We start from the raw sequence: 114,136 nt of genomic DNA on the forward strand, positions 1-114,136 counted from the left end.
CGTCGGGGTGGGCGCGGATGCGGGCGGCGTTTCGGGCCCGGTTGGCGAGGTCTTGGCGGCGGTAGTTGAATCACCCCAGGTTTGATGCCGCTTCCTTCTGAGTCAGGAAGGATGGGCACATGCCTAAGAAAATCGATCCGGAGGTCCGTTCGAGGGCCTTGCGGTTGCTGGAGGCCCACGGCGGCGAGTACACGTCGTTGACTGCCGCGGCCGAAGCGATCGCCAAGCAGGTCGGTGTCGGCGGGGAGACGGTACGTCGATGGGCCGTACAAGCCCAGATCGATGCCGGCGCCCGCTCCGGGACCACTACGAAGGAGTCCGCCGAGATCAAGCGCCTCAAGGCCGAGAACAAGCAGTTACGAGAAGACGTTGCCATTCTGAAAGCAGCGACAACTTTCTTCGCGGGGGAACTCGACCCCCGCAACCGATGATCGTGGCGTTCATAGATCAGATGCGCGCCAACGGGTTTGCGGTCGAGTCGATCTGCCGGGTCCTGCGTGGGCAGGGCTGCCAGATTGCCGCACGAACCTACCGGGCATGGCGATCACGCACGCCTGCCGCACGGACGGTCTCTGATGCCCACGTCGTCGATGCGGTGCGCACTGTCGTCTGGCGCACCGGTGACGACGGCCGGCGGAAGATGACTCCCGAGGGCCTCTACGGGCGGGTGAAGATGCGCGCCCATCTGCATCGCACAACTCTGCCTGGGGTGTCCTATGGTGCCGTTGATCGAGCGATGAAAGTGTTAGGCCACCAAGGAATTCGACGGTCGAAGGGAGTCCGAACGACCGTCAGATCCGCTGATGGTGTCCGCGCGGAGGATCTGTTGAACCGACAGTTCAGTGCTGCCGAACCGAACCGGGTTTGGGTGACCGATTTCACCTACTGCCGGACCTGGGCTGGGTGGGTGTATGTGGTGTTCATCATCGACGTGTTCTCCCGTCGAATCGTGGCATGGCATGCCTCGACATCGAAGTCGGTGGAGTTGGTGACAGTCCCGCTTCGGATGGCACTGTGGCAGCGCAATCGGGAAGGGCATCCGGTGAAAGCTGCTGAGCTTATTCATCATTCGGATGCCGGAAGTCAGTACACATCGGTTACACTGACTGAGCGTCTGCGACTCGAAGACATCGCAGCGTCGATCGGATCGGTCGGGGACGCCTACGACAACGCGCTGGCCGAGTCGGTGAACGGCTTGTACAAGACCGAGTGCATCCGGACCACGATCTTCCACTCCGGCCCGTACCGGACGATCTCCGACGTCGAGTTCGCGACCGCTGGTTGGGTCGACTGGTACAACAACAGCAGGTTGCACTCGAGTATTGGCCAGATTCCCCCGACCGAGTTCGAAACGCTCCACTACGCTGGCCTCGGCCACCGAGGACCAGCCCACATTGGAGGCGGCACAAAACCTGGGGTGATTCAAGTCGCGGCGCAGTTCTTTGGCTGCCCGCACGTGCTGAGGGTCGGCGATGGTGACGTGGTTGGCCCAGCTGCGAGCGTGGTCGGCGACGGTGACCTCGCCGCACTGGATGCGCACCTGCTGCAGGTCGGCGGTGATGTCGACGAAGCGACCGATCACCGACGGGTGCACCGAATAGTCATTGCCGGCCACACGACGTAGTAGTCGCGACCGAGTCGCACCCGGCTACTCAACCCGATATGAGGTGCGGTCGGGGGAAGCCCGGCCATCTGCTCGAGGTCCTCGGCGCGCGCATCACACGGGCGTCGATCACCGATCGCGCGCACCACTCGGGTGTTGGCATGATCGGCCAGCCACCGATCGAACTGGGCGGTGAAATCGTCCGGTGAGGCGAACTGGCGGCCCGGCAGGAACGAGGTCTCGAAGAATCGGTTGTTGCCTTCGACCATGCCCTTGTACTCGGGGTCTCGCGGTGGCGCCAGCTCCAGCCGAGTGCCCAAGGTGCCCACGAATCCTGCGGCCAGCGCGGTGGGTGTGCCCTTGGGGCCGATCGCGGCTTCGCGGTCCCACACCAGCTTGCGGGTCACCGCGCCCAGTTGCGACAGCAGCAGCCACATCCCCGTCAGGATGTCTCCGCCCTGGCGCGACGGGATCATCACCGCCGACCGGTATCGGGAGAACGCCAATGTCATCACCAACACCGGTAACATGGCGAATTGATTGTGGCCCACTGGGATTCGGTAGTCCGGGAACCACAGATCCCACTGCGAACAGCCTCCGGGCTCATAGATCACCCGATCGGCCGGATCTACCCCACGAAACTCCGGGCGAATCACCCGGACCCGGTCTTTGAGGACAGTCAACGATCTCGTCCACCCGATCCGCTCCGCGATCACCGTCGCCGGCATCGTCGGATACTCCCGCAACAACGCCCGGATCTGCGGTTCGAACGCATCGACCGCCGAGCCCTTCGCCGGTCGCGAGTACTTCGGCGCGGTGTCTGAGGCCAACGCCGCCCGTACCGTGTTACGGGCCACCCCCAACCGGCGCGCGATCTCCTTGATCGGCACACCCTCACTGCGATGTAAACGGCGGATCTCCGCCCACTGCTCCACTGAAATCACCCTCCTAACAAGACGGGGGTCAAAATTCACCCGTCGTCAGGGGGTCAGTTTTCAGGCGCCGTCAACAACTATCGCTGCCGATGCGCCGAAAGTGGTGTGGGCATTGGACTTCCAGTTCGATTCCACCGTCGACGGCAAGAAGGTCAAGATCGCTTCAATGGTCGACGAGCACACACGGATGTCGCTGCTGAACATCGTCGACCGGTCCATCCCGGCCGATCGGTTGATCGACAAGTTGGAGAAGACATTCGCGATCTGGGGTGGCCCGCCGGTGGTGCTGCGCATGGATAACGGCCCTGAGTTCGTCTCAGAAGCCCTCCAAGGGTTCTGCGCAGGGTCGGTGGGGATCTGCTACATTCCGCTCGGCACACCGTGGAACAACGGGTTCATCGAGTCGTTCAACAATCGGTTGCGTGGTGAGTGTCTGAACCGCATCTGCTGGCCCACACTGCTGGACGTGCGGGTGGTCATCGAAGACTTCGAAGACGACCACAACAGCCGCCCACCGGCACTCAGCGCTGGCCTACCGAACCCCGGCCGAGTACGCAGCCCGATGCACCCACCGACCATCACTCCGTGGGCTGCGAGATCGACTGACGATCCCAACAAGGAACTGGCTCCAGAACTGCCTGGATCGGTGACCGGGACCTGCCACTCGCAGCTATCACCACAACGAGCCGACTATGGAGGAGCCTAGATCGAAAAGCACTTTGCCGGTCGCCCTTGCGCCTTCTCGAACCGCTTCCAGCGGATGCTCTCTGATGTACTGGAAAGTCTCGTCGGTGGAATCGGGGTCGATGTATGACGCCTGCTCGGCGACGTAGCTCCACGTGGTCACCGCGGCCCCGGCCAAGAACACGATGCCGCTCGCCCGTTTGACAACCGGGTTCTGGGCGTACTTGACCGCGTTGGCGGCCGCGGAGGCGGAGATCGCATTCCCCAGGCTTTGTCCGAGCAGTCCAGCGCTCGCACCGAGGTTGCCCGAATAACCTGCAACGAAAGCTGCCACCGCAGTCAGGGCTTTGTTCACGCGTTGGAACCCTGTCAACGCCGTGATGTTCGTCCAGAAGCTCACCACATCACTGAAGCTTTGGCTTCGCAGAAGGGCGTTCAGTGATTTGATGGGCTCGAGGTCCACGCCATAGTCAGCGACAGGAGATTTCACCGGAGAGGTGGGGTCCGTGCCCAGCTCCCCGAGGATCATTGCCGGGTCGGTGTGAGTGGTGGCACCCGTGTAGTAGGAGAATGTCACCGACTGGCCGGGTGCGAGATCGCCGATTTGGTAGACGATGCCAATCGCGTCGTCTGCTGTGGTGGTCGTGCCCGCGGCCTGGTCGAGTCCGGTGAACGCATACGGGTCGGTGTTGCGGAAGCCACCCGAATAGACCTCTGCGCGCGGGTCAGACGAGAAGAGATACACAACGGCCTGCTCGCCAGTGAGACTCTGATGAGCATCGTCGGGGAGGCTCGCTGCGGTGACGAGCGCGTAGCCCTGGCCGGAGTGCTGCCCACCGACAGTGTTGATCGTCGTATTGGCCCCACCGACGTCACGCGAGTTGTCCGGATCGAAGGACCGCATGTAGGTCACGTCGGTCAGGGTTTCGTCGGAGGTGTTGGTCAGGGTCACCGTGGTGAGGTACCCCTTGTCGGCGGAGCCGAACGAATAGTCATGCCTGACCTTCAGGACGTCATTGGCCGTACCCTGTGCGGTCGCCGAGAGTTTATCGCCGGTTGAGGTGTCGGCCACCGAGGTGTCGGTCAGGGTGCCTTGACTCCCGGTCAATCCGCTGAAGCTTCCACGCTCGGATCCGTTGTAGCCAATCGACCATCGTTCTTCGGGGGTGTCCGGCAAAAAGAAGTCGATCGGCGCGTCGACACCGTTTTCGAAGCCGTCCAGGTCGCTGACGAACCCGACGCCACTGCGCGGTGGATGGAAGTCTTCGGGCTTCGTTCCAATCGTGCCGATCGAACCCACCGTGTGCACGCCAAGTTCTATGTAGTCGCCACCCAGGTATACCTGGCCATCGGCGCTGTGACTGCGAGTCCTCGACGAAGCGGCGGCAGCGGTTGTGGTTGCCATGGCCAGGCTGAGCGGGGCGCCTCGGGACGACAACGCGACCGCCGCGGTCGTCAGTATCGGGCCTGCTGGTGCTGCCGAACCCGTGGTCGAACCGGATACGAACGCCGCTGCAAACGGTGTTGTGTTACCGATTGTGACTGGGACACCAACCGGTTCACCGAGGGAGTCAGTTGGTCGCGACGCGGGGTCGTCCGTTCGGGGTGCGGACAACACGAAACCAGGCGTCGGAGATGGCTTTGGTGGATGTGAATCGGGGAGCGATTCGGTTGGTAGTCGGGTGAGCGGCGATGTCGGCAACAGAGCGGAATAAGCGGTCGGTGCGTCGGGCGCCCTCGACGTGTCGGGAACGGGCGGCGGACTCGGCTCGATCGACGGCAGCGGTTCTGCGGCGTCCGACACCGGTGGTTCCTCGACGCTGTCAGCGTCGCCATTCGGTGACTCCTGCCAGGTGTCAGTGGGCGGTGTCGGTTCTACTGTTTCGGAGGAGGTGCCCGAGTCAGCGGGATCTGTGTCCGAAGTCGGATCGGCTGTGGCGGTGGTCTGCGGGTCGGCTTCTGAGGTCACGGGTGCCTCGTAGCCGGAGGTCGGCGCGTCGTCGGCTTGTGCTGTGCCGGCGCCGGCGGTGGAGCCGACAAGCGCGGCCGCTCCGATCCCCAGGGTCAAGGCGCCGGCCCCGAGCCACGCATGTGGATCGGGGCGACTCGCTTGCTTGCGGTGCTTGCCTCGACGTTGCTTCGAACTTTTTCGCTGGGAAAGGCTCATGCGCGATGCTCCATGTTCGAGGGTTGGGGCCCATTGTTCGGTGAACCGAGTATTACCATGCACTACAGTGCGATTCATTCCGGAAGGTAGCTATTGGTTCGGTCGGACTACGAATTCGGCATGAGGGACGGCGTGAACCGTATCGTGCAACCGTTGCTTCGATTCGCTAAGTGACTAAGGGCGTTCGCACCGACGGCCGTCGACGATTCGTGCCCCGGTAACCCTTGGGCCCTCCAGTCCAGTCACCCCGGTCATCGCCTCCGGCGACTGTCGGTCGCCGATCTGTTCCTGGTGGCGGGGAGTTTCTCGCGCGCCATACCTCCAGCACGGGGGTCGCGGTCTCATGCTGTCGCGCTCTGGCGTCGGGTGTCGAAGAGGTTTCCAAGGTGCTGGGCGACTGTTCTTGAGCGGCAGCACGTTTGATGTATCTTCACCCGGCACGTCACTGCCCGCGCACGAATGGGGCGGCAAGAGACGTGTCGATTCGATGGACCAACCGCGGCGATTTCCATGCCGCCGTCGGGACTCAGCTCGGAGCTGGGTGCGTTCGGGTCGTCGTAGATCGCATGCAGGTGGCGCTACTCCGCACCCTCCGCGACCTTTCGTCGACCCGCGTCGGTGAGGGCGAAATACTTGCGGCGCCGATCGGAGCCCGGGCCTGGCTGGGTGGGCGCCACAATGTCGTCGCTGAAGAGGTCGCCAAGGGTTCGCGAAATCTCATCGAGGCGAACATCGATGCCGCCCTTGGTGATCCGTGCCTGCAGTTCGGTCGGCGTGACAGTGCCCTCGGCGATGAGGCCTTCTAGGACGAGCGCTCGGATCTGACCGCGGCGCGTCGTGTCGCCGGGGGTGCGCGCGGTGCCGAGTTGTTCGAGCCGAACGGTCATGAGCTCATTGATCGCCCACAAGGCTCCGGCGAGGTAGGCCTGACGCTCCTTCCCGAGCAGAGCCTTCTCCGGGGTGTTGATCACGTGGCCGTCGACTTCGAGTTGTTCGCGCGCCCCGGCGACCGCGGCTTGGGCAGGCCGAATATCGTCCTCCGGTCCGGCGGCAATCAGGCGGCCGAGGTCGTAGACCAAGCCGATCGCCGGCCGCAGGTCGGGCTCGTTGATCTGGTCTCGAGCGCGTTCCGCGAGGTCGTCGAGAAGTGACACGAGGGAAGCGGCAACCGCTGAAGGCATTGACACAACCTAACACAGGCTCAACTATTGTCAACTATTGTCATCGGTTTGTGTGCACGACGCGCTCGTCAAAGGAGAAGGTCCACAGGCCCGGCTCGTATTCCCCGTCGTTGGTGTTGCCGGCTGGTGCGGCCCAGAAACGATCTGGCAGGTCGGCGTACGGTCCGGCGAACACCGCCTCTGCCCGGTGCCCGGCCGGCGCCTGGGGCGCGTCGATCGGCGACACGGTGTCCGGCCAGCGAGCGGGGCCGTTGGCGATCACCACGAACGCCTGGCTCCGGCGACAGAGAGACGCAGTGGTGCCGATCAGGGAGGCTGTCTTCGGGCTCATCGCGGGTACCAACAGGAGGTTCACTCCGATGGCCGCCAACTGGGCTGCCACCGCGTCGTCCATACCGTCCCGGCAGATCAGCACACACAGCGTCCACCGCTCGCTGACGAAGACACGGATCTCGGTGCCGACTCGCACTCGTTCCACCGCATCACCGATGTACGCGGGGTGCAGTTTCCGAGGCGTCGACACCGAATGATCCGGGCTGAAACCCGCCGTGTGGATCACGAGTCTGCCGTCGTTGGTCATGAATCCGTCATCGTCGGGGCCGCTTCCGACGCCGGTGCACGTCACCGTGGGTCGCGGCTCGGCCGTCTCGCGTCGGGCGCGTTCGAGCAGGGCGGTGTGGACCGCTTCGGTGAGCGTGTACTCCGGCAGGACAAGGATGTCGGCGCCGCGTCGTGCGGCCTGCGTGCTCAATCGGGCGATCCGGTCGGCCTGCGCGGCGGCGTCTTTGGGGCCCAGGTTCGCAAAGGTGCGGCGGGGCTCGTCGCCGAACGCGATGTCGAAGTCGGTGAGGTCACGGTTGGGTTGACCGACCGCGACCGTCAATCGCCCTGATGCACCCACCGGACTCAACCGGTTCCAGCTGTCGAAATCGATGATGTAGGTATACGGTGCGGCGTCGGCGATCCGAAGGTTCCGCGTCTGCGCCAGGTCGCGGTCGGGAAGGTTGTCCGGCCTGGTGTTGGCCGCGTGGGGCGCCAGCCAGCGTCGGGGATCGCGACGACAGACCGGGTACGGCTCGCCAGGGGTCAGGACCACTTCGCCCCGAGCCCGGAACCAGTGCACGTAGGTGTCGCCGGCGAGCTCGTCGATGCTCTCGGCGATACCCCGCGCCACCGCGAGGAGATGCAACCGGGGTGGTAACGACCCGTTTGGGATGGCTTCCCGAGTGGCGAACGCGCGGAGCGCGTTTCGCGTCGCGCGCGACATGATCGACAGCCGCACGACGGTTTCCGGGGCGTCCCCCAGGAGGTCGCGCAGGCCCGGCTCGGCGGTCACCATCGCGGCGAGTGCCCCCACGTGCATCGCAGCTATCGTGTCGAAGGGTTCGCCTGGGGCGAGGCCCGCCCACTCGTCGGTGGACGCCGGAGTCTCCGCGCAGTACCGCAGCAACTCGGCGGACACGGCGAGCCACGTCGCGTCGAGGTCGGGCATCTCGACGACACGGTCGATCATCGCCGCAAACGATGCGGTGTCGTCGGGTGACATCCGTACGGCCTCCGTGGGGATCAGGCGGGAACTCTGCGCGTGTTGTGTCCGGCCATGTTCTCCCCGGCAGCGAGTTCCGCACAGTGTAGCGACGATCGGTGACAGGCGGCGCAATTCTGTTGCGCGGCTTCACCCGCCGGTGATGTCCCGACGGGGTGGTGCGTCCTCGCGCGGGATGGCCTGCTGCGCGGTGCTCGTCGGATGCCGATGGGATGCGCGGCGGTGTCCCGACCGACTGGTGCCGGGCGCAACGCCTTCATGGGTATCGAACCGGCGCGCCCGAGACCGGACGTCTGCGCGCCGCGGGGTTTGCCGGGCGGGTGACGGGGCGGCTGCCGGCGCGACCCGTGTCGGCAGCCACCGCGGTGCTGCCCACCGCGGAGTCGGAGCATCTGCGAGACAGGGTCCCGCAGATGGTCTGTGGGGGAGAGGGGAGGTGGCGCCGCAACGCGCAGGCCGCCGCGAGGACGGTCGCGGGATTGGAGTGCCCCCACCAGGGCTCGAACCTGGGACCTGCGGATTAAAAGTCCGTAGCTCTACCAACTGAGCTATAGGGGCGTACCCGGCGAGCCGGGCGTCGATGAGTTTACAGCCTGCCCCGACGCACTCGACGGGGCCCTCCACGCGTGTCGCCGGGTGATCGCGACGCTGGCCGAGCGGGCCCGCGCACGCGTCGCCGGAGAGTGTCCAAAACAGCGTTTTCTGCCCCTGACCTCACGATTTGTGGTTTGCTCGAAACCTGTCATAAGCTATGCGAGCTCCCAGCGGAGAAGCGAGACCGGCCCCCTTCGTCTAGCGGCCTAGGACGCCGCCCTTTCAAGGCGGTAGCGCGGGTTCGAATCCCGTAGGGGGTACGCCTGGACGGCACTCGGCAACGAGGGTCGGACAGCACAATTGAACAAGGCCCTGTGGCGCAGTTGGTTAGCGCGCCGCCCTGTCACGGCGGAGGTCGCGGGTTCGAGTCCCGTCAGGGTCGCCAAGGTTTCGGTATCCACCGACACCGTCTGGCCAGGTAGCTCAGTTGGTACGAGCGTCCGCCTGAAAAGCGGAAGGTCGTCGGTTCGATCCCGACTCTGGCCACCACGATCAAAAACCTCCCGGTTCACCCGGGAGGTTTTTTCGTGTTCCGGCATCGGGGCCGGGGTGGGTGCCCACGGCGTGGGTCACTGGCCGATGGGGGGCCGGCTGTCGGTGCGGGTTCTCGGTGGTCTATCTGCCCAGTCCGTGATGGAGTCCGGCGACGTCCTCCCGGCTGACGGCGCTGCCTACGGTTGGTCCATCCGGGACGAGCCGCGTGGCCATCCAGCCGTTCTCCAACTATAGTTGTGTTACTCTAACTTTCGTTGGAGAAGGGGTTGGTCATGCAGCTCAACAAGCCGTTCGCCACGGTGACGCCGACCCTGGACGGCGACGTGCTCGCGGTTCTGGCGAGCGCTGATGTCACGTTCACGATCAGCCAGGTCCAGCGCATCCTCGGCACCGCATCAGGCGAAGGCATCCGCAAGGTCCTCAACCGGCTCAGCGCACAGGGCGTGGTGCTGCACGATGAAGTGGGTCGGACCCATACCTACCGCCTCAACACCGAGCATCTCGCGGCCCAGCCGATCATGGCGCTGTCGCGGCTGAACTCGACGTTCCTGCATCGCCTCGAACAGCATCTCACCGAGTGGGAGGGGTCGCTCCGGTACGCCGCGGTGTTCGGGTCGGCGGCGACCGGGCGGATGAGGCTGGACAGCGACATCGACGTGTTCCTGGTGCGCGCCACCGACTCTGAGGACGACGGGTGGGACCAGCGGGTCACCGAGCTCGCTCGTCTGGTCACCGCGTGGACTGGCAACGACGGCCGGATCATCGAGTACACGGAGGACGAGTTGCGCGCCGCGGTCGCCGCCGGTGAGCCTCTGCTCGACGACGTGTCGAAACAGGGCCTGACCGTTGCGGGGACACGGGCCTGGTTCACCGCGCAGCTGCGCCCGGCGAGGAGGTCCTGATGGCGGGACAGCGGAACTGTGACGCCGCGGTCACGGCCGGGCGAATGGCCAAGGCGACCGAGTTCTTCGCGGCCGCCGACCATCTCGGACCGGAGATGCCCAACGCAGCCGGGGACCTCTACGTGGATGCAGGTATCGCAGCCTCGGACGTGATCTGCTGCGTGCGGCTCGGCGTGCACTCCAACACCGGGAACCACAGCGAGGCCGTCGCGTTGCTCAAGCGGGCAGACAGGGGATCCGAGCGGTATCTGAACATCCTCCTCAACCTGAAGAACAAAGCGGCCTACACGCATCAGAACCTCGCCGCCGCGGAGTTGACGAAGATGAGCCGCGCGGCGGAGCACCTGCTCGAGGCAGCCAAGAAGGCCGTGGCCGCCCGCGGGTAGTTCGCTGTTCGTGTCGTGGGCGCGCGGGTGCGGACCCGCATGGCGACGCGGAGAGCTGGGATCTGGCTGGGACGAGGGGAATTGCCGCGCGGTAGGGGTTGTCACCGGTCGGAGCGGATCGCGGTGAGGCGCGCATCGAGCGCCGCGGCCACCGCGTCGAGCTCGCCGTCGAACAGGTCGGCATAGGTGTGGGCGGTCACCGTGATCGACGCGTGCCCCATCGCCACCTGCAGCAGACGCAGATCCGCGCCGGCCGCGCGGGCCAGACTCGCATAGGTGTGGCGCAGATCGTGCACCCGCAGTGCCGGGTAGCCCAGCGCGGTGACCTGCTCACGCCACCGCACCGCGCGCACCCAGTTCTCCCGGCTCAGCCGCGCCCCGCGCGGTGAGGTGACCGCCGGGGCGGTGCGGGCACGTCCACCGATCCGGGCGGCCAGCACCGCCACCACGGACCCCGGGATGGGCACGGTCCGCAGCCCGGCGCGGCTCTTCGGGGTGCCGGTCACCAGTCGCCCGCCGACCTGGGTCATCGACCGCCGCACCGAGATCCGGCGGCGGACCAGATCGACGTCGGCCACGTTCAGCCCGGTCAGCTCACCCCAGCGCAGCCCGGTGTAGGCCAGGATGCGCACGATGTCACCCTGCGCGCCGCACCGCCCGGCGAGCTCGTCGACCTCGGCGTGGGTGAGGTAGAGGTGCTCGGCCGGCACCAGCGGCGGAAACACCGTCACCTCGGCCGGGTTCTTCACCAGCAGACCCTCGAGCACGGCGTGCGCCAGGATCATCCGCAGCAGCGAATGCCGCCACCTTTTGGTGCGCGGCGCACAGTCCATCGCGTTCACCCACGTCTGGATCGACGCCCGGTCCACCCGGGTCACCGGCCACGCCCCGAACTGCGGCTGCACGTACAGCCGCCAGTTGTCCTCGAAACCCCGCCGGACCTTCGGGGTCACGTCCTGGCGGGTGGCCAGCCAGGACGCATAGACCGCGGCGACGGTGAACGCGTCGCCGCGATGCGGGTCGAACACCACACCCCGGTTGCGGGCGGCGATCACCTCGGCCTCGAAGGCCTGCGCCTCGCGCCGCGTGCCGAACGTCTTGCTCCGGGTCCGCCGGTCGGGCAGCCGCCACTGCACCCGCCAGCGCAGCTCACCCGACCCCGTCCGGTACTTGGTGATGCTCATCGGCGCCGACGAGCTCGTCGCAGCCGGTGCGGCCGCGGGGGTGTCGTCGCCGGTGCGCCGACAGTGTCCACGGCGGTGCCTCCCTCGGGGTCGGATGCGGGGTCGGGGGGTCGGGGGCACACCTCGCCCGCGGCGGGTGCGGCAGTGCCCGGCCCGTCGACGTCGTCGACAATGAGACGCGCCCGGCGGCCGTCCGGTTCCCATCACCGGAAGGCGGCACCCCGGCCGGGGAGGGATCTCCCACGGACGCCGCCTCGTACACGGCACAGACCCGTCGCCGTTTTTCACCGGCCGGAAGGTCCGGGTGGCCACATACTTCTCTGCATGAGAAATCGCGCCACGTCGGTGCTCATCCGCAGCGTCTACGGGACCGCGGCCGTCGAGTGGTTCCTGATCCTGGCGATCGGCACGATCCTCATCACCCGGCTGTACCTGCACCTGACCGGCTACCCGCAGATCGGTGGCGGCACCCTGCACATCGCCCACGCCCTGTGGGGTGGTGCGCTGATGATGCTGGCGCTGATCACCGGCTGGCTGTTCCTGGGCGCCACCGCGCGGGTGACGGCGGTGGTGTTGGGCGGCATCGGTTTCGGGCTGTTCCTCGACGAGGTCGGCAAGTTCGTCACCCGCGACAACGACTACTTCTACGGGCCGTCGGCGGAGATCATGTACGTCCTCGTCGTGCTGGTGTTGCTGATCAGCCGCATCGTCCGCGACTTCACCCCGCCGACCGGTGCCGAAGCCCTCGCCAACGCGGCCTCGATCGCCGCCGACGGCGTCGCCCACGGCCTGCCGGAGCGTCGTCGGCGACAGGCCGAGGAATTCCTCGAGATGGCCGCCGCCAAGGGCTTCGACGCCGCCACCGTCGACCAGGTGCGCGGCCTGCTCGACTCGAGCAAGGGCACACCGGACCGGCTGATGATCCTGCGGGACCGGGCCGTCGGCCTGATCCCCGACTTCTTCCGCAGTCCGCGCTGGGTGCCGGTCGTCGGCTGGAGCCTGGTGGCCTTCTCCACGGTCACCGTCGTCATCGGCGCGCTCAGCTTCGTGTTCACCAAGGACCGCTTCGACGACATCGACATCTACATCGAACTCGCCGACAACCGCATCGCCACCTGGATTCTGTTCCTCAGCGGCATCGCGACGCTGGCGCTGGCGTTGCCCGCCATGCTGGCCCGCCGGCGGGGGATGGCCGGGATCTGGCCGCTGCGCACCCTGCGCATCGCGTCGCTGGTGTTCATGCTGAGCAACGCCCTCGTCGACTTCGCGCTCGAAGGCTTCGGCGCGGTGCTCAACCTCGGCATCGGCCTGTTCGCACTGAGCGTGGTCAGCTATCACCTCGGGCAGGCGGTCACGGCGTCGGACGGGAAACGTGATCAACTGAGGGTGTGACTCACCTCGAACGGGCCGTGGCGGCCGAGCGCGTCGAACGGTTCGCACCCCGCAGGGTCGACGTCCCGGGCGCGCGGCCGGCATCCGTGGTGCTGACGGTGGCCGAGAAAGACGGCAGGCAGGGGATCTGGCTGTGCAAACGGCCCCCGACCATGCGGCGCCACGCCGCCCAGTTCGCGCTGCCCGGCGGCCGGCTGGACCCGGGGGAGGACCACATCACCGCGGGACTGCGCGAGCTCGACGAGGAACTCGGGGTGCAGCTGCCGCCCAGCTCGGTGCTGGGCACCCTCGACGACTACCCGACGCGCTCGGGCTTCGTGATCACCCCCATCGTCTGCTGGGCCGAGGACTACCAGGAGCCCACGCCGAACCCCGCCGAGGTGGCGCAGCTGTTCTTCGTGACGTTCGCGGAACTCGCCGTGCAGCCCCGGTTCCTGACGATCCCGCAGTCGGAGCGCCCGGTGATCCAGCTGCCCATCGTCGAGGCGCTGGTGCACGCGCCCACCGCGGCGGTGATCTACCAGTTCGCCGAAGTCGTGCTGCGCGACCGCCACACCCGCGTCGACGAGTTCGAGCAGCCGGTATTCGCCTGGAAATAGACCCCTTCTGGGCCTTGTGACCGAATCGTACGGTCGTCCCACCGGATTGTGTCGTTCTCAGATACGTTCTGCGACAAGAATTTCCACCGATCAGACGACACGGATTCGGCTGGCGGGTCACTCGCCGGTTGGGCATGATTGCGGGCGTGACAGATGCCAACTCGTCGAACGCGGCGAACCCGCCCGTCGACGGCCGCTCACCGGACCGGGCTCCGGCAGCGACCCCGCAACCGCCGGCGACCGAGCCGGCGAAGGTCGTGTACCGCTACGAGTACAACGACCCCTACGCGCCCATGTCCACGCGCAAGCAGGTGCTGCTGGGCTGCGCGATCTCCCTCGTCGTGATCGCCTTCATGGTGGCCGCACTTCTCATCGGGCGCGGATAGTCCGCTCACAGCGCCGGGACCGGGGGCCGGGATCGGTTCCGGTGACTCACCGTTGACGTCCTAGGCGGGCACGACGCCGCGCCTCACGCGTTCAGGATCATGGGCGGTAGCGGTCGACCATGCCCGTCAGCCACTCGACACCCACGGGGTTGGCGCTGTGCACCCGCACGACCTCGGGCCATACCTCGTGCTCGCACATCCACAACACCACCGGACGCGTCGTGTCGTCGCCGCCGAGGTCGTGATCGAGAGACGGCTCCGTCACGGCATGATCGGTCAGCATGCCGATCGCCTCCGCGCTCGTCTTCGCCCACGCCCAACCGTCGGGAGGCGTGCGCAGATCATCGACCCACAGCTTCATGGCGGTCCATCCTCTCAGATGGCTGGTGCCGGCCGCTCGGCGTCGCGCGAGTGGGAGCCATCGACCCCGCCGGCGGTGGACGCTGCGCAAAATGGGGGCCGCAAACTCGACTTCCGCCATCGGGTGATGTGTCTCACACGAGAAAGTCGGCCCCGGGGAATAAAACCGGACCGAGGTCCGTTTACGGTGGCGATGGGTCGACCAGGCCCACGCGAACCAACCACCTCGCTCGTCTGGAAGGACGCAATCATGACCGCAGCCACCACCGTCAAGGCCCCGATCCCCGCCGGCACCTGGAACATCGACGCCGTCCACTCGGCCGTCGGCTTCTCCGTCAAGCACCTCATGGTCAGCAAGGTGCGCGGCACCTTCGACACCTTCTCCGGCACCATCACCGTCGCCGAGGACGGCACCCCGGCCGTGCAGGCCGAGATCGACGTGACCTCGATCAACACCAACAACGAGCAGCGCGACGGCCACATCAAGTCGGCCGACTTCTTCGACGCCGAGCAGTTCCCCACGGCCACCTTCGTCTCCACCGGCGTGCGCGCCAAGGGCGACGACTACATCCTCGACGGCGACTTCACCCTCAAGGGCGTCACCAAGCCGGTCAGCCTCGAGCTCGAGTACAACGGCACCAACCCGGGCATGGGCCAGGGCGTCGTCGCCGGATTCGACGCCAAGACCGTCATCAACCGCAAGGACTTCGGCATCGACATCGAGATGCCCCTCGAGGGTGGCGGCGTCGTCGTCGGCGACAAGATCACCATCACCCTCGAGATCGAGGCTCTCCAGGCCTGATCTCCCGCACACCCCCGACCGGACTCGACACCCCTGAGTCCGGACGGTGCACGGACCGGCATCCACGCATCCCCCGCGTGGGTGCCGGTCTGTTCTCACCCGCCCGGTCGACAAGGGACTTTTGATGTGTCCTCGGTTACACACGCTTCGGTAGGCTGCCAGTATCGCCTTCAGGCAGGAGAAGCCCATGGGACGCAGGCGCCGCACCCGCCGTGGCGTGCCGTGGACGCGACTGAGACACCGCACCTCCGGGATGCTGTGGGGACTGCCCACGGTTCCGAGCCCCAAGACGTGGGCTCGCGTCGGCCCGGAGATGCGGGCCCGCATCGCCCGCCACGCGACCGTCACGGCGATGACCGGTGTCGTCGCCAGTAACGCGCTGATCGGCGTCGAGACCTTCCTCCTCGTCCAGCTGGCCTTCAACGGCGGGCAACTCACCTTCGCCGAAACGCTCGGCGCCCCCAACTTCCCGGCCGTCGTCGGCGCGATCATCACCGGCCTGCTGGTCAACCTGCTGCTCGGACTGCTGGTCTTCCGACCCCAGCTGCACTGGTTCATCAGCTGCCGGCCCGCCGACCATGCGCGTCGACGCTCGGTGCAACGCATACCCGGATTCCAGCTGCTCGTCACCGTGGTCGCGTGGTTCGGCGCCGCGCTGTTCTATGTGCTCGTCGCCGACGACCTCACCGTCGCGACCGTCGCCGGCGTCGCGGTGGCGTTCAGCCTCGCCGGCATGTCGAGTGCCTGCCTGACCTATCTGTTCGTCGAACGCGCCGCCCGACCGCTGGCCATCGTCGTCCTCGAGGACTTCCCGGCCAACCACGTCATGAACGGCGTCCGGATCCGGCTGCTCGCGGTGTGGGCGGTGAGTTCGGCGGTGCCGATGATCGGGCTGCTGACCGTCAACGCCGGCCGCTTCACCGGGATGCTGCCCGAGGTCTACGGCGCCGTCGACTGGACCACCGTCGTGCTCACCATCGTCGGACTCCTCGCCGGGGCCCGCGTCATCGTCCTGGTCGGACAGGCCATCACCGACCCGCTGACCGAGATGCGCCAAGCCGTCCACCGCGTCGACCACGGCGACTACAACGCCCGCGTCCCCGTCTACGACTCGTCGGAACTCGGTGTGCTGCAACACGGATTCAACGTGATGGTGCAGGGACTCGCCGAACGCGACCGGATGCGGGAGATCTTCGCCCGCCACGTCGGCGACACCGTCGCCGAACTCGCCATCAGCGACGGCGTCGGCATGCACGGCACCAACACCGAGGTGGGCGTCCTGTTCGTCGACATCGTCGGCTCGACGCGGCTGTCCCAGGACCGTAGTCCCGACGACGTCGCCGAACTGCTCAACGCGTTCTTCAGCATCGTCTTCGACGTCGTCGACCAGCACTCCGGCTTCGTCAACAAATTCGAGGGCGACGCCGCGCTCGCCGTCTTCGGGACGCCCGTCGAACTCGACGACCCGGCCGGGCACGCGCTCGCCGCCGCCCGCGACCTCGCCGACCGCCTCGCCAAGAGCCTCGACATCCGGTGGGGGATCGGCGTCTCCTTCGGCGAGGTCTTCGCCGGCAACATCGGCGCCGAACGACGCTACGAATACACCGTCATCGGCGACCCGGTGAACGAATCCGCCCGCCTGTCCGACATGGCCAAGACCGGTCGCGTCCCCGCCCTGGCCAGCGGCGCCGCCCTCGACGCGGCCGGCGCGGAAGCCGACGAATGGGAACTCCTCGGCAGCCGCATCATGCGCGGCCGAACCCAGCCCACCGAGTTCTACGCCCCCACCGACCTCGTCGAACGACTCGGCTCGTCGCGCAACCTGATCGCCGAACTGCTTCGCCCGGCACGACGCATCGTCGGCGCCAGTCCACTGCGGCTGACGACGTTCTTCGGCGGGTGAGCACCGGAACGTCGGGACTGTCTGCTCGAGATGACTCGCCGTGTTCTGTTGGTTGAGCCGGTAGTGAGCGAAGCGAGTCACCGCGTCCTGCGGGTCGAGCGGAGCGAGCCACCGCGTCCTGCGGGTTGAGCCGGTAGCGAGCGAAGCGAGCCACGCGTCCTGCAGGTTGAGCCGGTAGCGAGCGAAGCGAGCCACCGCGTCGAAACCCCCCGGCCGCTCGAGACGGATCGTTGACGCCGTCCTACGTCGTCAATAGCGTGGGCCGCAGGATCGCGGTGACGACGCCGGGGCCACACACCACCCAGGGGGTTGCGATGAACGATTGGACGTCAGCGAACATTCCGGATCAGACAGGCCGCACCGTCGTGGTGACCGGCGCCAACAGCGGCCTCGGGGCCGAGACGGCCAAAGCGCTCGTCGCCGCCGGCGCGCACGTCATCCTGGCCTGCCGCAACACCACCAAGGCCGACGCCGTCGCGTCGAAGCTGGGACCCAACGCGACGGTCGCCGAACTCGACCTCGCCGACCTCGCCTCGGTCCGCTCCTTCGCATCGAGCTTCACCGGCGCCGACGTCCTCATCAACAACGCCGGACTCATGGCCGTACCGCTGCGGCGCACCGCCGACGGCTTCGAGATGCAGATCGGCACCAACCACCTCGGTCACTTCGCCCTCACCGCGCTGCTGCTGCCGAAGATCACCGACCGCGTCGTCACCGTGTCGTCGGGCGTGCACCAGATCGGGAGGATCCAACTCGACGACCTGAACTGGGAACAGCGCCGCTACCGCCGCTGGCAGGCCTACGGCGACTCCAAACTGGCCAATCTCATGTTCGGGCTCGAGCTCGCCAAACGACTCAAGGACGCCGGCTCGTCGAAGCAGTCGTTCATCGCCCACCCCGGTTATGCCGCAACGGAATTGCAGGGCCGCAGCGAGAACTTCACCGACGTCGTGGCGAAGCTGGGCAACAAGCTGCCGATCGCGCAGTCCGCCGCCGACGGGGCGTTGCCGCAGCTGTACGCCGCCACCATGTCGGGACTCGAATCCGGCACGTACTTCGGGCCGACCAAATTCTTCGGCCTCCACGGCGCGCCCGGACGGAACAAGTACAAGAAGGTCGCCGACGACGAGTCGTTCCGTGCGCGGCTCTGGGCCGAATCCGAACGTCTCACCGGGGAGAAGTTCGACGTGTCGGCGGGGTGAGTGCCGCAGCTCCTCACATACAGTGCGGGCTCAGTGCTGGAAACCAGCACTCAGCCCGCATTGTGCTACGTCCCCGGCCGGTGAATCACTCGACCGAGAACGCGATGCTGTTCGATGCGCCCGAGATCAGGTCGGTGACGCGGATGGTGAAGTTGCCGCCGCCCTTGAAGAAGTAGGACTTCACCGCGGTGCAGTCCTGCGTCTTGTACAGCGCCGCTTCCTTGGGCACCTTCGGTCCGGCGAGGCGGACCTCCATGCGGCACTCGTTGCCGTCGACGATGGGGCCGGAGGCGATGATCGAGTTCCAGCGCACGCCGAGGCGTGAGTTCTTCGCGAAGGTGCCCGGCGTCGTCTCCTTGGCGCCCTTCGGGTTGTAGGCCCAGACGTTGATCGACTTCACGCCGTTCGGCGCGCCCGCGCGGCCGAGCTTGCCGTAGTGGGTGACCTTGTCGCCCGACGACCCCAGCGCGGCGCTTCCGGAGTCCAGGCTGCCGCTGGCGCTGCCGAACAGGTCGTCGACCGGGTTGGCCGTCGCCGGGGCGATCGGGATCAGCATGGCGGCAGCAACCAACAAACCGGCGACACCGGAGCGCTTCATCGAGTTTCCCCCTCGTGATTTATAACGAAACGATTTAAGCATCGTCGCCGCAACTGTGCTGTGTCCCACTTCACACCCCGGGGCGCGGGTGTTCTCTGGGGGCAACAGGCCGATCGCGCAGCGAGCGATACGGCGGCCGAGGGGCGGACCGTCCGACGATGTGAGTGTGCGGGTCGCGGACGAGTAGAGTTCCGCGGGTTCACCACCCCGATCCAGAGGAGTCCGCGGTGCGGAAGTCCGCGCAGACCGCCCCCGACGCGGTGTCACCGGCCACCATCTCGCCGGCCGACCGCCAGTCCGTCCTGCTGACGCTGCGCTCACCGAGTCGGCTGCGCACCGAGGTCCTCGCCGGACTCGTCGTCGCGCTGGCCCTGATCCCCGAGGCGATCTCGTTCTCGATCATCGCCGGCGTCGACCCGCGGGTCGGCCTGTTCGCGTCGTTCACGATGGCGGTGACCATCGCGATCGTCGGCGGACGACCCGCGATGATCTCGGCCGCGACCGGTGCGGTCGCGCTGGTCGTCGCACCGCTCGTCGAGAGTCACGGCCTGCAGTACCTGATCGCCGCGGTGCTGCTCGGGGGCATCTTCCAGGTCCTGCTGGGTGCGCTCGGGGTCGCCAAGCTGATGCGATTCATCCCGCGCAGTGTGATGGTCGGCTTCGTCAACGCGCTGGCCATCCTCATCTTCTCCGCGCAGGTGCCGCATCTGCTGGGCGTGCCGTGGCTGGTGTACCCGATGGTGACCGCCGGTATCGCGATCATCGTCTGGTTCCCGCGCCTGACGACCGTGGTGCCGGCGCCGCTGGTCGCCATCGTGCTGCTGACCGCGGTCACCCTGATCGCGAGCCTGAACGTGCCGAATGTCGGTGACGAGGGCGAACTCCCGGACAGCCTGCCGACGCTGCTGGTGCCCGACGTGCCGTTCACCTGGGAGACCGTCACCGTCATCGCGCCGTACGGTCTGGCCATGGCCGTCGTCGGTCTCCTCGAGTCGCTGATGACCGCGAAACTCGTCGACGACATCACCGACACCCACTCCAACAAGTCCCGCGAAGCCGTCGGGCAGGGAGCCGCCAATCTGGTCACCGGCCTCTTCGGCGGCATGGGCGGCTGCGCGATGATCGGCCAGACGATGATCAACGTCAAGGAATCCCGTGCACGCACCCGGATCTCGACGTTCCTGGCCGGCGTCTTCCTGCTGATACTCGTCGTCGGACTGGGCGATGTGGTCGCCAAGATCCCGATGGCCGCGCTCGTCGCCGTGATGATCATGGTGTCGGTCGGCACCTTCGACTGGCACAGCATCAACCCGAAGACGTTGCGCCGCATGCCGAAGTCGGAAACCGTCGTGATGCTGGCGACGGTCGCGGTGACGGTCGCGACGTCGAATCTGGCGTACGGCGTCGTCGTCGGCGTGCTGACCGCGTCGGTGCTGTTCGCCCGTCGCGTCGCGCATATGACGGAGGTGGTCGAGGTCGCCGGACCCGACGCCGACACGCGCGTCTACAAGGTCCGGGGCGAACTGTTCTTCGCCTCGAGCAACGACCTCGTCTACCAGTTCGATTACACCGCCGGCGAGTCCCACATCGTCATCGACCTCAGCGACTCGCACGTCTGGGACGCGTCGTCGGTGGCGACCCTCGACGCGATCACCACCAAGTACGAGGCCAAGGGCAAGGACGTCACGATCGTCGGGCTCAACGACGCCAGCGCCGAACGGCACGGCCGGTTGAGCGGGCACCTCGGCGGGGAGTAGCCCGGTGCCGTGCCGGTTCCGACTGCTGGCTGAGCCGGTACCGAGCGCAGCGAGGCACCCTACTGCTGGCCGAGCCGGTTCCTCGCGCAGCGAGGCGCCCTACTGCTGGCTGAGCCGGTTCCTCGCGCAGCGAGGCACCGCGTCGAAGCCACCCGCAAGCGGAGGCACCCTACTGCTGGCTGAGCCGGTTCCTCGCGCAGCGAGGCACCGCGTCGAAGCCATCCCGCAAGCGGAGGCACCCTACTGCTGGCTGAGCCGGTACCGAGCGGAGCGAGGCACCGCGTCGAAGCCACCCCGCAAGCGAAGGCACCCTACTGCTGGCTGAGCCGGTTCCTCGCGCACCGAGGCACCCCCTCCGCTGGCTGAGCCGGTTCCTCGCGCAGCGAGGCACCGCGTCGAAGCCCACCCCGCAAGCCGACGTCGAACCCGCTGGGGATCGAGTTACTACCTGTGGATACGACAGTGCCGCAGGCCTCGCCATCGTCCACAGTCGATTCATGTCCGGCTTCGTCTACATCCTCGAGTGCGCCGACGGCAGTCTGTACGTCGGCAGCACGCGCAACGTCGAGCACCGCGTCAACCAGCACATGAGTGGGAAAGGTTCGAGGTACACGCGCTCACGGCTTCCTGTTCGTCTCGTCTATCAAAGAGAGTTCCCGCATATCGGTGAGGCGCATGCGGCCGAACGCCGCTTGCACGGTTGGTCGCGTGCAAAGCGTCGTGCGCTCGTCGAAGGGCGAATGGAATTGCTGCCCGGCCTCGCGATGAAGGGTGGGCAGCGGAGACTCATGATCGACCCGTGAGGGTGGCGGTGCGGGGGCTTCGACGCGGTGCCTCGCTGCGCTCGGTACCGGCTCAGCCAGCGGTGGGGGCCCGGCTCAGCCAGCGGTGGGGGTCCCGACTCAGCGGCAGTGGGGGTGGCGGTGCGGGGGCTTCGACGCGGTGCCTCGCTGCGCTCGGTACCGGCTCAGCCGGCAGCCGTCATCCGTCAGCCGCCGGGCATCGGGGCAGCGATCGAACCCCAAATGCTCGAACGTGCGTTCGATACGGGTGTATGGTGGCGACATGTCCATCGGTATCCAGGGCTCGTTGTTCGCCGAGGTCGCCGCAGAACCGGCGCTCGGCGACCTGTCGACTTCGTTGACGCGGCGTCCGCTCACCGACGGTGCGTGGGTGGACCTGTGCCCGGGGTGGATCGGCGGGCCGGACGAACTCTTCGACCGCCTCCGCGAGAACGTCCCCTGGCGGGCCGAACGGCGTCAGATGTACGACCGCGTCGTCGACGTCCCGCGGCTGGTGTCGATCTACCAGAAGGACGATCCGTTCCCGGACGGGTTGATCACCGACATGCGTGCGGCGTTGAGCCGCCACTACCGGGACGAGCTGCCCGAGGGGTTCGCGACCGCCGGCATCAGCCTCTACCGCGACGGCAACGACTCGGTCGCCTGGCACGGTGACCGCATCGGCCGGGCGTCGACCCACGACACGATGGTCGCGATCGTCTCCCTGGGAGCCCCGCGGCCACTGATGTTGCGCCCGCGGGGCGGTGGCAAGTCGCTGAAGTTCACGCTGTCGTCGGGCGACCTGCTGGTCATGGGCGGCAGCTGCCAGCGCACCTGGGAACACGCGGTACCCAAGGTGCGCGGCGTCGGCGCCCGGATCAGCATCCAGCTGCGGCCGCCCGGGGTGTGGTGAGCGAGCCAGTCCTGGGCGCCGAGCGGTGGTCGGGTGGTTGCTCGTTTCGACGCGGTGGCTCGCTGGCGCTCGCTACCGGCTCAACGAGCGGGGGTGGTGGCTCGCTGGCGCTCGCTACCGGCTCAACGAGCGGGGGTGGTGGCTCGTTTCGACGCGGTGGCTCGCTGGCGCTCGCTACCGGCTCAACGAGCGGGGGTGGTGGCTCGTTTCGACGCGGTGGCTCGCTGGCGCTCGCTACCGGCTCAACGAGCGGGGGGCGGTGGCTCGCTACCGGCTCGACGAGCGGGGTCGCGAGCTCAGCCGGCGTTCGAGATCGGCGTGATCGGCAACCGCAGGGCGGCGGGTGCGTACTCGGGGACCGTGGGACGGACCGGCGGCACCGGGGCGACCGGCTCATACGACGCACCGAGCTCCGGCCGCGGATCGGCCTCACCGGCGTTGGGCCACATGGCGAGTGCGCGTTCGGCCTGCGCGGTGATCGTCAGCGACGGATTCACGCCGAGGTTCGCCGACACCGTCGAACCGTCGACGATGTGCAGGCCCGGGTGGTTGAACACACGGTGATACGGGTCCACGACGCCGTCGGCGGCGGACCGTCCGATCGAGCAACCGCCCAGGAAATGCGCGGTCATCGGGATGTTCAGCCAGTCGACGATGGAACCGCCGGCGTCGCCGTCGATCTCGTCGGCCATCTTGCGGACCGCCTCGTGGCCGACGGGGATCCAGGTCGGCGGGGGCTCGCCGGCACCCTGCTTGCTGCGCAACATCGGTCCGAAACGTCCTCGGCGGGCGAACAATTCGAGGGAGTTGTCGGCGGTCTGCATCACCAGCGCGATGATCGTGCGTTCCGACCAGCGTCGCACCGACAGGCCCCGCAACGTGACGAGCGGGTGCTTGATCATCTCGACCAGAGCCGCCAGCGGACGAGGCAGACGGCTGTCGCCATCGATCAGCATCGCCTGCAACAGTCCGATCAGGTTGCTGCCCTTGCCATAACGCACCGGCTCGATGGGCGTGTTCGTTCGGGTGGAACGACGACGTGATCGCCACACCCTCGGTGTAGTCGACCTTCAGGTCGGTGGCGGTCGCGGCCAGGACGGCCTCGGAGTTGGTGCGGACCACCTTGCCCAGACGCGACGACAGCCCGGGAAGGGTTCCGCTCTGCTGCATGTCCAGCAGAAGCTTGTTGGTGCCGTAGGTGCCGGCGGCGAAGACGACGTGGTCGGCGGTGAACGACCGGCGACCACGACGCGACCGGCGTCGACCCGTCCGATGCGCCCCGACCGTGTGCCCGCCTCCGGAACGCGGGCGGACGGTGTCGACGGTGGTCAGCGGAATGACCGTCGCTCCCGCCTGCTCGGCGAGATACAGGTAGTTCTTGACCAGCGTGTTCTTCGCGCCGACCGGGCAGCCGGTCATGCAGGCGCCGCAGTCGGTGCAGCCGGTACGGGCCGGGCCGGCACCGCCGAAGTACGGGTCCTCGACGGTCTTGCCCGGCTCACCGAAGAAGACGCCGACAGGGGTGTGGACGAACGTGTCGCCGACGCCCATGTCCTCGGCGACCTTGCGGATCACCCGGTCGGCCGGCGTCACCTTCGGGTAGGTGGTCACGCCGAGCATGCGTGACGCCTGGTCGTAGTAGGGGTCGAGTTCGGCGGCCCAGTCGGTGATCCGGCCCCAGTGCGGGTCGTCGAAGAAGGCGGGGAGCGGCCGGTAGAGCGTGTTCGCGTAGTTGAGCGAGCCTCCGCCCACACCCGCACCGGCCATGACCAGCACGTCGCGCAGGAGATGCATGCGCTGCACGCCGAACATACCGAGTGCCGGTGCCCACACGTAATCCCGGAGGCGCCAACTGGTCTTGGGGAGGTCGGCGTCGGTGAAACGACGACCCGACTCGATGACCGCGACGCGATAACCCTTCTCCGTCAACCGGAGTGCGGCCACCGAACCGCCGAATCCGGAACCGATGACGATGGCGTCGTAGTGGTCGGCGTCATGACGAACGGCGTCACGAACACGGGAGCGCGTCACTGGGCGAGGGTCCTCTCGGGATCGGTGTCGATTGCGGTGGTCTCAACGGCTTCGGAGACGGCCGGGACGGCGTCGTCGAAGCGGTGGTCGGCGGCCTCGAAGGACGCCATCTGCCGACGGAAGTCACTGGTGAACTTGGGCCACATCACCGAGTTGCGTCCGGTGGAGTCGAGGTACCAGCTCGAGCAACCGCCCGAATTCCACACCGTGCGTTCGAGTTCGGGGTCCAGGTCGGCGTTGTAGGAGTCCTGCGCGGCCTGGGTGACCTCGAAGGTCGAGTGTCCGGACCGGGTGACCTCGGCGATCGTCTTCGACATGTAGTACGCCTGCGGTTCGAGCATCAGCACGATCGAGCTGTGGCCCAGATTGGTGTTGGGGCCGTACAGGAAGAACAGATTCGGGAAGCCGTGGACCTCCACGCCGCGGTATGCGCGCGGCGAGCCCTGCCACGTCTCCGCCAGGGTGCGTCCGTCGCGCCCGGTGACGACCTTCGCGATGGGCGGTTCGGTGGGGGTGAATCCGGTGGCGAAGATGACGGTGTCGACCTCGTGCTCGCGGCCCTGATCGTCGACGGCGCCGTTCGCGGTGAGGCGGGTGATGGCGCCGGTCACGGTGGCGTTGTCCCGCTGCAGGGCGGGGAACCACTTGTTGGTCAACAGCATCCGCTTGCAGCCGATGGTGTAGTCGGGGGTGAGGCGCTTGCGCAGGGCACGGTCGCGGACCTGGACGCGGAGCTGTGCCAGGGCAAGGGTTTTCGCGATCGGCAGCAGCTTGGGGTTGCGCGCCATCATCAGCACGTAGGCCTCGCGGTAGGCCCACACCATCCGTCGGACCAGGCGATGGACGCCGGGGACGCGCTTGTAGACGGCGCGTTCCATCGGGCCGATGTTGCGGTCGAGGCGTGGCACGACCCAGGCGGGGGTGCGCTGGAAGACGGTGAGATGTCCGACGGTGTCGACGATCTCGGGCACGATCTGGATCGCCGACGCGCCGGTGCCGACGATCGCGACCTTACGTCCGCGCAGGTCGTGGGTGTGGTCCCAGTGGGCGGAGTGGAACATCGTGCCGGTGAACCCGTCGGCGCCCGGCACCTCGGGTAGTCCCGGCTCGGACAGCGCGCCCGGCGCGGCGACGAGGAAGCGGGTGCGGATCCGGCCGGTGGTCGTGTCGACGACCCACTCCTGCGCGGCACCGTCCCAGCGGGCCGCGGTCAGCGCGCAGTCGTAGCGGATCTGGTCCTCATAATCGGCGGCGACGGAACGCAAATAGTTGTGGATCTCGTGGCGTCGACCGTAGGTGTGCGACCAGTCCGGGTTCGGGGCGAACGACAGCGAGTACAGCGAGGTCGGGACGTCGCAGGCGGCACCCGGGTAGTCGTTCTCGCGCCAGACCCCGCCGGCGCCGCCGGCGCGCTCGATGGCGAGCGTCTGCAGCCCGGGATGGTCCTTGCGCAGCCGGTGAAGTGCGGCGAGGCCGCCGAATCCGACGCCGACGACGAGAACGTCGACGCGTTCGGGGAGCGAACTGAGTTCAGTCATGGGTCAACAGGTCCTTCCAGACGGGCAGAAGACGGTCGAGGTAGTCGCGGTCGGCGGCGGGGGATCGCAGGATGCGCGACACCGCGAGGCCGCGTGCGAGTTCGATGGACAGTTCGAGTTCCTGCGGGGTGTACCGGTCGCCGAACAGCTCGGCGCAACCCAAGGCGAGGGCGTCGGAGACCCGCTGTTCGAGCGGGATGAGGGCGGTGCGCAGGCCGACGTCACAGCGGGCGGCCACCCAGAGCTCCAGGGCGGCGTCGAACAGCGGTCCGCTGAACGCCTCGATCAGGACTTCGAGTCCCTCCTCACCCGTACGCGGGCGGGACAGGACCTCCTCGAGACGACGGTCGACGAGGTGTGCGACGGCCGCGACCACCAGCGATTCCCGGGTGGGGAAGTGGTGCAGCAGTGCGCCGCGGGAGACGCCTGCGCGCCGGTTGACCTCCTGGGTGGTGGTGGCCGCGTAGCCGACCTCGACCAGCGCTTCGACCGCGGCGTCGAGGACCCGGGTGCGGGTCGCCGCGGTGCGTTCGGCCTGGGTTCGCCGACGCGGAGTGCTGGTGGGCTCGGTCACAGTGGTGAGCGTAACACACAAACAGTCCGGACTGCTCGTAAGTGGGTGGGGGGTTTCGACGCGGCGCCTCGCTGCGCTCGGTGCCGGCTCAACCGGCGGAGGGGGCGGGTGTCTCGCGTCGTGAGGTGCCGGTTCAACCGGCGGAGGGGGTTTCGACGCGGCGCCTCGCTGCGCTCGGTGCCGGCTCAACCGGCGGAGGGGGCGGTGCCGGCTCAACCGGCGGAGGGGGTTTCGACGCAGCGCCTCGCTGCGCTCGGTGCCGGCTCAACCGGCGGAGGGGGCGGTGCCGGCTCAACCGGCGGAGGGGGCGGTGCCGGCTCAACCGGCGCAGGCAGCGAAAAGTCTAGTGATAAATAACTGATTCTCAGATATAGTTGTCAGGAGTTCGCGACCGGACGGTCACCGTCCCCCTGAGCTCGGGCCGGGAGTCGGTATGTGTGCCCGACTCCCGGCCCGATACCCCGGTCTCAGGCCGAGGCCGGCGAACTGTGCACGAATCGGGTGCGGATCGCCTCGAGGTCGGCGTCGTCGAGTTCGAGGCCGCGGGTCAGGTAACCGTCGAGACCGCCGTAGGAGTCGTCGGCCGCTTCGTACGCGACATCGAGATACCTGCTGTCGCAGGAGAAGGCGGGCTCGTAGGCGGGCACACGTTCGGAGCCGAGGTTCTCGAGGATCGAATCCAGGGTGGCCTGTCTGCTGGTGACCGCATAGGTGTCGGTCAGCAGGTAGTCCTCCAGCATCACCTCGCGGTCGACGCCGGCGATGTGGTGGAGGAGTACGGCGGCCCAGCCGGTCCGGTCTTTGCCGGCGGCGCAATGGAACAGCTGGGGGCCGTCGGTACGCGCGATCGTCCGCAGCAGGCTGGCGAAGCCCGCCCGGCAGGCCGGGTCCGTCACGAAGGTCTGATAGTTCACCAGCATCGCCTGGTAGGTCTGTGCCGCGGTCATCAGCGAGGAGACCTCGGACTCGGGGATGCCGGGAACCGGGTGGTGGTGCCACCGGGCGCCGCGGATCTCGACGTTCGGATGCCTGGCGACCTCGTTGGGTTGGCGCAGATCGTGGATGGCGGTCAGGCCGAACGTGGCCATGGTGGCCAGATCGTCGGCGTCGAGTTCGAGGCGGTTGGAACGGAACAGGACCCCGCGCCGTAACCGGCCACCGGCCGCGGCGTAGCCGTCGCCGGTCCCCGCGAGGTCGCGGAAGTTGTCGGCGGAGAGCAGCCGGGGGAGTGCGGCGACGGCTTCGGGTGTCGGAGTTGCCTGGTGCGTCGTCGGTGTGAACCGTCCTTCGTCTGGGGGTCGAGGTCGTCCGCGAGAACGCCGGCGAGTTCTGTCCACTGGGACAGGGGTGCATCGCTGGAATCGCTGAGTACGTGCAGGGCCAGGTGATCGGCGCCGGCGTCGCGCTGCTGCCTCATCCGCTCCCTGATCTGGTCCGGGTCGGGGCCGGCGACCAGTGCGTCGACGAGCCGGTCGCTGCCCCCGCCGGAGAAATCCCCGTCGTCGAATCCCATGGCTCGCAGATTCTTCTGGTATCCCGGAAGGTGCAGGTAGTTCCCGAGATTGGCCCGTCCGAGACGGCGGCGATCGGCCGCGTCGCCGGTGGTGACGACCTTGACCTCGGTGGCCAGCGTCGCGGTCGATCCGAGCCATTCGCGCTGGCGGGCGGTGCGTTCGGGGGTCACGAGCTGGGTGATCGCCCCGTGGGTGCGTCGACCGGCGAGCTCGAGCATCTTGGGACCGTTCGCGCCGATCATGCACGGGATCGGCTGCGGTCGACTCGCCTCGAGAGTGTCAAGGTAATTCTCGAGCAGGGACAACGGATTACGGTAACTGCCTGGCGGCGCCATCGACGGATGGCTGACGCCGACGCCCAACACCATCCGGTTCGTGGGGTCGTCCCACGTGCGGGCGAGGTCGGCGGCCGCCAGGTCCCAGATGCTCAATACCGCGGTGGCGGTGACGATCTCGGTGGTGGCCGCGGTGATCTCGGTGAGGGCGGAGAGGTCCCCTCGTACGTCGGCGAGCCACAGCGTCTGGAATGACGCGCGTTCGGCGCATCGCCCGGTGTCGGCCGCTCCGCTACGCCGCGCGCGGCCGAGACTGGTGAATACTCCGGTGGAACCGACTCTCGCAGAAGACATGCCATTACTCTAGTACTAGACTAATGGCTTTACCGGTGTCGTTTTCAGGCGTCCCCGGCCGAGTGGCGCATCGCGGTCAGTGCGGCACGGAGCTGTTCGACGTCCTGGATGGTGCTGCCTTTCATCCCGAAGTCGATGGCCGTCAGGGCGCGGGTGGCCTCGTCGACCTTCGTGCGGCCCGCCTTGGTGATCGTGACACAGGTCGCGCGCCGGTCCGTCGGATGGGGGCTGCGCTCGAGGAGGTCACGCGCCTCGAGGCGGTCGGTGGCCAGGGTGGCCGTGGTCGCGTGGACGAGGAGGTTGCGGGCCAGGCTCGAGATCAGGCGGGTGCCGGTCTCCGACAGCTGCAACGTCATCAGCAGCAGATAGTCGGTCATGTTCAGGCCGTGGGCCTTGAGCTCGGAATCGACGGAATCGGCGACGATGCGCTGGTAACGCAACAGGGACGTCATGGCGAGAAAGCGCTGCTCGTCGCCGTCGAGTCCCTGTTGCTCCCAGTAGTGTTTGGCCCAATCGACCGGATCGGTGATGTCAGGCATTCTCTTTGCGCGTGCCACGTGTTCCCCTCAACCGATATGCGGTGATCCTGTAGAATGAGATTGCTCAATTGTATATAACTCTATGGATGCACCGTAGGGGAACGCCGATCGCCTACAGTGTGACCTTCACCGCGTCGACCTTCACCGCGTGACGCGATCGCATCGCCTTCTTGTCCAGCTTCCCCACGGCTGTGCGCGGTAGGGAGTCGGTCAGATGGATTTCCTTGGGAATCTTGTAACCGGCCAGGAGGGCTCGACCACGGGTCGCGATGTCGGCGGGGTCCGGCGGCTTCGCACTGTCGGCCGGCACGATGAGTGCGACCAGCCGCTCGCCCATCGCCTCGTCGGGAATCCCGAAGCAGGCGACGTCGGCAACCTCGGGCAGGGTGCAGAGCGCCTGCTCGACCTCCGCCGGATAGATGTTGACTCCGCCCGACACCACCATGTCCGACAACCGGTCGGTGATCCAGACGTAACCGTCGGCATCCATGCGACCGATCTCGCCGAGGGTGAACTCGTTGCCGCTACGCACGCCGGAGGTGTAGCTGATCCCGTGCCCCGAGGTGTCCCGGAACCACAGGGGCCCTTCGGTACCGGGTGGTGCGGGATTGCCGTGCTCGTCGGCGATGTAGGCCTCGAACGGAGGCACCGCCCGTCCCACCGAGCCGGGGCGGTCGAGCCAGTCCTGTGCGCTGATCATGCAGGTGGTGCCGACCTCGCTGGCGCCGTAGCTGTAATGACCAGGGACGTTGTGGACGGTGTGGCGCCAGTGAATAGGTGAGGACCTCCGGTATCGGTGTGGTTACCACAACACACGCCGCTACCAAGAGGTCCTCATGTCCCACGCTAATGCCTTACTGACCCCAAAGGGGCGTCTGAAACTCGCTTCGGTGCTCATCGATGAGGGCTGGTCGATCCGCCGAGCCGCCGAACGGTTCCAGTGCTCGCCCACCACAGCCAAGAAATGGGCCGACCGCTATCGGGACGGCGGGCCCGCGGCGATGGCTGATCGATCCAGCCGACCCCACCGCAGCCCCAATCGGACCCCCACACGCTGCGAACGGCGAATCATCAACCTGCGCTTCACCCGCCGCTGGGGACCACACCGCATCGCCTACCACCTCCAACTGCCCTGCAGCACCGTCGGAGCGGTGTTACGCCGGTATCAGATGCCGCTGCTACGGCATCTCGACCACAACACGGGCTTGGTCGTCCGCCGGCCTCGACCACGCCGTTACGAGCATCCAGAGCCCGGCGACATGATCCACGTCGATATCAAGAAACTCGGCCGGATCCCCAACGGCGGCGGACACCGCAAACTCGGACGCACGATCGGTAACCGCAACAACAAGAAGAACGGTCGCGGCTACGCCTTCGTTCATCACGCCGTTGATGACCACACCCGACTGGCCTACTCCGAGATCCTCGGCGACGAACGTAAAGAGACCGCCGCCGGATTCTGGTCGCGTGCGAACGACCTACTTCAACAGTCACGGAGTCACCGTCAAACAGGTACTCACCGACAACGGATCCTGCTACCGCTCACACCTTTTCAAGCAAACCCTGGGTCCCGAGATCACGCACAAACGTACCCGTCCGTACCGACCACAAACCAATGGCAAAGTCGAACGATTCAACCGGACGCTGAACCAGGAATGGGCCTACGCCCAGACCTACCTGTCAGACGAGGCCCGCGCCCAGACCTACCAGGACTGGGTTCATCACTACAATCACCACAGACCCGGCGGATTCAACTGGTCGTCGCAACACCATGATCATGGAGGTGTTCGCGGTGGCTACGGCGGACTGGAGTTGGAAGACCAGCGATGTGGCGGTAGGTGTTCGTCGGCAGTGGCGTGCTGATCGTGCACTTCGGCCGGCGATGCGATCGCCGGGGCGGCCGGAGCCGTCGCGGCAGGTGCAACGTGAGTTTTGGCGGGTGGTCGCGACGGGGGTGAGCACGGCGCAGGCATCGATCGCTGTCGGTGTGTCGGTGCCGGTGGGTACACGCTGGTTCCGCCACGCTGGCGGCATGAGGCCGCTGAGTCTGGATGAGCCTTCGGGCCGCTATCTATCGTTCGCCGAACGGGAAGAGATCGCGCTGCTACGCGCCCAGGATCGTGGGGTGCGTGAGATCGCACGGCGGATCGGGCGCAGTCCGGCCACGATCTCACGTAGAGCTACGGCGCAACGCCGCAACCAGGAGCGGGAAGCTCGAGTATCGGGCGTTGGTGGCGCAGTGGAAAGCCCAGCAGGCCGCCAAGCGCCCAAAAACAGCGAAGCTCGTGGCCCACGTCGAGTTGCGGGCTCGGCCGCCTGGTCAACGAGCCGCGCACACTGCTCGACGCGCTTCTGGGATTGGACTACGCGCCCCGCTATCTGCTCGGCGCGCTGGACAAGGCATTCGAGGTGGACCGGTGAACACGCGCGCCCTGCACCCGCTCGACGAGACCCTGATGCATCAGGTGCCGTGGCCGTTCGGGTTCGCCGGCACCTCCGACCCGCGGTTCTACGACCGGTACTGGTTTGCCGGCGTCGATCCCGCCGGGGACGCCGGGTTCATCTCCGGCATGGCCCTGTACAAGAACATCGGGGTCTGCGACGGGTACGGAGCGGTCCAGCGCGGCGGTCGTCAGTTCAACTCGCGATGGTCGCGGCCGCTGACCACCGCGACCGCGCAGTCCGCCGTCGGTGACCTCGCGGTGGAGATCCTCGAGCCGTATCGCACGGTGCGGGTCGCGTGGTCCGGTGACAGCACCCCACTGGCCGCCGACCTGGTGTTCACCTCCGGATTCGACCCGTACACCGAAGAGCATTACCTCGACGCGAGTACCGGTCGGGTCACCCAGGAGATCACCCGCTACAACCAGATCGGCCGCTGGGACGGATGGCTGTCGATCGACGGTGCCCGCATCAGCGTCGACGACTGGTGGGCGGTGCGCGATCATTCGTGGGGCGTGCGTCCGGGGGTCGGCGGTATCGACCGTTCGGTGGCCGATCCGGCGGCCCGTAGCTCGGCGCCGATGATGCACACGGTGCTGTACGCGGCGACCGCCGACTTCTGTGTCTGTGTGTCCAGACGAGAGAACCAGCGCGGCACGGTGACCTACCTCGACGGCGAGGTCATCGGCGTCGACGGCCGGCACTCGACTGTCGTGATCGCCGATGTGACAACGGAGTTCGTGCCGGGGACGAGAACCTATCGGTCGGTGCGGATCGAGGTGGAGACCGATGCCGGTGCCCGCCACGAGATCGTGGCCACTCCGCTGCTGGAGCCGTGGGCCTATGCCGGCACCGGGTACGACGGAGGTTACCGGGACGGCCGCGGCCTCGGGGTGCCGCGCGGCGACCTCGTCGAACACGAGTCTACGAGCTGGTTCCACCCGAAGCCGTACTGCTCGACGGTGATCCAACCCCGAGCGGCCACCGCGAACAGTTCGCGAAGATCGTCGTCGACGGTGTCACCACCACCGGATACTGCACGGTCATGGCGCGCGGCTCGCTGCCGCATCGCGGGATCAGCTGATGGGAGAAGTGAAGATGCAGCCGGACGAAGCAGCCGCCCGCGAGGAGATCCGGGATCTCGCCGCCCGCTACAACCTCTACGGCGACACCGGCCGCACCGAACAGGAAGCCCGACTGTTCACCGCCGACGGCACCCTCGAGTTCGTCGACCTCGACGCCGCACCACGCAGGTACACCGGGCACGAGGACATCCAGGGATTCTTCGAGGGCGTGAAGTCGGCCTGGCTGGCGGAGATCCGCGACACCGGTGTCAGTGCCCGCGTATTCCACCACCTGACAACCCATGTCATCGACATGACGGGGCCGCGCACCGCACGCGGTACCGCCTATGTGGCGCTGATCAGGCACTTCGGGCTGGCGGAATGGGGCCGGTACACCGACGAATACACGCTCACCGACAGCGGCTGGCGCTTCTCGTACCGACGGGTCACCCGCGAGGGCGAGGTCGGCCCGGACGGAGATGTGCGCGGTGAGGTCCATGGCTGAGGCGGAACGGCGGACGGTCCGCGGTACGGGGTGTCGTTGCTCCGGGTCCACCCCGCGTTGTGGCGAGATGTCGCGATCGAAGCCGAGCGCGCCGGGTACGAATCGATCTGGATGTCGGACCATCTCATGCTGCCCGAGGAGGTGGATCGCGAGAAGTACCCCGACGGCGAGCTCCCGATCTCCTCGCATTCGCCGATCTTCGACGTCATGGTTCACCTCGCTGCACTGGCGGCGGTCACCACCACGCTGAGGTTGGGCACCTACGTGTACCAACCCGCGCTGCGTCATCCGTTCGTGGCGGCACGCGCGGTGGCGACGCTGGACGTGGTGTCCGGAGGTCGCGTCGAACTGGGCGTCGGCGCCGGGTGGTCGGAGGCCGAATGGGACCTCGTCGGAGTCGATTTCGCGCGGCGAGGCGAACTGCTGGACGAAACCCTGGATGTGCTCGACGGCCTCTGGACCCAGAAGAGTTTCGCCTACCAGGGTGCGCACCACGAATTCCCGAGCGTCGGCTTCGAGCCCAAGCCGGTCCAGCAGCCGCGACCGCCGCTGCACATCGGCGGCGAGTCGGCCCCGGCGTTGCGGCGGGCCGTGGCCCGGGGTGACGGGTGGATCGGTATGCACCACACTCCGGCGTCCGTGGCCGCCCCGCTCGCCAGACTGCGTGCCGCAGAGCGGGATTCCGGCCGGTCGCGGCCGCTGCAGACCACCGTCGCCGCGCATCAGGGCGAGGTCGACGCCGAGGGCTGGTCCGCGAGCGGGATCGACCGTGTCATCGTCGCGCCGTGGAGCCGGTCCGGTGAGGCGATCGACGGTCTCCGGCGGTTTGCGCGGGAGCACATCCGGCCGCGTAGCGAGTAGCGGCAGGCCGGACGCCGATGGCGCGTCGACCGCTCAGTGACTGATGAGATCGTGGCTGCGAAGGTGGCCGGTCTCGTTGACGGACTGCACGGCCCATGCCCCGTCGTGGTGGCGAACCCGGGTCACCGAGGCGTGAGCGGCGAAGAAGAAGACGTCCCGTTCGACCCCCAGTAGGGAGGCGAGGAACGTGCTGATCGCACCGCCGTGGCTCACCGCTGCGACGGTCTGCCCGGAATGCTCCTCGGCGATCGCAGTGAGTGCACCGCGGAGCCGGTCGCGCACGGACGCCCCGTCTTCGGCTTGCTCGCCGTGCATCTCGATCTCCCGCAGGTCGTTCCGGATCTGCGTCGTCAGAGGTGCTGCGGCCAGGGCGGCGACGGCGTCCGCGGTCGACACCGCGCGGGTCAACCGACTCGAGTAGACGGCCGTCAGCGGCTCGTCCGCGAGGAGTTCGCCGGTCAGCCGCGCCTGCCTGGACCCGATCGCGGAGAGCCCCGGCCCGGCCGCACCGCCGGCTTCCAGATCATCGGGATCGAAGGACTGCTGCGCATGGCGGACCAGGATCACCTCGGTCCACGGCCGGTCGATCAGCATCTCCCGCCGAAGCCGGGACCGCTCCTGGTGCAGGATGTTCGTATCGTATTCAGGCCGGTCGCCTGCTGTCATGTGTCCTTCTCCCGAATTGTCGATGGATCGACCAGCGGCGATGTCGTGGCAGCCGGCGGCGAGTCGACGAACTCATCTATGGATGGAATATCCAGTATCAGACTATCGTGGCGACGGGCAGACGCGGCGGTGTGTCGGTGCCGCGGTCAGTGCGTAGGTTGGACATCATGCGATTCGGACTCTTCATTCCCCAGGGCTGGCGGCTTGATCTCGTGGGTATCGACCCGGCGAACCAGTGGGAGGTCATGTCGTCGGTGGCGAACCGCGCCGAGTCCGCCGGCTGGGACTCGGTCTGGGTCTACGACCACTTCCACACCGTCCCGCTGCCGACCGACGAGGCCACGCACGAGGCCTGGACGCTGGTGTCGGCGCTGGCCGCGACCACCGGTCGCGTCGACATCGGACAGATGTGCACCGCGATGAGCTACCGCAACCCCATGTACCTGGCGAAGGTCGCCGCCACCGCCGACCTCATCTCCGGAGGGCGCGTGCAGATGGGCATCGGCGGCGGTTGGTACGAACACGAGTGGCGCGCCTACGGATACGGATTTCCCTCGGCAGGAGAGCGACTCGCCCGGCTCGACGAGGGCGTGCAGATCATGAAGCAGGCGTGGGAGACCGGCCGCGCGACCCTCGACGGCAAGCACTACACCGTCAACGACGCCATCTGCCGGCCGCAGCCGACTGCCGGGAAGCTGCCGCTGTGGATCGCCGGCGGTGGAGAGAAGAAGACGCTCCGGATCGCGGCGCACTATGCCGACTACACCAACTTCGACGGCACCCCCGAAGGGTTCGCCCACAAATCGTCGGTGCTCCGACAGCATTGCGCCGACCTCGGACGCGACTTCGATTCGATCGTCCGGTCGTCGAACTACAACGTCATGCTCGGTGCGACCGACGCCGACGTGGAGCGCAAGCTCGCCGACCTCGAGACGCGGCTCGCGAAGATCGTCGGACCCGACGCGGCGTCGGGCAGCATGGGGGCGTTCCGCGGGATGCCCGCGGTCGGGACGCCGGACAAGGTCGCGGAGAACCTGCGTGGGCTCGAGGAAGCCGGGATGTCCTACGGGATCTTCTACTTCCCGAACATCGCCCACGACCGTGAGGATCTCGAACTCTTCGAGCAGCAGGTGGTGCCCGCGCTGCGCTGAGTGGATCTGAGGCAGCGGGATTGCTGGTTGAGCCGGTGGCGAGCGGAGCGACCCACCGCGTCGAAACCTCGCGCCATGCTGGTTGAGCGGGTCGGTGGGTGTGATGGCGGGCGGGTTTCGACGCGACGCCTCGCTGTGCTCGGTGTCGGCTCAACCGGCATGGGGTGTGGCGGCGGGCGGGTTTCGACGCGACGCCTCGCTGTGCTCGGTGTCGGCTCAACCGGCGTGGGGTTGGGCGCGGGTTTCGACGCGACGCCTCGCTGTGCTCGGTGTCGGCTCAACCGGCATGGGGTGTGGCGGCGGGCGGGTTTCGACGCGACGCCTCGCTGTGCTCGGTGTCGGCTCAACCGGCGTGGGGTTGGGCGCGGGTTTCGACGCGACGCCTCGCTTCGCTCGGTGTCGGCTCAACCGGCGTGGGGTTGGGCGCGGGTTTCGACGCGACGCCTCGCTTCGCTCGGTGTCGGCTCAACCGGCGTGGGGTTGGGCGCGGGTTTCGACGCGACGCCTCGCTTCGCTCGGTGTCGGCTGAACCGGCATGGGGGCGGAGCTCAGAGGTTTCGCAACCGTTCCGCGGCTTCGGCGATAACGTCGTCGCGTTTGGCGAAGGCGAAGCGTACGAGGTGGTGCCAGGGTTCACGGTCGTCGGCGAAGACGCTGACCGGGACCGCGGCGACGCCGATCCGTTCCGGCAACGACCGGCAGAACTCGATGCCGTCGTCGATGCCGAGGGGGCGGGGATCGGCGCAGACGAAATAGGTTGCCTCGCTGCGATGTACGTCGAAGCCGGCGTCGAGTAGCGCGTCGGTGATCATATCCCGCTTCTCCTGCAGCGCGGCGGCCGATCCACGGACCCAACCGATCTCGTTGTCGAGTGCGTGCGCGACGGCCGGTTGGAACGGTCCGGAACCGACGTAGGACATGTACTGCTTGGCCGTCTTGGCCGCGGCGACCAGTTCAGGTGGTCCACTGATCCAGCCGACCTTCCAGCCCGTGCAGTTGAAAGTCTTACCGGCGCTGGAGATCCGGAGCGTACGCTCGCGCATCTCGGGCAGGGTCGCCAGCGGGGTGTGGGTGCGTCCGTCGAAGAGCAGGTGTTCGTACACCTCGTCGGTCACCGCGATGACGTCGAATTCGATGCACAGGCGGGCGATTTCGGCGAGGTCGTCCTCGGAGAGCACGGTGCCCGTCGGATTGTGCGGCGTGTTCAGCATGAACACGGCACTCTTCGGGCCGAAGGCGTCCGCGAGACGTTCGCGGTCGAGGCGGAAACCGTCGCCGTCGGGGACGAGCGGTACGACGCGTCGGACACCACCGGCCATCGCGACGGTCGCGGCGTAGGCGTCGTAGTACGGCTCGATCATGATGACCTCGTCGCCCGGCTCGATGATCCCGACGATGGCACCCGCGACCGCTTCCGTCGCGCCGACCGTGATCAGAACCTCGCGGTCGGGGTCGTAGTCGAGGTCGTAGTGCTCGCGCTGGTGGCGCGCGACCGCATGCCGCAGTTCCAGGACCCCGATCCCGGGCGGGTACTGGTTGTGGCCGTCGGTGATGGCGCGCCGGGCGGCTTCGAGCATCGCTTCCGGACCGTCGGTGTCGGGGAAACCCTGCCCCAGGTTGATGGCGTCGTGCTCGACGGCCAGCGCCGACATCTCGGCGAAGATCGTGGTCATGAACGGCCGCAGACGGGTCGCGGTCCTGCTCTCGAATGACATGCGTCCAGGGTGGCACATCGCCGGGCCGTGCAGCGTCCGGACCGCGTTTGACCTGCCTGATTCCCGGGCTTTGCAACGTCATTGCAGCGTACGATCCTCGCATGACAGCGCCGGCGAAGGTTCGAACGTCTGGTCGCGTGCGACCCGCGGGCATCATCGCGATCGTGGCGTGCGCCGCGCTGGTGGTGCTGGGCGGATGTTCGTCGGTCGAGCGTGTGACGAACAACGTCTCCAAGCCGTCGGATGTGGCGATCGGTCAATGTGTGCAGGTCAGGACGGCCGGCGGCGACGATGCAACGGTCGAGGCGACGAAGTCGGATTGCGACGCCGACGCGATGACCTTCATCGCGTCGCAGATCGTGTCCGGCGAGTGCGGCGAGTTCGAGAACTACCTGACCTTCCCCGAGACCTCCGACCGTCTGTGTCTGATGCCGAACTTCGCTCAGAGTGAGTGCTACTCGATCCCGCAGTCCGCGGGTGGGTCGCTGGTCGACTTCAAGGAGGTCGACTGCGACGCCGACGCCGGCCCCGACTCCGTGATCTATCGCGTCGAGACCACCGGCGACGGCTCGCTCGAATGCGCCGAAGGCCAGGTCAAGGCCACCTACGAGAAGCCGGAACCGCGCGTCTACTGCCTGGCGTCGCTGTCCGGCGCCTGACCCTCATCGCCCCTCGACCGGGCCACCGCCGCATCGTTCCGGGGTGGTCCGGTTGAGCGACGCCGGGACACGTTGTGGTCGCCGCACACGATCTGGAGGTGACAGACTTGGACAACCTGCCGAGAAGGATGAGGAGGGGCGATGCCGCGGAACCCCGGGGAGCACTTCGCCGGATACACGATCATCCGACTCATCGGTCGGGGCGGAATGGGCGAGATCTATCTGGCCCGACACCCGCACCTGCCGCGCAACGAGGCGCTGAAGGTCCTGCCTGCCGAACTCAGCCGTGACCCGATGTACCGGCAGCGGTTCGTCAAGGAGGCCGAACACGCCTCGAGTGTCGTGCATCCGTCGATCGTCACCATCTTCAACTCCGGTGAGTACGACGGTCATCTGTGGATCGCGATGGAGTTCATCGACGGCATCGACGCCCTCAAACTGTTGCGGAAGACTCCGCAGGGACTCGATCCGCAGACCGTCATCGCCATCGTCCGGTCCGTCGGCGCCGCCCTCGACCGTGCCCACGCCACCGGCCTGCTGCACCGCGACGTCAAACCCGCCAACATCCTGCTCCAGGGCCTCGACAGTCCAGAACCGCGAGTGTTGCTCGCGGACTTCGGGATTGCCAAGTCGGAACAGGACGTCAGCCATCTGACGTCGACCAACGTCTTCCTCGGCACCGTGGCCTACGCGGCGCCGGAGCAACTGCTCGGCGACACCGTCGACGGCCGCGCCGACCAGTACGCGCTCGCCGCCACCGTCTTCGAACTCCTCACCGGCCGGCCACCGTTCCAGGGCTCCGGCACGGCGTCGATCATCGCCCACCATCTGCAGTCGATGCCGCCACGACTGTCGAGCCTGCGTCCCGGGATCTCGCCCGCGGCCGACGCGGTGTTCAGTCGCGCACTGGCCAAGGAACCCGAACGCCGCTATCGCTCGTGCCGTGAGTTCGGCGTCGAACTCGAACGAGCACTCACCACACCGGACCCGCCGAAGCTGTCCAAGGGGCCGCCGCTGCCAGCCCCCGGTTCGACGCCCGGACCGGGAATCGGTGCTCCGTATCAGCGGCCGGGGAGCCATGGGCCGCAGCAATCGCCTCGGGCCGCGCAGCCGCCCTACGGGGGTCAACCGTCGTATGCCGGGGCTTCGCCCGGCACCGGGTCGCCGGGGTATTCGCCCGGACAACCGCCACCGGGTTCGTATCCCGGCGGCTACCAGGGGTATCCGTCGCAACCCGGATACCCGACGCCGCCGCCCGGGAAGAAGGGGTCGGGGGTACTGATCGCGCTCGGTGCGCTCGCGCTCGTGCTGGTCCTCGCCATCGTCGGTGGCATCGTCTACGTGGCGACCAAGGTGTCGAGCCCACCCGAGGCGTCGGGGACATCGACGACGAACGCAGCCGGCCCCACGGAGTCCGCCGGGACCACCCCGGGCCAGAGTCCCGCGGCCCGCACCACCGACACCACGCCACTGTCGGTCACCGGACCCGACGACGTGCAACTCGGCGAATGCGTCAGCATCGCCATGCAGGCGGGGTCGTCGACGACGGTGCTGGCGTCGAAGGTCGACTGCGACTCGTCGGGCATGAACTTCTACACCGCGTCGATCATCCCCGCATCCACGTCCTGTGCCAGCGAACAGAATTCGACGCTGACCTTCCCGAACAGCACCCGGAAGCTGTGCCTCACACCGAATTTCTACCAGGGGCTCTGCTATCTGATCCCGAAGGAGGGCGGGTCGCTGTCGGACTATCGCGAGGTTCCGTGCACGAGTGCGCCCGCGTTGCGGACGGTACTCGCGCGCGTCAGCACACGGGCCACCTCGTCGGTCACCTGCGCCACGGGCGAAGCCCGCTGGACGTTCTTCCAGCCGGAGTCGATCGGATATTGCCTCGTCGAGATCTGACGGGGGACAGGGGCGTGGTCGACCCCGGCGGGTCTCGCCGCCGGGGTCGGGGCCTGACTCAGTCCGCGGAGGTGGTGTCCCCGATGGTCGGGCCGAGGAGGTCGTCGGCGTCGGTGATGCGGTACGCGTAACCCTGCTCGGCGAGGAACCGCTGCCGGTGTGCGGCGTAATCGGCGTCGAGGGTGTCGCGGGACACCACCGAGTAGAAGTGGGCTTGTCCGCCATCGTGTTTCGGTCGCAGCAGGCGACCGAGGCGCTGGGCCTCTTCCTGGCGTGACCCGAAGGTGCCCGACACCTGGACGGCTACCGACGCCTCCGGGAGGTCGATGGAGAAGTTCGCCACCTTGGACACGACGAGCGTCTGCAACTCGCCGGAACGGAAGCGGTCGAACAGGATCTCGCGCTCCTTGTTCTTCGTCGACCCCTGGATGACCGGGCAGTCGAGTTCGCGGCCGAGCTCCTCCAGCTGGTCGATATAGGCGCCGATCACCAGCGTCGGCGCCCCCTGGTGCTTGTTCAGGATCGCCTTCACCACGTTGACCTTGGTGTGCGCGGTGGAGCAGAGCTTGTACTTCTCCTCTGGCTCGGCGACCGCGTACTGCAGGCGCTCCTCGTCGGTGAGCGTCACGCGGACCTCGATGCACTCGGCGGGTGCGATCCAGCCCTGGGCCTCGATGTCCTTCCACGGGGCGTCGTAACGCTTGGGGCCGATGAGGGAGAAGACGTCATCTTCGCGGCCGTCCTCGCGGACCAGGGTCGCGGTGAGGCCGAGGCGTCGGCGCGACTGCAGGTCGGCGGTCATGCGGAAGACCGGGGCGGGCAGCAGGTGCACCTCGTCGTAGATGATCAGGCCCCAGTCGCGGGAGTCGAAGAGGTCGAGATTCCTGTACTCGCCCTTCGACTTTCGCGTCATCACCTGATAGGTCGCAATGGTGACCGGACGGATCTCCTTGCGCTCGCCGGAGTACTCGCCGATCTCCTCCTCGGTCAGCGTGGTGCGGGCGATCAGCTCGCGCTTCCACTGCCGGCCGGCGACGGTGTTGGTCACCAGGATCAGTGTGGTGGCGCCGGCCTTGGCCATCGCGGCCGCGCCGACCATCGTCTTGCCCGCACCACACGGCAGCACGACCACACCGGAGCCGCCGGCCCAGAACGAGTCGGCCGCCATCTCCTGATAGTCGCGCAGGTGCCAGTCGTCCTGGGCGAGGGCGATGGGATGCGCCTCGCCGTCGACATAACCCGCGAGGTCCTCGGCCGGCCAGCCGACCTTCAGCAGCACCTGCTTGAGGCGGCCGCGCTCGGACGGATGGACGATGACGGTGTCGTCGTCGATCTGCGCACCCAGCATCGGGGCGACCTTCTTGTTGCGCATGACCTCGAGCAGCACCGCACGGTCGAGGCTGACGAGGGTCAGTCCGTGCGCCGGGTGCTTCACCAGCTGCAGGCGGCCGAAGCGGCCCATCGTGTCGACGACGTCCATCAGCAGCGGCTGCGGCACGGCATAGCGCGAGTAGGTGACCAGCGCGTCGACGACCTGTTCGGCGTCGTGACCCGCGGCGCGCGCATTCCACAGGGCGAGAGGCGTGACCCGGTAGGTGTGCACGTGCTCGGGGGCACGTTCGAGCTCGGCGAAGGGTGCGATCGCCGCACGGGCCGCCGGCGCGTCGGGGTGGTCGACCTCGAGCAGCAGCGTTTTGTCGGATTGCACGATCAGGGGTCCATCGGTCACCCGCTCCATTGTCCAGATGGGAGCACCGATTGTCAGCGACGGGCCTCTTTGTGGGTCAGAACACGGGGATGCCGAGCCGTCGGCGCACCCGCAGGTCGACGATGTTCAGCCGGAAAATACCCCGCAGAAGCGGTGCCACGACCGGGTCGACGACGCGCATCGCGGCGAGAATCGACTGGTAGCGGCGGGCGTCGTCCTCGGTCCAGGTCCAGCCCATCATCGCGCGGAACTCCGGGGGGAGGCCTGCGTTGATGGCGTAGGTGAGGAAACCGCCGAGGGTCTTGTGGGCGACGGTGCCCACGACGCCGGCGCGGAACTCGAGGAACGAGAGGTCGGCGAGATTGCGTAGTTCCTGGCGCACCGGCTCGTCGATCCGCAGTTCGGCCAGCTGGCTGTTCCAGTAGACGAGGAGCTCGTCGTAGGTGGCCGGCCACTTGTCGCGGGGGACGTTGAGCGCGGTGCCGAGCGGATGCGCCTCGGTGAGGACCATCTGCTTCTCGGCCTCGGTGAGCGGTCCGTAGATCAGTTCGTACTGGTCGATGAAGTACTTGAGCAGGCACACCGCGACCCACAGCTGCAGACGCGAATCGTTGGCGCTGTAGCGGACGGGGCTGGTCTCGGTGGAGTAGACCTGGTCGTGGACACGGCCGACGAACTCGTGGATGTAGGCATTGTCCTCGTCGCTGCCCATCAGCGCGACGGCCAGGAAGGTGCCGGTGGTGCGGGCCCGTTTGGTCGGGCGCTTGATGGCGTTGCCCCGCGGGACGCGGCTCTCGTGGACGCCGTACCCGACCTTCGGGTTGGACAGCTGCATGATCACGTTCGCGACGGAGAGCGTCGGACCGATGACGGTGACGAGGTCGGCGGGGCGTGTCACCGGACGCCGGCGTCGTGACGGCGGTTTGATCCTCGATACCAGGTCGTGCTGGTAGGTGTCCGGGACGTCGGCGGTAGCGTCGGCGAGAGGGCGCACAGCGGTCATGACGGGCCAACTTTCCTCGGCTGAGTACCCGTGAGCCTACCAAGATTCTGAGACGGATGTCACAGGTCGTTCCATTGGGCGGCCGGACGGCTGAGAAATTCGTCCCCCTGAAGGGTGTCCGGGGGCAATATGCCCTCGGGTGGTGCTCAGGGGGACGAGAATTTCGCCGGACCGGCGCAGACTAGGCGTCGAGCAGCTCGACGCTGGTGAGGCGGTGCAGGGAGAACCGCTGCTCGGTGTCGTTGCCGTCTTCGACGGCCACCAGTTGGCCGGCGCCGAGGACCTTCGGGGTCACGACGTGGCGGCTGGCCGACCCCTGGGCGTCGACATATCCGACGCGGAGACGCCGGTGGGCGCGCAGTGCGAGCTGGATCAGCGCGGTGGCCGACTCGCCGCCGCCGGTCGCCCGCACGGGTGTCGAGGTCGAGGTGGTGCGTACCGGGGTGGCCGCCGCGGCGCGGTCGGTCGAGCGGATCCGTCCGACCACCGAACGCAGCTGTTCCGCCGACGGCGCGCTGCGGCGCGGCTGGCTCTGGCGACGTGCCCGCGACACGGTGACGCGACTGCCGCGTTCGCGGAGGTCGACGACGGCGCCCGACGAATCCTCGCCTGCCGGAGCGAATCCCGCGGCGCGCAGCTGATCGATCACCTCGCGCACCTCCGACGGCGAGATCGCCACGGTCGGGGCGAGCGCCCGCAGCGCAAGGGGTTCGGCGGCCGGACTGCGCAGCACCGCGGCCAGGACCGTCGAGTCCTCGCAGCGGATGAAGGCCGACGCGACGCCGACCCGCAACTGTCCGTGCTTACGGGCGACGTCCTCGATCAGATACGAAAGAGATTGTGGCACCGGAGTTCTCGAATGGGTGGTGAACATCGACAGCAGCTCGTTGCTGCTGCGTCCGGCGTCGAGCGCGCGGCGCACGCTCTCCGGGGTGATCCGGTACACCGACGCCGCGCCACCGGATTCGAGGTCGGCGACGAGTTCGACCTGCTCGGCGAGTTCCGGTGTCATCGGGCCCGGCACGGTGAGCGTGAGGTCGGCCTGGGTGAGGAAGTGGTCCACCGGCTCGGGCAGTACGGCCCGCATCGCCGCCAGGACCGCGGCGTCGGCGTCGGCGGGATCGGCGTCGGCCGGCGGTTCGACGGTGTAGGCCCGGCCGACGGTGGTCAGCGCATCGTGCGCGACGAGGCCGATTTCGCGTGCCTCACGCAGGGTTTCGGCGACGAGGCGTCGGCTGAAGCGTCGGATCTGGCGCGGCCGATGCCAGTGCAGGTTCGCCAGCACGGCGTCGGGCGACACCGCGACCGCCGGATCGGCGTGGGCGAGCGTCGACAGGATGAGCTGCCGCTGGATGGGGGCGTAGGCGTCGTGGAGTTCGGCGGACAGGGTGGCCATCGCGTTGCCGTCGCGGTCGGGGTCGCCGACCTGCCAGGCGCGGCGGGGCATGTGCAGCCAGGCGTCGGCCAGGGACAGCCACTGGCGTTCGCGCGGCTGGTGCATCCAGGTGTCCGCGGTGGAGGTCGGGGCGAAGGCCTGCTCGCCGGAGTCGTTGGGCGGCGGAGGTTCCGGGAACCCGGCGTCGATGATCCGGAGGTAACCGGCGAGTTCGATCAGGAAGGCGACGCTCCCGGTCTCGATGCCGGTGAGCTTGGCGAGGCGTCGGAGTTCGCGGACGCCCAGCGCTCCGGACCGCAGGACCGCGGCGGGGGTGGCGCCGAGGACGTTGATCAGCGAGGTGAGGTGGCGGATGAGTTCGAGTGCCTCGCCGCCCGCCGCGGCGTCGACCGCCTTGGCCGGGAAGCGGGGCTTGAGACCCGGTTCGTGCAACGGAGGGGGAGTGAGATCATCGGTGCGCCAGGCTGGTTCGTCGCGGATCACCGCTCCGACCATGGGTGGGAGTTCGACGGTCTGATTGTCGACGCGGGCCAGTAGTCCCGACGAGATCAGCTGTGCGACCGGCGTGGACGGGTCGGCGTCGGGGGCCGCGTCGCGGCTGCGACCCAGGGCCGGACCGCGAGCGAGGGTCTCCAGGAGCTCTCTCGGTCGCTCGTCGAGATCGGCGATCATCGCGGCGATCTCCTCGCCGGTCCGCCCCGCCATCGGGCCGGTGAGATGCGATGACCGCCACGGCATCGCGGACTCCACGTGCTCGCCGGCGCAGAGAGAGGTCTTGTCGCCCCAGAGGATCGCGCGGCGTCGGAGAAGGTCGATGCGCGCCCGGACGGCATCGGCGTCGGCGCGCCCGGACAGCGCCTTGACGATCTTGGTGACCGATGGGCGCTTGGTCTTCGCGGTACTACGGCTGCCCAGCGCGATCGCCTGCTCCAGGACCGTCACTGCCAGGACGTCGAGATCCTCCCCGGCCAGCGCCAACGACGCCGCCGAGAGAGCACGCTGCGCCAGGACCCGGGTGCCCTGCGGAGTTGGGGAGGCGAGGTCGGGGCGTTCGATCAGCAGTTCGGTGAGCTCGTCGTCGGAACGCGCGGCCAACTCATCGGCCAGGCCGGCGTGCTGGTCATCCGAACTCATTCGATCGAGCTTACCGGGTGGGGCATCCGGCACTGTTCTGGCTGTGGGCGGTGGTAACGCCTCGCTACGCTCGGTGGCGGGCGGGGTTTCGACGCGACGCCTCGCTACGCTCGGTGTCGGCTCAACCGGCATGACGCGACGCGTCGGGCGTACTCAGACGTCGCCGCGGCGGAGCATCCGACCCCGCGGGGTCTCGAAGTCGACCCGCTGTCCGCGAACCCAGGTCCCCGTGACCACCCCGGCCAACGCGCGGCCGTCGTACGGGCTCACCGGATTCTTGTGGTGGAGCCGGTTGACGTCGACGATATGGGCGGATTCTGGCTCGAAGATCGCGAAGTCGGCATCGCAGCCGAGGGCGATGCGGCCCTTGGTCGGCAGGCCGGCGAGATCCGCGGGCTTCGACGCCATCCACTCGATGACCTGCGGAAGGTCGATGCCGCGTTTCTTGGCCTCCGACCAGATGAGCGACAGCCCGAGCTGCAGTGACGCGACGCCGCCCCACGCGACGCCGAAGTCGCCGTTCTCGGGGTCCTTGAGATCGATGGTCGACGGCGAGTGGTCGGAGACGATGCAGTCGATCGTGCCGTCGAGCAGTCCCTCCCAGAGCAACTCGCGGTTGCCGGCCTCGCGGATGGGCGGACAGCACTTGAAGGCCGTCGCGCCGTTGGGCACCTCCTCGGCCAGCAGGGTGAGGTAGTGCGGGCAGGTCTCGACCGTGATCTTCACCCCGTCGTTCTTCGCGCTGGCCAGCATCGGCAGGGCGTCCGACGAGGACAGGTGGAGCACGTGTGCACGCACGCCCGTCCATCGCGCACGCTCGATGACCTCGGCGATCGCCAGGTTCTCGGCGCCCCGCGGCCGCGACGCGAGGAAGCGGGCGTAGTCGTCGCCTTCCGGTGACGGGGCGTTGTCGATGGCGCGGGAGTCCTCGGCGTGGACGATCATCAGCGAGTCGAACTCGGCGAGCTTCGCCATGTCGGCTTCCATCTCGTCGGCCGTCAGGTGCGGGAACTCGTCGACCCCCGAGTGCAGCAGGAAGCACTTGAAGCCGAACACGCCCGCGTCGTGCAGTCCGCGTAGGTCGTCTTCGTTGCCGGGGATGGCGCCGCCCCAGAAACCGACGTCGATGTGCGTCTTGCCCTGCGCGGCTGCGCGCTTCTCGGCCAGCGCGTCGACGTTCACGGTGGGCGGGATCGAGTTGAGCGGCATGTCGATGAGCGTGGTGACGCCGCCGGCGGCCGCCGCACGGGTGGCCGAGTCGAAGCCCTCCCATTCGGTGCGGCCGGGCTCGTTGACGTGCACATGGGTGTCCACCAGTCCGGGGATCATCACCTGGTCGTCGGCCAGCTCGATGACCTCGCGGCCGGCCAGTCCGCTCCCGAGCGGTTCGATGGCGACGACACGCCCGCCGCGGATGCCGATCTCCCGCGCCACGATACCGGCCGTCGTCAGCGTCTGGCGGCCCCGCACGACCAGGTCGAACGGCGCTTCGGTCACGTCGGAGGCGGAATCGGAGAGAGGGGTCGGGGCACCGGTTTCTGCGGTCATGGGGCGGGACTCCTTGGGTGGTCGCCGTGTCCGGGGGTCGGTCCAGAGACTAACCCAGCAGATTCCTCATCGTGGAATCTTGCGATGCTATTTCGGAAACGCGGCTCGCGAGTAGTGCTGGGCGGTGCTATTGACAACGCCCCTGACGATGCGGATAACCTTCACGCACGCGGAACACTAATTCCACATCACGGAAACTTCGCGAGTGTACGAGCGCGGTCATCGACCGTCCGACCGAAAGTGCAGAGATGAGCACTGAACCGTTCACGATCCAGCGCGACGAGGCGACGTCGACGACGTCCCGGACCGGCATCCCCGTCGCCGAGGACGCGCACGGTGTGACCGGAACCGTCCCGGCCGGGCTGAGTCCCAAGCTGTACAACGACGACCTGGCGCCCACCAGCCGCGTCGGCCGACGCTGGAGCAGCTACAACATCTTCACGTTGTGGGCCAACGACGTTCACAGCCTCGGCAACTACGCGTTCGCGATCGGCCTCTTCGCGCTCGGACTGGGCGGCTGGCAGATCCTGACGGCGCTGGTGCTCGGCGGCGTCTTCCTCTTCCTGCTTCTGAACCTCTCCGGTTTCATGGGCGAGAAGACCGGTGTGCCGTTCCCGGTCATGAGCCGAATCTCGTTCGGCATCCGCGGCGCGCAGATCCCGGCCCTCATCCGCGGTGGAGTCGCCATCGCGTGGTTCGGCATCCAGACCTACCTCGCGTCCGTCGTCCTCCGGATCATGCTGGTCGCGCTGTTCCCGGGTGCGGCCGATCTGGACACCAACCGGTTCCTCGGGCTCTCGACCCTCGGCTGGATCTCCTTCGTGTCGTTGTGGGTCATCCAGGTGATCATCGTCAGCTACGGCATGGAGATGATCCGTCGCTACGAGGCCTTCGCCGGTCCGGTCATCCTGATCACGATGGTCGCGCTGGCCATCTGGATGCTGAGCAACGCCGACTGGAGCATCGCGTGGTCGACGCCCGACTCGCTCACCGGTGTCGACATGTGGCTCAAGATCATCGGCGGCGCCAGCCTGTGGGTCGCCATCTACGGCACCTTCGTCCTGAACTTCTGCGATTTCACCCGCAACGCCGAATCGCGAAAGGCGATCGTGCGCGGCAACTTCTGGGGCATCCCGCTCAACATGCTGCTGTTCGGCGGCATCGTGGTCGTCCTGGCCGGCGCCCAGTTCCGGATCGACGGCCGCGTCATCGAGTCGCCGTCGGACATCGTCCAGACCGTGCCCAACACCTTCCTGCTGGTGCTGGCCTGCCTGGCGCTGTTGATCCTGACCGTGGCGGTCAACCTGATGGCCAACTTCGTCGCCCCGATCTACGCGCTGTCCAACCTGTTTCCGCGCCACCTCGACTTCCGGCGTGCAGCATTCGTCGCGGCGGTCATCGGCCTGGTCATCCTGCCGTGGAATCTCTACAACTCGCCCGCGGTGATCAACTACTTCCTCGGTGGACTCGGTGCGCTCCTCGGGCCGCTGTTCGGCATCGTCATGGCCGACTACTGGCTCGTCCGACGCTCGCGGATCGACGTCCCCGCGTTGTTCAGCGAAGCCCCGGATGCCGCTTACCATTACCGCAACGGCGTGAACATGCGGGCCATCGTCGCCCTGGTCCCGACGGCCGCCATCGCCCTGGTGATGGCCTTCGTCTCGGCTTTCGAGGTGGTCTCGGAGTTCTCCTGGTTCATCGGTGCCGGTCTCGGCGCGGTCGTCTACCTGCTGGTGGCCGACCGCCGGGGACCGTTCGCCGAGGTGTCGGGTGAGCCGATCTCCGTCCCCAGCACCCACTGACAACCCCGGAGGAAGATCCGATGCGCATCCTCGTCGCCAACGTCAACACGACCGAGTCGATGACCGAGGCCATCGCCTCCTCGGCACGCTCGGTCGCCTCGCCCGGCACCGAGATCGTCGGCATCACACCACGGTTCGGTGCCGACTCGTGCGAGGGCAACTTCGAGTCCTACCTCGCCGCGATCGCGGTGATGGACGCGATCCTCGCCTACCCCGAGCCGTATGACGCCGTCATCCAGGCCGGGTACGGCGAACACGGACGCGAGGGACTGCAGGAACTCCTCGAGGTCCCGGTCGTCGACATCACCGAGGCCGCGGCGTCGACGGCGATGTATCTGGGTCACCGGTTCTCGGTCGTGACGACGCTGGACCGCACGGTCCCGCTGATCGAGGACCGGCTCAAGCTCGCCGGACTCGACCAGCGCTGCGCATCGGTCCGGGCCTCGGGTCTCGGTGTGCTGGAACTCGAGTCGGATCCGGAACGGGCGGTCAAGGCGATCGTCGAACAGTCCCGGCAGGCGGTTGCCGACGACCACGCCGAGGTGATCTGCCTCGGCTGCGGCGGGATGGCCGAACTCGAGGAACAGGTCCGCGCCGCGACCGGCGTGCCGATCGTCGACGGTGTGCGCTCGGCCGTCACGATCGCCGAAGGTCTTGTCCGGATGGGACTCTCGACGTCGAAGGTCCGGACCTACGCCAAGCCGCGGGAGAAGAAGATCACCGGCTGGCCGTTCACGATCTGATCGACGGGTATCCGTTCCGTCCGAGGGGCGTCCGGAGATGAGGCCCGCACAACGGCTAGTTCTGTGCGGTTGTCCGAGACCACCGCGGGTCCCGACCGGTCAAGCCGGCGAGCCGGTCGGCGAGGGGTGCATCGTCGGGCACCTCGACCACCGGTCCGAACATGCCGTCGCGCTCGTCCTGCGGTTGCGGTGGGAAGTGGAAGTCGAAGACGACCTAAAGGATCTCATCGGGCACATCGAACGAGATGCCCGCGGCGCGCGCGATATCCCAGCCGTGTAGCACCAGTTCCGATAGTGCCACCATCCCCATGATCTCGGCGGGCAACTCGACACCGCCGGCCTGGGTCATCCCCTCCCAGGCGGCATCATCGTCCCACGAATCCGCGAGGTCGTGCACGTGACGTTGCATATCGTCCCGCCACTCCGACGGCAGTTGGGTCTGCTGGTTCTGCGTCGGGTCTGGCGGCGTCGACGTCAGCGGGCCGAACTCTTTGCGTGCCGCAGCCGAGAACGCCTGCGACAGGCCGTCAACATGGGTCAGCAGGGCGGCGAGGTTCAGGTCGCGACACGGGGTCGGACGGGCCAGTTCCGTATCGGCGATCGTGGCAGTCATGGCGACCACGTGATCGGCAGCTGCCGATATCGATCGCGCCTTGGGGTTGTCGGTGGACATGCGCTCCCTCTCGTCGTCTCCGGGTACTCACCGGGACTGACCGACCAACAGCGGACTTCTCATCGGCCGGCGACGTCGTGCGGCCTCGGCGTAGCCGGCCTTCGGGCAGAACGCGCGACGTTGACGTGGTGCTCCAGGCGTGCACCCAAATGCGCCACCGCAGTCATCCCGGGTTCACGGGGACGTGTCGGCTGAGGAAATCGAGCTGGTCGGAGACGTTGCGCTCGAAGTCGTCGCCGACGTAGATGTCGAAGTGGCCGGCGTCGTAGAGCTTGATCTCGCTGCGTGGCGCCTGGGCTGCGTACCTCAGGGTCGGTCGAGGTGGCGCCACGCTGTCGCGCTCGCAGATGGCGAAGAAGATCGGGCAGGTCACGTTGCGTGCCTGCCGGCCCGGGAAGTGGCGCACGATGTCGAGACCGAACCGTGCGGCCACCTCCTCGGGAATGTCGCTGCCCTCCGGGATGAGCGCGGTGATGCCGGCGATGCTGTCCGGGGTGGACATCAGCGACGTCGATCCGGGCGGACCGTAGGTCGGGATCATGACCGGAGGCCGGCCGAACCTGGCCCCGATGGCATCGCGTAGAGCGCGGCCGGTGATCTTGATCGAGCTCAGTGTCGGGATCGCCCACGCAGAGGCGATGCCGTCGGTGAACGGGCATTGCGCGATCACGGCGGCGACACGAGTGTCGCGAGCGGCGGTGATGATCACGTGGCCGCCGGCGAAGGATGTTCCCCACAACACGACTCGGTCGGGGTCGACGCCGTCGAGGGTGCGCGCGTACGCGACGGCCGATTCCCAGTCCTGCAGTTGCTCGTTGATGTCGAGCAGTTGGCGTGGCTCGCCCGAACTCCCACCGAAATGGCGGTAGTCGAAGACCAGGCATGCGTAGTCCATCGCGGTGAAGCGGTCGGCGAAGGCGTCGAGGCGCATCTCCTTGACGCCGCCCAGCCCGTGAGCCATCACGATGACCGGCCGTGATGTGCCCTCCTGCCGGGGCGGGGTCGGCTGATAGAGCCATGCCGCGCAGAAGCCTTCACCGGAAGGGACGTGGATGTCGGTTCGGGTCATGATCGAGAGTGTATGGAACACGTCTCGCCGGAGTGCCTGTGTCAGAGCACGATCTGCCGATTCACGTCCTTGTAGAGCAGGTACCGGAAATTCGACGGTCCACCGGCGTAGCAGGCCTGCGGGCAGAAGGCGCGCAGCGACATGTAGTCCCCGGCCTGCACCTCGACCCAGTCCTCGTTGAGGCGGTAGACGGCCTTGCCCTCCAGGACGTACAGCCCGTGCTCCATCACGTGGGTCTCGGCGAACGGGATCGACCCGCCCGGCTTGAAGGTGACGACGTTGACGTGCATGTCGTACGCGAGATCCTGTGGATCCAGCATCCGCGTGGTGCTCCACGCGTCGGTGTCGGGCATGGGGGAGGGCTCGATGTCGCGTTCGTTGCCGAACTTCGGCGCCGGCGTGTGACCCGCAATCGGCTGGTAGCGCTTGCGGATCCAGTGGAAGGACGTGGGGGCGTCGCCGGCGTTGTGCGCCGACCACTCGGTGCCCGCCGGCAGGAAGCCGAAACCGCCCTCGGTCAGTACGTGCTCCTCACCCGCGACCGTGACGGTCAGCGCGCCGGCGGTGACGAAGAGAAATCCCTCGACCTCCGGCTGTGGTTCCGGCGCCGGCGATCCGCCACCGGGGGCGACCTCGACAATCGCCTGGGAGAAGGTCTGCGCGCCACCGGGAACCGGGCTGTTGATCACCCAGGCGCGGGTGTCGGTCCACTCGGGGAAGACCGACGTGACGATGTCGCGGAGCACGCCACGCGGGATCACCGTGTAGGCCTCGGTGACCACCGCGCGGTCGGAGAGCAGATCGGTCTGCGGCGGAAGTCCGCCGGCGGGTGTGTAGTACGGCGACGCGGTCATCGAGAAATCCTTCGAGTCGGAAATGGTCATGGTGGGCTTGGGGTTCGGTTCAGGCACCCGAGACCGGTGGTCGGTGCAGGGCGAGGTCGCGAACCTTCGAGATGGGCAGGTCGGTCGCGGACTCGACCTCGTCGACGGTCAACGCACCGCACACCTCGCCGCGCCGGATGAAGCCGGCGAGCGCGCGAGCCGTCGCCGGTTCGTCGAGCACCGACGAGGAGATCTGGTGCGCGTAGTTGCGTAACCGCGTTGCGGCGGAATCGAATCCGTCGCGGTAGAAGGCATACGTCGCCAGGAACCTGGTGACCAGCTGGGCCGGATGGAGATCCCAGCCCTGGTAGATACCGCGCTCGAGGTGACGGCGGACCAGACGTGAGTGCAACGCCCAGCCGGCCTCGACGGTCTCGCGGTCGCCGACCGGGAGGATGTTCGTCGATCCGTCCGACAGGCGCACACCGGTGCCGGCCGCGGCGAGCTGCATGACGGCCTTCGCGTGGTCGGCCGCCGGATGTTCCATCGACTGATAGGCGGCGGCGATACCGAGGGACGCCGAATAGTCGTAGGTCCCGTAGTGCAGCGAAGTCACCCGACCATTGCCGGCGTGGATCATCTTGGCGACGGCGGCCGTGCCGTCGACCCCCATGACCGCCTGCGGGGTCTCCACCTGGATCTCGAACCCGATGCGTCCGTGGGGGAGCCCGTGGACCCGTTCGAGCTCGTGGGCGACGGTCACCATCGCGGCCACCTGGTCGACCGAGGTGACTTTCGGCAGGGTCAGCGTCAACCCGGCGGGTAGGTCGCCCGTCTCTGCCAAGCCGGAGACGAACAGGTCGAGGGTGCGCAGTCCGCGGGCCCGGACGTCGGCCTCGAAGCACTTGAAACGGATGCCGATGAACGGCGGGGAGGTGGCGCCGGCGTCGCGGACTGCCGCGACGGCAGCCGCCACGGCCTCGTCCTCCTCGTCATCGGAGCGGACGCCGTAGCCGTCCTCGAAGTCGATGCGCAGATCCTCGATCGGCTCGGTACGCAGCTTGTTCTCCACGAGGTCCGCGAGTTCGGTTGCGGCCGAGTCGGTCCCGGCGTCGGTCGCGCGGGCGATCGCCGCGAGTCCGCCGTGATCTGCGGCGGTGTTCAGTGCCGCACGTCCCCACTCCTGCGAGAGGTCCGCTGAGAAGCGGTCGGCAGGGACGTAAACCGTGTGGACCGGCTGACGGCTTCCGTCCTCGCCCGGATACCGGTCGGACAGCAGAGCGTCCGCGGGGGCGAGGGCTGCCTCGACCTGGGCGAGAAAGGCCGCACCGAGGCGACCGGACTGCACGCTCATGAAGACCCTTCGTCGATTCGATGGAAAAGTAATTCCGCAGAGTGGAGTTTAGCTGAATATCTCCACGTCGGCAGCTTCATGTTCGCGTGGACTCTGATTGTGGTTTCACATGATGGAACGTAAAGTTGCGCCGGACTACGGAGGTGGCGATGGCGGGGAACTCGGGCGGTGTCCAGTCGGTCGAGCGCGCGTTCGAGCTGCTCGAACTCATCGGACGCGCCGGCGGCGAGTGTTCCCTGAGCCATCTGTCGGCAGAGTCGCCGCTGCCGCCGCCGACCATCCACCGGCTGCTGCGGACCCTCGTCGGCATCGGATACGTCCGGCAACTGCCCAATCGCTCGTATGCTCTGGGTCCCCGGCTCATCCGACTCGGTGAGGTGGCCAACCGCCAGCTCGGGGCAGTGGCCGCACCCGTGCTCACGTCCCTGGTCGCCGAGCTGAGCGAGACCGCGAGCCTCGCCGTACTCGACGGCGACATGGTCATCTACGTCGCCCAGGTCCCGTCACCGCACAGCATGCGCACCAACAACGAGGTCGGGCGTCGGGTGACGATGCACAACACCGCCGTCGGCAAGGCGGTCCTCGCCGAACTCGACGACGCACGAATCCTGAAACACGTCACCCAGGCCGGTCTCACCGCCGCCACCGAGCGGAGCATCACGTCGTTGTCCGGCGTGTTCGCCGCTGTCGAGCAGGTGCGGGCGGAGGGCGTCGCCACCGACGAACAGGAGTACGAGGTCGGGGTCTGCGGCATCGCCGTCGCGGTGCCCGGTGCCCCGACACCCATGGCGGTCGGCATCTCCGGGCCGGTCGCCCGATTCGACGAGGACCTGCGCGCCCGCGCGGTCGGGGCCCTTCGAGCGGCGGCCGGGATCATCTCCGAGGCGCTCATCGGCGCGCGGGAGTCGTAGACCAGGCGCTCCGCCTCAGATCGTCAGCTTCGTCGGCGTCGTGCGATTGGCCGATTCGCCGCTCGAGCCGTCACCGATCTGCCCGTCGTTGTTGAAGCCCCAGCACCAGACCGAACCGGAAGCCATCGCGCACGACGTACCGTTGCCGGTCGAGATCGAGGTGACATCCGTCAGACTGCTGACCTCGCGGGGGATCTTCACCGAGCCTCCGCCGGAGCCGAGCTGGCTGCGGTCGTCGTCGCCCCAGCAGTACGCCTTCTTGTCGGCGACCGCGCAGGTGGTTCCCCAGTCGGTGGAGATGGCCGACGCCTTGGAGATGCCGTTCACCTTGGTCGGTGTGTTCCGCGGTTCGGCGGTGCCGTTGCCGATCTGTCCGTAGGCGTTCGCGCCCCAGCAGTACGCATCTCCGCCGCCGGCGATCGCACACGCCGTCTGGTAGTAGGTGCTGGTGTTGGTGCTCGGGTCGTTGTCGTCGTCGGGATCGGACTCGTGGTAGCCGCCGAGGGTGATGTCGGCGACGTCGCTCAGGCCGCCGATCTTCACCGGCGCCGACCGCTCGGTGGTGCTGCCGTCGCCGATCTGCCCGTTGTCGTTGTTGCCCCAGCAGAACGCCGACCCGTCGGACACGGCACAGGTGGTGCCGTAGGCGGTGGTGATGTCGGTGACGACGCCGAGGCCGGGGACCTTGGTGGGGACCGAGACGGGGTCGGTGCCGCCGGTGCCCAGCTGGCCGTACTCGTTGTTGCCCCAGCAGTAGGCGTCGGTGCCCGCGACCGCGCAGCTGGTGCCCCAGCCGGTGCTGACCGCCTTGACGTCGGAGATCGTGCCGATCTTCGTCGCGGCGTCGACCGTGTTGCCGTCGGAGTCGTTGCCGACCTCGCCGTAGTGGTTGTTGCCCCAGCACCACGCCGCGCCGGCGGCGACCGCACAGGCCGTGCCCACGTACTTGTTGTCGCCGGTGAGGTAGCCGCCGACGGAGACCGATGTCGCGTCGGTGACCCCGCCGACCGTGGCCGGCCGACTGTGCGGAGTGGTCGTCCCGTCGCCGAGCTGTCCGGTGGTGTTGTCGCCCCAGCAGTTCACGGCGCCGTTGACGATCGCGCAGCTGGTGCCGAAGTTGGTGCTCACCAACGGTTGTGCCACGGTGGCCTTCTCCGGGTCGTCGACGGTGCTGCCGAGGAGGACCAGGCCGGCGATCGCACCGATGACAACCACCAGCACGGCGCCGAGGACGCCGGCGATGATCAAGCCGGTGCGCTTCTTCTTCGGCGGGGTGGCTGGTGCGCCCGGGTATCCCGCCTGCGCGGCGGCCGGCGGCTGCGTGCCGTAAAGCGGCTGCGGCCCAGACATGTTCGGCCCAGACATATTCGGCCCAGACATATTCGACCCGGAGATGTTCGGGCCGGCCATGCCGGGACCGGAGGGATGGTTCATCAACGGCTGTGGACCCGACGGTCCGGTCATCGTCGGCTGCGGCGGCGGGGTGTACTGGCCGTAGGTCTGGCCGTACGGTTGCTGCGGTGCCGACGGTGCGCCGGTGCTGCCGCCGACGAGGGTCGGCGGGGGAACCGCTGCGGCCGCGATCGTATTGCCCTGCGCCGCAGGTGCTTCGATCGCCGATGTCAGTGCGGCGGCGAAGCTGCGGCAGTCGGGATACCGGGCCGCCGGGTCCTTGGCGAGTGCACGCTGGAAGACCGGGTCGAGCTGTGCGAGGTCGCCGCGTAGCTGGCCGATGTGGGGGACCGGGCGCTGGATGTGGCCGAGCATCACCGACGGCGAGGACTGGCCGACGAACGGCGGCTGCCCGGCGAGGAGGGCGTAGGCGGTGCAGGCCAGCGAGTACTGGTCGGAACGTGCTGTGGCGTCGGCACCTTCGAGGGTTTCCGGTGCCGAGAACGCGACGGTCCCGATGAACGAGTGGGTGCCGGTGAGGTTGGCCGAGCCGGCGAGCTTGGCGATACCGAAGTCGAGCACGAGTGCACGATCGATCTGGCCGGTCGCGGGGTCGCGGGTCACGAGGATGTTGGCGGGCTTGATGTCCCGGTGCACCACCTGGTGCCGGTGGGCGTAGTCGAGGGCGTCGGCGACCTGGGTGACGACCGTCGAGACCTCGGCCGGCTTCAACCGCTCCTCGGTGAGGTCCTTCCCCTCCACGTAGCTCATCGAGAACCACGGCGAACCGTCCTCGATGCCGTACTGGTGGATCGTGATGATGCTGCGGTGGTCGAGCTTCGCGGTGGTACGTGCCTCGTTGGTGAAGCGCTGGTTGAACCCGGGCTGCGCACTGACCGCCGTCGAGATGACCTTCAACGCCTCCCGCCGCTCGAGTTGCAGGTTCTCGACGAGATACACCTCGCCCATGCCACCGGCACCGAGCTGGGAGATCACGCGGTAGCCGGCGATGTGGGTGCCCGGACTCAACGGCACGGCGACACCTCTTTCTGACGATGAACTCGGACTCCTGGCGGACGTACGCTGGGACGATACCGAAGGCACCTCCGTCTGGGGCACCCTTCAACCGGATGACCCCCGGCTGTACGCGACCGTGCCTAGTACGCGACCTGAGTGGGTGTCAGGCGGTCGTCGGTGTTGCCGACGCCGAGCTGACCGGTCGCGTTGAAACCCCAGCAATAGACATACGACGACGCGAGGGCGCACGTCGTTCGTTCGCCCGCCGAGATCGCGGTGACATCGGACAATCCGTTGAGCCGGGTGGGATTCGGACGGTCGGTGAGGGTGCCGTAGCCGACCGATCCCCAGGCGTTGGCGCCCCAGCAGTAGCCGGCGGCGCCGGCGATCGCACAGGTCGTGTGCCCCGTTCCGGTGCTGATGCCGGTCACGCCGTCGACGCCGGACACCTGCGTCGCGGTGGTGCGCGACTCCTTCGTGCCGTCGCCCAGCTGCCCGAAAGCGTTGTTGCCCCAGCAATATGCGCTGCCGCCGGCGATGGCGCAGGCGGCCTGGGCGCCGGCCGACACCGACGTCGCGGCGTCGAGGTCGGCCACCCGGGTGGGCTTCGACTGGTTGTAGGTGGTGCCGTCGCCGACCTGACCGTTGTCGTTGAGGCCCCAGCAGTAGGCGTCGCCGCCCGCGACCGCGCACGTGAAGTTGACGCCGACACTGATCGAGGTCACGTCCTCGAGTCCGGCGACGCGCACCGGGCGGTACTGGTTGGCCGTCGAACCGTCACCCAATTGGTCGAAATCGTTGGTGCCCCAACAGTAGGCGAGTCCCGCGGAGATCGCGCAGGTCGCCCAGTTGGCGGTCGAGATCGCGGTGACGTCGGTGAGATCGGCCACCCGCGTGGGCTTCCACCGACTGGTCGTGGTGCCGTCACCGATCTGCCCGTAGTCGTTGTTGCCCCAGCAGTAGGCGACGCCGGCGGCGATCGCGCAGCTGTCGGGACCGCCGGTGGTGATGGAGGTGACGCCGGACAGGTCGGCGACGCGCGTGGGTTTCCAGCGGTTGGTCGTGGTGCCGTCGCCGAGCTGCCCGGCCTGGTTGTCGCCCCAGCAGTAGGCGGTGCCGTCGCGGATCGAACAGGTGGTGCCCAGGCCCGCGCTGAGCGGGACCTCGGACGCCTCGGCGGCCTGCGGGCCCGACGCAGCGCCGCCGTCGTCATCACCACCTTGGGTGACCAGTGCGACGGCCGCGACCGCCGCCAGCACCGCGACGATCGCAGCCGCACCGGCGATCCACGGCCATCGGCGTCGACGACCCGGCGGCGCGGCCTGCGTGGGGGCCGAGTGCGCGGGGAGCGGGGGAGTGAAGCCGGGCGACGACCGGTGCTGTGTCTCGGAAGGAGGCTGCCGCCCGGACGGGCTCTGCGCGTACAGCGGGGGACTCTGTTGGGGCGGACTCTGCTGGGACGGACCCGGATACCGCGGCTGCTGGGCGGGCGGCGGCAAGGTCTCCGGTGCCAGTGGCGGGACGAAGTGAGTCGCCGAGGTGCCGGATCGGGCGTCGGGTCCCGACCGGCCGAGCGCCGCACGCAGGTCCGCGGCGAAATCGCGGCACGTGGGGTAGCGGTCCAGCGGGCCGCGGGCCAGGGCACGGTCGAAGACCGGGTCGAGCGCGGCGAGGTCGGGGCGATACCGGCTGATCCGTTCCGGCGGCGACGTCAGCTTCGCGACGATGTGCCGGGTCTGGGTGTCGGCGTCGAACGGGGTGGTTCCGGAGAGCAGCTCGTAGGCGGTGCAGGCGAGCGCGTACTGATCCGACGCCGGGCCCGCGGGCTTGCCGTCGAGGATCTCCGGGGCCGCATAGACCAGCGTGCCGACGAACGACGACGGTGCGGTCAGCGTGGTGGCGGTGGCGAGTTTCGCGATCCCGAAGTCGAGGACGACTACCCGGTCGAGGGCGCCGTCCATCGCCCGCCTGGTGACGAGGATGTTGCCCGGCTTGATGTCGCGGTGCACGACACCGTGCGCGTGGGCGTAATCGAGGGCGTCGGCGACGCGGTCGACGACCGTGAGGATCTCGTCGGGCCGGAACGAACTACGACGCAGGTCCTGTCCGTCGAGGTAGGTCATCGTGAACCACGGGTCGTCGTCGGTGACGCCGTAGTGATAGATGGTGACGATGTTGGGGTGGTCGAGGGCAGCAGCGGTCTGGGCCTCCCGGCTGAACCGACGGACGAACTCCTCGTCGACGGTCTCGGCGATCGAGATGACCTTGAGCGCCTCACGCCGCCGCAGTTGGGGGTTCTCCACCAGGTAGACGGTCCCCATGCCGCCCGTGCCCAGGCGGCTGATCACCCGGTAGCCGGCGACCTGTTCAGGGTGGTGGGCCATCAGCGCCTCCTGGTGGCGTGACCGGTGATGCGACGACGATAGCCCCGCTCCGGCCGCCATGCCCCGGACACGGCACTTCTTCATTCGAATGGCGTGGCACAATGCTCCCGTGGCAAACAACAGTGGTGAGAAGGCCGGCAAGAAGCGCTACGTCGACAACGGCTGGCCCCAGGATGACAACGGTGACGCCGCCGACCATGCGGTCTCCGAACTCGCGACGCACATCTCGGGTGCACTGTCCCCGTTCGGTGAAGTCGAGTTCCCGCTCCCGGTCGACGATCTGCCCTTCGTGCAGTCGAAGACGGTCGTCAACCGCTGATACCGATGCCGACCACCGGAGATGACGGCGGCGGGTCGGTCTTTTCGGGTGAGGGTGCCGACGCCGGTCGCCTGACGCACATCGACGACGCCGGGACGGCGCGCATGGTCGACGTGGGACACAAGGCCCCGACGAAGCGTCGTGCGATCGCCAGCGGCACCTTTCACACCACGGCCGAGGTGATCGGTCTGCTCAGTGAGTCGAAGCTGCCCAAGGGCGATGTTCTCGCGACCGCGCGCATCGCCGGGATCATGGCGGCCAAACGCACCGACGAGCTGATCCCGCTCTGCCATCAGCTGGCGTTGTCGTCGGTGGAGGTCGACTTCACCATCGGCACCGACTCCATCGACGTGACCGCGACCGTCGCCACGTCCGGCCAGACGGGCGTCGAGATGGAGGCACTGACCGCGGTGGCCGTCACCGGGTTGACGCTGCACGACATGGTCAAGGCCGTGGACAAGCGGGCGCGCATGGACGGGATCCGCCTGCTCGAGAAGACCGGCGGCAAATCCGGCGACTGGTACCGGGACGACCCGGCCGATGGCTGAGAACACGCCGCCCGACCCCGCACGACGACGCGTCGCGCAGATCGTCGTCGCGTCGACGCGCGCGAGTACCGGGATCTACCCGGACCGCACCGGTCCGATCATCGAGGGCTGGCTCGTCGAGCAGGGTTTCCGCGTCGCCGAACGCGATGTGGTGGCCGACGGGCCGCCCGTGGGCGCCGCGATCCGTGCCGCCGTGTACGCCGGCGTCGACCTCGTGATCACCACCGGCGGAACAGGTCTCTCACCCACCGACCGCACCCCCGAGGAGACGCGACCGCTGCTCGACGTCGAGATCCCCGGCCTGGCCGACGCCATCCGTGCGGCCGGACTGCCCACGGTCCCGACCGCCGTGCTCTCACGCGGCCTCGCCGGCGTCGCCGGGACGACACTGGTGGTGAACCTGCCCGGCTCGACCGGGGGCGTACGGGACGGCCTGACCGTCCTCACGGACGTCGTGCACCACGCACTCGATCAGATCCGCGGCGGGGATCACTGATCGTCCCGCGACAGGACAGGATTCGCGAATGACCGTAGTCGTACACACCGCGGTGTCGGAGGAGCCGATCGGGCTCGCCGACCACGAGGCGATGGTCGCCGACGCCGCCGACGGGAAGGCCGGCGCGATCGTCGGCTTCGTGGGCGCGGTCCGCGACCACGACGGCGGCCGGAACGTCGCCGCTCTCGACTATTCCGCCCATCCGACGGCGTCCAGGGTGCTGACCGAGGTCGTCGAGGAGGTCTCGTCGGTCGACGGTGTGCGCGCGGTCGCGGTCTCGCACCGCGTCGGAGAACTCGAGATCGGGGATGTCGCCTTCGTGGTGACCGTGGCCGCCGACCATCGCCGCGCCGCATTCGAGACGTGCGCGCGGCTCGTCGACGAGGTGAAGGCGCGTCTGCCGGTCTGGAAGCACCAGTACTACGACGACGGCACCGAGGAGTGGATCAACTCGGCCTAGCCCTTCGAGGCTCGTCGCTATCGCTCCTCGCACCTCAGGGAGCAGGAGATGGCTCGTCGCTATCGCTCTTCGCACCTCAGGGAGCGTGAAGAATTGGAAAAGGGCCCCGCACGGATCGCTCATCGTGCGGGGCCCTTTGTCTGTGGCCCTCTGCGTTGCTCCGAATCGGTGTCCGGGCTACCTGCAGATCAGGGGTTGGGCAGCAGGTGCTTGTTGTCGTTGAAGAGCTTGATCTGTTCGGGACTCAGCGAGACACCGCTGCTCTTGGCGGCGTTCCAGAGGTTCTTGACCTCGGGGCTCACACCGGAGTCGGTGAGGACCTGGTTGGCGACGTCGTCGGTGGTCTTGGCCTCAGGGGCCTTGACGAGGCTGAAGCTGCCGTTGCCGTCCTGGAGCTGCTTGACGATCGGGGCCGGGACATCGCTCGGCGCGGTGCGCGGGGTGTGACCCGAGAGGCCGACGCCGCAGGTGGGCCATGCGCCCTTGCCCTGCGAAGCGAGCACGCGCTCGGCGACGACGATCTGCTCCTCGCGGGTGGCCTGCTCGGCGGTCGGGGCGAACTCGCCGCCGCCGTGGCCGCTCCAGGTGCTCGGCGAGAACTGCAGGCCGCCGTGGTAGCCGTTGCCGGTGTTGATGGCCCAGTTACCGCCGGACTCACACTGGGCGACCTTGTTCCATTCGGCGTCGGTCGCGGCGTTCGCGGTACCGGTGCCCATGAGGGCGGCTCCGCCACCGAGGACGGCGCCGGTGAGGGCGACCTTGGTGATGGTCTTGGTGGTCGAGCTGGTCGTCTGCTTGCGGTGACGTCCGGTCATAGATCGATTCCTCTCTCCACGCGCCTACGAAGTCAGCTGTCGGGTTCGAGCGAGAGGTTGCTCGGCCCCAGTGCGTCCCCGTGAATGTTAATCACGGTTCTGCGCCTGGGACTTAACCCCGAGGACACCTGGTGTGGTGCCCGGTCTCAGGGGATGAGGTTGGGTCCCCCGTCCTCGCTCCTAGATTCGTTCGGTCGTTCCCACCGGCGGAGCGAGGCTCGGCGCGGCCGGCAGGACGTATGTTCTGTTTCCTTACCGTGACCTTCGAGAAGGTCGCTTCGTACAGTACGTCGTTCGATGGAGTGATTCACCTGCTAGTTCGCAACTGATTTTCGCGCCAGATCCTGGTCTCCCGACCCACTTTCGGCGTCATCCCAGTTCATCGGGCCGGATGCGCTCCCGTGGCCTGCTCGTTACCACTCCGTTATGTGACAAAGGTCACATGCCCGAAGTGGTATCAACCACCGGCAAACGGCGGGAGGACGTCCAGTGTCGAGCAGATGCCGAGCGGCTGTGAACGGTCAGTGAGCGCGATCTCGTCGCGGAGGTAGGAGCAACGCTCGAGAACCGTCGCCAATCCGGGGTTGCCGGCGGACAGTGTCGACTCGAGGTCTCCGAGGGTGGTCGCCGGGTCGATGTCGACGACCCGCGACTCGGTGCCGGCGGCGGCGCGCGCGGCGGCGAAGAAGCGGACGGTGAGGTTCATCGGAACCCGAGCCTATCCACCGATGGCGGACATGGGCCGCGACGGCTGCTGGAAGCCGGCGGCGTTCACCTCGTGCCCGGGCGCCTTCTGCCACATGTCGGTGCGCCACAGCGCCGCCACGGCCGCGTCGACCTCGTCGTCGGGCAGGGTTCGCAGGGTGGTGCGCAGATCTGTTTCCGAGGACGCGAACAGGCAGTTGCGCAGCGAGCCGTCGGCGGTCAGCCGGGTGCGGTCGCAGTCGCCGCAGAACGGGCGGGTGACCGACGCGATCACCCCGACCTTTGCCGGGCCCCGGGACGTCCGATGGCCGTCGACGAGCCACGTGGCCGCCGGCGCGCTGCCGCGCGGTGCCGGATCGGGCAGCAGGGTGAACCGTGTGCGCAGGGTCGCCAGGATCTCGTCGGCGGTCACCATCCGGGATCGCTGCCAGGCGTGATCGGCGTCGAGTGGCATCTGTTCGATGATGCGCAGCTCGTAGCCGTGCTCCAGGCAGTAGGCGAGGAGATCCGGTACGGCGTCGAGGTCGGCGCGGTCGGGGATCACGGCGTTGACCTTGACGGGGTCGAGTCCCGCGCGTCTGGCGGCCGCCAGACCCGTCAGCACGTCGTCGAGCCGGTCGCGTCGGGTGATCTCGGCGAATCGTTCCCGGTCGACGGTGTCGAGGGAGATGTTGATGCGGTTGAGGCCGGCCGCCACGAGCCCGTCGATCCGCCGGGAGAGTCCGAGACCGTTGGTGGTCATCGCGATCTCCGGGCGTTGCGGCAGTGCGGAGACGGCACCGATGATCTGCTCGAGGTCGCCCCGCAGCAGCGGCTCGCCGCCGGTGAACCGGATGCGTTCGATCCCCAGGTCGCGGACCGCGACGGTCAGCACCCGGATCAGCTCGTCAGCGCTCAGCACCGCCTCGGTCGGCATCCAGTCGAGGCCCTCGGCGGGCATGCAATAGGTACAGCGCAGGTTGCACCGGTCGGTCACCGAGACGCGAAGGTCCTTCGCCACCCGCCCGAACGTGTCACGCAGGGGGCCCTGCGTGGGAGCGTCGGCGGATGCCCCGGCCGAGTGCGGCCGTGGCATCGGAATCCCGAGGCCGACCGTGCTCATGCTGACCTGCGGATCACGTGGCGTTCGGACCCTTGCGGGCTTCGAGAGCGCGGAAGGTGCTGGCGTGGAACACGAGTGGCTCGACACCGGGATCGGCACGCAGGGTGTTGATCTCCAGCAGCACCACGGTGTGGTCGCCCGCCTGGATCTCGTTGTGGATGCTGCACGACAGGTGGGCGGCCGCATCGGGGACGAACACCGCCCCGGCGTCGGTGCTCAGCGGCGTGATGCCGTCGAACCGGCGCTCCGCCGGACCGGCGAGCTGCTTGCAGACGTCGGTCTGGTCGCCGGCGAAGACACTGACCCCGATGGCCGGCGCGGTACGGATCTGCGGCCACGTCGTCGACGTGTTCTGGACGCACACCGACACCAGCGGCGGGTCGAGGGAGACGGTCGTGAAGGAACTCGCCGCCATTCCGATCAGCGTGGTCGAATCTCCCTCACCCCGTAGGCAACACACCGCCACGACGCCGCTCGGGAAGCAGCTGAACGCCTCCCGGAGGGCCTTGGCGTCGGAGACGGGGGCAAGGTCTGGAGTGGTGTCGATGGTCGCTGTCACGGTCCTCACCTGGCTCGGCGTCCGGCACGGAGTGCGTACACCAGGCCGAGGAGAAAACCCAGAGGTGCGCACATGGTCAGCAGGTAGACGAAGGTCGGGGCGGTGTCGCCGTCGGTGAGGAGCGGGGTCACGAACAGCGCCACGAGAGCGATGAGTCCGATCGCGAAGATCACCATGGCCACCTGCAGCAACCGTGGGGACGTCGTCTTCTGCATGCCATCCACGGTAGTGCACTCGTCGGCAGACGACGCCGAGTGATGGGTGGAACGGGGTGCGCGGAGGTAATGGTGTGACCGGCGGTGGGGTGTTGGCTACCATGGGGCAGCAGGCGCCTTGCATCCGTCTGGGCCCTTACGGACTTCCCGGGGGCTGTAGAGATGGGTCACGGCGTCTTTTGTTGTGACAGGCAGATCTTTGACGAGATCACGACGTACAGATGAGGGTGAGCACAGTGCCGACCGGCAAGGTGAAGTGGTACGACGCGGACAAGGGCTTCGGCTTCCTCGCGCAGGAGGACGGCGAGGACGTCTATGTCCGTGCGTCTGCCCTGCCCGACGGGGTGGAGGCCCTCAAACCCGGGCAGCGCGTGGAGTTCGGCATGGCCGCCGGTCGCCGCGGGCCGCAGGCGCTGAGCGTCAAGGTCCTCGAACCCGCGCCGAGCGTGTCCAAGAACGTGCGCGAGGCCGCTCGTAAGGACGTCAAGCGGCACACCCCCGACGAACTTCACGGCATGGTCGCAGATCTGATCACCCTGCTCGAGGGCAAGGTGCAGCCGGACCTGCGCAAGGGGCGCTACCCCGATCGCAAGACCGCGCAGCGGATCTCCGAGGTCGTGCGCGCGGTGGCCCGCGAACTCGAGCACTGAGTTCGACGAGCCGCCCGTTCCTCAGCCGAGGTACTTCTGGAACTCCTGCGGTGCGGTCTCTGCTGCCAGCACGCCGCGCGGGATGATCTCGTCGTTCCGCGTCAGCCTGGCCGACGCCGGGTAGACGGTGATCCCCAGCAGGACGTATTCCGGTGCTGTCTTCAACGTGACCGTGTAGGTCTCGCCCGACGCCTGGGGTTGCTCGTCCTCGACGAGTCCCCTCGGCGTCCAGTAGACGGCGGCCAGGTTCCACGGACCCTGCGAGATGTCACCGGAGACCGACAGCATCACCGTGTCGCCGACCGCCACCGGAACCCGGGGCGCCTCGCGCTGCGACGTGCCGAGCGGCGGGTCGCATTCGTCGAGCATCAGGTCGCACCAGCGCACCGGTTCGACGGTGTAGAGGTTCTTCCCGACGGCGATGTGCAGGTAGGGCTTGTCGTCGTGCGTGGAGTTGCGAGTCAACAGGAACACCGAGGTGCCGACCACCGCGACGAACGCGACCACCACGATCGCGATGATCGCGAGTGCCTTCTTCTCTCCACTGCTGATCACTGTCTGCGATGTCCTGTCTGGTCGGGGGCCTGGCGGTCACCGTGGGGCCGGTCACCGGAGTTCGGGAAGGGTGCCGTCGACGGCATCCGCGTGGTGGACGGCCGCTGGGTGTGCGGCCGGGTCGGCGCCGATCCCGGGCTGGTCCGGCGGGACTGCGCGGCGTCGTCCGCGCCGGCCGCCCGGAACGCGACGGTCGGTGCGGCATGGTCGGGGCGTCGACCACCCAGACCGGGCACCAGCGACGAACCGCGGGTCGTCAGCACCGTCTGGAGCAGCCCGAGGCCCAGTAGCACCGAGACGACGGTGAACCCGATCCACAGGGTCGGGGGCAGCAGCACACCCAGCGACGCGCCGAACACCCACGACAGCTGCAGAACCGTCTCCGAGCGGCCGAACGCCGATGCGCGCGACTCGTCGGGCAGGTCGTCCTGGATCGATGAGTCGAGGCACACCTTGCCGATTGCACTGGTGCCCGAGGCGACGAGCGCGGCGACAGCGGCCGCGGCGATGTTGCCGAAGACGGCCGCGAGGACCGCGACGACGAAGCAGGCGGCGGTCGACCACACGATGATGTTCGGCGGATTCTTCAGTTCCAGCCTGGTGCCGACGCCGTTGCCGATCATGTTGCCCACGCCCGCCGCGGCACCGACCGCGCCGAGCAGCAGCAACTGCGTCCAGTCCGACGCATCGCCCTGCTGGGACTTGGCGTAGAACGCCACGAACAGCGTCAGGAAGCCGGTGAGGATCCGGATGGTGCCGTTGCCCCAGAGGCCGGCCACGACGGTGCGGCCCAGCGGCTGACGCATCTTGGCGGCCAGCATCTTCGCACCCTCGCGAGCGCTGGTCGGCTCGTGTTCGGGGGTGCTCGAACGGGCCGGTTCACCGTGGTAGGTCAGGGTCGTGGGGATCTCGCCCTCGGTCGACTCGACCCACGACGGGATGCGCATGCACAGGTACGCCCCGGCCGCGGCGACGATCGCCAGCCACACCATGGCTCCCGGCAGATGCAGCGGCAGCAATTTGCCGAGCAGCATCTCGACGAGCGCGGCGAACGCACCGCCGACGATGGTGCCGCCGATCAGTCCGAACGTGGTCAGGCGGGAGTTGACGCGCGGCAGGTCGATGGTCGGTGGCACCACGCGCGGGGTGACCGCCGATTTGAGCACGCCGAAGGATTTCGACAGGACCAGCAACCCCAGAGCGCAGGGATAGAGCACCCACGGGTCGTATTCGAGTTGCTGGGTGGCGTCGTTCCACTGGACGTTGGTCATGATCAGCAGGGCCAGCACGACGCGCAGGCCGAAGGTCGTGGCCATCGCGATGCGACGTCCGCGCTGGAGCCGGTCGAGCAGCGGACCGATCAGGGGAGCGATGAGCGCGAACGGGGCGATCGTCAGCGCCAGATACAGCGCGACGTTGGTCTTGGATTCACCCGATGCGGCGGCGAAGAACAGGGTGTTGGCCAGCGCGACGGCCATCGCGGCGTCGGCGGCGAAGTTCGCGATCACCGGGAGGGTGAGCGCGGTGAGGCCGGACTGGTCGGCACCGTCGGCGGTCGCGGCCTGATGGATCTTGCCGATGCCCTTGCTCGTCAGCTCGCGGCTGCGCATCGCGGCGACGCGCATCACGGTGAGCTTCTCGGGCGTTCGGGGCCCGTGCTCGGTGGGCATCGCGCGGGTCGCCGTCTCGTCGTGGAACGGCTGACCTCGATCGTCGAGCGGCGGTAGATGCGGATTGTGTGTGGGCGGGGGCAGGTAAGCGTTGCGGCCGGGGCCCGGGCCGGGCGGCGGTCCCCAGCCGGGTGCCGGCCGGCCTGCCCTCATCTGGCGGGTCTCGTCGGCCGGGTAGTTCGCCGACCCGGGGTGCTGCGCGGCACGTCGGCCGCGATCATCGGTCGGCGGTTGAGGCTGGCTCGCCGGACCCCTGGGGGCCCCGCGCCCATCGTCGTGTCGGGAACTCCGTGGGATCACGCACACGATTGTTCCTCATATCGTGCCGGTGCCGCTTGAAGCGGGTCGTTGTGTGGCACACGTCGGCGATATTGCACACTGGAACCGTGACTGACGTAAGTGAGGGCGGACGACTGCTGGCTGCCGTCGACATCGCACGAGCCGCGCTGGTCGACGACGGACAGCAGCCCGGGGCACATCGGCGCAGCGTGGCCGAGGGCGAGTGGGCTGCCGCACACTATTTCGACGCCGAGCTCGCAGGCTATCGCGGGTGGCAGTGGTGTGTCGTGCTGGCCGGATCGCCGGGCAGCGACGAGATCACCCTCAGTGAGGTCGTGCTGCTGCCGGGCGACGGTTCGCTCCTTGCGCCCCCGTGGGTGCCGTGGGCCGAGCGCGTCTCGTCCGGCGATCTCGCGCCCGGCGATCTGCTGGCCGCCGAGCCCGACGACCCGCGTCTGGTGCCCAATCAGATCGACACCGGCGACGAGTTCCGCTTTGACTCCGAGTCCGAGGACCCTGACGACATCGGCCAGGTGGCCGGCGAGGTCGGCCTCGGCCGCCGCCGGCTGCTGAGCTACGACGGCCGCGCCGACGCCGCGCAGCGCTGGTACGACGGCGACTTCGGTCCGTCGTCGGAGATGGCGCAGGCGGCCCCGTTCTCGTGCTGCACCTGTGGTTTCTACGTGCCGCTCGCGGGCGCGTTGCGCGCCGGGTTCGGTGCCTGCACCAACGAGTACGCGGCCGATGGTCGGGTGGTCTCCGCCGAGTACGGCTGCGGCGCACACTCCGACGTCCAGGCTCCGAAGGGTGACGGTTCACCCGCGTACGACGCCTACGACGACGGTGCCCTCGAGATCATCTCGATCACCCGGGACGCCGAACCGGCGAACTCCTGAGCGACACGCCCTCACCCATGAGCGCCGATCCGTTCGGCACCGCCGCGCTGCGGTCGTCGACGCTCGACGGGTGGGTGGCCTCGCCGACACGCCTCGCCGAGGATGCCGCCGCCGAGGCTGATCTGGTGACGGTCGGATACCGCGACCGTCTGCTCACCGAACTGGCGGCCAACGCCGCCGACGCCGCGGCTGCGGCGGGGGTCGTCGGCGAGCTCTCGATCTGGGTGGATGGTGACGAGCTGCATGTCGCGAACACCGGTGAGCCGCTGACTGTCGAAGGCGTCCGGTCGCTCGCCGCGCTGCGGGTGTCGGCGAAGACACCCACCGGCGGTCAGATCGGACGGTTCGGCGTCGGATTCACCGCCACCGCAACGGTCGCGGACCGTGTGGAGGTCCGTTCGCGCACCGGATCGATCGTCTTCGACCGTGCCCAGACCGTGGAAGCCGTTCGGGAAGCCGGGCTTTCGGGTGACACCGTTCCGGTCCTGCGGCTCGTGTGGCCGTCGGAGGTCAGGCCGGGGGCGGGGGCGGGTTCAAACACCGAGGGTTTCGACACCGAGGTGGTCCTGAGCCTGCGTGAGCCCTCCGGTCCGCTGATCGAGGCGATGCTGGCCCAGGCTCCCGATCTCGTGGTCGAACTTGCTGCACTGCAACGGATCACCGTCGGCGGTGTGGAGATCGAGGCCGAGCGGTCCGCCGGGCCAGGGGTCGCCGACGACGAGGCCTCGTCGGCGATCGTCACGGTGTCCGTAAGCGGCGCCGGGTCGTCGTCGACGCAGCGCTGGCTGGAGGTCACGCGTGGCGGTACACGCTGGCTCGTCGATGCCGACGGCGGTCGCACACCCGATCACGATGTCCTGCGCGCACCCACGCCCACCGACATCGAACTGAGCCTGCCGTGTCGGTGTATCACCGACCTCGCGCTCACCCCGGACCGTCGGCACCTGCACCCCCGGGCCGAGATCCGTTACGCCGCAGCCGGTTACGTCGACCTGCTGCTACTCCTCGACCCGGTGCGTCGACTGCAACTCGTCCCGGAACTGCACCTCGCCCGGAATCGCGACGACGTCAGGCTGATAGAGGCGGTGCGTGAGCAGCTCCGCGACACGGCGTGGTTGCCGGGTGCCGACGGCGAGGCGTTGTTGCCCTCGCGTTCCGTCGTCCTCATCGGGCTCACCGATCGCCTGGCCGAGATCCTCGCCGAACACTTCGCCGACCTCGTGCATCCCGACATCTCTCTCGCGCAACACCTTCCGACGATGGGTCGGCTGGGGGTCGAGGAGTTGGGGCTGGCGGCGCTGGCCGAGCGACTCGGCGGTCTGCAGCATGAACCGTCCTGGTGGCACGACCTGTACGAGGCGCTCGCGCCGCTCGTGTCCACGGGACGCGAGGTCGAGGAACTGGGTGCGCTGCCGCTTCCGCGGTCGGACGGCCGGATGTCGGTCGGGGTTCGCGGCCTTTTCGTCAGCGATCGCATCGCGACCCCGATGCGGTGGATTCCCACCGTCCACACCGACGCCCGCCACTCGCTGCTGGAACGTCTGGGCGTGCAGGAACTTTCCGTCACCGATGCGCTGGCCGACCCGGCGCTGCGGGTGCTGATCGAGGACATCGACCCCGAGGGCGCCGGTGACGACGGGTTGGCCGCCGAGATCTGTGCGGTACTGCGCGCCGACCCGGACGCGGCGGTACCGACGTGGCTGGCCACCCTGCCGCTGCTCGACACGGACGGCGAACTCCGTCCCGCCGATGAACTCCTGCTTCCCGACAGTCCGCTCCTCTCGGTCCTCGTCGACGATCATCCGTTCGGCGTCGTCGACGACGAGGTCGTCTCCGAGTGTGGCGCAGGCGAACTGCGACGGCTTGGCGTCGGGTGGGGTTTCCTCACCGTCGACGACGAGCTGCCGGTCGCTCCCGACCACGACCTCCCCGATGAGGAGGACTGGTGGGACACGCTGCCCGACGCGCCCGAAAGGCTCACCGCGGTACGCGATCTCGACCTGATCGACGACCGGTCCTGGTCCGAGGCGCTGACCATGATGGCGACAGACGAGGACATCGCGCCGCTGCTCGCCGACCGGGACGGGTACACCTCCTGGTGGTTGCGTCGGCACGCCGAGGTCGACGGGTTGCTGCTGGGGGAGTACCGCGCACCGTCGGACGAGATCCTCGCCGGGATCATCGACCCCCTCGACCATCCGCACGCCGACGCGCTGGTCGGTGCGCTCGCACGCCTGGAACCCGACACCGCCGTCGATGCCGACCTCCTGCTGACCCGCCTCGGCGATCCGGAGCGGGACATCTCCGCCGGTGCCGCGGTGATGGTGCACGCCGCCGTGGTCGCGGCGTGCCGTCGCGGCGTCATCGATCCCGCGGATGTCGAGGTGCCCGAACGGGTTCGGACGATCGCCGGCATCGTCACCGAACGCGCGGTCGTCGTCGACCAGCCGTGGTTCCTCCAGGCCGTGCCGGACCTGGAGGCGGTTCTCGCCGGACCGACGATCACTCCCGCCGACGCCGAGGTCCTGGCGACGCTGCTCGACCTGCCGCTCGGTTCCGAGGAGTACACCGCGACCGTCCGCGACCCCGGCGACACCGCGACCTGGGCCCACCCCGAGGCGGTGCGTTTCGGTGCCGAACGCGGGGTCGAGGTACCGCGTGGCCAGGTGCGGTTGCATGACGAGTTGTGGATCTCGTTGCGCTCTGCGGATTCCCAGCGAGACATCCGCGTGCGCTGGTGGGTTGAGGACGGGGTCACGCATCTAGAACGCCGCGCCAGCTCCACATCCTGAAGCCGGACCGATGTCGCACGCAACTCCTGCTCCCTGAGGTGCGAGGAGCGATAGCGACGAGCCTCGAAGGGCTGGCGACTCACCAACGCACCAGATGTAGCCATTCGTATCGATCAGCGATACCTATTGCGACATCAGAGTTTTCGACAACCACTCACCAGGCCTTCGAGGCTCGTCGCTTACGCTCCTCACACCTCAGGCAGCGATGGGGTAAGCGCGCGTTCGGATCTGGCAGCCAGCAGTAGGTTTCGGTCAGCGAAACCTATTGCCGGCCCGCGTCGATCCCCGCGGTGAGGATGCTCGCGAGCTGGCGGTATGCGGCGGCGTCGTCGAGGCCGGTGGCGGCCCAGACCTCGCGGCGCTGGATGCGACTCATCATCGAGGCGGCGAGGTCGGCGGCGAAGGCGGCGTCGATGTTGCGGAAGTCGCCCGCGGCGACACCGTCGGCGATCAGCTTCTGTACCCGGGTCGCGGCCGCGGCGGTGTTGAGTTCGTAGAGCGAGCGGGTCGGGGTGAAGGCGTCGAGGTCTCGCATGAACGCCTCCGACGCCGGTGACAGCGCCTCACCGACGGCGACCAGGTATGCGATGACCCGCTCGCGTGGGCTGTTCGACGCCGCGACCCGCGCTTCGACCTGCTCGGTCGCGGTGCGGAAGAAGTGGGTGACGGTGGCCGTGACCAGCTGTTCCTTGCTCGCCGCGAGGGTGTAGAGCGTCGACTTGGAGCACCTGAGCTCGGCGGCGATGTCGGCGATCGAGAGGTGGGCGAAACCGTCGCGCAGGATCAGCTCGAGCAGGGCGTCGAACAGGGCGGCACGACGCCGCGTCGCGAACCCCTCGCGTGGCATACGACTCCTCCCGACTGCGTCGGCTGTACCTGCCGCTCCCGGAATAGTACTGTGCAGAGGACTTGAGTACTAGTTTGATTACCTGAGCTCCCTGACATGGAGGTACCGATGCCGGTCGACCGTCTGCTCCCCAATGACGAGGCTCGCGACCTGATCGCGCTGGTCCGCGACATCGCCGACAAGCGGATGAAGCCGATCGTCGACCAGCACGAGAAGGATCGGCAGTACCCGGAGGGGCTGTTCGCCGAACTGGGTGAGGCCGGCCTCCTCGGCCTGCCGTACCCGACCGAGTGGGACGGCGGCGGTCAGCCGTACGAGGTCTACCTGCAGGTGCTCGAAGAACTCGGCGCGCGCTGGGCGTCGGTCGCGGTGGCCGTCAGCGTCCACGGCCTCGCGTGCCATCCGCTGTTCAACTTCGGTACCGAGGAGCAGAAGCAGCGCTGGCTCCCGGATCTGTTGAACGGCAAGCTGATCGGCGCCTACAGCCTGAGTGAGCCGCAGGCCGGGTCCGACGCCGCGGCGCTCGCGTGCCGCGCCACCCCCACCGAGGGTGGTTACACCGTGACCGGCTCCAAGGCATGGATCACCCACGGCGGTATCGCCGACGTCTACAACGTCTTCGCGCGGACCGGCGAAGGATCGAAGGGCATCTCCTGCCTCTTCGTCGCCCGCGACACCGAGGGTCTGACCTTCGGCAAGCCCGAGGACAAGATGGGTCTGCACGCGGTCCCGACCACCGGGGCGTCGTACGACAACGCGTTCATCGACGAGGATCGTCGTCTCGGTGCCGAGGGACAGGGCCTGCAGATCGCGTTCTCCGCGTTGGACTCCGGGCGGCTCGGCATCGCGGCCGTGGCGACCGGGCTGGCGCAGGCGGCTCTCGATGCGGCGGTGGATTACGCGCAGGAGCGAGCCGCGTTCGGCCGCAAGATCATCGACCATCAGGGTTTGTCGTTCGTGCTGGCCGACATGGCCGCCGCCGTCGACTCGGCGCGTGCCACCTACCTCGACGCGGCGCGTCGTCGTGATGCGGGAATGGAGTACTCGCGGGCGGCGGCCACCGCGAAGCTCGTCGCGACCGACGCCGCAATGAAGGTCACCACCGATGCGGTCCAGGTCTTCGGCGGCTACGGCTACACCCGCGACTTCCCGGTCGAGCGCTACATGCGCGAGGCGAAGATCACGCAGATCTTCGAGGGCACCAACCAGATCCAGCGTCTCGTGATCGGGCGTGCGCTCGCGAAGTGACGTCCCGGCGAACCCCGGACCCGCTGCAGGATCGCGACCTCCCGCCGCGCACCGACCCACCCCACGCCGGTTGAGCCGACACCGACCGAAGCGAGGCGTCGTGTCGAAACCGGACACAACCAGCAGATGGGCGTGCGTCACGGCCGATCAGCGCTTCTGGGTCGGGCTCGTGATCATGCGAGCGGCCGGGGCCGCCTGGGCGCCTGCTCATCGGTCGAGGTAGTAGAAGGCGCGGCCGTCGAGCCGACGGAAACGCGGTCCACCGAGCTTGATGAGCAGCTTGAGGATGCCGGGGATGCGGGCGAACACCGCCTGGCGGTCGGCGTCGGACAGGCCCTTGACCATCATCGGGCTCATCCTCAGCATCTCGCCCAGGCCCGACTGCTTGCCCATCTTGGCCTCGAACTCCTCCCAGTCGTGCATCGTCATCCGACGCTGCACGATGGCGATCGCGTCGGTCTCCTCGTGGGTGAGGTGATCGCCGAGGATCGGCTGGGCGCGGACGAGTGCGTCGACCAACTCGGAACGGGTCTGCTCGTTCGCGTGGGCGGCCATCGTCGTGAACCCGGCGTGGCATTCCTCGAGGATCGGGTCGATCTGGTCGTGTTCGGCATCCATCGCCTCGAGGACGCGCTTCTCGGCGTCGTCGCAGCGCTCCTCGAGCAGCGGCCACAGCTCGACGTCCTCGCCGTTGTGATGGTGATGAAGTGCCGTGGCGAACATCGTCCAACGGTCGGCGAGAGCGCGCCAGGTGCCGGCGTCGTCGAGCTTGGTGCGGGGCACGGTCGCGGCGAAGTCGGCGAGGTCGCGTCGGAACGCGTGGTGGAGGACGTACATCATGAACGGGTCGATCGGCCCGTCGGGCGCGGCGGCCTGACCGGGGAGGCGGAGCTGGATCGGGAACGTGGTGGCGGCGGGGTGGGTCGTCATCGGGTGGGTCCTCATCTGGTGTGTGGGGTTCGGGCTGACGGTGACCACTGTCGGTCTCGCCTCTTGTGGCGCACTTGAAGACGGCTTGAGCGTCGGGTTTCGGCAGGTCACGACGTGCGCGGCGTCGGTCGGTCGAACGATCGCGGCGTCGGGTTAGGGTCGGTGCAGTCAGAGTCGGTCGCGCTACCGGCACGCCGGAGGAGAGGAAGGTCGGACCGATGTTCCTGTCGCCGACGACGATCGACGAGAACGTGTGGGACTGGGTCGTGCGGAATCGCGCCGAGCCGTGGAACACGATCGCCGAGTTCGTCACGCTTCTCGGCAACACCCTGATCCTGACCACACTCACCGTCCTGGCGGTGATCGGCCTGGCGGCCGCCGGTCGGCGCGTCGACGCCGTGTACCTCGGCGTCGGAACCCTCCTCGGTTACGCACTGATGCAGGGACTCAAATTCGGGTTCGCGCGCAACCGGCCGCCGATCGAGGACCGGTTGCTGAACATCGACTCGTTCTCCTATCCGTCGGGCCACGCGATGATGACGATGATCGTGTTCGGTCTGTGCGCGGTGGTGGCGTACCGCTGCTTCGCGTGGGTGCGCGGGCATCGGTGGATTCTTCTGCTCGCACCGCTGCTGTCGATTCTCGTGGGGCTCACCCGAATTGAGCTCGGCGTGCACTGGACGACAGATGTGGTGTCCGGCTGGATCTTCGGGGTGCTGTGGGTCGCGCTGTGCACCTGGGTGCTCGCACGGTACGAAACGCGGAGGCGTGCAGACGTTCCCACCGCCGGCGCGAGCTGACCCGGGAAATCGTCCGGGCAGGGGATAGTTCGGACGCGTGCGATTGGGATTGACTGTGAAGATGTCGCATCCGGGTCCGCCGTCCGATGGGGATGCCGACGCGCCCCGGCCATCCGATGAGTCGCCGACGTCCATCCAACCTGCGCGTCCCACGGTGGGACCCGGGGTCTCGCTGAACAAGGACAGTCGCCCGGACCCGCACGCGACGACGCCCTCCGGCGCCGGGCCGGCGCAACCCGACCCGTACGCGTCGACGCAGTTCGGCCAGAGTCCCCATCCGCCCACCGGCATCGCGCCCCCGATGGGACCGCCCGGGTATCCACCGCCCGGCTACCAACCGCCGGGATACCCACCACCCGGCTGGCAGCCGCCGGGGTATCCACCTCCCGGATATCCACCGCCCGGTTGGCAGCCGCCACCTTCGCGCCGGTCGAACACCAAGGCGTATGTCATCACCGGGATCGCATTGGCATGCGTGCTCGCCCTCGTCGTGGGTGGCGTCGTGTGGTGGAAGACGACGCAGTCCGCGGAGGAGCCCGACCTGCTCGCCGGACAGTTGACGGGGTCGTATCCCACGGCGCCGAGTGCGGTGTGGACCGTCGAGTCGGGATCGTTCGGGGCGGACTCGTATGTGTCACCGCTGACGATGGAATCGTCATACGAGACCCTGGGCGCGGTACACGACGACCAGACACTCGTGACCCTGCTCCGAGCGGACCGCGGGAGCTCGTCCTCCGGACACCGTGTGCTGGGGATCGATGTCGCATCGGGAAAACGGTGGATGTTCGACGAGCCGGTGTCGTCGTGTTCCGACGCGATCGTCGATCACACCATTGCGTGTCTCGGCAACGCGGGCGCTCACTTCATCGACACGCGAACCGGACGCTCGGCCGGCAGTGTGCCGGTCCCGGGGTCGGCCTTCGGCATCGCGTTCAACGGCAGCGCGGCATTCGTGCGGCAGTTCGGTGGCGGGCAAGGCCAGATGACGCTGATCAAGCTGACGCCACAGGGCACCGAGTGGCAGAAGACGGTGACCCTTCCCGAGGCATTACCGAGCGGGGACTCGTCGCAGTTCACGGCGACTGACAAGTTCGTCGCAAGCGCTGACGGCGTCATCGGGGTGGTGTCGGCCGACGACGGACGTGTGGTCTATACGAGCCCCGGTCGGACCGGCATCGGACGCCTCGCGGACGGCTCGCTGATGTTGTTGAGCGGCAGCATGAACGGTGGGCAGCCGCAGAACGGGCCGGTCGTGCACCTGCGCGCCGACGGCACCACTGCAGAGTTCCCGGGCGTCTACCTGGCGGTCGCATCTGTCGCGACACCCGGCCAGCGTGACCGGGTGCTGGCCGGTGGCGCGTACGTCGATCTCCGCGACGGCGAGACCGCATGGTCGATTCCCGACTTCACCAACGGCATCGTCACGGGGTTCGTCGCCGATGACCGTGAGTTCGTCTACCTGCACAGTGGGCAAGTCGTGTCGCTGGACGCCGACAGTGGCCGCCCGCGCTGGACTGCCCCGGCGGGTGCGTATGGAGGACGGACGGGTGAAGGGGTCACCGACGGTGAACGCGTCATCGTGCCGTCCCGTGACAACGGTGTCGTCGCCATCGATCTGGCGACCGGGTCCACGGTGTGGTCGATGCCGCCCGCCGCGATCGGGAACGTTGTCGCGCAGGACGACACCTACGTCGACCCGGCACGCACCTTCGCCATCGGCGACCGTCTGGTCACGCTGACCTCGACCACGATCACGGGATTCGCCCCGACGGGTCCGCGCGCGATCGTCCCGGGCACCACCCGGGCGAGCGACCGCGGCTCCGGCGGTGGGGGAACGGAGTACGTGACACCGTGCGGGTCGCCGCCGGTCTTCACCCCGCAGTCGTTCCGCACCGCCACCGGTGGCCTCGTCGTCACGATGAGGGTCACCGCGAAGTGTCCCGGCGGGGACGTCCTGTTCGGTCCGCAGACCCGGATCACCATCTCCGATGGCGGGGGTCTGGTTGCGTCGGGCATCTTCGACTTCCAGCGATCCCCGCTCGCCGTCCCGGCGCCCGATGGTGGTGGCGCCCTCGATCTCGAGCTGACCTACCCGCCGGGCAGTTTCTTCCGGTTGCCCGACACGCTGAACGGAAGCGGACCGAGTTCGGGTTCTGCCGGTGGCTCCGGCTCCGGCTCCGGCTCGGGTTCGGCTGGGGGACAGTATCTCGTCGACTGTGACAAGGGCCCGACGCCGGGGCCGCCACCTTCGGTTGCCACGCCGGGCTCGGGCATGCCGGCGGCATCGTCGGTCGCCACGGGCGCCGCGTTCCCGGCCGGCACGGATGTGACCGCGACCAGCGTCGACGCCCTTCGCCTGCAAGCCGACGCCGACCGCGCCTTCATCCTCGCCAACCTGAACAACCGCTGGGTTGCCCAGCTCAGCTCAAAACGTCCGGGTCTGGTGGCCGACGGTCGTACCTGGGACGATCAGGCCATCCTCGACGAATTCCTCGCACTTCGTCTGCGGTTCAACGATGTTCGGTTGCTGTGGAGTGATGAGTGGCCGGTGTTCTCGTACCAGGGCTGGTGGGTGACGGTCGCGGCGGCGACGTTCCCCGGCCCGGTGGAGGCGAACAGCTGGTGCCGAACCCAGGGCTTCGACCCCGACCACTGCTTCGCCAAACTCGTGAGCACCACGGCCGGACCGGACGGCTCGACGCTGTACTGGAAGTAGCCACCGGGAAGGCGCCTCCGCGATACGGTCGGGGAATGGATTTCTCTCCGTCACCACGGTCCGCCGACCTCACCGAGCGAGTGCGGGCGTTCGTCACCAACGAGATCGAACCCGTCGAATCCCGGATCCACCAGGACATCAAGGAACGTCGCGAGGGGGACGGCGATCCGTGGACGCCGTCGCCGATCATCGCCGAACTGCAGGCGAAAGCACGTTCCGAGGGTCTGTGGAATCTCTTCCTCCCGGCTGCCCACGCCGGCCGCTACGCCGCCAACTTCGGGACCGACGGGGGAGAGGGCCTGTCCAACGTCGACTACGCCCCGATCGCCGAGGCGATGGGATCGTCGGCGCTGTCGCCGGTCATCTTCAACTGCAACGCCCCCGACACCGGAAACATGGAAGTTCTGCTGCGGTACGGCTCCGAGGAGCAGCGGGAGCGCTGGCTGGAACCGCTGCTGCGGGCCGACATCCGCAGCGCCTTCTGCATGACCGAACCCGCCGTCGCCTCCTCGGATGCCACCAACATGGCCGCGTCGGCTGTTCTCGACGGTGACGATGTGGTCATCAACGGCACCAAGTGGTTCTCCACCGGTGTCGGGCACCCCGACTGCAAGGTCCTGATCTTCATGGGCGTCACCGACGCCGAGGCCGACCGCAAGTCGCGCCACACCATGGTCCTCATCCCGATCGACACGCCCGGCGTCACGATCGACCGGATGCTCACCACCATGGGCTATTTCGACGAGCCGTTCGGCCACGGCGAGGTGTCCTTCACCGACGTCCGGGTCCCGGCGTCGAACATCCTCCTGGGACCGGGTCGCGCCTTCGAGATCGCCCAGGGTCGTCTCGGCCCGGGACGTGTGCATCACTGCATGCGAGCGATCGGCCTGGCCGAACGCGCACTGGAACTCGGTGTCCGCCGGGCACTCTCGCGGGAGGCGTTCGGTAAGCAACTGGCCCGGCTCGGTGGCAACAGCGAACGGATCGCCGACGCCCGCATCGCGATCAACCGCTCACGACTGCTGGTCCACCACGCGGCCTGGCTGCTCGATCAGGGCATGTCGCGGGAGGCGTTGTCCGCGGTCAGCGAGATCAAGGTCGAGGTCCCGAACATGGCCCTGTCCGTCATCGACATGGCCATCCAGCTCCACGGCGGTGCTGGCCTGACCGACGATTTCCCGCTCGCACAGGCCTGGGTCGGTGCACGTTCGCTGCGCCTGGCCGACGGTCCGGATGAGGTGCACCGCAACGTCGTTGCCCGCCTGGAACTCGGTAAGTACCGCTGACCGCGTCCGTCCACAAACATTCACGATCGAGAAGGGTGACTTCCCACGATGGCTGACCAGGTGACCGAGGCGCGCGAGGTGCGGGACGAGGACGCGTTCGACGTCGAGGCGGTGGCCTCGTGGCTGCGGACCGCGGCGCCGGACGTCGAGGGACTCGACGCGGTGCCCGAGGTGCGGCAATTCGCGGGTGGCGCTTCCAATCTCACCTACCTGCTGCGGTACCCGACGCGGGACCTGATCCTGCGCCGGGCCCCGCGCGGTACCAAGGCGCGCGGCGCGCATGACATGCGCCGCGAGTACCGCATCCAGTCCGAACTCTCCGGGGTGATCCGGTACATCGCACCGATGATCGCCTTCTGCGACGACGATTCGGTCCTCGGCGCCGACTTCTACGTCATGGGTCGCATCGACGGCGTCATCCCGCGCAAGGAGTGGCCCGCCGACGTCCCGCTCGACGGCGATCAGGCACGGCAACTCTGCTTCAACTTCATCGACACGCTCGTCGAGGTGCATTCGGTCGACCCGGCGAAGACCGGGCTCGGCGACCTCGGGAAGGGACTCGGCTACGTCCGGCGCCAGGTCGACGGCTGGACCGCCCGGTTCCGCAACGCGCACACCGACGACGTGCCCGATTTCGAGGCGGCGATGGCGTGGCTGGCCGACAACCAGCCCGACGATGTGGCGAACTGCATCATCCACAACGACTTCAAGCTCGACAACGTGGTGCTCGACAAGGATGACCCGACGAAGGTCATCGGCATCCTGGACTGGGAAATGGCCACGCTGGGTGATCCGCTGATGGATGTCGCGGGGTCGATGGCGTACTGGATCCAGGCCGACGATCCCGACGACCTACAGCTCATGCGCCGCGTCCCGACGAACCTGCCGGGGATGATCACGCGTGCGGAGTTCGTCGAACGATACTGCGAGCGTATGGGTTTCGAGATGTCGCCGGAGCGGTGGCGGTGGTACGAGGCGTTCGGACTCTTCCGGGCCGTCGTCATCGCGCAACAGATCTACTACCGCTACTACCACGGGCAGACCACCAACAAGGAGTTCGAACGGCTGGGTTTCGCGGTGGGCATCATCGGCAAACGACTGAACGAGATCGTCGCCGGCTGACCGGCCGGGACGACCCGCCGTAGCGGGCCTCTACAGTGAACTGGTGACGGCCTCGCCGCGTTCGATCGCGCCCCTGTACCTCGCGGGTTTCACCACGGCATTCGGCGCGCACGGCGTCGCGACGGTTCTCGGTTCCGAAAGCGACGACATCGGACTGTCGCTGCTGGGCCTGGGCCTGGTGCTCGCGTTGTACGACCTAGCCGAGGTAGTTCTCAAACCGCTGTTCGGGGCTCTGAGCGATCGCATCGGGGCCAAACCGGTGATCCTCGGCGGGCTGATCGCCTTCGCGGTGGCGTCGTTGATCGGCGTGGCGACCGCGACGCCGCTGGCTCTTGCGCTCGCCCGGCTCGGGCAGGGCGCCGCGGCGTCCGCGTTCTCGCCCGCTTCGTCGGCGGCGGTGGCCCGCCTGGCGGGACGAGAACGATTGGGGCACTACTTCGGTCGGTACGGCGCGTGGAAGAGCGTGGGCTATGTGTTCGGCCCCCTGCTCGGCGTCGGACTCGTGTACCTGGGCGGGATTCGGTCGCTGTACGCGGCACTCGCGGTCCTCGGTCTCGCCGCCGCCGTCTGGGTGGCCGTCGCATTGCCCGCGCCGCCCGTGCTGCCCCGGCAGCGATACACCCTCGCCGACCTGGCCCGTCAGACGACCGAACGCGGCTTCCTCATCCCCACGATGCTGCTCGCGACCACGACCGCGATTCTCGGTGTCGCCGTGGGCTTCCTACCGCTACTGGCCTCGCGCGAGGGTCTGCCGTCGTTCGTCGGCGCGGCGGCGGTCGCGGTTCTCGCCCTGGTGTCCGCCGTCGTCCAGCCGATGGTCGGGCGGTATCGGGACGAAGGCCGGGTGACCATCCGAACCGGAGCCCTGGCCGGGATGGCCGTCGGCGCGGCCGCACTGATACTCGTCGCGTTCGTGCCCCACGCCGCGACATTGCTCGTCGCAGCCGCGGCGATCGGGATGACGGTCGGCGGTGTCACGCCGTTGGCCTTCGCCCACCTCGCCGAGTCGACGCCCGACGAGCGGATGGGTCGCACGATGGGCAACGCCGAACTCGGCCGCGAGGTCGGCGACGCCGGGGGACCGCTGATGGTCGGGGCCATCGCCACCTTCGCGACCCTGCCCATCGCGCTGCTCGCCCTCGCGGTGGTGGCCCTAGGCATCGGGGCAACCGGGCGACAAGCCCTGCGCCCGGTCGACGACCCGGCCTAGGTCCTCTTCGTGAGCTGATCTTGGATGGCCTTCCCGTGGGCGTCGGGTCGGTTGATCAGAGGGTTCCCCGTGGTTGCGCCTCGGGCATCGTGGGTACGGCGCTGTCGGCGCGGCGCCAGCGGACTGTCCATGCGCCGGGTGCCCGTCCCGGATTCGCTCGCGTCGACACCGTGCGCTCTGGTAGTCATATATGAAACCTGATTGGGGGCCTGGGTGAGTGCAGCGACGATCCTGCTGATCGTTCTCGGGGCGTTGGTGGTGCTCGGCGTGCTCGGGCTCATCGCGTTGTTCGTCCTGCATGGGCTGGCCGGCAACCCTGGCCGGTTCGCGGTGCGGGAGCTCGCGCTCGACGAGGTCGACGACTACATCGATCGCCGGGCGTCGTTCGCGATCACCTTGCAGGAGACGACGCCGCTGTCGCGCCGCGAGGTGTGGGAGCGGCTCACCGAGGCCGAGTACCTCTCGAGCCTGCCGTTCCTCACCGGGCCGCGATGGATCACTGCCGAGGCGGGGGCTGTTGCCGTCGGCTTGCGGCGGACGATGTCGGGCACCATCCTGTCGGTCGAGGAGCGGCTCGCCGCGGTCACCGAGCACGAGCAACTCGTCCTGGTGGGCACGGGGATCTCGCTGCCGTTCGCGATCAAGAACTTCGCCGAGCGATTCACCATCACCGACGGCGCACGGCTCGACACCGCCACGGTGACGTGGGAGATCGCCGGGTCGCCGCGGTGGGTCGGCTGGTTGCCGTGGCGGTGGGGTGTGCCGTTCATCCGGCCAGTGCTCGGATTTGTCCTGCGTCACGTCCTCCGGCTCAAGCCGTTCCGGCGTCCGAGCGCAGGGGAGAACCGCAGCGGCGCGTCGGGAATCGCGGACCCGATCTAGTCCAGACCCTCCTGCGCACCGCGGGCGCCTCGGCGGACGCCGGCCCGCTGGACCAGCACGATCGTGGTGCCGAGAAGGCCGACGCCGAGCCCGACGAGACAGATCCGGAGTGCGTTGCCGCCGCCCACATCGTTGACCGCGACGACCACCGTCGCCACCAGCCAGGCCACCATCCCGACCACGATCACCGGCTCGGGAGCACGCAGCACGCGCGGTAGTTCGGGGACGTCGACTGTATCGGCCATGAGACAAAGGGTAGCTTTCCACAGGTGCCCAAAGATGTCCCGAGTGAGGCCCGCGACCTGACACCCGCCGACACCTCGACCGCGGAGGCGACCGAAGCGGCCGACGCAGGTGTTGCCGGCCCGGCAACGGTCGGTACCGGCCCCGCCACCACCGCAGGCCCTGCGTCCACGACGCCCAACGGTCGACTCGACCGTTTCTTCAAGATCTCCGAGCGCGGATCGACGATCAACCGCGAGTTCCGCGGCGGCCTGGTCACGTTCTTCACGATGGCCTACATCGTGGTGCTCAACCCGATCATCATCGGCGGCATCCCCGGCGGCGACAAGAACGCCGACGTGCTCGGCAACGTGCTGCCGCTGGCGCAGGTCGCCGCGGTCACCGCACTGGTAGCGGGCGTGATGTCGATCCTGTTCGGTCTCGTCGCCAACTATCCGTTCGCGATCGCCGCCGGTCTCGGGATCAACAGTCTTCTCGCGGTGTCGATCGCGCCCGAGGTGACGTGGCCGGAGGCGATGGGTCTCGTCGTGGTCGACGGCATCATCATCGTGCTGCTGGCGGTGACGGGATTCCGCACGGCGGTGTTCAACGCGGTGCCGGCCGAGCTCAAGGCGGCCATCGCCGCCGGCATCGGCGCGTTCATCGCGTTCATCGGTTTCGTCGACGCCGGCTTCGTCAGACGCATCCCGGACGCCGCCGGAACCACGGTTCCGGTCCAGCTGGGCAGCGACAACTCGATCGCCACCATCCCGACGCTGATCTTCGCCCTCGGCGTCCTGATCATGGGTGTCCTGGTGGTACGGAAGGTCCCGGGCGGTCTGCTGATCGGGGTCGCGATCACCACCGTCCTGTCGGTCGTGCTCGAGCGCATCTTCGACTACGGCTCCAGCATGGACAACCCGTCGGGCTGGGGCCTCACCGTGCCCGACATCCCCACCGCGCTGGGCGGATTGCCCGACCTCAGCCTCGTCGGAGATGTCGACCTGTTCGGCGCGTTCACCCGCATCGGTGTGCTGGCCGCGTCGGTGTTCGTGTTCGCTCTCGTCCTGTCCAACTTCTTCGATGCGATGGGGACGATGACCGGCCTCGGCAAGGAGGCCGGCCTGGCCGACGAGAAGGGCAACCTCCCCGGCATCGGCCGTGCGCTGGTGGTCGAGGGGACCGGCGCCATCGCCGGCGGTGCCGCGTCGGCGTCGTCGAACACGGTCTTCGTCGAGTCGGCGTCGGGCATCGCCGAAGGTGCCCGCACCGGCCTGGCCAATGTGGTCACCGGCGTGCTGTTCCTGGTCGCGATGTTCCTGACGCCGATCTACGAGGTGATCCCGCTCGAGGCGGTGGCGCCGGCCCTCGTGGTGGTCGGTGCGATGATGATCGGCCAGCTGACGGCCGTCGACTTCCGTCGCTTCGACTTCGCGTTGCCGGCCTTCCTGACCGTCGTGTCGATGCCGTTCACGTACTCGATCGCCAACGGCATCGGGATCGGCTTCATCAGCTGGGTGGTCATGGCCACCGCGGCCGGCAAGGCCCGCACGGTTCATCCGCTGCTGTGGCTGGTGGCCGCGGTCTTCGTCGCCTACTTCGCGCGTGGACCGATCTCCGACCTCATCAGCTAACGCCTGTAGTCAAATTTTGCGACCGGTTTGTCATCCACCCGGGTCAATTTGCTTTGCTTAGAGATCTGGAGGTCGTTAGCTGTCCTACTCTGGGGTAATGCATTCACCGTATGGTTACGGAAGTCTATCCGGCGACCTGTCCCTCGCCGTCGTACGTCTCGCGCGACGCCTGAGGGGGCGGCGCGAGAACAAGCTGGTCTCGCTGACGCAGCTCTCCGCCCTCTACACGCTCCATCACGAAGGTCCGATGACCCCTGGTGCCCTCGCCGCGGCTGAGCGGGTGCGCCCGCCGTCGATGACGAGGGTGATCGCGTCGCTGTCGGATCTGGGCATGATCAAGCGCGAACCTCATCCGACTGACGGGCGTCAGGCCATCGTGACGCTCTCGCAGGACGGGGTGGAGGTCATCAAGGAAGAGCTGGCGGCCCGCGAGGCCTGGCTGAGCGACCGGCTGCGCGAACTGTCGCCGGACGAACGGGACGCCCTGCGCGAGGGTGTGATCATCTTCAACAAGATCCTCGGTAAGCCGGACACCGACGTGCCGCACACCCGGGCGGTCTGACGCGGTCATTGCCCGCTCCAGAATGAGTCCCGGAGCTTGCGGGGTCAGAAGAACGTGCCGGAGAACGGTGCCCGATCGGTGGTGAAGGCCTGGTCCAGAGCTCGAAGCGTTGTCGGGGAGTCGACGCTGAGCCGGCCGGCCGCCGCGAAGGCCGACGGTCGTATGCCGCCGAGGTAGATGCTCGACAGCACCGAGGTGTCCATTTTCACTGTGGGCGTTGCGGTTTCGGCCGCCGGTGCGACGATCGCGTCGCCGCCGCGCGCGGACACCGTGAAAACCCCTCCGTGACCACGGAACTCGTCGGTGACCTCGATGACGGCATCGAGGTCGGCGGCGTACTTCCGCGATCCCAACGCGGCCGGGATGTCGAGGATGCGTAGCCACATCTCGTCGCGCAGGCCGGTGATCGACACATCTCGCGCGTTGATCAGCTTGTGCCGCAACGGGTCGTCGACCGGGATGGTGGCGGTCAGTGACGGGATCAGGTCGAGGTTGGTCAGTACCCGCCACAGGTCGGAGTGGGCGTCGTCGGTGACCGCGAAGACCTCGTTCACCTCGCCCCGCACGCCACCGTTCTCGTTCTTGTAGATGCGGTAACTGGCGTAGCCGTCGTCGTGCAGCAGGTAATGCAGTCCGCTCGCGGGCAGCGGACGCTCCGACGGCCGGTCGGCGAGGATCGGTGCCCACCAGGCGGGGGTCCGGGTGAGCGCGCCGGGGGTGGTGAGCGTCCAGCGTGCATGGAGATCGGGTACGGCAGCGGCGATCTCGTCGACGTCGGCGAAGCGCACGGTCGCGTCCTTCGGCTGATCGCCGCGCATCGGTGCATGCCCGGGCGTGATGGACACGGTGTTGGAGAAGCACGCCGGACCGAACCCGAAGCGTTCGTAGATGGTGCCCTCACTCGCGGTCAGGATCGCGAACGTGTAGTTCTCGGCCTCCCACTGCCCGAACATCTCGGTCAGCATCGTGCGCAGGATTCCACGACGACGATGCGTCGACGCCACGGACACCCACGACAGTCCGGCGGCGTCGGCCACACCGGCGCCGGGTAACGACATCGACATCCGGTAGAACATCGACACCCCGACGAGCGGCTTCGACGGGAGGCCGGTGTCGCGCACCAGGACGATGTCGTCGTCGGCGACCTTGCCGCGAAGGTCGGCGCGCTCGTCGTCGGGCAGTGGATTGCGCATGGCGAACGCACGGGCATCGGTGGTGATGATGTCGTCCCAGTCGGCGTCGGTGGCGCGCTGGAGGGACAGACGTGACGTCGGGGTCGAGACGCTGTTGGTCACGGGCTCAACATTTCCACATCGGCGAGGCCGGGGTACTCATCGGGTGTTCGAACGGGTGTCGCAGGTCACGTACGGCCCGGGTGGCACACTGTTCCGGTGCCCGGGCTCGCAGTGGAAGTGATCGACATCGACGACCCGCAGGATCCCCGGGTCGAGGACTTCCGTGACCTCAACTCGGTGGACCGCCGACCCGACCTCCCGGTTCTGCCCGGCGGACGCCCCGGACGCGGTCTGGTCATCGCCGAAGGCGTGCTCGTCGCGCAGCGCATGATCGCCTCGAGGTTCTCCGCCCACGCCTTTCTCGGCGTCGACAAGCGTCTGAAGGAACTCGACGACGATCTGCGCGACCCGTCGCTGTCGGGTGTCCCGTTCTTCCGGGCCTCGGCCGAGGTGATGGCGGAGATCGTCGGCTTCCACCTCAACCGCGGCGTCCTCGCCGTCTCGCGACGCCCCGAGGTGCTCTCGGTGCCGGACATCGTCGAGACCGCGCGCACCGTGGCGATCCTCGAAGGCGTCAACGATCACGAGAACATCGGCTCGATCTTCCGCAACGCCGCCGGCCTCGGCGTCGACGCCGTCCTGTTCGGTCAGGGCTGCGCCGACCCGTTGTACCGGCGTTGCGTTCGCGTCTCGATGGGTCATGCCCTGCTGGTGCCGTTCGCCAAGTTCGACGAGTGGCCCCGTGGTCTCGACGAACTGCGTTCCCGCGACTTCCGTCTCGTCTCGATGACCCCGGACCCCGACGCGGTGACGCTCGCCGAGGCGGTCGACGCCGAGAAGATCGGATTCCTGGTGGGCGCCGAAGGGCCCGGCCTCACCGCGTCGGCGATGGCGTCGACGGATGTGAAGGCCCGCATCCCGATGAGTCGCGGAACCGACTCGCTCAACGTTGCGACAGCCGCGGCCGTCGCGTTCTACGAGCGTGTCCGGTCGGGCACGATGGGGGAGTGAACACTCCCGAACCGTTCGATCGGAATGGCGAGCCCACTCCGTGGGTGGGGCACACCGAGCCCACGCCCTGGGCGCTCGGCATCGGCGTATCCGCCGTCTGCGCACTCTTCGGGGCGTTCGTGCTCGTCGGGATCTACGAACTGATCGGCGGCATCCTGAAGTTCCTCGGCATCGCCGCGGTGCTCGTCGTCGCCGGTGGCCTCGGCTGGACCCTCTGGGAGTTCCGCTACCGCCTCGTATGGCGCTGGATCGTCTGGGGCCTGCTCATCGGCTTCCTGGCCGGGGTGACGTCGTCGATCGCGTTGCTGATCATGGGTCGTTAGCTCTGCCACCGCGCGGACAACATCTGGCCCAAGCCTCACCTACCAGACACCACCGACAGGGCCGAGCCGATGAGTGGACGTCAAGATTCGGTGCGGACCAGCGCATTCCCGTGTACAGTCGAACATGTATTCGATCAGTGTTCTCCGGGGGTGACCGTCTTGGCAGACAGCGCACGGCCCGCCGCCGCGGTCCCGCCTTCCGGAGCTGCCGCGCTCGTCGATCAAATCCATTCGCTCATCGACCAGTTGCAGACGGTGAACCTGACGCAGTGTTCGGATGCCGAACTCGTCGATCTCGCCGCCGAGACCGAAAGGGCCATGGCGCGACTGAGTTTTGCCGGGGACCGTCAGGTCGTCGAAGCCACCGAACGTGACCTACCGCGTAAGACCGGTCATCGCAGTGTCATCCAGTTCATGACCCATCGCCTCCGGATCGCCGAACCCATGCGTCGCCGCGACCAGATGTCGGCCACCGCAACCTTTTCCAGCCCGACCGGTGAACCGCTCCCACCCCAGCACCCCACCCTGGCCGAGGCCTTTGCCGACGGGCATGTCGGCCCCGCCCATGTTCGTGCGGTCATCGATGTCCTCGACCAGATTCCGCACGCCGTCGACCACGACGTGAAGATCGCCGCCGAAGTTCAGATGACCGAGATCGCCGTCGACCACACGCCGGCCGACATCACCGCCCTGGGATCCCGACTGCTGGCCCACCTCGACCCCGACGGCACCCTCACCGACGATTCGGATCGCCAGCGCCGCCGGAATCTGTGGGTCGACCGGCAGCGTGCCGACGGCACGGCCAAACTCACCGGCACCCTGACACCCGAACTGCTTGCCCGGGTCACCATGCTGCTCGCCGTCTGGGCCAAACCCGGCATGAACAACCCCGACGACCCTGAATCACCCCATGGCTCGATCGACGACGCCGACCCCGACGTGGTCGCCGCAGCCGCCGAGCGGGATGACCGCACCCCGGCCCAGCTCAACCACGACGCCTTCAACGCACTGCTGAAAGCTGTGTTCGAGGACGGTCTACTGGGTAAGAGCCACCGCGGACTACCCGTGCAGATGATCTTCAAGGCCGATCTGAACGATCTGATCCGTGAAGCCGGCTTCGCCACCACCGCGACCGGCACCCTGATCCCGATCAAAGATCTCGTCAACCTGGCCGCCGACGCCCAACCATGGCTGGCGGTGTTCAAGGACGCCACCGCCGTCCCGCTCTACTTCGGACGCGGCAAGCGCCTGGCCACCCGCGAACAGCGCCTGGTGTCCTTCGCCCGCCCCGACGGCGAAAACTGCTCCACACCCGACTGCGACCTCTCCGCCGCACACGTGGAAATGCATCACGCCCAACTCGATTGGGGCCTCGGCGGACTCACCGACATCACCGACCTCGCACCCGCATGTCCGAAACACAACCGCATGGTCGGAGAGCAACCCGGCCAGTACACCACCCGGATGGTCCGTGAAGGATCCGATGAAGGCCGCTGCGTCTGGCGGCTCAACGCCGAGCCCGGGGCACCACCCAACCCCGAACGCATCAACCGGCGACCCGACATACCCCGCCGGTTCATCGAACACCTCCAACAGGTACGTAACGAGATCCACGGACCCGCAACGGCGTCCGGCGATGAAGCACGCCTTGTGGTGCGCAGAGTCATCGACCACCGGCCACGGGTCGTCCCGCCGAGCCGCGAACTGCGCGCGGATCCCCGGTCGCTCATCGAAACACACCTCGCCGAACTACTCAGCCGCCTCTGACCTGAGCCCAGATCCCCGAAGTCGAGACACTCGAAGTCATCCACGGGCTCGGGCACGAGGAGCGGTCAGAAGCCGAAATACTCCCGGATGCTTCCGCGCTTGCGCGGACGGCCCTCTGGCGGTGCGGCGCGTTCCCCGGCGTGGGCGGCGGTGGCTCGGCGATAGTTCTCGAAATCGGCGGCGGTCGGCTCGTACTCCGCCGGGTGGAGCGCGAAGCCGGTGACGGTGATGTCGGCCGGGTCGAGGTCGGTCGGGGCGAGCGGATGGGTGTAGCGGAATCCGAGCCAGGACCGGTTGGCCTCCTCGGCGAGCTGGGCCGGATGGAATGGCAGCGCCATCCCCTGGTTGGGGACACCTTCGGCGTAGGAGAGCGGGTATTCGCCTCCCCAGAACGGCTTCTCGAAGGTGAACGGGAGTCCGTGGTCCTCATGGATCGTCACCGGGTCGGCGGAGAACGAGCGTCGGAGTGACCCCGATTCCCAGCGCGCGAACGCCCCGAACGACGTGTCGGGTTCGGTGTAGAGCAGCGTCGTCACCGCGCTCGGGCGGATCGCGGCCAGCGTCCGGGTCAGCGTCGAGGGGACGGCCGTCTCGAACAGCGAGCATGAGATGACCGCGAGCGAACCGTAGAACCCCGCGTAGACGTGGTGATCCTTCGCGGCGGCTGCGGTCGCCAGGTCGGTGTCGACGAGCGGGACGAGAACGCTGTCGCCGTAGATCTTCGACGCGAGTTGCTGGGCGTGCTGATGATCGTGCCGCGGTGCGCGCACGACGCTGCGTAGGTCGTCGGCCGGGTCGGAAGAGTCGATGAACCAGACGGTGGCCGCGCGTGCCGACATATGTCAGCTGTTCCCGTTGCTGCGTACGCCGAGCAGGACGTCCTCCCACGCGGGCACGGCGGGCTTGCGTGGCTTCTTCTTGCGCGGACGTTCGGCGTGAGCGGGTCCGGGCTCGCGTGTCGCAGGGCCCTCCGGCGAGTCGGTGTCGTGGTCGGTCGCCGACGCGGTGTCCGCTTCGGCATCGGTGCTGTCGCGCCCGGGTGTGTCCGCCGGGGATGACGCCGAAGCGGCGTCCGGTTCCATGGTTGTGGTCTTGACAGGCGCCTGCGCAACGGGGGCGGCGATCGGGGTGACCGGTGCCGGGGGCGCGTGGGCGGTGGTCTCCTCGTCGAACCCGAAATCGAGAGGAACGGTGCCGTTGTCCTCCCGCACCGCACGACGTTCCTGGCGCGCGCGCTGGGCACCGATCAGCGAGTTGGCGTCGAGCGTGACTTCTTCACGCCCGTCCGATGTGGTCTCGACGGCGATCTCCGGAGTGGCGACCGGCATGAGTCGACGCCGCGGTGCGATGGTCTCGGGGTGTGTCAGCTCGTCGGCGAGATCGTCGAGCGGATCGACGGTGCCGCCGTGCGTGCCGGGCTGATAACGCCAGTGCGCGAGGTTGTCGGTGCGTCCGACGCTCCACGCGACCTGCACGACCCAGTAGCCGCTGTCGTCCTTCCAGGCGTCCCAGTCGGCGTCGGCCGGGTTGTGGCCGTATGCGACGAGCCCCTCCGCCACGGATTCGGCAAGGGTCGCAACCGCCGGCCCGTCGTGCCGGATCGGGTGAGCTGCGCCGGCGAGCTCGGTGGCGCGGGAGCGTTCGAGCAGTACCGGGTGGGCGAAACGTTCGATCTTGTCGACACCCACCCCGGCCGCGGCGGCGACCTCGGCGACGGACGCACCCGCGCGGATTCGTGCCTGGATCTCTCGTGGCCTCAATGCACTTTCCATCTCGATCTCGATCTGTCCCAGCCTGGTGATGTCGCCGCGGGCCGCGGCGCGAAGGCGTTCATCGGAGGCGATCCGGAATTTCTCACCCGATTGAGGGTCTTGGCAGATGACGTGGGAACCGTCGGTTTCCACTCCGACGACGCGGAGCTCACGCATCTGCTCCTCCTCCGGTGGGTGCACGCATTGGGGCCACATTAACTCACCGATCTGCCGATTCACTGTGGGACACGCGGTAAAACCGCAGTTCAGAACGCGTGGGGTCCGTGCGACACCAGCGATGGGTGCGTCGTATGTGGTCTGTGTTGTCCAGGCTACCCGCTGGCCTGAACGCCACCGGCGCGTCGACCCGAAGGTACGGACGCGCCGGTGACGGTGTAGGTCTTCGCCGTGCTCAGAGACGCTCGACGATGTAATCGATGCACTTGGTGAGCTTGGTGACGTCCTCGGGCTCGATGGCCGGGAACATACCGATACGCAGCTGGTTGCGTCCCAGCTTGCGGTAGGGCTCGGTGTCGACGACACCGTTGGCGCGCAGGGTCTTGGCGATCGCGGCGGCGTCGACGTCATCGTTGAAGTCGATGGTGCCGACGACCTGGCTGCGGTTGGCGGGCTCGGCGACGAACGGCGTCGCGAACTCACTGGCCTCGGCCCACTGGTAGAGACGCGAGCTGGAGTCGGCGGTGCGCGAGACACACCAGTCGAGGCCGCCGTTGTTGTTCATCCACTCGATCTGGTTGGCGAACAGGAGCAGCGAGCCGACGGCCGGGGTGTTGTAGGTCTGATTCTTGCTGCTGTTGTCGACGGCGGTCGGCAGCGACAGGAACTCCGGGCACCAGCGATCGGTCTCGGCGATCTTCGCGATGCGGGCGAGTGCACGCGGGCTCATCAGTGCCACCCACAGGCCGCCGTCGGAGGCGAAGCACTTCTGCGGTGCGAAGTAGTAGACGTCCGCGTCGGCGATGTTCACGGGGAGACCGCCGGCGCCGGAGGTGGCGTCGATGGCGATGAGCGCGTCGTCGGACTCTGCAGGTCGCAGGACCGGCACGGCGACACCGGTCGAGGTCTCGTTGTGGGCCCAGCCGATGAGGTCGACGCCGCCGAAGTCGTCGGCGGTCAGTGCGGCCGGGTCGGGGGCGGTGCCGGGGTCGGTGGAGATGACCGCGGGCGAGTCCAGGAACGGCGCCTTCTTGGCGACGGTCGCGAACTTCGACGAGAATTCGCCGTAGGTGAGATGCAGCGAGCGCTGCTTGATCAGACCGAAGGCGGCGGCGTCCCAGAAGGCGGTGGTGCCACCGTTGGAGATGACGACCTCGTAGCCCTCCGGCAGCGAGAACAGATCGGCCAGACCCTCACGGATCGAGCCGACCACGTTCTTGACCGGTGCCTGGCGGTGACTGGTGCCGAACACCGAAGCGCCGGTGTCGACGAGGGACTGCAACTGCTCGGGGCGTACCTTCGACGGTCCGCAACCGAAGCGGCCGTCCGACGGCAGCAGGTCGGCGGGCAGGGTGATGGGTGCGGTTGCGGTATCGCTCATGGGCTCGATTCTAGGGTTGTGGCGGACACCACCTTCTTGGCGCCTCGGCTTTTTCCGTTCCGACCGCGCGCAGAATCGCCATTTTCGGGCAGAAGCGCTATGCATACGCTCGAGTCGACCGTGGACCGTCGCCAGCTCGGGGTGCCGGTCACGTTCAAGTACCGCAACGGCGGACACAACTGGTACGCCTGGTGCCGAGACGGATGCGAATGCGCGCGAGGTCGAGCGGGCGCTCGAATCGAGTCAGCCGGTCGCCGGTCACCAGCCATCGACCTGGCGTCTGCCGTGGGGCCCGCGCTGACCGTCTGAGCTTTCCGCATAATCCCACCTCTGGCCAGAGTCGTCGGCTCTGGCGAGGTCTGAGGAAGGCTTGGAAATCCCTGCTCGCCGAACAGCTTCGGTGTCAGGGTTGCGATCCGATTGACCCGTCGGGCAGCGTTGCAGTGAAACTGAACTCTCTGTGGCCGGCGATTCTGCGGCCAGGTGAAGATCTCGCGGTGGTGTGGTCTACAGCCCGGGCTTGACCACGTCGCCCCACCCCTCGACGTCTTCGGGGCGTCGCGGGGCGGGACCGGTGTAGATGGCGGCGGGACGGACCAGCTTGCCCAGACGCTTCTGCTCCAGGATGTGGGCGCACCAGCCGGCGGTGCGGCCGCAGGTGAACATCGCGGGCATCATGTGCGTCGGAACCTCGGCGAAGTCGAGGATGACCGCGGCCCAGAACTCGACATTCGTCTCGATCGCCCGGTCGGGGCGTCGTTCGCGAAGCTCGGTGAGAGCAGCCTGCTCGAGCGCGGCGGCGACCTCGAAACGCGGGACCCCGAGTTCTTGGGCGGTGCGTCGGAGCACGCGGGCGCGCGGATCCTCGGCGCGGTACACGCGGTGCCCGAAGCCCATCAGCTTCTCCTTGCGGTCGAGGATGCCCTTCACCAATCCTCGTGCGTCACCGGTCTTCTCGACCTCTTCGATCATCGGCAGCACGCGGGCCGGCGCGCCGCCGTGCAGGGGTCCGGACATGGCACCGATGGCACCCGACAGCGACGCCGCGACGTCGGCGCCGGTGGAGGCGATCACGCGTGCGGTGAACGTCGACGCATTCATGCCGTGCTCGGCCGCGCTCACCCAGTAGGCGTCGATGGCGGCCACGTGCTTGGGGTCGGGATCGCCCTTCCAACGGGTCATGAACCGTTCGGTCACGGTCGAGCATTCGTCGATGACGTGCTGCGGGACGGCGGGCTGATGGATGCCGCGGGCCGACTGCGCGACATACGACAACGCCATCACCGAGGCGCGTGCGAGATTTTCCCGCGCGGTGGCGTCGTCGATGTCGAGGAGCGGTTCGTAACCCCAGATCGGGGCCAGCATGGCGAGCGCCGCCTGGACGTCGACGCGCACGTCGCCGGTGTGGATGGGTAGCGGAAACGGCTCGGCCGGCGGCAGTCCGTCGCCGAACTTTCCGTCGACGAGAAGGGCCCAGACGTCGGCGAAGGTCACCTTGTTCTCGACGAGATCCTCGATGTCGACGCCGCGATAGCGCAGGTTGCCGCCGTTCTTGTCGGGCTCCGCGATATCGGTGGTGAACGCCACCACGCCTTCGAGACCTGGAACGAAATCGTCGGGAACCGCGTTGGCCATGACAACCACCTCACTGAGACAACTGTGTCCTGAAATCGCATGCGTCGATCAGATCGAACTGTAGATCAGCACCACCCTCCGCGTGTACCAGGGAGTAACTGAGTTGTCGGAGTAAATTCAGCCGAGTGTTGGAGAAACCGCTCGAATCGATCGATCTGCCGAACATGCGCGTCGGCTACGGCGGGGGTATTCCGCCCAACATCGGCGAGGGCGATCGTGCGGCCGGCGCCGACGGCATCCGTGAGAACCTCGACCCGAGCTGGCTCCGCGGCGACCCGCCGTGGCTCGACCTGTTCAGTGTCTGGCTGAAAGAAGCGCTCGACGCCCGGATCGCGGAACCGAATGCGATGGTCCTCGGCACCGTCGACGCCGACGGCCGGCCGTCGACCCGGACCGTGCTGTGCAAGGGCGTCGACGCCAACGGCGTAGTGTTCTTCTCCGGCTACGAGTCGGACAAGGGCCAGCACATGGCCGCGAATCCCCATGCATCGGTGACCTTCCCGTGGATCGCCCTGGAGCGCCAGGTCCATTTCCGCGGGCCGGTCGAACACCTCAGTACCGAAGAGACGCAGGCCTATTGGGAGATCCGACCGCGGGGATCACAGTTGTCGGCCGCCGCGTCGGAACAGTCCCGGCCGATCGGCAGCCGCCTCGAACTCGAGCAGAAGGCCGCCGAGTTGGCCGAGCAGTACGGCGGGTTCGACGCCGGCGACGAGATCCCCGTCCCGTCGAACTGGGGCGGCTACCGCATCGTTCCGGTGGAGGTCGAGTTCTGGCAGGGGCGGGCGAACCGCCTGCACAACCGGGTGCGCCTCACCCACGTCGACCACGAATGGCGCGTCGAGCGGCTGCAGCCCTGAACCTGCGACCCGGCGGATCCGCCGGGTCCGACACCGGCGCAACCTCCCGATCGTGCGTCCACCGCAGGGCGTCCGGTGTCTCGGCGGTCCGTATCAGAAGCGCCACACTGCGCGGACCACTGCCTTGCGGATCTCCTCGACCACCAGAACCGACGACGCGACGACAACGGCGTAGAGCCACTCGGTGGCGGTGAGGGAGGTGGTGTCGAACAGGTCCTGGAGGAAGCCCACGTTGACGACCGCCACGTGCAGCACGATCACCGCCACCAGGGAGATCCAGATCGCTTGATTGGTCAGGGTCTGCAGGGAGAACACCGACCCACGATCCGAACGCACGTTGAGCAGGTTGAACACCTGGTAGAAGACGAAGGTCGTGAAACCCAGCGTGCCCGCGAAGAGCGGGTCGCGGGCGCTGCCGGGGAAGATGTCGTCGGCGAACACCAGGGTCAGGATGGTGCCGACGGTCATGACGATGGCGAGTGTGAGGATGCGGAGCACGCGATTACGGCTGAGCAGTCGTTCGCCGGGCGATCTCGGCTTCTGCTTCATCGTGCCGGGCTCGGTGGCGTCGACACCGAGTGCGAGCGCCGGAGGGCCGTCCATGATGATGTTGACCCACAGGATCTGCAGCGCGGTGAACGGTGCGCCCCCGGCGATTCCCGTGATACCCGCGGTGAGGAAGATGAGGACGAAGCCCCACGCCGTGGTGAGCTGGAACTTCACGAACTTGACGATGTTGGCGTAGATTCCGCGACCGTCGCGCACCGCGGAGACGATGGTCGCGAAGTTGTCGTCGGTGAGGATCATCTTCGCTGCACCCTTGGAGACGTCGGTGCCGGTGATACCCATGGCGATGCCGATGTCGGCCTGCTTGAGGGCGGGTGCGTCGTTGACGCCGTCGCCGGTCATCGCGACCACCTCGCCATTCGCCTGCAAAGCCTCGACATAACGGATCTTGTGTTCCGGTGCCACCCGGGCGAGAACCCCGAAATGGGCTGCGCGTGCTCGCAACTCGTCGTCGCTGATGTCGTCGATGGTGCCGCCGGAGAGCGGTTCGCCCTCGATGCCGAGGTCGGTGGCGATCGCCGACGCGGTGGTGAGGTGATCGCCGGTGATCATGTGAACGCCGATCCCGGCCTCGTGGGCGGTCGCGATGGCTTCGCGTGCTTCCGGTCGAGGAGGGTCGAGGATGCCGACCACCGCGTATATCGCGAGGTTGTCGACGGCGTCGAAAAGCGAGGACTCGTCGGGTAGTTCGGCCAACGTGGTCCCGGCGATCATGAGGGTGCGCAGCCCTTCGTGGGCGAGCTCGTCGACAGCCGTCGCGATCAGGTCGCGATCTTCGTCGGTGATCGCGCGGTCGCCCTCGGAGGTACGCACCATCGTCGCCCGACTCATCAACACACCCGAGGCGCCCTTGGCATAGCACCGGTACGGGCCGGTGCCCGGCAGGCTGCTCTCGTGGTAGGTCGCCATGAACTTGTAGTCGGAGTCGAACGGCACCTCGGCGAGACGCGGATGATTCGCCCGGGCGCCGACCACATCTATGCCGCCCTTCTCGGCGAGCACGACCAGCGCACCCTCGGTCGGGTCACCCACCAGCACACCGTCGTCGACCGACGCATCGTTGCACAGCGACATCGCCAGGAGGGCCCGGCGGAAATCGGGAAGTGCATCCTCGCTGTCGGAGAGGATCTTGCCGTCGGGCGAGTAGCCGCCGCCGGTCACCCGGTAGATGTGACCGGCCACGACCAGCTTTCGGACGGTCATCTCGTTGAGGGTCAGCGTTCCTGTCTTGTCGGTTGCGATATGGGTTGTACTGCCCAGGGTCTCGACGGCCGCCAGTTGTTTGATGATCGCTCCGCGCTTGGCCAGCCGCGACGCGCCGAGGGCGAGCGTGAATGCGACGACTGCGGTCAATCCCTCCGGGATGGTCGCCACCGCCAGCGATACGGCGGTCAACAGCAGGTCCGACCACGACTCCCCGCGAAGCAGACCGAGGAGGAAGACAATGCTCACCACGACGATCGCGATGACGGTCAGCAGCGTCGCAAGCTGGTCGATTCGTCGCTGCAAGGGAGTCTTGTCGACGCCGGCCGTGCCCAGAAGCGAAGCAATGGTGCCGATCTCGGTCGACATGCCGGTTCCGGTCACCACCATCGTCGCCCGGCCGCGGGTGACCTCGGTGTTCATGAATGCCATGTTGGTTCGGTCGCCGATCGGAAGGTTCGGATCGGCGAGGGGATCGGCGGTCTTGGTGACCGGCTGCGATTCCCCGGTCAGAGCCGACTCCGCGATCTGCAGCCGGGCCGCCTGCACGATCCGGCCATCGGCCGGGACGGCGTCGCCGGCCTCGAGCAGGACGATGTCGCCGGGCACGAGCTCGGTGCGTTCGACGTACCGCTCCTGACCGTCTCGTCGAACCCGTGACGAGTCCACCGACATGCTCCGCAGCGCGCGCAGACTCTCTTCGGCTCGCGACTCCTGAACGTAATTGATCACGGTGTTGAACGTGATCACCGCGAGGATCACCACCGGCGTCTCCCACTCGCGCGACACCCCGGCGCTGACGGCTGCCGCCGCCACGAGCACCAACGTCATCTTGTCCGCGAGCAGACGCAGCACCTTGCGCCAGGCCGGTTCGCGGGCTTCCTTGCGCAAGCGGTTCTCGCCGTATTCGGAGCGACGTTCGGCGACCTCGGCGTCGGTGAGCCCGACCGTGATGTCGGTTGCCAATCCGTCGGCGAGAGCCTCCGCCGTCCACGTGTGGGGGTGTTCGGTGGTCGTCGTCATGCGGACTTTCCCGGGTCACTCGGCCCCGTGAGCGGGGGCGCGGTCATGGACAGGTGCTGACACCTCGACAGTAATGGGCGTCCGGGCCGGCGTCGGTCTACTCGTGTGCGGGCGGTCCTAGGATGGCGAGAATGCGCCGCCACCTCGCCGATACGACGCCGCTGCGCACTCTCGCTTTCCGGCGCCTGTGGCTCGCGAACATCGTCACCGTCGTCGGAGCCCAGCTCACGATCGTCGCGGTGCCCGCACAGATCTACGAGGTCACCGGCAGCTCCGCCTACGTCGGCCTGACCGGCGTGTTCGGATTGGTCCCGCTGGTGGTGTTCGGGCTGTGGGGCGGTGCACTCGCCGACGTCGTCGACCGTCGAACACTGCTGATCACCACCACCGTCGGTCTCATCGTGTGCAGTGCGCTGTTCTGGGTGCAGGCTGCAGCCGGCGGCGGCAACGTGTGGATCCTGTTGGTGCTGTTCGCCGTTCAACAGGCGTTCCTCGCGGTCAACCAGCCGACGCGGACGGCGGTGCTGCCACGACTGCTCGACGCCAAGGATCTCCCGGCGGCGTTGTCGCTGAACATGACGGTCATGCAGGCGGGTGCCATCGCCGGCCCGCTCGTCGGTGGAGCGCTGATCCCGATCCTGGGCTACTCGTGGCTCTACTTCGTCGACACCCTGTTCCTGTTGCCGACGCTGATCGCGGTCGTCATGTTGCCGTCGCTGCGTCCGGAGAGCGACGCGGCGCCCAAGGTCGCCGGGCTGCGCTCGGTGATCGAAGGGCTCCGGTACCTGACCGGCCACAAGATCCTGATGGCGTCGTTTCTCGTCGACCTCATCGCCATGATCTTCGGCATGCCCAGGGCGCTGTTCCCGCAGATGGCACACGAGAACTTCGGCGGACCGGAGGGCGGCGGCATGGCGTTCGCCCTGTTGTTCACGGCGATCTCCGCGGGGGCAGTGGTCGGCGGTATCTTCTCGGGCTGGGTCGCGCGCGTCGAACGGCAGGGCCTGGCCGTGATCGTCTGCATCATCATCTGGGGTCTGGCGATCACCGGAACCGGCATCGCGGTGTCCTTCGCCGACGGCACGGCGATGCCGATGCTCGTCGTCGCGGTGGTGCTGCTGATGATCGGCGGTGCCGCCGACATGGCGTCGGCCGCCTTCCGTCAGACGATCCTGCTGGCGGCGGCCAACGACGAGGTCCGCGGGCGCCTGCAGGGCGTGTTCATCGTGGTGGTCGCGGGTGGCCCCCGGATCGGCGACGTGGCGCACGGCACCGCGGCCGCATCGATCGGGGTCGCGGCTGCCACGGCCTTCGGCGGTGTCGCCGTGGTGATCGCGACAATCATTGCGGCCCTCTTGATCCCGGCTTTCGTGCAGTACCGGGCCGGTCAGCGGACCTGAGCCGTTCGACGCCTGGCCAGCGGTTACGGTGATTCGGTGTCACCATGGACGCCATGACCGCCGCCTCCACCGGCTTCCAGGTGCCGATCATCGACATCTCGCCCTACATCCGCAACGGTGATGCCGCCGATCGGGCCGTGGTCGCGGCGAAGGTCGACGACGCCGCCGGTTCGGTCGGGTTCATGCAGATCGTCGGGCATGGGATCCCGCCGGCGGTCATCGACGAGTTCACCGCGGTCATGGACGACTTCTTCGCCCTTCCGCTCGAGGAGAAGAAGGCGTACCGAACGCCGCCGGAGATCAATCGCGGCTACGCGCCACCGAAGTCGGAGTCGTTGTCCCTGTCGCTGGGCGTCGAGTCCGCGGACCGCATGAACGACTTCTTCGAGGCGTTCAACGTCGGGGTCGAAGCACGCGAGTACCCCGAACTCGCTCTTCCCGGCGACCACTACGCCGACAACACGTGGCCGGCCGTCGACCACTTCGAGGCGGCCGTCTCGACCTTTTTCGTCGAGGCACGACGGGTCGCACACACCCTGACCCGCATCTTCGCCGATGCCCTCGACCTTCCCGCCGACTTCTTCGAAGGATTCACCGATCACTCGCTCGACGTCCTGCGGATGAACAACTACGCGCTCCCGCCCGGAGAGATCGAACTCGAGGGAGAACTGACCGGGATGGGGGAGCACACCGACTACGGCATCGTCACCGTCCTGTGGGCGGACCAGGTGAAGGGCCTGCAGGTCCTCGACCACCACGGCCGATGGCACGACGTGAGTCCCGTCGACGGTGCACTGCTGGTCAACATCGGCGACCTCATGGCCCGCTGGACCAACGAACGTTGGATGTCGACGCTACACCGGGTCAAGGCGCCGATCGTCGACGGCGCGATCGAGCGTCGACGCTCCGCCGCGTACTTCCACGACGGCAACATCGACGCGATGATCGCGACCCTGCCGTCGTGCGTCGGGGCGGGAAGCCGATACTCGCCGATCACCGTCGGGGAGCACATCGGCGCCAAACTCGCCGGATCACGCGCCGGCCGGCCGAACCCGTATGCCCAGCGGGAGGCGGAGCGGGTGCGTCATGCGATGCGACGGGGACAGGGACGGCAGTAGTCGGGCCGGGCAGAGACCAGACGACGGTTCCCGCTCACCCGGACAGGTGAGCGGGAACCGCCCCCGACGTCGTCGTGAAGTCTCAGTCCGAGGTCAGCACTGTCGGATACGTCGCGCGCCGAGCGGCGGTGACGGGGCAGTAGTGCATCGGGTTGTCGCGCTGGTCCAGCGGTGGCAGGTTGCGCCTGGGTGTGTGCGCGATCGGCGCGTCCTTCGCGACCCTGCCGTTCACGCGGTCCCACGCGTCGCGCGGACGCGGGTGGCGCAGAAAGCGTTTCGGCAGCAGCCTGTGCATGACGAGGTTGATTCCCTTGCCCAGGAGGCGGAATCGACGCTCGTCGTCGTCGGTCCACTCGAGGCCGAGGATCTCGCGGATCGGCTCGTCGTAGAAGCCGGTCGTCAGCCACATGAACATCTTCTGGTTCTGCGGGACGAGGTAGCGGTCCCAGACCGACTTGGGGATGAAGCTCAGGAACGGGGGCGGCGGCAGCTGGGTGATGTCGAGGACCGTGCGTACCGACACGTGGTCGCGTAGGACGTTGCGGCACATGTAGTCCCAGTACTCGAGAAAGTCCTCGTAGGTCTCCGGGACGGGGCGCATCGAGACGCCGTACTGGGCGTACCAGGCCTTGGACTCCTCGAACAGCTGGCGCTTCTGGTCCTCGGTGAGGAACGGGCCGAACCGCTCGCACAGGCGGACGTTGCCGTACCAGAACGTCGCGTGCGCCCAGTAGAAGACGTCGGGGTCGAGCGCGTGATAGCGCGACCCGTCCTCCATCGTCCCCTTGACGGTGCGGTGATAGTCCCGGACCTCGAGGCCGGTCTTCGTGCCGGGGATCACGGAGTCGAAGACGACGCCGCTGATCGGGTAGAGCGACCGCATCAGGCGCTGCCAGCGTTCTCCGAAGAAGTCGGAGTGGTCCCAGACGGCGGCGCCGAGCTTGGGGTGCATGTTCTGGATCGAACCGGCCCACAGGCTCTGGAACATGCCGGTCCAGGTACCCCAGATCTGCCAGGTCAGCGAGTCCGGACCGAGGGGCTCGTACTCGTGGGCGGGTTTGACTCCCTCGGCATCGGTCTCGTAGCCGTCCTCGGAGAACTGGCTGCCGGGAGAACGCCCGGCGTCGGCCGGGCAGCTCTGCTCGGCCGACGCGTCGTCGGTGGCGTGAACGGGACAGGTGGTCTGTTCGTCGTTCAGTACCTCAGTCATGAGACAGAACCCTAGGTTCGTCTCAGTGGTGTGTCAACCGTCACGTCTTAGTCGGGGTTCTCGTGAGTCACCGCCTGGTAGCCGCGTGCACCGGCACGGTCGACGGCCGCACGGACCAGTCCGAAGACCAGTCCCTGAAGCGCCGCGGCAGTGAGCACCTCGACATTGCTGCGCTCCAGATCCTTCGGATCGGGCGCTTCGGCGTCGTCGGAGATCCGTTTCCAGATCTGGCCGAACACGGCTCCCGCGGCGATGCCGCCGAGCACGCTCGTCGCCAGTGACAGTGGTTTGTAGAACGCCTTGGACACGGCAGTCATGTCGAATTCCTCCTGGGTCGGGTGTTCAGCGGCGACGCTTGATGACGACGACGGTCCCGATGGCGACCAGCACGGCCACCGCGACACCGATCAATGCGGTGCGGTTCTCCTCGGCCTTCACCTTCGCGGTGTACGCCGTTTCCGCCGCGGCGGCGTTCATTCGTGCCGGGACATCGAGCTTCGCCGCCAGCGCATCGACGGTCTCGGCGAGTTCCTCGCGCTGCTGCTCCACCGGCGGCGGGTCGGTCGGGTTCCGATCGGGCTGCGTGTCACTCATCTACAGGTGCTCCTTCACGGTTGCGACGTCGCGCTGGACGCTCTCGACGGTGTGCTCGGGGGCGGGCGGGACGGCCGACTTCGCACGCTGCGCACCGAACGCCGCCGCTGCGCCGCCGATCGCCAGGAGCACGACTCCGACGATCACCGCGGCCAGCCACGCCGGCACGACATTCGCCAGTCCCAGGACCGCAGCGGCGACCAGCGTTCCGAGGCCGAACAGCACCAGCAGGGTGCCCGCGCCGGAAATCCCCGCGCCGACACCGATCCGGGTCCCCTTCCCCTTCATCTCGGCCACTGCATTCTGCAGCTCGGTCTTGACCAGGGTCGTCGTCTGACTCTGGAGCCGTTCGACGAGCTGCACGGTCGACAGATCGTTCACAGACGGATCGCTCACGGTGGTACCTCCACATCGGGGACGTCCTACGCGTTCCCGACCGGCACCGGTCCCAAACGTCGGCGCCGTCTGAATCGGATCTCCGATCAGCGCCGTCTGAAACGGATCTCCGATCCGGGCACGAGCTGTGCGGCGAGATCGGCCGACGTGTCGGTCAGCACGGCCACCACGGGATAACCGCCGGTGACCGGATGGTCGGGGAGGAACAGCACCGGGCGACCGCTCGGTGGCACCTGTACCGATCCGTGAGCGACTCCCTCCGAACGCAACTCGCCCGCGTTCTCCCGATGCGTCAGCAGCGGATACGACGAACCCGCGGCGCGGTCGATGCGGACACCGACGCGATTGCTGTCGGCGCCGACCACCCAGGTCCCCGATCTCAGGTCGGCAGCCGCGTGCAGCAGATCGGCACGCGGACCTTCGTCCACCTCGAGAACCACGACGCGCGGATGCTCGGTGTTCGCCGGCGCCGACTGGACGGACGGCCACTCGCCGGCGGCCCGGCCCACCCGCACCCGCACATTCGCGGTGAGAACCGGCGGCCCCAACCCCGACAACGTGTCGGTCGACCGCGACCCCAGGACCGGCTCGACGTCGAACCCGCCGCGCACCGCTAGGTAGTTGCGCAGACCCCACACCGGTGGGTCGACGGCCAGTTCGTCACCCTCGCGCAGGACGACGGTCGCGGCGAGACCGACCGGAACCCCGTTGTGGCGCACCGAGGTGTCGGCACCCGTCACCACCGCCAGTACGTCGCCTTCGACACGGATACGCAAGCCGCCCAGGGTCGTCTCGATCGTGGCGGCCGATTCGTCGTTGCCGACAAGGCGATTGGCCAAGGTCAGCGAGCCGCGATCCGCACCACCGGAAGCGGGTACGCCGAGATGCGCGTATCCGTGGCGGCCGAGGTCCTGAAAGGTCGCGAGCGGGCCGGTCGCGAGCACGGTGACGGCGGTCATCCGGTTGTGCTCATGTCGTCCCTGCCCATTCCCCCCCGCTTGTCCTGACGTCGACGAACCGCACCAGGTGTCCGGTCGCGAACAGTGCGGGCGGGTCGACCTTCTCGTCCCACAGTCGAACATCGGTGCGGCCCAACAGCTGCCAGCCGCCCGGACTCTCCTTCGGGTAGACGGCGCTGTACCCGGCGGCGATCGCGACGGCACCTTCGGGGACACGGGTGCGCGCCTCGGCGCGCCGGCCCACGGCGTCGAACGGATGCGGTGTCGGCTCGTCGGCGACCAGGTAGCCGAACCCGGGTGCGAACCCCATGAACTGCACACGCCAGCGGGTACTGCAGTGCAGGCTGATCACCTCGTCGGCCGAGATGCCCAGGGCGTCAGCAACATCCGCGAGATCGTCGCCGTCGTAGTGCACCGGGACGAGGATCTCGTCAGCCCGTCCGACGCCCTGGTGGACACCGGCACGTCGACGACGCAACGCGCGCCGCACACCCAGTTCGTCGACGCCGCGGCCCGGTCGGGCCTGCACCAGCAGCGTGTGGGCGCTCGGTACCAGATCGATGACCCCGGGCAGCTCTCCGCGGTCCACGGCATCACGCAGGGCGATCGTTGCGTCGAGCACTGCGGCCGACGGGGACTCGTAGGCCGAGAAGTCGAGCACCACCGCATCGGGACCCGCCGGCAACTCGTGCATGCACCGAATCTACCGCCGAGAGGGTGGCAGACTGGGCCACACAGACGAAAGGGACCCATGAGAGAGATCGTTGTCTGCGGGGAAGCGCTCGTCGACGTGGTGCAGCAGGAACAGGCACCCGGCGCGACGCTGGCGCCACTGCAGCCGGCGCTCGGCGGGGGACCGTTCAATGTCGCGATCACATTGGGACGCTTGGGGAGTGCAGTCTCATTGCTGTCGGCGGTGTCCACCGACAACTACGGCGAGGCCATCGTCGGCTCGCTGCAGGGCGCCGGGGTCGGCACCGCGATGCTGCAGCGCCGACGGGAACCGACGTCGCTCGCGCTGGCCACCATCGCGGACAACGGTTCCGCGCAGTACTCGTTCTATGTGGAAGGCACCGCGGATCGCACTGTCGCCGACCCGGGTTCACTCGCACCGACCGTCGCCGCGGCGACCTTCGGGACGCTCTCGCTGGTGCTCGAACCCGGCGCCACGGTCTACGAGAACCTGATGCGGCGCTGCCACGCCGAACGCCGACTCGTCGTGCTGGACCCGAACATTCGCTCGGTCCTCATCCCCGACGCAGACGCCTACCGGCGGCGTTTCCGCAGTTGGATGCCGTCCGTCGACGTGGTGAAACTGTCCGACGAGGATGCGGCATGGCTCGGTGAAGGGGCGGCCGGGAGCGCTGTGAAGGACTGGCTCGCCGACGGTGTCGCAGCGGTGATCACCACCGCGGGCGCGTCCGGAATCACCGTGACCACGACCGAAGACGAGGTCACCGTGCCCGCCCGGAACGTCGACGTCGTCGACACGATCGGCGCCGGCGACAGCGTCCTGGGAGGCCTCGTCCACCAGCTCGACCGACTGGGTGCGCTGTCGCCGGATTCGGTTCGCTCACTGACCGCCGATCAGTGGCGTGAGGTCGCCGAATTCGCAGCTCACGTGGCTGCCGTCACCGTCTCGAGGCGTGGCGCCGACCCTCCGTGGGCAGGCGAGCTGAGAAGAGACTAGTTTGTACCTGTGTGTCCTACCCGGACACTGTCAAAACTCTGATCTGAATAAGGGGTTCGTGTGTCTGCTGAAACAGTCCCAGCCGACCAGGCGTCCGACACGGCCTCAGCGACCTTCACCTACCCCGGTGGACAGCTGGAGCTCCCGATCCTGAAGGCCACCGAGGGCACTGACTCGGTTGCGCTCGGCAAGTTCCTTGCCGAGACAAACCTGACCACTTTCGACGGTGGTTTCGTGAACACGGCGTCGACCAAGTCGGCGATCACCTACATCGACGGCGACGCCGGCATCCTGCGGTACCGCGGCATCCCGATCGAGCAGCTCGCGGAGAAGTCGACCTTCATCGAGGTGAGCTACCTCCTCATCTACGGAGAGCTCCCGACCCCGTCGCAGCTCGAGGACTTCACCACCAAGATCCAGCGGCACACCCTGCTGCACGAGGATCTCAAGCGCTTCTTCGACGGCTTCCCCCGCAACGCGCATCCGATGCCGGTGCTGTCGAGTGCGGTCAACGCGCTGTCGGCGTACTACCAGGACTCTCTCGATCCCAAGGACGACGAGCAGGTCGAGCTGTCGACGATCCGCCTCCTGGCGAAGCTGCCGACCATCGCCGCCTACGCCTACAAGAAGTCGGCCGGCCAGCCGTTCCTGTACCCGGACAACTCGCTGAGCCTCGTCGAGAACTTCCTGCGCATGACCTTCGGCTTCCCGGCCGAGCCCTACGAGGTCAACCCGGACGTCGCCAAGGCACTCGACATGCTGTTCATCCTGCATGCCGATCACGAGCAGAACTGCTCGACCTCGACGGTGCGCCTCGTCGGCTCGTCTCAGGCCAACCTCTTCACCTCGATCTCCGGCGGCATCAACGCCCTCTGGGGTCCGCTGCACGGTGGCGCCAATCAGGCGGTGCTCGAGATGCTCGACGCCATCCGCGCCGAGGGTGGCGACACCAAGGACTTCATGAAGCGGGTGAAGAACAAGGAAGCCGGCGTCAAGCTGATGGGCTTCGGTCACCGCGTCTACAAGAACTACGATCCGCGCGCCGCGATCGTGAAGAAGACCGCCGACTCGATCCTGGAAACCCTCGGCGTGCAGGACGACCTGCTCGACATCGCGAAGGGTCTCGAAGAGGTCGCTCTGTCCGACGACTACTTCATCGAGCGCAAGCTGTACCCGAACGTGGATTTCTACACCGGCGTCATCTACCGTGCGATGGGCTTCCCGACGCGGATGTTCACCGTGCTGTTCGCGTTGGGCCGCCTGCCGGGCTGGATCGCGCACTGGCGTGAGATGCACGAGGACCCGACCACCAAGATCGGCCGTCCGCGTCAGCTCTACACCGGCTACACCGAGCGCGACTACGTGCAGATGGGCGATCGCTGAGCGACGCTTCGGCGCCGACCACCCGGAACAACGACTGACCGCCCGACTCAAAGGAGAGTCCTGTGACCAGCACTGAGAAGCCCGAAGTCGAGTTCCAGGCGGGTCCTCCGCCGGCCGACCTCTCCATCGCCGACCTCATCGTCGGTGACGGTGCCGAGGCCGTCCGCGGGGGTGTCGTCGACGTCCACTACGTGGGTGTCGACTACGAGACCGGCGAAGAGTTCGACTCCTCGTGGGATCGCGGCCAGTCGGCCAACTTCCCGCTGGACCGGCTGATCCCGGGCTGGCAGGAAGGCATCCCCGGCATGAAGGTCGGCGGCCGCCGTCAGCTGACGGTTCCGCCCGAGCTGGCCTACGGACCGGCCGGGGCGGGGCACCGCCTCTCGGGACGGACCCTCGTGTTCGTCATCGACCTGCTCGGAGTGGGCTGACGTCCACCAACCTGGTGTGGCTCAGGCGCGATCTGCGCCTGAGTGACCTACCAGCGCTAGCTGCAGCCAGAGGGACCGATTCGTCGGTCCTTCTGTGCTTTGTGGTGGATCCCCGGCTGGAGAAGTCGTCGGGGGAGCGACGCCTCGCGTTCCTCTTCGATTCGCTCCGCGAGGTCGACGCCAAGCTCGACGGCAGACTCCTCGTCGTCCGCGGTCGGCCGGAGGAGGAGATCCCGCGGCTGGCCCGGGCCGTCGGCGCCGGGTCCGTACACATCTCCGGGGACTTCTCGCCGTTCGGTCGACGCCGTGACGAGGCGGTCGACGAGGCGCTGGGCGACACCCCGCTCGAGGCCACGGGTTCGCCGTACCTCGTCTCGCCCGGCCGGGTCACCAAGGACGACGGCGAGCCGTACAAGGTCTTCACCCCGTACTTTCGCCGGTGGCGCGATCACGGCTGGCGAAAGCCGGCCGATTCGTCGGTCCCGGATTCAGCGGTTCTCGACCCGTCGGACGTGACGAAGTCGGGCCGGATCAGAATCCCGAAGGCGCCGACGAGGCTGTCGTTTCCGGCCGGAGAGGATGCCGCGCTCGCCCGGTGGGCCGAGTTCGTCGAGGACGATCTCGCCGACTACGACACCGGACGCAACGACCCCGCCGCCGACGTGACCAGCCGGATGTCGGCGTACCTGAAGTACGGCAACATCCACCCGCGCACCCTGGCCGCCGATCTGACGCGTCCTGCTCCCCGAGGTGCGAAGGAGCGCAGCGACGACGCCGGTTCTGCTCCCCGAGGTGCGAAGGAGCGTAGCGACGGAGCCTCGAGGGGCGCGCAGGCCTACCTCCGCGAGCTCGCCTTCCGCGACTTCTACGCCGACGTCCTCTATCACTGGCCACACAGCTTGTGGCACAACTGGAATCGCCAGTTCGACGGCATCGCTCTGGACACCGACGAGAAGGCTTACGAGCGCTTCGAGGCGTGGAAGGCCGGACGCACCGGTTTCCCGCTCGTAGACGCCGGGATGCGACAGTTGGCCGAGATCGGCTGGATGCACAACCGGGTCCGGATGGTCACCGCGTCGTTCCTCGTGAAGGATCTCCACCTGCCGTGGTGGTGGGGTGCGAAGTGGTTCCTCGAGCAGCTCGTCGACGGCGACATGGCGTCGAACAATCACGGCTGGCAATGGGCTGCGGGTACGGGAACCGATGCGGCCCCGTACTTTCGGGTGTTCAATCCCGAGGCGCAGGCCAAGAAGTTCGACCCTGAGGGTGAGTACATCCGGCGCTGGGTCGGGGACACCGACGCCGACGACTATCCCGACCCGATCGTCGACCACAAGGCCGAGCGGGAAGAAGCCCTGCGCAGGTTCGGCCAGATCTGAACGGAGCCTGTGGTTTCGACGCGGTGCCTCGCTTCGCTCGGGGCCGGCTCAACCGGCGGGGATTTCGACGCGGTGCCTCGCTTCGCTCGGGACCGGCTCAACCGGCGGGGGGTCTGCCGGTTGAGCGTGTCGAAACCCCTACCGCGCCAGCTTCAGCACCTCGCCCCATCCGAGGCGCGACCCCGTGCGCAGGATCGACCGCTGGTAGATCCGTGCCGCGACCCAGGTGGCGAGCGCGCAGACGACGGCCATGATCAGTAACGTGAGCACGATCTGCAGGGTGTCGGTGTCGCCGCTCGCGATCCGCATCGGCATGAGCGCCGCGCTGAACGGCGGAATCCAGCTGAGCACCTTGATCAGGGTCGAATCCAGCGCCTGCACACCGAAGATCCCGGCGTACATCACCGCCATGGCGAGAACCGTCAGGGGAAAAGACGCCGAGCTGAGCTCTTCCTGGCGTGACACGATGGCGCCGGTCGCGGCGTAGAGGGACGCGAAGAACAGGAAGCCGAGCACGAACCAGGCGATGACGGCCGCGAACATCCCGACCGCCGCGCCGGGAAGCGTCAGAATGCCGGTGGCGGTCCCGGCGATCAGCGCCGTCGCACCGAGCAGCACGACCTGTGCCAGAGCGACCGTTCCGATGCCGATGATCTTGCCCCACAACAGATGCAGTGGCTTGATCGTCGCCAGGAGCAGTTCGACGACACGAGACGTCTTCTCCTCCACGACGCCGACCGCGACCATCGTGCCGCCCATCATGATCGCGGTGATCAGCAGCACCACACCCACGAGGGCGATGACGAGGCGCTCGCCCTCGTCCGGGTGAGTCGGCTCGAGTTGTGTCACCGAGATGTCCACGGCGGGAAGCGAGGCCGCGTCGACGCCGCGGGCCGTCAGTGCGTCGGCGAGGCCTGCCTGCGACACCGCTGTCCGGATGGGGCCTTCGACGGCCGGGTCGGCGCCGTCCTTGCTCAGGATCACGTAGGAGCCCGGGGTCTCTCCTGGTACGAGTGCCGCCGCCACGTCACCGTCGGCGACCCGGGACCGTGCCTGTTCGACGGTGTCCACCGGCTCGGTGGCGATGGTGGTGCCGGCCGAATCACCGATCGCGACAATCGATTCGGTGACCGCCGCCGGTTGTCCGACGACGGCGACCTTCTCGACGTCCTCCCCGCCGGCGAGCAGGTTGATGACGATGGCGCCGGCGATGATGACGACCATCAGCAGCACCGTGCTGACGACGAAGGACCTGGTCTTGGCGCGAGTGGTGATCTCACGCTCGGCGACGAGTCGAATCGCCTGGGCGGCCGATGCCTTGGGGGAGGGGCGGGTTGTCGTGTCGGGGGCGTGGTGCAGTGCGGTCATGTCGAAACCACCTCTCGGAACAAGTCGGTGAGGGAGGGGGTGGACGTCGTGAAGCGGTGAACCGGGCCGTGGTCGAGTGCGGCGGACAGGATCTGCTGGTCGTCGGCGACGTCCGGGTCGACGAGGAGGCGGGTCGTCTCGCCGTAGTCGACACCGCGGACGCCGGGGAGCGCGTCGGCCCACGCGACATCGGATCGGGGGCCGGTGACCTCGAGGGTGATGCCGTCGCGGGAACGCAGCGCGTCGACGGTGCCCAGCGCCCGCATCTCGCCGCGCGCGACGATGCCGACGCGATCGCAGAGGCGCTGGACGAGATCGAGCTGGTGGGAGGAGAAAATCACCGGGATGCCCTCGGCCGCCTTCTCTTTGAGCACATCACTCATGACGTCGACGGCAACCGGGTCGAGCCCGGAGAACGGCTCGTCGAGCACCAGCACCTCGGGATCGTGGACCAACGCGGCGGCGAGTTGGACGCGCTGCTGGTTGCCGAGGCTGAGGTCGGCGACGTTGTCGTCGTACCGGGCGCCGACGCCGAGCCGATCGGTCCAGCGCCGCACCGATTCCTCGGCGTCCGCGGTGTTCATGCCGTGGAGCCTCGCGAGGAAGGTGAGTTGTTCGCCGACCTTCATCTTCGGGTACAGGCCGCGTTCTTCGGGCATGTAGCCGATCCGCCGGCGCAGATCGAGATCGATGGGGCGATCGCCGAGCCGGACCTCGCCGGCGTCGGCGGACAACACCCCGAGAATGATGCGCATCGTGGTCGACTTGCCCGCGCCGTTGCTGCCGACGAAACCGAAGATCTCGCCGGGTTCGACGTGGAAAGTCATGTCGCGCAGGGCGACCAGGTCCCCGTAGCGCTTGTGGAGACCGTCGACGATGAGAGGTGCGTTCATGCTTCGCGTTCCTTCCTGCCGGTGGTGGTCTTGTCTGTGGGTATCCGCGGTCCGTCGATGAGATCTTCCGGGTCGGGGTCGCCCATCCACCAGGCGATGAGCATGGTGGGCACGCAGATCGAGGAGAGGACGAGCGAGATGAGCAGGATGGCGCTGCCGTAGACCCACTGGCCCGGGACCTCGTCGCGCATGCTGATCGCGATGAGGACGAAGTAGGGGATGAACATCACCGCATAGAGCACGAAGAATCCGAACGAACGTGCCGAGTTGCGTTGTGCGAGCTGTATTTCGTCGAGCGTGGAGACGGGCGCGTCGGCGACGGACCCGGTCACGATGCGCAGTGCCGTCAGGATCGAGATGACCGAGACGAGTCCGATGCCGAACGGGAGTAGGAACCAACCCGAGGACAGGAACGCGAGAGACGAACTGCCGATGATGACAACGAGCGCGACGATCAGTGCGACAACCAGTCGTCGGTACGCGCGCTGATTGCGCCACGACGGCAGGCGATGTGCGTGCTTGGCATTGAACTCCTCGTGACGGCGTCCCCGCCAGTCCTCATAACGGCGCCAGAGCTCGGGTTTGACCTCCTCTGGGAACGCCGAGTTCGGGTCGTTCATCATTCACCTCCGGTGTCGTTGGTGGGCGAGCCGTTCGATGCCGGTCGCGTATCGCGCCGGTAGAGCTCGGCTGACATGGCGCCGAACGGCGTACGGCTGAACACGGCTTCGACGGGCAGGTCGAAGACATCGCAGATGCGGAACGCGAGGTCGAGGCTCGGGTAGTTGTCGCCCCGCTCGAGCGCGCCGACCGATTGCACGTTGATGCCGACGAGGTTCGCCAGCTCGGCTCGCGACATCTGTCGTTCCGCACGCAAGACGCCGATGCGGTTGTAGATGGGGAGCTTTTCCCCACGGCGTATTGGGCTCACCTCACCAAGTGTTGGGAAAACGCAACAATTTGTCAACGTCTTCGGACGACGACGGGTTTGTCGCCGGATGGTGGTGAGGTCAGCGGGAGACGACTCCGAGCAGGTCAGCGGCCACGCGCGCGGCTTCCCGGCCGGCCCGGTTGGCGCCGATCGTCGACGCCGACGGCCCGTAACCGATCAGCTGAATCCGCGGGTCCGCCTCGACGACCGTCGCGAGACGGCCGGTCATCGTGATCCCGCCACCCGGCGCGCGCAGCCTCAACGGCGCGAGATGATCCAGCGAACTGCGGAACCCGGTGTTCCAGAAGATCACGTCGAGATCGAGGTGTTCGCCGCCCTGCGGACCGCAGTCCCAGCAGACGCCGGTCTCGGTGATGCGCGTGAACATGGGGCGCCACTTCAGGATTCCGTCGCGCTGTGCGGCGGCGATCGCCGGGGTGCGTGCCAGCCCGGTCACTGAGACAACCGACGTCGGGGGGAGTCCGGCGCGGACACGACGCTCGACGCGGGCCACGGCCTCGCGGCCCTGCTCGGGAGTGAACGGTTGGGAGTTGAAGACGGGTTCGCGCCGCGAGCACCAGAACGTCTCGACGTCCGGTGCCTGCCGGGCGATCTCGATCAACAGCTGGATCGCCGAGATCCCCGCACCCACGACGAGGACCCGTTGGCCGGCGAATTCCTGCGGCGACCGGTAGTCGTGGGTGTGGAGCTGGCGGCCCCGGAAATCAGGCGCGCCGGGGATGTGCGGGATGAACGGGCGGTCCCACGTCCCGGTGGCGTTGATGATGACATTCGCGGTCACGGTGCGTCCGTCGGCCAGCTCGACGTGGAAGCCCTCGCCCCGAAGATTCGTGTCACCGCGTCGAACCGAACGCACATGCACCGGCCGACGGACGTGGAGGCCGAACTTCTCCTCGTAGCGGCCGAAGTAGTCGGGGACCGCGGTGGCTGCGGGCAGCTGATCGCAATCGAGGCCGAGCGCCTCGACGATGCCCCAGCCGGGCAGGTCGTGGACCCGGTTGGCGGTGGCCAGGGTCAGCGTCGGCCACCGGAACTGCCAGGCCCCGCCGGGTCCCGGCGCGTGGTCGAGCACCTGGTACCGATCGCCGAGGCCGAAGCGGTGCAGGAAGTAGGCCGCCGACAGCGCCGCCTGGCCGCCGCCGATGACCACGACATCCGAGTGCTCCTCGACGTCGACGGGGTCCGAGACGGACGTGTCCATCTGAGATGTGCTGCTCTGCGTCGTGCTGCTCGGCGTGGTGTTCTGCACCTGACCACCCTGTCACGGCTCGGCTCGACGGTGCGATCGGTAGGCTTGGCGCCCATGATTCACTCCACCACCGAGGGCGCCGTTGTCACCATCGAGCTGGACCGTGTCGACAAGCGCAATGCGCTGAACGAGAAGATGCTCAGCGGGCTCGCCGACGCCTTCGGCGCCGCGGTCGACGCCGGTGCGCGGGCCATCGTGGTGACCGGACGCGGCTCGGTGTTCAGCGCGGGAGCCGACCTGTCCGGGCCGGTCTACGACTCCGGTTTCCTCGACAAGCTGGTGTCGACGCTGCACAAGATCGAGCAGACGCCGGTACCGGTCATCGCCGCGCTCAACGGTTCCGCGATCGGTGGTGGACTCCAGCTGGCGATGGCCGCTGATCTCCGGGTGATGGCCCCAGACGCGATTGCGGCCATTCCGGCGGCCAAACTCGGTGTCGCCGTGGACGAATGGACCATCCGCCGGCTGGTGTCGCTGGTCGGTGCCGGGCAGGCGCGAGGAATGCTCATCGGCTGCGACCCACTGAACGCCGACCGAGCGCACACCCTCGGATTCGCCAATCGCATCGGCGATCTCGCCGACGCCCAGCACTGGGCGGCCACCATCGCCGACCTCGCGCCGCTCACCCTGCAGCACTACAAGCTGGTCCTCAACGGTGACGGCGCCCGCGACACCGCACCCGAGGATCGGGTTGCCGCGATGATGCGCGCCTGGCAGAGCGACGACATGGCCGAGGGTCGCGCCGCGCGAACCGAGAAGCGGCCTCCGCGGTTCGTGGGTCACTGAGGGTCGTCGGTTTCACGCGGCCGAAAGCGCCCCCGAAATAGACCCCGCCTGAGCCCACGGACGACATATCGTCTTCGGTGAATTCAGGCGGTCGCTGCAACAGGATCGGTTGGGTGTGAGTGTAGGAGTTCGTCGAGTTTTTCGGCGGGTGTGAGGAATCCGTGGCGTTTGCGGGGCCGGTTGTTGAGTTCGGCGGCGACGTTGTCGAGGATGCCTGGCCCGTGGAATGACAGGTCGGTGCCTTTCGGGAAGTATTGGCGTAGTAGTCCGTTGGTGTTTTCGTTGGTGCCGCGTTGCCATGGGCTGTAGGGATCGGCGAAGTAGATCGGCAGTCCGGTGGCGGCGGTGATGGCAGTGTGCAGCGCCATCTCCGATCCGCGGTCCCAGGTCAACGACCGGCGCAGGATCTCTGGGATCTTGGGCACGGCCTCGGTCATGGCCGCGGCCACCGTGGCGGCGGTGTGATCACCGGGCAGATGCAGCAGCATCACGAACCCGGTGCTGCGTTCGACCAGCGTGCCGATCGCTGAGGTGCCGTGCGCGCCGAGGATCAGATCGCCTTCCCAGTGACCGGGGATGGCGCGGTCGGCGGCTTCGGCGGGGCGTTCGCTGATCGAGACCGCGTCCTTGATCGAGCCACCGCCCGGGGTTGGCGGCCCTGGGGTTTGCGGCGCAGTCGCCCGGTGCGTAATCCCTTCTTGACCTCGTCTTTCAAGCTGCCCTTGGCTTGGACGTAGAGGGCGAGGTAGATCG

At 67.8% G+C, this 114,136-nt stretch carries 99 protein-coding genes, 4 tRNA genes, 8 pseudogenes, 1 riboswitch and 1 other annotated feature (2 of these 113 only partly in view); of the genes and pseudogenes, 53 read left to right on the plus strand and 58 right to left on the minus strand.

The window, feature by feature from the left end:
- Positions 1-58 (minus strand): annotated as a pseudogene (locus tag GAA2_RS23095) (IS21 family transposase) (its annotated part extends 113 nt beyond the left edge of the window); the annotation flags it as partial.
- A 61-nt stretch (positions 59-119) separates the two neighbouring features.
- Here GAA2_RS23095 and GAA2_RS05505 point away from each other — a divergent pair.
- Positions 120-1,372, plus strand: a pseudogene (locus tag GAA2_RS05505) (IS3 family transposase); the annotation flags it as partial.
- Positions 392-523, plus strand: a sequence feature (AL1L pseudoknot). (Overlaps the previous pseudogene by 132 nt.)
- A gap of 39 nt (positions 1,373-1,411) precedes the next feature.
- Here the strand turns inward: GAA2_RS05505 and istA are convergent.
- A pseudogene (istA, locus tag GAA2_RS05510) lies at positions 1,412-2,538 on the minus strand (IS21 family transposase); the annotation flags it as partial.
- On the opposite strand from istA, the gene GAA2_RS05515 reads away from it, so the two are divergent.
- On the plus strand, positions 2,420-3,244 hold the full coding sequence (locus GAA2_RS05515; RefSeq protein WP_191834799.1) for a DDE-type integrase/transposase/recombinase: 825 nt from the start codon (positions 2,420-2,422) through the stop codon (positions 3,242-3,244). The pseudogene istA and the gene GAA2_RS05515 sit on opposite strands and share 119 nt — an antisense overlap.
- Here the strand turns inward: GAA2_RS05515 and GAA2_RS05520 are convergent.
- The 4 genes from GAA2_RS05520 to GAA2_RS05535 form a co-directional block, all read right to left on the minus strand.
- The gene (locus GAA2_RS05520; RefSeq protein ID WP_191834800.1) at positions 3,212-5,389 is read right to left on the minus strand and encodes a hypothetical protein; all 2,178 of its coding nucleotides are present in this window, start codon (positions 5,387-5,389) and stop codon (positions 3,212-3,214) included. The two genes, GAA2_RS05515 and GAA2_RS05520, sit on opposite strands and share 33 nt — an antisense overlap.
- 578 nt (positions 5,390-5,967) lie before the next feature.
- Positions 5,968-6,570, minus strand: coding sequence for a hypothetical protein (locus tag GAA2_RS05525; RefSeq protein WP_191834801.1), 603 nt, complete (start codon positions 6,568-6,570; stop codon positions 5,968-5,970).
- A 40-nt stretch (positions 6,571-6,610) separates the two neighbouring features.
- Entirely contained in the window at positions 6,611-8,116 is a 1,506-nt protein-coding gene (locus GAA2_RS05530) for a nitrilase-related carbon-nitrogen hydrolase (protein ID WP_191834802.1), read from the minus strand.
- 485 nt (positions 8,117-8,601) lie between these two features.
- A tRNA-Lys gene (locus tag GAA2_RS05535) sits at positions 8,602-8,674 on the minus strand.
- A gap of 223 nt (positions 8,675-8,897) precedes the next feature.
- Between GAA2_RS05535 and GAA2_RS05540 the strand changes: the two genes are divergently transcribed.
- From GAA2_RS05540 to GAA2_RS05560, 5 genes are all read left to right on the plus strand, one after another.
- Positions 8,898-8,970, plus strand: a tRNA-Glu gene (locus tag GAA2_RS05540).
- 48 nt (positions 8,971-9,018) lie between these two features.
- Positions 9,019-9,095: transfer RNA gene (locus tag GAA2_RS05545), tRNA-Asp, on the plus strand.
- A gap of 27 nt (positions 9,096-9,122) precedes the next feature.
- Positions 9,123-9,199 (plus strand) — tRNA-Phe (locus GAA2_RS05550).
- 278 nt (positions 9,200-9,477) lie between these two features.
- Positions 9,478-10,107, plus strand: a complete 630-nt coding sequence (locus GAA2_RS05555; RefSeq protein WP_024498627.1) for a nucleotidyltransferase domain-containing protein — start codon at positions 9,478-9,480, stop codon at positions 10,105-10,107.
- Entirely contained in the window at positions 10,107-10,493 is a 387-nt protein-coding gene (locus GAA2_RS05560; RefSeq protein ID WP_024498628.1) for a hypothetical protein, read from the plus strand. The genes GAA2_RS05555 and GAA2_RS05560 overlap by 1 nt, the downstream gene beginning before the upstream one ends.
- Before the next feature lie 101 nt (positions 10,494-10,594).
- Here the strand turns inward: GAA2_RS05560 and GAA2_RS05565 are convergent, their stop codons facing one another.
- A complete protein-coding gene (locus GAA2_RS05565; protein WP_024498629.1) occupies positions 10,595-11,677 on the minus strand; it encodes a tyrosine-type recombinase/integrase in 1,083 nt (360 codons plus the stop codon).
- 345 nt (positions 11,678-12,022) lie between these two features.
- Between GAA2_RS05565 and GAA2_RS05570 the strand changes: the two genes are divergently transcribed.
- From GAA2_RS05570 to GAA2_RS05580, 3 genes are all read left to right on the plus strand, one after another.
- Entirely contained in the window at positions 12,023-13,069 is a 1,047-nt protein-coding gene (locus GAA2_RS05570; RefSeq protein WP_006435402.1) for a hypothetical protein, read from the plus strand.
- Positions 13,066-13,668: an NUDIX hydrolase gene (locus GAA2_RS05575; RefSeq protein ID WP_024498630.1), complete on the plus strand. Its 603-nt coding sequence runs from the start codon at positions 13,066-13,068 to the stop codon at positions 13,666-13,668. Before GAA2_RS05570 ends, GAA2_RS05575 begins: the two co-directional genes overlap by 4 nt.
- Before the next feature lie 146 nt (positions 13,669-13,814).
- Positions 13,815-14,054, plus strand: a complete 240-nt coding sequence (locus tag GAA2_RS05580) for a hypothetical protein (RefSeq protein WP_157228274.1) — start codon at positions 13,815-13,817, stop codon at positions 14,052-14,054.
- A gap of 97 nt (positions 14,055-14,151) precedes the next feature.
- Here the strand turns inward: GAA2_RS05580 and GAA2_RS05585 are convergent, their stop codons facing one another.
- Positions 14,152-14,415: a cyclic-phosphate processing receiver domain-containing protein gene (locus GAA2_RS05585; protein ID WP_024498632.1), complete on the minus strand. Its 264-nt coding sequence runs from the start codon at positions 14,413-14,415 to the stop codon at positions 14,152-14,154.
- Between the two features lie 249 nt (positions 14,416-14,664).
- Here GAA2_RS05585 and GAA2_RS05590 point away from each other — a divergent pair, with 249 nt between their 5' ends.
- The 3 genes from GAA2_RS05590 (at position 14,665) to GAA2_RS05600 (ending at position 18,321) form a co-directional block, all read left to right on the plus strand.
- The gene (locus tag GAA2_RS05590) at positions 14,665-15,216 is read left to right on the plus strand and encodes a YceI family protein (RefSeq protein WP_006435405.1); all 552 of its coding nucleotides are present in this window, start codon (positions 14,665-14,667) and stop codon (positions 15,214-15,216) included.
- 187 nt (positions 15,217-15,403) lie between these two features.
- Entirely contained in the window at positions 15,404-17,119 is a 1,716-nt protein-coding gene (locus GAA2_RS05595) for an adenylate/guanylate cyclase domain-containing protein (protein ID WP_024498633.1), read from the plus strand.
- Positions 17,120-17,433: 314 nt separating this feature from the next.
- Positions 17,434-18,321 (plus strand): oxidoreductase, encoded by an 888-nt coding sequence (locus GAA2_RS05600; RefSeq protein WP_006435407.1) that lies wholly within the window; start codon positions 17,434-17,436, stop codon positions 18,319-18,321.
- Positions 18,322-18,406: 85 nt separating this feature from the next.
- Here GAA2_RS05600 and GAA2_RS05605 read toward each other — a convergent pair whose 3' ends face one another.
- A complete protein-coding gene (locus GAA2_RS05605) occupies positions 18,407-18,919 on the minus strand; it encodes a hypothetical protein (protein ID WP_006435408.1) in 513 nt (170 codons plus the stop codon).
- Between the two features lie 227 nt (positions 18,920-19,146).
- Here GAA2_RS05605 and GAA2_RS05610 point away from each other — a divergent pair, with 227 nt between their 5' ends.
- The 3 genes from GAA2_RS05610 to GAA2_RS05620 all read left to right on the plus strand — a co-directional run bounded on the left by GAA2_RS05610 (position 19,147) and on the right by GAA2_RS05620 (position 22,371).
- The gene (locus tag GAA2_RS05610) at positions 19,147-20,676 is read left to right on the plus strand and encodes a SulP family inorganic anion transporter (protein WP_374978473.1); all 1,530 of its coding nucleotides are present in this window, start codon (positions 19,147-19,149) and stop codon (positions 20,674-20,676) included.
- Between the two features lie 497 nt (positions 20,677-21,173).
- On the plus strand, positions 21,174-21,479 hold the full coding sequence (locus tag GAA2_RS05615; protein WP_096273331.1) for a GIY-YIG nuclease family protein: 306 nt from the start codon (positions 21,174-21,176) through the stop codon (positions 21,477-21,479).
- Positions 21,480-21,741: 262 nt separating this feature from the next.
- The gene (locus GAA2_RS05620) at positions 21,742-22,371 is read left to right on the plus strand and encodes an alpha-ketoglutarate-dependent dioxygenase AlkB (protein ID WP_096273333.1); all 630 of its coding nucleotides are present in this window, start codon (positions 21,742-21,744) and stop codon (positions 22,369-22,371) included.
- A gap of 296 nt (positions 22,372-22,667) precedes the next feature.
- Here GAA2_RS05620 and GAA2_RS05625 read toward each other — a convergent pair.
- The 7 genes and pseudogenes from GAA2_RS05625 to GAA2_RS05655 form a co-directional block, all read right to left on the minus strand.
- Positions 22,668-24,402, minus strand: a pseudogene (locus GAA2_RS05625) (GMC oxidoreductase).
- Entirely contained in the window at positions 24,399-25,940 is a 1,542-nt protein-coding gene (locus GAA2_RS05630; protein ID WP_006435413.1) for a flavin-containing monooxygenase, read from the minus strand. The pseudogene GAA2_RS05625 and the gene GAA2_RS05630 overlap by 4 nt, the downstream one beginning before the upstream one ends.
- Positions 25,933-26,514, minus strand: a complete 582-nt coding sequence (locus GAA2_RS05635) for a TetR/AcrR family transcriptional regulator (protein ID WP_006435414.1) — start codon at positions 26,512-26,514, stop codon at positions 25,933-25,935. The genes GAA2_RS05630 and GAA2_RS05635 overlap by 8 nt, the downstream gene beginning before the upstream one ends.
- A 467-nt stretch (positions 26,515-26,981) precedes the next feature.
- The gene (locus GAA2_RS05640) at positions 26,982-27,851 is read right to left on the minus strand and encodes a tyrosine-protein phosphatase (protein ID WP_024498639.1); all 870 of its coding nucleotides are present in this window, start codon (positions 27,849-27,851) and stop codon (positions 26,982-26,984) included.
- Positions 27,839-28,657, minus strand: a pseudogene (locus GAA2_RS05645) (TIGR03620 family F420-dependent LLM class oxidoreductase); the annotation flags it as partial. The pseudogene GAA2_RS05645 and the gene GAA2_RS05640, both read right to left, overlap by 13 nt.
- A 44-nt stretch (positions 28,658-28,701) precedes the next feature.
- Entirely contained in the window at positions 28,702-29,196 is a 495-nt protein-coding gene (locus GAA2_RS05650) for a MarR family winged helix-turn-helix transcriptional regulator (protein WP_051349605.1), read from the minus strand.
- Positions 29,197-29,308: 112 nt separating this feature from the next.
- Complete coding sequence (locus tag GAA2_RS05655) at positions 29,309-29,971, minus strand: class I adenylate-forming enzyme family protein (RefSeq protein ID WP_159406169.1); 663 nt, start codon at positions 29,969-29,971, stop codon at positions 29,309-29,311.
- A 61-nt stretch (positions 29,972-30,032) separates the two neighbouring features.
- On the opposite strand from GAA2_RS05655, the pseudogene GAA2_RS05660 reads away from it, so the two are divergent.
- Positions 30,033-31,059, plus strand: a pseudogene (locus GAA2_RS05660) (IS481 family transposase).
- A 169-nt stretch (positions 31,060-31,228) separates the two neighbouring features.
- Positions 31,229-31,502, plus strand: a pseudogene (locus tag GAA2_RS23425) (helix-turn-helix domain-containing protein); the annotation flags it as partial.
- Between the two features lie 326 nt (positions 31,503-31,828).
- Here the strand turns inward: GAA2_RS23425 and GAA2_RS05670 are convergent.
- Together GAA2_RS05670 and GAA2_RS05675 are read right to left on the minus strand one after the other, a co-directional pair.
- Positions 31,829-31,981, minus strand: coding sequence for a hypothetical protein (locus tag GAA2_RS05670; RefSeq protein WP_157228345.1), 153 nt, complete (start codon positions 31,979-31,981; stop codon positions 31,829-31,831).
- A 159-nt stretch (positions 31,982-32,140) separates the two neighbouring features.
- Positions 32,141-32,296: a hypothetical protein gene (locus tag GAA2_RS05675; RefSeq protein WP_191834803.1), complete on the minus strand. Its 156-nt coding sequence runs from the start codon at positions 32,294-32,296 to the stop codon at positions 32,141-32,143.
- Positions 32,297-32,721: 425 nt separating this feature from the next.
- Here GAA2_RS05675 and GAA2_RS05680 point away from each other — a divergent pair, with 425 nt between their 5' ends.
- The gene (locus GAA2_RS05680; protein WP_081598272.1) at positions 32,722-33,207 is read left to right on the plus strand and encodes a nuclear transport factor 2 family protein; all 486 of its coding nucleotides are present in this window, start codon (positions 32,722-32,724) and stop codon (positions 33,205-33,207) included.
- A gap of 30 nt (positions 33,208-33,237) precedes the next feature.
- Positions 33,238-34,068, plus strand: coding sequence for a TIGR03619 family F420-dependent LLM class oxidoreductase (locus GAA2_RS05685; RefSeq protein WP_006438189.1), 831 nt, complete (start codon positions 33,238-33,240; stop codon positions 34,066-34,068).
- 33 nt (positions 34,069-34,101) lie between these two features.
- Here the strand turns inward: GAA2_RS05685 and GAA2_RS05690 are convergent, their stop codons facing one another.
- A complete protein-coding gene (locus GAA2_RS05690; protein ID WP_006438190.1) occupies positions 34,102-34,734 on the minus strand; it encodes a histidine phosphatase family protein in 633 nt (210 codons plus the stop codon).
- A 167-nt stretch (positions 34,735-34,901) separates the two neighbouring features.
- Between GAA2_RS05690 and GAA2_RS05695 the strand changes: the two genes are divergently transcribed.
- The gene (locus tag GAA2_RS05695) at positions 34,902-35,885 is read left to right on the plus strand and encodes an LLM class F420-dependent oxidoreductase (RefSeq protein WP_006438191.1); all 984 of its coding nucleotides are present in this window, start codon (positions 34,902-34,904) and stop codon (positions 35,883-35,885) included.
- A gap of 548 nt (positions 35,886-36,433) precedes the next feature.
- Here GAA2_RS05695 and GAA2_RS05700 read toward each other — a convergent pair.
- Complete coding sequence (locus tag GAA2_RS05700) at positions 36,434-37,600, minus strand: pyridoxal phosphate-dependent aminotransferase (protein WP_006438192.1); 1,167 nt, start codon at positions 37,598-37,600, stop codon at positions 36,434-36,436.
- A gap of 101 nt (positions 37,601-37,701) precedes the next feature.
- On the opposite strand from GAA2_RS05700, the gene GAA2_RS05705 reads away from it, so the two are divergent.
- On the plus strand, positions 37,702-38,259 hold the full coding sequence (locus GAA2_RS05705; RefSeq protein ID WP_040004991.1) for a hypothetical protein: 558 nt from the start codon (positions 37,702-37,704) through the stop codon (positions 38,257-38,259).
- A 141-nt stretch (positions 38,260-38,400) separates the two neighbouring features.
- Positions 38,401-40,164, plus strand: coding sequence for a protein kinase domain-containing protein (locus GAA2_RS05710; protein WP_006438194.1), 1,764 nt, complete (start codon positions 38,401-38,403; stop codon positions 40,162-40,164).
- Positions 40,165-40,222: 58 nt separating this feature from the next.
- Here GAA2_RS05710 and GAA2_RS05715 read toward each other — a convergent pair whose 3' ends face one another.
- The 4 genes from GAA2_RS05715 to allB all read right to left on the minus strand — a co-directional run bounded on the left by GAA2_RS05715 (position 40,223) and on the right by allB (position 46,953).
- On the minus strand, positions 40,223-41,893 hold the full coding sequence (locus tag GAA2_RS05715; protein WP_332490534.1) for a DNA repair helicase XPB: 1,671 nt from the start codon (positions 41,891-41,893) through the stop codon (positions 40,223-40,225).
- Between the two features lie 55 nt (positions 41,894-41,948).
- Positions 41,949-42,875, minus strand: coding sequence for an oxygenase MpaB family protein (locus tag GAA2_RS05720; protein ID WP_006438196.1), 927 nt, complete (start codon positions 42,873-42,875; stop codon positions 41,949-41,951).
- Positions 42,876-43,056: 181 nt separating this feature from the next.
- A complete protein-coding gene (locus GAA2_RS05725; protein WP_006438197.1) occupies positions 43,057-45,405 on the minus strand; it encodes a helicase-associated domain-containing protein in 2,349 nt (782 codons plus the stop codon).
- Positions 45,406-45,558: 153 nt separating this feature from the next.
- Positions 45,559-46,953 carry an allantoinase AllB gene (allB, locus tag GAA2_RS05730; RefSeq protein WP_006438198.1) on the minus strand — a complete coding sequence of 465 codons (1,395 nt, stop codon included), beginning with the start codon at positions 46,951-46,953 and terminating at the stop codon, positions 45,559-45,561.
- Positions 46,954-47,201: 248 nt separating this feature from the next.
- Between allB and GAA2_RS05735 the strand changes: the two genes are divergently transcribed.
- Both GAA2_RS05735 and GAA2_RS05740 read left to right on the plus strand, forming a co-directional pair.
- A complete protein-coding gene (locus GAA2_RS05735) occupies positions 47,202-48,755 on the plus strand; it encodes an NCS1 family nucleobase:cation symporter-1 (protein ID WP_006438199.1) in 1,554 nt (517 codons plus the stop codon).
- A 20-nt stretch (positions 48,756-48,775) separates the two neighbouring features.
- On the plus strand, positions 48,776-49,498 hold the full coding sequence (locus GAA2_RS05740) for an aspartate/glutamate racemase family protein (RefSeq protein WP_006438200.1): 723 nt from the start codon (positions 48,776-48,778) through the stop codon (positions 49,496-49,498).
- Positions 49,499-49,712: 214 nt separating this feature from the next.
- Here the strand turns inward: GAA2_RS05740 and GAA2_RS05745 are convergent, their stop codons facing one another.
- From GAA2_RS05745 to GAA2_RS05760, 4 genes are all read right to left on the minus strand, one after another.
- The gene (locus tag GAA2_RS05745) at positions 49,713-50,171 is read right to left on the minus strand and encodes a TIGR03086 family metal-binding protein (RefSeq protein WP_006438201.1); all 459 of its coding nucleotides are present in this window, start codon (positions 50,169-50,171) and stop codon (positions 49,713-49,715) included.
- A gap of 163 nt (positions 50,172-50,334) precedes the next feature.
- The gene (locus GAA2_RS05750) at positions 50,335-51,240 is read right to left on the minus strand and encodes an alpha/beta hydrolase (protein WP_081598273.1); all 906 of its coding nucleotides are present in this window, start codon (positions 51,238-51,240) and stop codon (positions 50,335-50,337) included.
- Positions 51,241-51,281: 41 nt separating this feature from the next.
- A complete protein-coding gene (locus GAA2_RS05755; protein WP_006438203.1) occupies positions 51,282-52,094 on the minus strand; it encodes a bifunctional allantoicase/(S)-ureidoglycine aminohydrolase in 813 nt (270 codons plus the stop codon).
- A gap of 49 nt (positions 52,095-52,143) precedes the next feature.
- A complete protein-coding gene (locus tag GAA2_RS05760; protein ID WP_006438204.1) occupies positions 52,144-53,418 on the minus strand; it encodes a DUF6986 family protein in 1,275 nt (424 codons plus the stop codon).
- A 149-nt stretch (positions 53,419-53,567) separates the two neighbouring features.
- Here GAA2_RS05760 and GAA2_RS05765 point away from each other — a divergent pair, with 149 nt between their 5' ends.
- On the plus strand, positions 53,568-54,329 hold the full coding sequence (locus GAA2_RS05765) for an IclR family transcriptional regulator (RefSeq protein WP_006438205.1): 762 nt from the start codon (positions 53,568-53,570) through the stop codon (positions 54,327-54,329).
- Between the two features lie 15 nt (positions 54,330-54,344).
- Here the strand turns inward: GAA2_RS05765 and GAA2_RS05770 are convergent, their stop codons facing one another.
- Together GAA2_RS05770 and GAA2_RS05775 are read right to left on the minus strand one after the other, a co-directional pair.
- Positions 54,345-56,756 (minus strand): protein kinase domain-containing protein, encoded by a 2,412-nt coding sequence (locus tag GAA2_RS05770; RefSeq protein ID WP_006438206.1) that lies wholly within the window; start codon positions 56,754-56,756, stop codon positions 54,345-54,347.
- Between the two features lie 122 nt (positions 56,757-56,878).
- Positions 56,879-59,122, minus strand: a complete 2,244-nt coding sequence (locus GAA2_RS05775; RefSeq protein ID WP_006438207.1) for a protein kinase domain-containing protein — start codon at positions 59,120-59,122, stop codon at positions 56,879-56,881.
- An 88-nt stretch (positions 59,123-59,210) separates the two neighbouring features.
- Between GAA2_RS05775 and GAA2_RS05780 the strand changes: the two genes are divergently transcribed.
- The 4 genes from GAA2_RS05780 to GAA2_RS05795 are packed head-to-tail and all read left to right on the plus strand — an operon-like array spanning position 59,211 to position 60,945.
- Complete coding sequence (locus GAA2_RS05780; RefSeq protein ID WP_006438208.1) at positions 59,211-59,441, plus strand: hypothetical protein; 231 nt, start codon at positions 59,211-59,213, stop codon at positions 59,439-59,441.
- Between the two features lie 5 nt (positions 59,442-59,446).
- Positions 59,447-59,989 (plus strand): cyclic pyranopterin monophosphate synthase MoaC, encoded by a 543-nt coding sequence (gene moaC, locus GAA2_RS05785; protein ID WP_096273337.1) that lies wholly within the window; start codon positions 59,447-59,449, stop codon positions 59,987-59,989.
- Positions 59,982-60,485: a molybdenum cofactor biosynthesis protein B gene (locus GAA2_RS05790; RefSeq protein ID WP_024499888.1), complete on the plus strand. Its 504-nt coding sequence runs from the start codon at positions 59,982-59,984 to the stop codon at positions 60,483-60,485. The genes moaC and GAA2_RS05790 overlap by 8 nt, the downstream gene beginning before the upstream one ends.
- Positions 60,486-60,513: 28 nt before the next feature.
- Positions 60,514-60,945 (plus strand): molybdenum cofactor biosynthesis protein MoaE, encoded by a 432-nt coding sequence (locus tag GAA2_RS05795; RefSeq protein WP_006438211.1) that lies wholly within the window; start codon positions 60,514-60,516, stop codon positions 60,943-60,945.
- A 188-nt stretch (positions 60,946-61,133) separates the two neighbouring features.
- Here GAA2_RS05795 and GAA2_RS05800 read toward each other — a convergent pair whose 3' ends face one another.
- The 5 genes from GAA2_RS05800 to GAA2_RS05820 all read right to left on the minus strand — a co-directional run bounded on the left by GAA2_RS05800 (position 61,134) and on the right by GAA2_RS05820 (position 64,341).
- Positions 61,134-61,760 carry a transglycosylase family protein gene (locus tag GAA2_RS05800; protein WP_191834804.1) on the minus strand — a complete coding sequence of 209 codons (627 nt, stop codon included), beginning with the start codon at positions 61,758-61,760 and terminating at the stop codon, positions 61,134-61,136.
- Between the two features lie 5 nt (positions 61,761-61,765).
- A riboswitch (cyclic di-AMP (ydaO/yuaA leader) is annotated at positions 61,766-61,966 on the minus strand.
- A gap of 251 nt (positions 61,967-62,217) precedes the next feature.
- Complete coding sequence (locus GAA2_RS05805; RefSeq protein ID WP_024499890.1) at positions 62,218-62,466, minus strand: MoaD/ThiS family protein; 249 nt, start codon at positions 62,464-62,466, stop codon at positions 62,218-62,220.
- 12 nt (positions 62,467-62,478) lie between these two features.
- Positions 62,479-63,567, minus strand: coding sequence for a GTP 3',8-cyclase MoaA (gene moaA / locus GAA2_RS05810; protein WP_024499891.1), 1,089 nt, complete (start codon positions 63,565-63,567; stop codon positions 62,479-62,481).
- Positions 63,568-63,580: 13 nt separating this feature from the next.
- On the minus strand, positions 63,581-64,126 hold the full coding sequence (locus GAA2_RS05815; RefSeq protein ID WP_006438215.1) for a flavin reductase family protein: 546 nt from the start codon (positions 64,124-64,126) through the stop codon (positions 63,581-63,583).
- A gap of 5 nt (positions 64,127-64,131) precedes the next feature.
- Positions 64,132-64,341, minus strand: coding sequence for a hypothetical protein (locus GAA2_RS05820; RefSeq protein ID WP_024499892.1), 210 nt, complete (start codon positions 64,339-64,341; stop codon positions 64,132-64,134).
- 236 nt (positions 64,342-64,577) lie between these two features.
- Between GAA2_RS05820 and GAA2_RS05825 the strand changes: the two genes are divergently transcribed.
- Complete coding sequence (locus GAA2_RS05825; RefSeq protein ID WP_006438218.1) at positions 64,578-64,991, plus strand: cold-shock protein; 414 nt, start codon at positions 64,578-64,580, stop codon at positions 64,989-64,991.
- Positions 64,992-65,012: 21 nt separating this feature from the next.
- On the opposite strand, the gene GAA2_RS05830 is transcribed toward GAA2_RS05825, so the two are convergent.
- Positions 65,013-65,546 carry a DUF2771 family protein gene (locus tag GAA2_RS05830; RefSeq protein ID WP_024499893.1) on the minus strand — a complete coding sequence of 178 codons (534 nt, stop codon included), beginning with the start codon at positions 65,544-65,546 and terminating at the stop codon, positions 65,013-65,015.
- Entirely contained in the window at positions 65,543-67,369 is a 1,827-nt protein-coding gene (locus tag GAA2_RS05835) for an MFS transporter (protein ID WP_232513074.1), read from the minus strand. Before GAA2_RS05835 ends, GAA2_RS05830 begins: the two co-directional genes overlap by 4 nt.
- Before the next feature lie 233 nt (positions 67,370-67,602).
- Between GAA2_RS05835 and GAA2_RS05840 the strand changes: the two genes are divergently transcribed.
- On the plus strand, positions 67,603-68,391 hold the full coding sequence (locus GAA2_RS05840) for a DUF3027 domain-containing protein (protein WP_096273343.1): 789 nt from the start codon (positions 67,603-67,605) through the stop codon (positions 68,389-68,391).
- Positions 68,392-68,408: 17 nt separating this feature from the next.
- The gene (locus GAA2_RS05845; protein ID WP_191834805.1) at positions 68,409-71,183 is read left to right on the plus strand and encodes a sacsin N-terminal ATP-binding-like domain-containing protein; all 2,775 of its coding nucleotides are present in this window, start codon (positions 68,409-68,411) and stop codon (positions 71,181-71,183) included.
- A gap of 262 nt (positions 71,184-71,445) precedes the next feature.
- Here the strand turns inward: GAA2_RS05845 and GAA2_RS05850 are convergent, their stop codons facing one another.
- Positions 71,446-72,030 carry a TetR/AcrR family transcriptional regulator gene (locus tag GAA2_RS05850; RefSeq protein WP_096273347.1) on the minus strand — a complete coding sequence of 195 codons (585 nt, stop codon included), beginning with the start codon at positions 72,028-72,030 and terminating at the stop codon, positions 71,446-71,448.
- 108 nt (positions 72,031-72,138) lie between these two features.
- Here GAA2_RS05850 and GAA2_RS05855 point away from each other — a divergent pair, with 108 nt between their 5' ends.
- On the plus strand, positions 72,139-73,278 hold the full coding sequence (locus GAA2_RS05855; RefSeq protein WP_096274911.1) for an acyl-CoA dehydrogenase family protein: 1,140 nt from the start codon (positions 72,139-72,141) through the stop codon (positions 73,276-73,278).
- 207 nt (positions 73,279-73,485) lie between these two features.
- Here GAA2_RS05855 and GAA2_RS05860 read toward each other — a convergent pair whose 3' ends face one another.
- Positions 73,486-74,208, minus strand: coding sequence for a hemerythrin domain-containing protein (locus tag GAA2_RS05860; RefSeq protein ID WP_096274912.1), 723 nt, complete (start codon positions 74,206-74,208; stop codon positions 73,486-73,488).
- 218 nt (positions 74,209-74,426) lie between these two features.
- Between GAA2_RS05860 and GAA2_RS05865 the strand changes: the two genes are divergently transcribed.
- From GAA2_RS05865 to GAA2_RS05890, 6 genes are all read left to right on the plus strand, one after another.
- On the plus strand, positions 74,427-75,008 hold the full coding sequence (locus tag GAA2_RS05865; protein ID WP_096273349.1) for a phosphatase PAP2 family protein: 582 nt from the start codon (positions 74,427-74,429) through the stop codon (positions 75,006-75,008).
- Between the two features lie 61 nt (positions 75,009-75,069).
- Positions 75,070-77,724 carry a PQQ-binding-like beta-propeller repeat protein gene (locus GAA2_RS05870; RefSeq protein ID WP_191834806.1) on the plus strand — a complete coding sequence of 885 codons (2,655 nt, stop codon included), beginning with the start codon at positions 75,070-75,072 and terminating at the stop codon, positions 77,722-77,724.
- Positions 77,725-77,759: 35 nt separating this feature from the next.
- Positions 77,760-79,010, plus strand: coding sequence for an acyl-CoA dehydrogenase family protein (locus GAA2_RS05875; protein WP_191834807.1), 1,251 nt, complete (start codon positions 77,760-77,762; stop codon positions 79,008-79,010).
- Positions 79,011-79,058: 48 nt separating this feature from the next.
- The gene (locus GAA2_RS05880; RefSeq protein ID WP_191834808.1) at positions 79,059-80,132 is read left to right on the plus strand and encodes a phosphotransferase family protein; all 1,074 of its coding nucleotides are present in this window, start codon (positions 79,059-79,061) and stop codon (positions 80,130-80,132) included.
- A 43-nt stretch (positions 80,133-80,175) separates the two neighbouring features.
- Positions 80,176-81,342 carry an MFS transporter gene (locus tag GAA2_RS05885; protein ID WP_248664711.1) on the plus strand — a complete coding sequence of 389 codons (1,167 nt, stop codon included), beginning with the start codon at positions 80,176-80,178 and terminating at the stop codon, positions 81,340-81,342.
- A gap of 213 nt (positions 81,343-81,555) precedes the next feature.
- Entirely contained in the window at positions 81,556-82,224 is a 669-nt protein-coding gene (locus GAA2_RS05890; protein ID WP_248664712.1) for a hypothetical protein, read from the plus strand.
- On the opposite strand, the gene GAA2_RS05895 is transcribed toward GAA2_RS05890, so the two are convergent.
- Positions 82,221-82,469 carry a DUF2530 domain-containing protein gene (locus GAA2_RS05895; RefSeq protein ID WP_006360672.1) on the minus strand — a complete coding sequence of 83 codons (249 nt, stop codon included), beginning with the start codon at positions 82,467-82,469 and terminating at the stop codon, positions 82,221-82,223. The two genes, GAA2_RS05890 and GAA2_RS05895, sit on opposite strands and share 4 nt — an antisense overlap.
- Before the next feature lie 24 nt (positions 82,470-82,493).
- Between GAA2_RS05895 and GAA2_RS05900 the strand changes: the two genes are divergently transcribed.
- Both GAA2_RS05900 and GAA2_RS05905 read left to right on the plus strand, forming a co-directional pair.
- On the plus strand, positions 82,494-84,080 hold the full coding sequence (locus GAA2_RS05900) for an NCS2 family permease (protein ID WP_191834810.1): 1,587 nt from the start codon (positions 82,494-82,496) through the stop codon (positions 84,078-84,080).
- A 97-nt stretch (positions 84,081-84,177) separates the two neighbouring features.
- On the plus strand, positions 84,178-84,642 hold the full coding sequence (locus GAA2_RS05905; protein ID WP_024499905.1) for a MarR family winged helix-turn-helix transcriptional regulator: 465 nt from the start codon (positions 84,178-84,180) through the stop codon (positions 84,640-84,642).
- Between the two features lie 44 nt (positions 84,643-84,686).
- On the opposite strand, the gene GAA2_RS05910 is transcribed toward GAA2_RS05905, so the two are convergent.
- Positions 84,687-85,937 carry a GNAT family N-acetyltransferase gene (locus GAA2_RS05910; RefSeq protein WP_024499906.1) on the minus strand — a complete coding sequence of 417 codons (1,251 nt, stop codon included), beginning with the start codon at positions 85,935-85,937 and terminating at the stop codon, positions 84,687-84,689.
- A 96-nt stretch (positions 85,938-86,033) separates the two neighbouring features.
- Between GAA2_RS05910 and GAA2_RS05915 the strand changes: the two genes are divergently transcribed.
- From GAA2_RS05915 to GAA2_RS05925, 3 genes are all read left to right on the plus strand, one after another.
- The gene (locus GAA2_RS05915; protein WP_159405852.1) at positions 86,034-86,888 is read left to right on the plus strand and encodes a TrmH family RNA methyltransferase; all 855 of its coding nucleotides are present in this window, start codon (positions 86,034-86,036) and stop codon (positions 86,886-86,888) included.
- A complete protein-coding gene (locus GAA2_RS05920; RefSeq protein ID WP_006436056.1) occupies positions 86,885-87,211 on the plus strand; it encodes a DUF2537 domain-containing protein in 327 nt (108 codons plus the stop codon). The genes GAA2_RS05915 and GAA2_RS05920 overlap by 4 nt, the downstream gene beginning before the upstream one ends.
- 159 nt (positions 87,212-87,370) lie before the next feature.
- A complete protein-coding gene (locus tag GAA2_RS05925) occupies positions 87,371-88,978 on the plus strand; it encodes a DUF222 domain-containing protein (protein ID WP_006436057.1) in 1,608 nt (535 codons plus the stop codon).
- Positions 88,979-89,043: 65 nt separating this feature from the next.
- On the opposite strand, the gene GAA2_RS05930 is transcribed toward GAA2_RS05925, so the two are convergent.
- The 4 genes from GAA2_RS05930 to GAA2_RS05945 form a co-directional block, all read right to left on the minus strand.
- Complete coding sequence (locus GAA2_RS05930) at positions 89,044-89,817, minus strand: DUF6928 family protein (RefSeq protein WP_191834811.1); 774 nt, start codon at positions 89,815-89,817, stop codon at positions 89,044-89,046.
- A gap of 3 nt (positions 89,818-89,820) precedes the next feature.
- Positions 89,821-90,906 (minus strand): septation protein SepH, encoded by a 1,086-nt coding sequence (sepH, locus tag GAA2_RS05935; RefSeq protein WP_159405854.1) that lies wholly within the window; start codon positions 90,904-90,906, stop codon positions 89,821-89,823.
- Positions 90,907-91,141: 235 nt separating this feature from the next.
- A complete protein-coding gene (gene serC, locus GAA2_RS05940; protein ID WP_006436060.1) occupies positions 91,142-92,287 on the minus strand; it encodes a phosphoserine transaminase in 1,146 nt (381 codons plus the stop codon).
- Between the two features lie 507 nt (positions 92,288-92,794).
- A complete protein-coding gene (locus GAA2_RS05945; protein ID WP_006436061.1) occupies positions 92,795-93,922 on the minus strand; it encodes a citrate synthase 2 in 1,128 nt (375 codons plus the stop codon).
- 164 nt (positions 93,923-94,086) lie between these two features.
- Between GAA2_RS05945 and pdxH the strand changes: the two genes are divergently transcribed.
- On the plus strand, positions 94,087-94,782 hold the full coding sequence (pdxH, locus tag GAA2_RS05950) for a pyridoxamine 5'-phosphate oxidase (RefSeq protein WP_394854758.1): 696 nt from the start codon (positions 94,087-94,089) through the stop codon (positions 94,780-94,782).
- A gap of 93 nt (positions 94,783-94,875) precedes the next feature.
- Here the strand turns inward: pdxH and GAA2_RS05955 are convergent, their stop codons facing one another.
- Positions 94,876-97,575, minus strand: a complete 2,700-nt coding sequence (locus tag GAA2_RS05955) for a cation-translocating P-type ATPase (protein ID WP_159405856.1) — start codon at positions 97,573-97,575, stop codon at positions 94,876-94,878.
- A 131-nt stretch (positions 97,576-97,706) separates the two neighbouring features.
- On the opposite strand from GAA2_RS05955, the gene GAA2_RS05960 reads away from it, so the two are divergent.
- Entirely contained in the window at positions 97,707-98,975 is a 1,269-nt protein-coding gene (locus GAA2_RS05960) for an MFS transporter (protein ID WP_159405857.1), read from the plus strand.
- Positions 98,976-99,019: 44 nt separating this feature from the next.
- The gene (locus GAA2_RS05965; protein ID WP_159405858.1) at positions 99,020-100,093 is read left to right on the plus strand and encodes an isopenicillin N synthase family dioxygenase; all 1,074 of its coding nucleotides are present in this window, start codon (positions 99,020-99,022) and stop codon (positions 100,091-100,093) included.
- Positions 100,094-100,175: 82 nt separating this feature from the next.
- Here the strand turns inward: GAA2_RS05965 and GAA2_RS05970 are convergent, their stop codons facing one another.
- The 6 genes from GAA2_RS05970 to GAA2_RS05995 all read right to left on the minus strand — a co-directional run bounded on the left by GAA2_RS05970 (position 100,176) and on the right by GAA2_RS05995 (position 103,946).
- Complete coding sequence (locus GAA2_RS05970; RefSeq protein ID WP_159405859.1) at positions 100,176-101,303, minus strand: oxygenase MpaB family protein; 1,128 nt, start codon at positions 101,301-101,303, stop codon at positions 100,176-100,178.
- A 47-nt stretch (positions 101,304-101,350) separates the two neighbouring features.
- Positions 101,351-101,620, minus strand: a complete 270-nt coding sequence (locus tag GAA2_RS05975; RefSeq protein WP_006436068.1) for a DUF4235 domain-containing protein — start codon at positions 101,618-101,620, stop codon at positions 101,351-101,353.
- A gap of 25 nt (positions 101,621-101,645) precedes the next feature.
- On the minus strand, positions 101,646-101,897 hold the full coding sequence (locus GAA2_RS05980; protein WP_006436069.1) for a DUF3618 domain-containing protein: 252 nt from the start codon (positions 101,895-101,897) through the stop codon (positions 101,646-101,648).
- The gene (locus GAA2_RS05985; RefSeq protein ID WP_024499921.1) at positions 101,898-102,293 is read right to left on the minus strand and encodes a phage holin family protein; all 396 of its coding nucleotides are present in this window, start codon (positions 102,291-102,293) and stop codon (positions 101,898-101,900) included.
- 86 nt (positions 102,294-102,379) lie between these two features.
- Entirely contained in the window at positions 102,380-103,252 is an 873-nt protein-coding gene (locus GAA2_RS05990; RefSeq protein ID WP_006436071.1) for a biotin-dependent carboxyltransferase family protein, read from the minus strand.
- Positions 103,253-103,262: 10 nt separating this feature from the next.
- Positions 103,263-103,946, minus strand: coding sequence for a 5-oxoprolinase subunit B family protein (locus tag GAA2_RS05995; RefSeq protein ID WP_159405860.1), 684 nt, complete (start codon positions 103,944-103,946; stop codon positions 103,263-103,265).
- Positions 103,947-104,003: 57 nt separating this feature from the next.
- Here GAA2_RS05995 and GAA2_RS06000 point away from each other — a divergent pair, with 57 nt between their 5' ends.
- The 4 genes from GAA2_RS06000 (at position 104,004) to GAA2_RS06015 (ending at position 108,135) form a co-directional block, all read left to right on the plus strand.
- Complete coding sequence (locus tag GAA2_RS06000) at positions 104,004-104,942, plus strand: carbohydrate kinase family protein (protein ID WP_159405861.1); 939 nt, start codon at positions 104,004-104,006, stop codon at positions 104,940-104,942.
- Positions 104,943-105,002: 60 nt separating this feature from the next.
- Entirely contained in the window at positions 105,003-106,325 is a 1,323-nt protein-coding gene (locus GAA2_RS06005; protein ID WP_006436074.1) for a citrate synthase, read from the plus strand.
- A 62-nt stretch (positions 106,326-106,387) separates the two neighbouring features.
- Positions 106,388-106,756 (plus strand): FKBP-type peptidyl-prolyl cis-trans isomerase, encoded by a 369-nt coding sequence (locus GAA2_RS06010; protein ID WP_006436075.1) that lies wholly within the window; start codon positions 106,388-106,390, stop codon positions 106,754-106,756.
- Between the two features lie 14 nt (positions 106,757-106,770).
- Positions 106,771-108,135 carry a cryptochrome/photolyase family protein gene (locus GAA2_RS06015; RefSeq protein ID WP_024499922.1) on the plus strand — a complete coding sequence of 455 codons (1,365 nt, stop codon included), beginning with the start codon at positions 106,771-106,773 and terminating at the stop codon, positions 108,133-108,135.
- Between the two features lie 138 nt (positions 108,136-108,273).
- On the opposite strand, the gene GAA2_RS06020 is transcribed toward GAA2_RS06015, so the two are convergent.
- The 5 genes from GAA2_RS06020 to GAA2_RS06040 all read right to left on the minus strand — a co-directional run bounded on the left by GAA2_RS06020 (position 108,274) and on the right by GAA2_RS06040 (position 112,549).
- Complete coding sequence (locus tag GAA2_RS06020; protein ID WP_024499923.1) at positions 108,274-109,503, minus strand: ABC transporter permease; 1,230 nt, start codon at positions 109,501-109,503, stop codon at positions 108,274-108,276.
- Entirely contained in the window at positions 109,500-110,396 is an 897-nt protein-coding gene (locus GAA2_RS06025; RefSeq protein WP_006436078.1) for an ABC transporter ATP-binding protein, read from the minus strand. The genes GAA2_RS06020 and GAA2_RS06025 overlap by 4 nt, the downstream gene beginning before the upstream one ends.
- Positions 110,393-111,016 carry a hypothetical protein gene (locus GAA2_RS06030; protein WP_006436079.1) on the minus strand — a complete coding sequence of 208 codons (624 nt, stop codon included), beginning with the start codon at positions 111,014-111,016 and terminating at the stop codon, positions 110,393-110,395. The genes GAA2_RS06025 and GAA2_RS06030 overlap by 4 nt, the downstream gene beginning before the upstream one ends.
- Positions 111,016-111,327 carry a helix-turn-helix transcriptional regulator gene (locus GAA2_RS06035; protein WP_006436080.1) on the minus strand — a complete coding sequence of 104 codons (312 nt, stop codon included), beginning with the start codon at positions 111,325-111,327 and terminating at the stop codon, positions 111,016-111,018. The genes GAA2_RS06030 and GAA2_RS06035 overlap by 1 nt, the downstream gene beginning before the upstream one ends.
- A 79-nt stretch (positions 111,328-111,406) precedes the next feature.
- On the minus strand, positions 111,407-112,549 hold the full coding sequence (locus GAA2_RS06040) for an NAD(P)-binding domain-containing protein (protein WP_024499924.1): 1,143 nt from the start codon (positions 112,547-112,549) through the stop codon (positions 111,407-111,409).
- Positions 112,550-112,651: 102 nt separating this feature from the next.
- Between GAA2_RS06040 and GAA2_RS06045 the strand changes: the two genes are divergently transcribed.
- Complete coding sequence (locus tag GAA2_RS06045) at positions 112,652-113,383, plus strand: enoyl-CoA hydratase (RefSeq protein ID WP_006436082.1); 732 nt, start codon at positions 112,652-112,654, stop codon at positions 113,381-113,383.
- Between the two features lie 83 nt (positions 113,384-113,466).
- Here GAA2_RS06045 and GAA2_RS06050 read toward each other — a convergent pair.
- Positions 113,467-114,136: pseudogene (locus GAA2_RS06050) on the minus strand (IS30 family transposase); it runs 517 nt beyond the window's last position.

The sequence above is a fragment of the Gordonia ajococcus genome, from assembly GCF_012974285.1.
Lineage (GTDB): Bacteria > Actinomycetota > Actinomycetes > Mycobacteriales > Mycobacteriaceae > Gordonia > Gordonia amicalis.

What these genes read in the sequence shown, in the direction of transcription:
- GAA2_RS05520 (WP_191834800.1), bottom strand. Translation starts at nt 5,389, where the DNA reads ATGAGCCTTTCCCAGCGAAAAAGTTCGAAGCAACGTCGAGGCAAGCAC.
- GAA2_RS05525 (WP_191834801.1), bottom strand. Translation starts at nt 6,570, where the DNA reads ATGCCTTCAGCGGTTGCCGCTTCCCTCGTGTCACTTCTCGACGACCTC.
- GAA2_RS05530 (WP_191834802.1), bottom strand. Translation starts at nt 8,116, where the DNA reads ATGTCACCCGACGACACCGCATCGTTTGCGGCGATGATCGACCGTGTC.
- GAA2_RS05555 (WP_024498627.1), top strand. Translation starts at nt 9,478, where the DNA reads ATGCAGCTCAACAAGCCGTTCGCCACGGTGACGCCGACCCTGGACGGC.
- GAA2_RS05560 (WP_024498628.1), top strand. Translation starts at nt 10,107, where the DNA reads ATGGCGGGACAGCGGAACTGTGACGCCGCGGTCACGGCCGGGCGAATG.
- GAA2_RS05565 (WP_024498629.1), bottom strand. Translation starts at nt 11,677, where the DNA reads ATGAGCATCACCAAGTACCGGACGGGGTCGGGTGAGCTGCGCTGGCGG.
- GAA2_RS05585 (WP_024498632.1), bottom strand. Translation starts at nt 14,415, where the DNA reads ATGAAGCTGTGGGTCGATGATCTGCGCACGCCTCCCGACGGTTGGGCG.
- GAA2_RS05590 (WP_006435405.1), top strand. Translation starts at nt 14,665, where the DNA reads ATGACCGCAGCCACCACCGTCAAGGCCCCGATCCCCGCCGGCACCTGG.
- GAA2_RS05595 (WP_024498633.1), top strand. Translation starts at nt 15,404, where the DNA reads ATGGGACGCAGGCGCCGCACCCGCCGTGGCGTGCCGTGGACGCGACTG.
- GAA2_RS05600 (WP_006435407.1), top strand. Translation starts at nt 17,434, where the DNA reads ATGAACGATTGGACGTCAGCGAACATTCCGGATCAGACAGGCCGCACC.
- GAA2_RS05605 (WP_006435408.1), bottom strand. Translation starts at nt 18,919, where the DNA reads ATGAAGCGCTCCGGTGTCGCCGGTTTGTTGGTTGCTGCCGCCATGCTG.
- GAA2_RS05615 (WP_096273331.1), top strand. Translation starts at nt 21,174, where the DNA reads ATGTCCGGCTTCGTCTACATCCTCGAGTGCGCCGACGGCAGTCTGTAC.
- GAA2_RS05620 (WP_096273333.1), top strand. Translation starts at nt 21,742, where the DNA reads ATGTCCATCGGTATCCAGGGCTCGTTGTTCGCCGAGGTCGCCGCAGAA.
- GAA2_RS05630 (WP_006435413.1), bottom strand. Translation starts at nt 25,940, where the DNA reads ATGACTGAACTCAGTTCGCTCCCCGAACGCGTCGACGTTCTCGTCGTC.
- GAA2_RS05650 (WP_051349605.1), bottom strand. Translation starts at nt 29,196, where the DNA reads ATGCCTGACATCACCGATCCGGTCGATTGGGCCAAACACTACTGGGAG.
- GAA2_RS05680 (WP_081598272.1), top strand. Translation starts at nt 32,722, where the DNA reads ATGGGAGAAGTGAAGATGCAGCCGGACGAAGCAGCCGCCCGCGAGGAG.
- GAA2_RS05690 (WP_006438190.1), bottom strand. Translation starts at nt 34,734, where the DNA reads ATGACAGCAGGCGACCGGCCTGAATACGATACGAACATCCTGCACCAG.
- GAA2_RS05695 (WP_006438191.1), top strand. Translation starts at nt 34,902, where the DNA reads ATGCGATTCGGACTCTTCATTCCCCAGGGCTGGCGGCTTGATCTCGTG.
- GAA2_RS05700 (WP_006438192.1), bottom strand. Translation starts at nt 37,600, where the DNA reads ATGTCATTCGAGAGCAGGACCGCGACCCGTCTGCGGCCGTTCATGACC.
- GAA2_RS05705 (WP_040004991.1), top strand. Translation starts at nt 37,702, where the DNA reads ATGACAGCGCCGGCGAAGGTTCGAACGTCTGGTCGCGTGCGACCCGCG.
- GAA2_RS05710 (WP_006438194.1), top strand. Translation starts at nt 38,401, where the DNA reads ATGCCGCGGAACCCCGGGGAGCACTTCGCCGGATACACGATCATCCGA.
- GAA2_RS05720 (WP_006438196.1), bottom strand. Translation starts at nt 42,875, where the DNA reads ATGACCGCTGTGCGCCCTCTCGCCGACGCTACCGCCGACGTCCCGGAC.
- GAA2_RS05725 (WP_006438197.1), bottom strand. Translation starts at nt 45,405, where the DNA reads ATGAGTTCGGATGACCAGCACGCCGGCCTGGCCGATGAGTTGGCCGCG.
- allB (WP_006438198.1), bottom strand. Translation starts at nt 46,953, where the DNA reads ATGACCGCAGAAACCGGTGCCCCGACCCCTCTCTCCGATTCCGCCTCC.
- GAA2_RS05735 (WP_006438199.1), top strand. Translation starts at nt 47,202, where the DNA reads ATGAGCACTGAACCGTTCACGATCCAGCGCGACGAGGCGACGTCGACG.
- GAA2_RS05740 (WP_006438200.1), top strand. Translation starts at nt 48,776, where the DNA reads ATGCGCATCCTCGTCGCCAACGTCAACACGACCGAGTCGATGACCGAG.
- GAA2_RS05745 (WP_006438201.1), bottom strand. Translation starts at nt 50,171, where the DNA reads ATGTCCACCGACAACCCCAAGGCGCGATCGATATCGGCAGCTGCCGAT.
- GAA2_RS05750 (WP_081598273.1), bottom strand. Translation starts at nt 51,240, where the DNA reads ATGACCCGAACCGACATCCACGTCCCTTCCGGTGAAGGCTTCTGCGCG.
- GAA2_RS05755 (WP_006438203.1), bottom strand. Translation starts at nt 52,094, where the DNA reads ATGACCGCGTCGCCGTACTACACACCCGCCGGCGGACTTCCGCCGCAG.
- GAA2_RS05760 (WP_006438204.1), bottom strand. Translation starts at nt 53,418, where the DNA reads ATGAGCGTGCAGTCCGGTCGCCTCGGTGCGGCCTTTCTCGCCCAGGTC.
- GAA2_RS05765 (WP_006438205.1), top strand. Translation starts at nt 53,568, where the DNA reads ATGGCGGGGAACTCGGGCGGTGTCCAGTCGGTCGAGCGCGCGTTCGAG.
- GAA2_RS05775 (WP_006438207.1), bottom strand. Translation starts at nt 59,122, where the DNA reads ATGGCCCACCACCCTGAACAGGTCGCCGGCTACCGGGTGATCAGCCGC.
- GAA2_RS05780 (WP_006438208.1), top strand. Translation starts at nt 59,211, where the DNA reads ATGGCGTGGCACAATGCTCCCGTGGCAAACAACAGTGGTGAGAAGGCC.
- moaC (WP_096273337.1), top strand. Translation starts at nt 59,447, where the DNA reads ATGCCGACCACCGGAGATGACGGCGGCGGGTCGGTCTTTTCGGGTGAG.
- GAA2_RS05790 (WP_024499888.1), top strand. Translation starts at nt 59,982, where the DNA reads ATGGCTGAGAACACGCCGCCCGACCCCGCACGACGACGCGTCGCGCAG.
- GAA2_RS05795 (WP_006438211.1), top strand. Translation starts at nt 60,514, where the DNA reads ATGACCGTAGTCGTACACACCGCGGTGTCGGAGGAGCCGATCGGGCTC.
- GAA2_RS05800 (WP_191834804.1), bottom strand. Translation starts at nt 61,760, where the DNA reads ATGACCGGACGTCACCGCAAGCAGACGACCAGCTCGACCACCAAGACC.
- GAA2_RS05805 (WP_024499890.1), bottom strand. Translation starts at nt 62,466, where the DNA reads ATGAACCTCACCGTCCGCTTCTTCGCCGCCGCGCGCGCCGCCGCCGGC.
- moaA (WP_024499891.1), bottom strand. Translation starts at nt 63,567, where the DNA reads ATGAGCACGGTCGGCCTCGGGATTCCGATGCCACGGCCGCACTCGGCC.
- GAA2_RS05820 (WP_024499892.1), bottom strand. Translation starts at nt 64,341, where the DNA reads ATGCAGAAGACGACGTCCCCACGGTTGCTGCAGGTGGCCATGGTGATC.
- GAA2_RS05835 (WP_232513074.1), bottom strand. Translation starts at nt 67,369, where the DNA reads ATGAGGGCAGGCCGGCCGGCACCCGGCTGGGGACCGCCGCCCGGCCCG.
- GAA2_RS05845 (WP_191834805.1), top strand. Translation starts at nt 68,409, where the DNA reads ATGAGCGCCGATCCGTTCGGCACCGCCGCGCTGCGGTCGTCGACGCTC.
- GAA2_RS05850 (WP_096273347.1), bottom strand. Translation starts at nt 72,030, where the DNA reads ATGCCACGCGAGGGGTTCGCGACGCGGCGTCGTGCCGCCCTGTTCGAC.
- GAA2_RS05855 (WP_096274911.1), top strand. Translation starts at nt 72,139, where the DNA reads ATGCCGGTCGACCGTCTGCTCCCCAATGACGAGGCTCGCGACCTGATC.
- GAA2_RS05860 (WP_096274912.1), bottom strand. Translation starts at nt 74,208, where the DNA reads ATGACGACCCACCCCGCCGCCACCACGTTCCCGATCCAGCTCCGCCTC.
- GAA2_RS05865 (WP_096273349.1), top strand. Translation starts at nt 74,427, where the DNA reads ATGTTCCTGTCGCCGACGACGATCGACGAGAACGTGTGGGACTGGGTC.
- GAA2_RS05870 (WP_191834806.1), top strand. Translation starts at nt 75,070, where the DNA reads ATGTCGCATCCGGGTCCGCCGTCCGATGGGGATGCCGACGCGCCCCGG.
- GAA2_RS05875 (WP_191834807.1), top strand. Translation starts at nt 77,760, where the DNA reads ATGGATTTCTCTCCGTCACCACGGTCCGCCGACCTCACCGAGCGAGTG.
- GAA2_RS05880 (WP_191834808.1), top strand. Translation starts at nt 79,059, where the DNA reads ATGGCTGACCAGGTGACCGAGGCGCGCGAGGTGCGGGACGAGGACGCG.
- GAA2_RS05895 (WP_006360672.1), bottom strand. Translation starts at nt 82,469, where the DNA reads ATGGCCGATACAGTCGACGTCCCCGAACTACCGCGCGTGCTGCGTGCT.
- GAA2_RS05905 (WP_024499905.1), top strand. Translation starts at nt 84,178, where the DNA reads ATGCATTCACCGTATGGTTACGGAAGTCTATCCGGCGACCTGTCCCTC.
- GAA2_RS05930 (WP_191834811.1), bottom strand. Translation starts at nt 89,817, where the DNA reads ATGTCGGCACGCGCGGCCACCGTCTGGTTCATCGACTCTTCCGACCCG.
- sepH (WP_159405854.1), bottom strand. Translation starts at nt 90,906, where the DNA reads ATGCGTGAGCTCCGCGTCGTCGGAGTGGAAACCGACGGTTCCCACGTC.
- serC (WP_006436060.1), bottom strand. Translation starts at nt 92,287, where the DNA reads ATGAGCGATACCGCAACCGCACCCATCACCCTGCCCGCCGACCTGCTG.
- GAA2_RS05945 (WP_006436061.1), bottom strand. Translation starts at nt 93,922, where the DNA reads ATGGCCAACGCGGTTCCCGACGATTTCGTTCCAGGTCTCGAAGGCGTG.
- pdxH (WP_394854758.1), top strand. Translation starts at nt 94,087, where the DNA reads ATGCGCGTCGGCTACGGCGGGGGTATTCCGCCCAACATCGGCGAGGGC.
- GAA2_RS05955 (WP_159405856.1), bottom strand. Translation starts at nt 97,575, where the DNA reads ATGACGACGACCACCGAACACCCCCACACGTGGACGGCGGAGGCTCTC.
- GAA2_RS05960 (WP_159405857.1), top strand. Translation starts at nt 97,707, where the DNA reads ATGCGCCGCCACCTCGCCGATACGACGCCGCTGCGCACTCTCGCTTTC.
- GAA2_RS05965 (WP_159405858.1), top strand. Translation starts at nt 99,020, where the DNA reads ATGGACGCCATGACCGCCGCCTCCACCGGCTTCCAGGTGCCGATCATC.
- GAA2_RS05970 (WP_159405859.1), bottom strand. Translation starts at nt 101,303, where the DNA reads ATGACTGAGGTACTGAACGACGAACAGACCACCTGTCCCGTTCACGCC.
- GAA2_RS05975 (WP_006436068.1), bottom strand. Translation starts at nt 101,620, where the DNA reads ATGACTGCCGTGTCCAAGGCGTTCTACAAACCACTGTCACTGGCGACG.
- GAA2_RS05980 (WP_006436069.1), bottom strand. Translation starts at nt 101,897, where the DNA reads ATGAGTGACACGCAGCCCGATCGGAACCCGACCGACCCGCCGCCGGTG.
- GAA2_RS05990 (WP_006436071.1), bottom strand. Translation starts at nt 103,252, where the DNA reads ATGACCGCCGTCACCGTGCTCGCGACCGGCCCGCTCGCGACCTTTCAG.
- GAA2_RS05995 (WP_159405860.1), bottom strand. Translation starts at nt 103,946, where the DNA reads ATGCACGAGTTGCCGGCGGGTCCCGATGCGGTGGTGCTCGACTTCTCG.
- GAA2_RS06000 (WP_159405861.1), top strand. Translation starts at nt 104,004, where the DNA reads ATGAGAGAGATCGTTGTCTGCGGGGAAGCGCTCGTCGACGTGGTGCAG.
- GAA2_RS06020 (WP_024499923.1), bottom strand. Translation starts at nt 109,503, where the DNA reads ATGACCGCACTGCACCACGCCCCCGACACGACAACCCGCCCCTCCCCC.
- GAA2_RS06025 (WP_006436078.1), bottom strand. Translation starts at nt 110,396, where the DNA reads ATGAACGCACCTCTCATCGTCGACGGTCTCCACAAGCGCTACGGGGAC.
- GAA2_RS06030 (WP_006436079.1), bottom strand. Translation starts at nt 111,016, where the DNA reads ATGAACGACCCGAACTCGGCGTTCCCAGAGGAGGTCAAACCCGAGCTC.
- GAA2_RS06040 (WP_024499924.1), bottom strand. Translation starts at nt 112,549, where the DNA reads ATGGACACGTCCGTCTCGGACCCCGTCGACGTCGAGGAGCACTCGGAT.
- GAA2_RS06045 (WP_006436082.1), top strand. Translation starts at nt 112,652, where the DNA reads ATGATTCACTCCACCACCGAGGGCGCCGTTGTCACCATCGAGCTGGAC.